The following is a 114,066-nucleotide window of genomic DNA, read 5'->3' on the forward strand; positions in this document are numbered from 1 at the left end:
CCTGCGACAGGCGCGTGGGGTTCTGGGTGAGCACGTGGTCGCGCACGACCACGTCGTACTCGGGCCGGACGTAGACGCGCCAGCCGCCGCCGACCTCGCGCAGCTCGAAGCCGCGGCGCACTCCCCCGGCGTTGCCGTCGAAGTCGTCGACGAGCCGCTGGATCGCGCGGCGCACCTCCTTCACGGGCGTCGAGGTCGCGGTCGCGAGCGTCGTCACGGTCTGCGGCTCGTCGGCGACCATGAGCAGCGCCTCGAGCGCGCGGTCGAGGTCGAGGGGCGCGTCGGGTGCGGGCGCGGCGGCGCCGTCCACGGGATCCGGATCAGCTGTCATAGCCGGCCCCCAGGCTCGCGAGGGCGTCGTCGGTCCAGCTCTCCGCGGTCCAGGTGAGCGTGAGCTCGCCGAGCGCCTCGGGCTGGTCGAACTCGATCGCGGCCACCCGGTACAGCTCGAGCACCGCGAGGAAGCGCGCGATCACGACGCCCGTGACCTGCGCGTCCGCCACGAGCTCGCGGAAGGTCGTCGGCTCGCCGCTCCGCAGCCGCGCGACCACGACCGCCGCCTGCTCGCGGATGCTGACGAGCGGCGCGTGCAGGTGGTCGAGCCCCACGGTCGGGATCTCGCGCGGCGCGAAGGCGAGGAGCGCGATGGCCGCGAGGTCCGCGGGCGAGGTGGTCCACACGAGCTCCGGCACCTGCGCGCGGAACCGCTCCTCGAGCGGCACGTCGCGGAAGGCGCGGCCGGACTCGGCGGCGAGCCGCTCCTGGAACCAGCTCGCCGCCTGCTTGAACGCGCGGTACTGCAGCAGCCGGGCGAACAGCAGGTCGCGGGCCTCGAGGAGCGCCACGTCCTCGGCGTCCACCAGCTCGCCCTGCGGCAGGAGCCCCACGAGCTTGAGGTCGAGCAGGGTCGCGGCGACGACGAGGAACGAGCTCGCCTCGTCGAGGTCCTCCGGCGAGTCGAGCCCGCGGATGTGCGCGATGAACTCGTTCGTCACGAGGCTGAGGCTCACCTCGGTGATGTCCATCTCGTGGCTGCCGATGAGCGAGAGCAGCAGGTCGAACGGTCCCTCGAAGTTGCCGATGCTGACGCGGAAGGCGCGCTCCGGGTCCGTGGGCGTCGCGGCGTCGGCGATCTCGGGATCCGCCAGGGGCGCAGCCCTACGCGACGGCGCCACGCGCGATGAGCTCCCGCGCCACCTTGCGGTACGCGAGCGCGGCCGGGTGCTCGGGCGCGAAGTGGATGATGGGCTTGCCCGCCACGGACGCGTCCGGGAACTTGACCGTGCGACCGATGACGGTCTCGAGCACGCTGTCGTCGAACGCCTCGACCACGCGCTGCAGAACCTCGCGCGAGTGCAGCGTGCGCGAGTCGTACATGGTCGCGAGGATCCCGTCGAGCGCGAGCCCCGGGTTCAGCCGGTCCTTGACCTTCTCGATGGTCTCCACCAGCAGCGCGACGCCGCGGAGCGCGAAGAACTCGCACTCGAGCGGGATCAGCACGCCGTGGCTGGCCGTGAGCGCGTTGACGGTGAGGAGGCCGAGCGACGGCTGGCAGTCGATGAGGATGACGTCGTAGTCGGCGCTCACCTTGCGCAGCACGCTCGCGAGGATCTGCTCGCGCGCGACCTCGTTGACGAGGTGCACCTCCGCGGCCGAGAGGTCGATGTTGGCGGGGATGACGTCGAGGCCCTCGAAGCCCGTGGTCTGGATCGCCTCGCGCGGGTCCTTCACGGTCCCGAGCAGGAGGTCGTAGACGGTGACGGCGTCGTGCGTCTGCACGCCGAGGCCCGCGGACAGCGCGCCCTGCGGGTCGAAGTCGACGGCGAGCACGCGGCGGCCGTAGCTGGCGAGCGATGCGCCGAGGTTGATGGCGGTGGTGGTCTTGCCGACGCCGCCCTTCTGGTTGCAGAGGGAGATGATCTTCGCGGGGCCGTGGCCGGCGAGCGGCTCGGGCTCGGCGAACTCGCGCAGCTCCCGACCGGTGGGTCCGAGCACGGGGACGTCCATTCCCGGGAGCTCGGTCACATCTGGCTTGCGCGTCACGTGGATCTCTTCCTGCCGCTCGTCCGACGCGGGGGTCCGCCGGATCCTGCGAGTCTACCGGGGAGGGTCGCTCACGCCCGGCGGGCACGCGGGTGCGCGGTCGTGTAGACGTCGCGCAGGGTGTCGACGGTCACGCGCGTGTAGATCTGCGTGGTCGCGACCGACGAGTGGCCGAGCAGCTCCTGCACCACGCGCACGTCGGCGCCGCCCGCGATGAGGTGCGTCGCGAACGAGTGCCGGAACGTGTGCGGCGAGATCTCCTCCGTGACGCCGGCGCGCTCGGCGGCCGCCTTGATGACGAGCCAGGCGTTCTGGCGCGAGAGCGCGTGGCCGCGGAGGCCGAGGAAGAGCGCCGGGGTGGCCGTGCCGCGCGCGGCGAGGATCGGCCGGACCCGCACGAGGTACGCGTCGACGGCCCGGCGCGCGAAGGACCCTACGGGCACGATCCGCTGCTTGCCGCCCTTCCCGAGCACGCGCACCAGCTCGGCGGCGGCGCCGTCGGGGCCGAGCACGTCGTCGACCGTGAGCGCGGTGATCTCGCTCACGCGCGCGCCCGTCGCGTACAGCAGCTCGAGCAGGGCCTTGTCGCGCACGCGGAGCGGGTCGTCGCCGTCGGTGGCGTCGAGGATCCGCCCCATCGTCTCGACGGAGACGGCCTTCGGCAGGCGGCTCGGCAGCTTGGGCGGCCTGGCGTCGGCGGACACGTCGACCTCGACGATCCCCTCCTCCACCAGGAAGCGGTGGAACGACCGCACGCTCGAGAGCATGCGCGCGAGCGACGACGCGGTGAGGCCGCCCTGCGCGGGGTCGCGGAGGCGTTGCGCGAAGCCCGTGACGTGGGCCGGGGTGGCTCCCGCGGGATCCACGACGCCCTCCTCCGCGAGGTGCGCCACGTAGCGCGCGAGGTCGCGGCGGTACGCCTGGATCGTGTTGCGGGAGAGGCCGCGCTCCACCTCCACGTGCCGGAGCCACCGGTCGACGGCGCGCCGCAGCGCGGCCGGGACCTCGGGGGCGGCGTCGGGCGCTGCTCCCCCGGGTCCGTCGGCCGCGTCGGTCACGAGCCGGACGCGCCCCCGCCGTCGCGGAGCTTCGGGTGCCGGGGCCACGGCGCGTCGGCGGGGCCGAGCGTCGTCCAGCCGCGCGAGCGCGCGACGTGCGCCTGCAGCACCGCGATCACGGTCGACGGGTTCTGGATCCGCCGCTCGAGCACCGCCGTGACGACCTCGTCGAGGTCCACCCAGCGCACCTCGATGTCGGCCTCCTCGTCGGTGCGCGCGAACGCCTCCGCCGTGGGGGTCAGCCCGCGCGCGAGGTAGACGCGGATCGCCTCGTCGCTGCCGCCGGGCGTCGTGCAGTACTCCGCCAGCACGCTCCACTCGGCGGCGACCAGGTCGGCCTCCTCCGCGAGCTCGCGCTGCACGGCGGTGAGCGGCGGCTCGCCCGTGATGTCGAGGAGCCCGGCCGGGATCTCCCACTCGCGCATCCGCACGGGGTGCCGGTACTGCTTGATGAGGAGCACGCGGTCCTCGTCGTCGATAGCGAGCACCGCGACGGCGCCCGTGTGGTCGACGTACTCCCGCGTGATCTCGGCGTCGCCGTACGCGAACGTCTCGCGCCGGACGTCCCAGATCCTCCCCTGGAACACCCGCTCGCTCGACGTGACCTCGTACGAGACGGCGTCGTCGTGGAGGCCGTCCGCCGGGGATCCCGCGACGGCGTCGGTCACGCGACCGCCTCGGCGTCGTCCTCGGCGAACAGGGTGCTGGCCGCCTGGCGGTCGAGGGCCGCGCGCACGAGGCCGGCGAACAGCGGGTGCGCGCGGTTCGGGCGCGACCGGAGCTCCGGGTGCGCCTGCGTGCCTATGTAGAACGGGTGCACCTCGCGCGGCAGCTCCACGTACTCGACGAGCGTCCCGTCGGGCGACGTGCCCGAGAAGACGAGGCCGGCGTCCTGGATCCGGTCGCGGTACTGGTTGTTGACCTCGTAGCGGTGGCGGTGGCGCTCGTGCGAGACGGGCGCGCCGTACAGCTCGGCCGCGAGCGATCCCTCGGCCAGCTTCGCCTCGTACAGGCCGAGGCGCATGGTGCCGCCAAGGTCGCCGCCCGCAATGATGTCGACCTGCTCGGCCATCGTCGCGACGACCGGGAACTCGCTCTCGGGGTCGAACTCGCTCGAGGAGGCGCCGACGAGGCCGGCCTCGTTGCGCGCGTACTCGATGACCATGCACTGGAGGCCGAGGCACAGGCCGAGCACGGGGATCATGTTGTCGCGCGCGAACTTGAGCGCGCCGAGCTTGCCCTCGATGCCGCGGATGCCGAAGCCGCCCGGCACGCACAGCGCGTCGAGGTCGCCGAGCTTCTTCGCGGCGCCCTCGGGCGTCTCGCACTCGTCGGACGCGACCCAGCGCAGCTTCACGCGCGCCGAGTGGGCGAAGCCGCCCGCGCGCAGCGCCTCGGTGACCGAGAGGTACGCGTCGGGCAGGTCGATGTACTTGCCGACCAGGCCGATCGTGACCTCGTGCTTCGGGTCGTGCACGGCGTCGAGGAGGTCGCTCCAGCCGGACCAGTCGACCGCGTCCGCGGCGGGGAGCCCGAGGTGGTCGATGATGTAGCTGTCGAGGCCCTGCCCGTGCAGCATCTCCGGGATGTCGTAGATGCTCGGCACGTCGACCGCGTTCACGACGGCCTGCTCGTCCACGTCGCACATGAGCGCGATCTTCCGCTTGTTCGAGTCCGAGACCGGCCGGTCGCTGCGGAGCACGAGCGCGTCCGGCTGGATCCCGATGGAGCGCAGCGCGGCGACCGAGTGCTGCGTGGGCTTGGTCTTCTGCTCGCCGGACGCGCCCATGTACGGGACGAGCGAGACGTGCACGAAGAAGACGTTGCCGCGGCCGAGCTCGTGGCGCACCTGGCGCGCGGCCTCGATGAAGGGCTGGCTCTCGATGTCGCCGACCGTGCCGCCGATCTCCGTGATGATCACGTCGGGCTGCGGCTCGTCGGAGGCCTGCAGGCGCATGCGGCGCTTGATCTCGTCGGTGATGTGCGGGATGACCTGCACGGTGTCGCCGAGGTACTCGCCGCGGCGCTCCTTGGCGATGACCTCGGAGTAGATCTGGCCGGTGGTCACGTTGGCCGCCTGGTCCAGCTCGATGTCGAGGAAGCGCTCGTAGTGCCCGATGTCGAGGTCGGTCTCCGCGCCGTCGTCGGTCACGAAGACCTCGCCGTGCTGGAAGGGGTTCATGGTGCCCGGATCCACGTTGAGGTAGGGATCGAGCTTCTGCATGACGACGCGCACGCCGCGCGCCGTGAGCAGGTTGCCGAGGCTGGCCGCCGTGAGGCCCTTGCCGAGCGAGGAGACGACGCCGCCGGTCACGAAGATGTGCCTGGTCGTCTTCGCCGCGCCTGTCGTGCTGGTGATGCTGTCCGTCGAGCTCGGGTCCGTGTCCGCTGAATTGATGTCCGCCACGGGCTTCCATCCTACGTGGGAATCCGCGCGCCGCGACACCCTCGGCGCGCCGCGGCTCGCCCCGTCAGCGGAGGGACGCGGCGGTCTCCACGAGCTCGCGCGCGTGCGCCAGCCCGCTCTCGCTGTCCGGCAGGCCGGAGAGCAGGCGCGCCATCTCCTGGATCCGCGCGTCGCCCTCGAGCTGCGTGACGCTGGATGCCGTGACCTGCCCGTCGCCGCCCTTGACGACCCGCAGGTGGTTGGTCGAGAACGCGGCGACCTGCGCGAGGTGCGTGACGACGATGACCTGGGCGCGCTCCGCGAGCCGGGCCAGCCGCCGGCCGATCTCGATGGCTGCGGCCCCTCCGACGCCCGCGTCGACCTCGTCGAACACGAAGGTGGGCACGGGATCGTCGCCGGCCACCACGACCTCGATGGCGAGCATCACGCGGGACAGCTCGCCGCCGGACGCCCCGCGCCCGAGCGGCCGCGCCTCCGCGCCCGCGTGCGGCCGCAGCAGGATCTCCACGCGGTCGGCGCCCGACAGCGCGGGCTCCTCCCGCGGGCTGACCCGCACCTCGAGCGACGCGTCGGCCATGGCGAGGGCGCCGAGCTCCGTCGTCACGGCCTCGGCGAGCCGGGCACCGGCCTCCTCGCGGACGGCGGTGACGCGAGCGCCCAGCTCGCCGACGAGCTGCTCGTCGCGCTCCACCTCGACGCGCAGCAGGTCGATCCGGTCGGTGTCGCCGTCGAGCTCCAGCAGGCGCGCGCTGCCCGTGTCGAGGAACGCGAGCGCGTCCTCCACCGTGGGCCCGTGCACGCGCGTGAGCGCCGCGAGCTCGGCGCGGCGGTCCTGCAGCGTCTCCAGCTCGCGCGCCCCGTCGGCGTCGAGGCCCGCGAGGTAGCCCGAGAGCTGCACCGCGATCTCCGACACGAGGATCCGCGCGCTGTCGAGCGACTCGATGATGTCCGCGAGGCCGGCGTCGTGCGCGGCCACCCGGTCAAGGCGGCGGTGCGCGGTGTCGAGCACGGAGGCGGCGTCGGCCATCTCCCCCGTCGCGTCCTCGGACGACATGAGCTCGTGGGCGGCGGAGGCCGCGGCACGCAGGTCCTCCAGGTTCGTGAGCCGGTCGATGCGCTCGCGCAGCTCCTCGTCCTCGCCGGGCTGGGGCGCGACCTGCTCGATCGCGTCGATGGCGGCGCGCAGCTCCTCGGCCTCGCGCGTGCGGGCGTCCTGCTCCGTGACGAGCCGGTCGAGCTCGGCGCGGGCGGCCTGCCAGCGGCGGAACACCTCCTGGTACTCGCCGAGCACGGGCGCGAGGGCGGATCCGGCGAACCGGTCGAGCGCCTGGCGCTGCGCCGTGGACGACCGCAGCCGCATCTGGTCGGACTGGCCGTGCACGACGACGAGCTGCTCGCCGATCTCCGTCAGCAGCGCCGCCGGCGCTCCCCGGCCGCCGACCGACGCGCGGCTGCGCCCCTCGGACGAGAGCTGGCGCGTGACGATGAGCTCGCCGCGCGTGCCGTCGCCGAACGGGTCGACGTCTCCCCCGGCGTCGCGCACGCGCTCCGGCACGGGTCCGTCGGCCGCGATGATCCAGCGGCCCTCGACGACCGCGCGCTCGCTCCCCTGCCGCACGGCTCCCGAGTCGGCGCGCGCGCCGAGCAGCAGCCCGAGGGCGGTGACGACCATGGTCTTGCCCGCGCCGGTCTCGCCGGTGACGGCCGTGAAGCCCGGGCCGAGCGGCAGCGTCGCCTGGCCGATCACCCCGAGGTCGCGGATGGTGATCTCCTCAATCACGGTCGACGGGCCCCCTCCAGCCGGTGACCGGCAGCTCGAACTTGTTCACGAGGCGGTCGGTGAACGGCGACTGCTTGAGGCGCGCGAGGCGCACGGGGATGGCCGAGCGCCGCGTCTCGACGCGCGCGCCGGGCGGCATGTCGCGCGTGCGGCGCCCGTCGCACCAGAGCACGCCGGATCCCGAGGTGCGGCTCAGCACCTCGACGGCGACCGTGGACTCCGGGCCCACGACGAGCGACCGGGCGAACAGGGTGTGCGGGCTGAGCGGCACGACGAGCATGGCCTCGAGGCTCGGCCACACGATGGGGCCGCCGGCCGAGAACGCGTACGCGGTGGATCCCGTGGGCGTCGACACGACCATGCCGTCGCAGCCGTACGACGCGAGCGGGCGGCCGTCGATCTCCACCACGACCTCGAGCATCCGCTCGCGGCTGGCCTTCTCCACGGTCGCCTCGTTGAGCGCCCACGTGCGGTAGACGATGTCGGCGCCGACCTTGAGCGTGACGTCGAGCGTCATGCGCTCCTCGACCGTGTAGTCGCGGTCGAGCACGCGGCGGACCGTGGCCGTGAGGTCCTCCCGCTCGCTCTCGGCGAGGAAGCCGACGTGCCCGAGGTTGACGCCCAGCAGCGGCACCGAGGTGCCGCGCACGAGCTCCGCCGAGCGGAGGATGGTGCCGTCGCCGCCGAGCACGATGACGATCTCGAGGTCCGCCGTCTGCACGTCCTCGCCGAGCACGGCGACGCCGGACATGTGCGGCGCGAAGGGCAGGATGTCGGCCTTCTCGTCGGCCGTGAGCACGAGCTGCACGTCCGCCTCCGCGAGCTGGGCGCACACGCTGAGCGCCGCGTCGATGGAGTCGCGGCGCCCCGTGTGGGACACGACCAGGATGTGCCTCGCGGGTCCAGCCACTTCGCTCACGCTCCTGTGATCTCGTTCGACGTCGATCTCCATTGTGTCGGATTGCCGCCCGCACGACCGCTGAACCAGGCGAGGTACTCGTGGTTCCCGGCGCCGCCGACGATCGGGGAGGAGACGAGGCCGGCCGTGCCGAGCCCGAGGTCCCACGCGGCCCAGAGCACGCGCATGACGGCGTCGTCGCGGAGCCCGGGGTCGTGCACGATGCCCTCGCGGATCCCCGTGCGCCCCACCTCGAACTGCGGCTTGATCAGCAGCACGACGTCCGCGCCCTCCGCAGCCGTCCGCGCGATCGCCGGCAGCACGAGGCCCAGGGAGATGAAGGAGAGGTCGCCCACGACGAGCGCGGGCGCCGCGCCCGCCAGGTCGTCGGGGGTCACCTCCGCCAGCGACTCCGGGGTCAGGTCGCGCACGTTGAACCCCTCCACCACGTCGACGCGCGCGTCGTCGCGGATCAGCGGATCCAGCTGCCCGTGGCCCACGTCGAGCGCGATCACCCGCCGCGCTCCCCGCTCGAGCAGCACCTGCGTGAAGCCGCCGGTGGACGCGCCGACGTCGAGCGCCAGCCGTCCCGCCACGACCACGTCGGGGAACGCGTCGAGCGCCCCGATCAGCTTGTGGGCGCCGCGGCTGACGTACGCGTCCGTCCCGGCGACCTCGACGACGGATCCGGGCGTCACCCGGAAGGACGCCTTGACGACCCCGCGCCCGTCGACCGTGACGAGCCCGTCGGCGATGAGCCGGGCGGCGTGCGTGCGCGAGCGAGCGAGTCCCAGCGCGGGCAGGGCCGCGTCGAGGCGCAGGTCCCCGCCGATCACCTCTCCCGGAGCGGACGCGGATCCGTCGGCGGGGTCAGCCACGCGGCTCGGCCCCGTCGCCGCCCTCGAGCCGCGCCCGCAGCTCGTCGTGCAGCAGCGCGAAGGACGCTGCGCGCTCCCCGAGCGACTGCCCCTCGATCAGCTCCAGCCGGGAGACCAGCTCCGCGGCGACGTCGTGGTCGTCGCGCGGCCCGGCGACCGCGGCCTCGTCGGTCGGCTCGTCCGTGGGGATGTCGTCCTCGGCGTCGCTCACGCCGTCACGCTACGCCCGGCCCGCGCCGGCGGCCGCGTACAGCGACTCCTGCACGTCCAGCCCGTAGATCGGCCGCCCCGAGTTCCAGATCACGGCGCACGCGGCGCGCAGGGTGTCGATCGTCGACCCGCCGTCCTTGACGACCTCGACGCGGTCCCCGGCGATCCGCACGGAGGACTTCCCCACGGTCGCCACCTGGCCCTGACCCGAGAAGCGCGTCTCCGGGTACGGCTCGTGCAGCTGGCCCAGGTGATCGAGGATGAAGGTCGGCCGCTGGCCCTCCTCCGCCGCGAGCAGCTGCTTGGCCCGGTCGATCCCCGTGAGCACGTGCACCGACGCCATGCCCGCGCGCGTGGCGCCGAGGATGTCGGTGTCGAGCCGGTCGCCGAGGAACACGGGACGCTGGGCGCCGAAGCGCTCGCGGGCCACGTCGAAGATCGGCGTCTCCGGCTTGCCGGCCACGACGGGCAGGCGCCCGACGGCCGTGTGCACGGCGGAGACGAGCGTGCCGTTGCCGGGCGCGATGCCGCGGGCGACCGGGATGGTCCAGTCCGTGTTGGTGGCGACCCACACCACGTCCGGGTCGGCCAGCGCGAACGAGGCCTCCGCGAGCTGGGCCCAGCCCACCTCGGGCGAGAAGCCCTGCACGACCGCCGCGGGCCGGTCCTCCGTGGAGCGCGTGACGACGTAACCGGCCTTCTCGAGCTCGTGCACGAGACCCTCGCCGCCCACGACCAGCACGGTGGATCCGGCGGGCACGCGGTCGGCGAGCAGACGCAGCGCGGCCTGCGGCGACGTGACCACGTCGTCCGGCGCGACCGTCAGCCCGAGGGAGCTGAGGTGCTCGGCCACGGACGCGTCCGTGCGCGAGGCGTTGTTCGTGATGTAGCCCAGCCGGATCCCGTCACCTTCGGCGCGGTTCAGCGCGTCCACGGCGTGCGGGATGCTGTCCGGCCCGGCATAGACGACCCCGTCGAGGTCGGCGAGGATCACGTCCACGCCCTCGAGGGGCGTGCTGCCCTTCGCCGCCCTAGCGAACATCGCGGTCCCCCTCGCTCGACGCGTCGAGCTCCTCGTCGACGTCGATCGCGATCTCCTCGCTGTCGCCGTCCTCGCTGGGCGGGGTCGGCGCCGCGTCCTCGTCCGCGTCCGCCTCGGCGTCGGAGGGCTCCGGGCTGCGATCGCGCATGTCCGGCTCGGTGCCCGCGTCATCGCGGTGCTCCTCCCCCTCCAGCTCCTCCTCGACGACCTCGACCATGTCATCCCATCCCTCGTCCGGATCCGCGAACGCCGCCTCGGCCGCATCCGCGCGTCGACGCCACGCGTCGGCCTCGTCGGAGCGTCCGAGCTCCTCGAGGACCTCCGCGTACGCGTGGAACAGGTCCGCGCTGTACGAGTAGGCGACGTCGCGGTTCAGCTGCGCGATCGACAGCTCATCGAGAGCCGCCTCGGTCTGACCGAGGTCGAGCCGTGCGCCGGACATCGCGATCGCCAGGGCCACCTGCTCCGCTGCCGGCAGGGTCTCCTTCGGCACGGAGCGACCGAGCTCGAGCGCCTTGTCGGGCCGGCCCTGGCCGCGCTCGCTGTCGACCATGAGCGCGAGCTGGTCGTTCTTGCCGGAGATGCGTCGGTAGGTGCGCAGCTCGCGCAGGGCGAGGGCGTAGTCGCCGACCGCGTACGCGGTGATCGCGAGCGACTCACGCACGACCGCGATGCGGCCCGCACGACGTGCCGCGGATGTCGCGTGCCGGTGCGCCAGCTCCGGATCCTCCTCGATCAGTCGCGCCGCCATCACCAGGTGCTGCGCGACGCCCTCGGCGTTGTCCTTGCTGAGCGTCTTCAGCTCGTTGCGGGCGATCCGGTCCAGATCCCCCGGCTTCACGTCCTCCGGGATCTCCGGGTCGTCGTGCCGCGGACGGACGGAGCGGAGCTCCCGGGCGCGCAGCTGCTCCTCGGTCAGCGCCTCCTCGTAGCGGGGGGCATCCCGGTCGTTGCGCGCCGGTCGCCCGTCGCGGGTCCAGAGCTTGTCCCCGTCCCGGGGCGGCCGGCCCGCACCGCGTCCGGCATCGCGGGGAGCGTCCTTGGACCACGGCCTCCGCTCACCATCGCGGGCAGGACGCGCGCCAGCCGCACCACCGTCCTTCGACCACGGCTTCCGCTCACCATCACGCGCGGGACGCGCGCCAGCCCCACCACCGTCCCTCGACCACGGCTTGCGATCCCCATCGCGCGCAGGACGCGCGCCAGCCCCACCACCGTCCCTCGACCACGGCTTCCGCTCACCATCACGCGCGGGACGCGCGCCAGCCCCACCACCGTCCTTCGACCACGGCTTGCGGTCCCCATCGCGCTGCGGACGCGCTGCCGCCCCGCCGTCCCTCGACCACGGCTTGCGCTCGCCATCGCGAGCGGGACGCGCACCACCGGGAGCACCGCCGCCGGTCCACGGCTTCCGCTCACCATCACGCTGGGGACGCTCTCCGCCCGAGCCCCGGGACCCGGACGCTCGACCGCCGTCACGCGGACCGCGGGGAGCACCCGAGGATCCGCGGTCGTACGGGGGCTTGCCGCCGTCTCGTCCACGCGGAGAGTGCGACGATCCGCGGTCCTGGCCCTCGGGCCGATTGTCTCGATCGGATGAGTCGCTCACTGTGCTCCTGTCGGCCGCGCGGGCCTGATGATGTCTGTGGTGTTGTGGGTCGTGCCGAAGTCCAGGTCCAGGCTAACGGCTGCCGCCGGCGGATGACCCGCCGGGGACCGTACGGCTCCATCCCCTGCCCGTCCACACGCACGACGTGCAATGGGTCGCCTCAGGACGCCCGCCTGATGCCGACGTGGACGTGGACCAATAGCGCCGTGGGCCTCTTTTCCGGGTCGAAGACTCGGATCGACCACGCACCCGGCACGAGAAGCGTCAGCACAGGGAAGCGCAGGACGAACCCGGGCGCCGGCCCTGGCGGCTCAGCAGCATGCCGTCTTCGCAGCTGGACCCGGGCATGGGCCTTAACGCAGAAAGGCCCGCCGCACGAAGTGCGACGGGCCTCCCCGATCAATCAAGTTAAGTCCGGCGGTGTCCTACTCTCCCACAGGGTCCCCCCTGCAGTACCATCGGCGCTGAGAGTCTTAGCTTCCGGGTTCGGAATGTAACCGGGCGTTTCCCTCTCGCTATGGCCGCCGAAACACCTCATACACACCCCACAGGGCATGAAATCTGTGATGAATCGACCAGTCAAGCTGGTTGTTCAATTAGTACCCGACCGTATATCGGGAACCACATAGTGGACGCAAGCAAAGTGTTTTCAAGATATCGGCTTATTAGTACAGGTCAGCTCCACGAGTCTTTAGTCCTCGCTTCCACATCCTGCCTATCAACCCGGTAGTCTAGCCGGGAGCCTTCACCCTGAAAGGGATGGAAATCTCATCTCGAAGCCGGCTTCCCGCTTAGATGCTTTCAGCGGTTATCCGTTCCGAACGTAGCTAATCAGCGGTGCTCCTGGCGGAACAACTGACACACCAGAGGTTCGTCCATCCCGGTCCTCTCGTACTAGGGATAGATCTTCTCAAATTTCCTACGCGCGCAGCGGATAGGGACCGAACTGTCTCACGACGTTCTAAACCCAGCTCGCGTACCGCTTTAATGGGCGAACAGCCCAACCCTTGGGACCTACTCCAGCCCCAGGATGCGACGAGCCGACATCGAGGTGCCAAACCATGCCGTCGATATGGACTCTTGGGCAAGATCAGCCTGTTATCCCCGAGGTACCTTTTATCCGTTGAGCGACAGCGCTTCCACAAGCCACTGCCGGATCACTAGTCCCGACTTTCGTCCCTGCTCGACTTGTCAGTCTCACAGTCAAGCTCCCTTGTGCACTTACACTCGACACCTGATTACCAACCAGGTTGAGGGAACCTTTGGGCGCCTCCGTTACTCTTTAGGAGGCAACCGCCCCAGTTAAACTACCCACCAGGCACTGTCCCTGAACCGGATTACGGTTCGAAGTTAGATATCCAGAGTGACCAGAGTGGTATTTCAACAATGACTCCACCCGAACTAGCGTCCGAGCTTCACAGTCTCCCACCTATCCTACACAAGCCACACCGAACACCAATACCAAGCTGTAGTAAAGGTCACGGGGTCTTTCCGTCCTGCTGCGCGTAACGAGCATCTTTACTCGTAGTGCAATTTCGCCGAGTTCGCGGTTGAGACAGCTGGGAAGTCGTTACGCCATTCGTGCAGGTCGGAACTTACCCGACAAGGAATTTCGCTACCTTAGGATGGTTATAGTTACCACCGCCGTTTACTGGGGCTTAAATTCTCAGCTTCGCACTTGCGTACTAACCGTTCCTCTTAACCTTCCAGCACCGGGCAGGCGTCAGTCCGTATACATCGTCTTGCGACTTAGCACGGACCTGTGTTTTTAGTAAACAGTCGCTTCCCACTGGTCTCTGCGGCCTTCAAACGCTTCAGGAGTAAATCCCTACACGCCTCAGGCCCCCCTTCTCCCGAAGTTACGGGGGCATTTTGCCGAGTTCCTTAACCACGATTCTCTCGATCTCCTTAGTATTCTCTACCTGACCACCTGAGTCGGTTTGGGGTACGGGCGATTGGAACCTCGCGTCGATGCTTTTCTTGGCAGCATAGGATCACTGATTTCGTCCGTGAGGACTACCCATCGGGTCTCAGGCTACATAGAAGACGGATTTGCCTATCTTCTGCCCTACATCCTTAGACCGGGACAACCATCGCCCGGCTCAGCTACCTTCCTGCGTCACACCTGTTAATACGCTAAACGCCCCAGCGTAGGGTCGTGTGCTAGGCCAAGACCGTCACCCCGAAGGGATCGAATCAAGGATTCAGACACTTAGCATTACTGGATTGTCTTGGGCGGTTCTTCATCGGTACGGGAATATCAACCCGTTGTCCATCGACTACGCCTGTCGGCCTCGCCTTAGGTCCCGACTTACCCAGGGCGGATTAGCCTGGCCCTGGAACCCTTGGTCTTTCGGAGGACGGGTTTCTCACCCGTCTTTCGCTACTCATGCCTGCATTCTCACTCGTGTGGCCTCCACGGCTGGTTCACACCGCCGCTTCGCTGGCCACACGACGCTCTCCTACCCATCCATACGGCTGGACCACGAAGGCCTGCCTATAATATAAATGCCACAACTTCGGTGGCGTGCTTGAGCCCCGTTACATTGTCGGCGCGGAATCACTTGACCAGTGAGCTATTACGCACTCTTTCAAGGGTGGCTGCTTCTAAGCCAACCTCCTGGTTGTCTATGCAACTCCACATCCTTTCCCACTTAGCACGCGCTTAGGGACCTTAGATGGTGGTCTGGGTTGTTTCCCTCTCGACGATGAAGCTTATCCCCCACCGTCTCACTGCTGCGCTCTCACTTACCGGCATTCGGAGTTTGGCTGAAGTCAGTAACCTTTTGGGGCCCATCGTCCATCCAGTAGCTCTACCTCCGGCAAGAAACACGCAACGCTGCACCTAAATGCATTTCGGAGAGAACCAGCTATCACGAAGTTTGATTGGCCTTTCACCCCTATCCACAGCTCATCCCCTCCATTTTCAACTGAAGTGGGTTCGGTCCTCCACGACGTCTTACCGTCGCTTCAACCTGGCCATGGATAGATCACTTCGCTTCGGGTCTAGAACATGCGACTCATACGCCCTATTAAGACTCGCTTTCGCTACGGCTGCCCCTCACGGGTTAACCTCGCCACATATCACTAACTCGCAGGCTCATTCTTCAAAAGGCACGCTGTCACACCAACAAGGGTGCTCCAACGGTTTGTAAGCAAACGGTTTCAGGTACTATTTCACTCCCCTCCCGGGGTACTTTTCACCTTTCCCTCACGGTACTTGTCCGCTATCGGTCATCTGGGAGTATTTAGGCTTATCAGGTGGTCCTGACAGATTCACACGGGATTTCTCGGGCCCCGTGCTACTTGGGATACTCTCCGGACAGGCGACGACATTTCGACTACGGGGTTCGCACCCTCTATGACTGGCCTTTCAAGACCATTCGTCTATATCGCGCTCATTGCCCTCACAGCTCGGTAGAACTGTACGGAAAGTCCCGCAACCCCGACCATGCAACTCCTACCGGATATCACACATGATCGGTTTGGCCTCTTCCGGTTTCGCTCGCCACTACTAACGGAATCGCTTTTGCTTTCTCTTCCTGTGGGTACTGAGATGTTTCACTTCCCCACGTTCCCTCTACCCGCCCTATATATTCAGGCGGGAGTCACCAGGTCACCCAAAGGGCCTGGCGGGGTTTCCCCATTCGGAAATCCTCGGATCAAAGCTCTATTATCAGCTCCCCGAGGCTTATCGCAGATTTATACGTCCTTCTTCGGCTCCAGATGCCAAGGCATCCACCGTTTGCTCTTAGAATCTTGAAATCACATGAGATTGAATCGTTTCGCCTCCCCTAGAGGAGACAGAAATGACCAATGATCTATAAATAGATCTTTGTGATCCACCGGAAAACCGGTGAATCTAAGATGCTCGCGTCCACTGTGTAGTTCTCAATATACGGGCGGTACCCCACCACCATCCACAACAGGACGACGGAAAGGGTCCGACAAGAAACCAGACACACCAAACGGTGCGGCCCGGTCCCTCAGGACCCAACAGCGTGCAACATGCCCTCGACACACACGCACCACGTTCCCACCCCACAAGGAGGCGTACTAGCAGCACGGCACATCAGCCGGCATCAATGTCAATGTTCCACCCATGAGCGCCACCATCAGGACGAACGCCTGACGCGTGACTTGGCACCATTGATCTCCCTGTATACAGAGGAGAGGTGCACATGCTCCTTAGAAAGGAGGTGATCCAGCCGCACCTTCCGGTACGGCTACCTTGTTACGACTTAGTCCTAATCACCGATCCCACCTTCGACAGCTCCTCCCTTGCGGTTAGGCCACTGGCTTCGGGTGTTACCGACTTTCATGACTTGACGGGCGGTGTGTACAAGGCCCGGGAACGTATTCACCGCAGCGTTGCTGATCTGCGATTACTAGCGACTCCGACTTCATGAGGTCGAGTTGCAGACCTCAATCCGAACTGAGACCGGCTTTTTGGGATTCGCTCCACCTTACGGTATCGCAGCCCTTTGTACCGGCCATTGTAGCATGCGTGAAGCCCAAGACATAAGGGGCATGATGATTTGACGTCATCCCCACCTTCCTCCGAGTTGACCCCGGCAGTCTCCTATGAGTTCCCACCATTACGTGCTGGCAACATAGAACGAGGGTTGCGCTCGTTGCGGGACTTAACCCAACATCTCACGACACGAGCTGACGACAACCATGCACCACCTGTATACCGACCTTGCGGGGCGCACATCTCTGCACGTTTCCGGTATATGTCAAGCCTTGGTAAGGTTCTTCGCGTTGCATCGAATTAATCCGCATGCTCCGCCGCTTGTGCGGGCCCCCGTCAATTCCTTTGAGTTTTAGCCTTGCGGCCGTACTCCCCAGGCGGGGAACTTAATGCGTTAGCTGCGACACGGAGACCGTGGAATGGTCCCCACATCTAGTTCCCAACGTTTACGGCATGGACTACCAGGGTATCTAATCCTGTTCGCTCCCCATGCTTTCGCTCCTCAGCGTCAGTTACGGCCCAGAGATCTGCCTTCGCCATCGGTGTTCCTCCTGATATCTGCGCATTCCACCGCTACACCAGGAATTCCAATCTCCCCTACCGCACTCTAGTCTGCCCGTACCCACTGCAGACCCGAGGTTGAGCCTCGGGATTTCACAGCAGACGCGACAAACCGCTTACGAGCTCTTTACGCCCAATAATTCCGGACAACGCTTGCACCCTACGTATTACCGCGGCTGCTGGCACGTAGTTAGCCGGTGCTTTTTCTGCAGGTACCGTCACTTTCGCTTCTTCCCTACTAAAAGAGGTTTACAACCCGAAGGCCGTCATCCCTCACGCGGCGTTGCTGCATCAGGCTTGCGCCCATTGTGCAATATTCCCCACTGCTGCCTCCCGTAGGAGTCTGGGCCGTGTCTCAGTCCCAGTGTGGCCGGTCACCCTCTCAGGCCGGCTACCCGTCGTAGGCTTGGTGAGCCATTACCTCACCAACAACCTGATAGGCCGCGAGTCCATCCCCAACCGAAATTCTTTCCACGACCAGACCATGCGGCCAGTCGTCATATCCGGTATTAGCTACCATTTCTAGCAGTTATCCCAGAGTCGGGGGCAGGTTACTCACGTGTTACTCACCCGTTCGCCACTGATCCGCCAGAGCAAGCTCTGACATCACCGTTCGACTTGCATGTGTTAAGCACGCCGCCAGCGTTCGTCCTGAGCCAGGATCAAACTCTCCATAAATGCTTAAACGCACGACCACCCGAAAGCAGTCGGCACATCTAAAGCCAGACGTGAACGGGAATCGAACACGAACCAGCAAGTTTGAAACCGACAGAACAAATCATTACTGACTTGCTTGTTTGTTTAAATGTTTTCCAAAGGAATCCGGACACCATCCCAGAAGGGACGATGCCACGGGTATTTGGCATTTGACATTGTGCACGCTGTTGAGTTCTCAAGGAACGGACGCTCCCGACACCGACCATCACAGCCAGCCATCGGAGCTCACACTCCACCGCTCCCCGTGGGAGTGATCCAGACCCAGAAGGCCCAGCACTCACGTCGGAAGCAGAATCAGACCCTAGCTCAGTTGGTGGTACACACGCAACCCGTAGGCCGCGGCAACTTCTGTTTCACCAGGATCATCACCCACCAGAACAGCTCCGGAAGCTTTTCCGCTTCCCGCCCGTTCCGGCGACAAGAGGAGACATTACGCGGACCACCCCACCCCCGCAAAACAACCCGCATCCCGGGCGTGTCGCGACAGCCTCCCGGAGAAGGACCAGATCGGCAGCCCATTCAGGCCACGGTGAGCCCGGCGAGGGTCTTCTTGCCCCGCCGGATCACCGCGAAACGGCCGTGCAGGAGGTCGTCCACGACCGCGCCCGCATCGCCCACGGCGGCGTTGTTCAGGTAGACGCCGCCCTGCGTGATCGCGCGACGAGCCTCCCCCGCGCTCGAGACGAGGCCGGCGTCGACGAGGGCCTGGACGACCGTCGTCCCCGGCGCGATCTCGGCGCTGGGCAGCTCCCCCATCGCCTGGCGGAGGGTCCTCTCGTCGAGGGTCGTCAGCTCCCCCTGGCCGAACAGCGCCTGCGACGCGGCGATGGCCGACTCGGTCGCGGCCCGCCCGTGGACCAGCGTCGTCACCTCCCACGCGAGGGTGCGCTGCGCCTCCCGTCGGAACGGCTCCGTCTCCACCGCGCGGGCGAGCTCCTCGATCCGCGCCCGGTCCAGGAACGTGAAGATGCGCAGGCGGTGGACGACGTCGGCGTCGTCCGTGTTGAGCCAGAACTGGTAGAAGGCGTACGGGCTCGTCATCTCCGGGTCGAGCCAGACCGCGTTGCCCTCGCTCTTGCCGAACTTCGTCCCGTCCGAGTTCGTGATGAGCGGCGTGCCGATGGCGTGCACGGTCGCCCGCTCGCTGCGCCGGACCAGGTCGGTGCCGCTGGTGAGGTTGCCCCACTGGTCGCTGCCGCCGGTCTGCAGCACGCACCCGTGGGCACGGTAGAGCTCGCGGTAGTCGAGCCCCTGCAGGATCTGGTAGCTGAACTCGGTGTAGCTGATGCCCTCGTCGGAGTTGAGGCGTGCGCTCACCGCGTCCTTCTTGAGCATCGTGCCCACCCGGAAGTGCTTGCCCACCTCCCGCAGGAAGTCGATGGCGCTGAGCGGCGCCGTCCAGTCGAGGTTGTTGACGATGCGCAGGGCGTTGTCCCCCTCGGCGCTGAGGATCGAGGACACCTGCCCCTGCAGGCGGGTCACCCAGTCCGCCACGACCTCGGGGGTGTTCAGCGTGCGCTCCGCGGTGGGCCGCGGATCGCCGATGAGGCCGGTGGATCCGCCGACGAGACCGAGCGGACGGTGCCCGGCCAGCTGGAGGCGGCGCATGAGGAGCAGCTGCACCAGGTTGCCGAGGTGCAGGCTCGGCGCCGTCGGGTCGAAGCCGCAGTAGTACGTGATCGGCGGGCCCGCGAGCAGGGACTTGAGCGCCTCCTGGTCCGTCGACACGTGCACGTAGCCCCGCCACACGATCTCCTCCCAGACGTCCGCGAAGGACGGGTCGTTGCGCTGGGCGGTGAGGGGGGCGGGATCGGCGTTCGTCACCCGATCACGGTATCAGCGGACCTCCCCGCGGGCCGCGGGGCGCGGCGGGACGGCAGCGCGGATCCAGCCACCGGCGCGCACGCCATCCGGGTGTCGGGGGTCCGGGCGACAGTGGGAGCACAGCACGGACAGGGGATCAAGGTCCTGGCATTGATGTCTCTGGATCAAGTGCGTAATGTTGATGCGTCGGCGAGCGCCGGCGACGCGAGGGGGATCGCATGTTCGTCATCACCGCCGACCAGAAGGCGAGCCGTCACGACGTCGATCGTGCCGGGACGGGGCGCGACGAGCTCGCCGCCCGCTACGACGGGCGCCTCGTGCTGCCCGTGGACCGCACGTCCGGCGACGAGGTCCAGGCCCTCGTCGACGATGCCGCCACCGCGCTCGACATGGTCCTCGTGCTCACCCGCGCCGGGCACTGGAGCGTCGGGCTCGGCATCGGCGCCGTGCGCACCCCGCTCCCCCGGGCCACCCGCGAGGCGACCGGTCCCGCGTTCATCGCCGCGCGCGACGCCGTCACCGCGGCGAAGCGCAGCGGGACCCGGTTCGCGCTCGCGACGGATCCGCCGACGGGGCCGCCCGAGCACGCGGGGTCCCCCGGGCTGCCGGGCGCCCCGGAGGTCGAGGCGCTCGTCACCCTCCTGCTGCTCGCGCGGGATCGCCGCACCCCGCAGGGCTGGGACGTCGTCGACCGCATGGCCGACGGTGCGACCCAGCGGGAGGTCGCGGCCCAGCTGGGCATCACGCCGCAGGCGGTGAGCACGCGCCTGCGCACGAGCGGATGGCGCGCCGAGCGCGCCGCGGTCCCCGGGCTCACGGCGCTGCTGGCGCACCTCGACGCCGAGGCGTCGGCGTCCGGCGACCCGACCCCGCACCCCTCACGGGCCGGAGGCCGGTCGTGATCCCCGTCGGCACGCCCGCCGAGGTCGCGGCGTCGGCGGTGCTGTGCGTCCTCGTCACCGCGTCGCTCGTGCTGGCGCTCCTCGCCGTGCGGTCTCCGCGCACCGGCCTCGTCGCCGCCTCGGCGGGCGCGCTGGCGGCCGCGCTCGTGCTGGGCCTGGCGCTCGCGGGGCCCGCCTCGCCGCTGGTCGTGGGCTACCTCGGGCTCGTGATGGTCGTGCTCGCCGTGCTCGGCGGCGGATCCGCGTCCACGGTCGTCCTCGCGCTCGCGACCCGCGGCTCCGTGCCGGCCGGCGCGTACGGCGGGATCCTCGTGCCGCCGCGCGGCCGGGAGGACGACCCGTCCGCGATCCGCCGGCCGACCCGCGAGGTCCTGCGTGGAGGCGCGACCATCGGCATGCTCGAGCGGCTCGCCGTCGTGGCGGTGATCCTCGCCGGCTACCCGGAGGCCCTCGCCGTCGTGATCGCCATCAAGGGCGTCGGCCGCTTCAGCGAGCTGGGCGAGGCGGCGGAGGCCCGTGAGCGGTTCATCATCGGCACCCTCGTGAGCTGGCTGTGGGCCGCGACGTGCGCGGCGGTCGTGCTCGTCGTCCGGTAGCGCCGGTCGACCCGCGTCGCTCAGCGGCGGACGCGGGGCACGTGGGCGCGGTACGGCGAGACCGTCGGGTCGCCCGGCACCCAGAAGCGCCAGGGGAACAGCTCCCCGGATCCGCCCGGGCCGGACACGCCCACGCGCGGGCCGGCGGCCGGCAGCGCGAGCGGCGCATCCGGGAGCACGAGCTCGTAGGGCGCCGCGGCGAGCGACGCCCCGTCGTCGGAGAGCGGGATGCCGAGCGCCACCGCGAGGCGAGCCGGGCCGCGGGCCAGGTCGCGGTCGCGCACGGCCGCGCCTCGGCGACCCCGCGCGAGCTCGGCCCCCTCCACGACCTCCCCCGCGCGCAGCAGGACGCCCGCGCTCGTGCCCTCGGGACCGCAGACGATGTTCGCGCACGTGTGCATGCCGTAGGTGAAGTACGCGTAGAGGTGCGCGGGGGGACCGAACATGGTCGCGTTGCGCGCGCGCCTCCCGCGGAAGGAGTGCGACCCGGGATCCTCGCCGACGCCGCGGTACGCCTCCACCTCGGTGAGGCGGATCGAGACGCGACCGTCCTCGGAGTCGCGTGACAGGACCGCGCCGAGGAGCGCCGGAGCCACCTCGACCGCATCGCGCGCGAAGAAGCCGGGCTCGATCACGCGGGGATCAGATCAGCTCGCCGTTGAGGCTCGCCACGACCACCACGAACACGAGCACCGCGACGGCCACGCCGACCACGAGCGGCAGGAGCCAGCGATGGCGGGGCTCCGGCCGCTCCGGGCGGCGGCCGCTGGAGAGGGTCATGCCGACGCGTCCGCGGACGCCGCTGCCCGGCGCTCGGCCGCGGCGTCGGCCCGGGAGCGGAGGTCGGCGATCCGGCGCACCAGCTCGGCGCGCTGCTCGTCGACCCGGACGCGCGCGGTGCCGCCGACGCCGTCCCGGCTCGCCACGGATCCGTCGATGCTCAGCACCTCGCGGACCTCGGGCACCAGGTGCTCCGAGACCCCCCGCAGGTCGTCGTCGGAGAGGCCGTCGAGGCCCACGCCGCGGGACTCGGCGAGCTTCACGAGCTCGCCCGTGATCTCGTGCGCGTCACGGAAGGCCACGCGGTGCTTCACGAGCCACTCGGCGACGTCGGTCGCCAGCGAGAAGCCCTGCGGCGCGAGCTCCGCCATGCGGTCGACGTCGAAGCGGAGCGTCGCGATCATCCCCGTGAACGCCGGGAGCAGGACCTCGAGGGTCTGCACCGAGTCGAAGACGGGCTCCTTGTCCTCCTGCAGGTCGCGGTTGTACGCGAGCGGCAGGCCCTTGAGCGTCGCGAGCAGACCGGCGAGGTTGCCGATGAGCCGGCCCGACTTGCCGCGCGCGAGCTCGGCGATGTCGGGGTTCTTCTTCTGCGGCATGATCGACGACCCGGTCGAGTACGAGTCGCTCAGCGTGACGAAGCCGAACTCGCGCGTGTTCCAGAGGATGATCTCCTCGCTCAGCCGTGACAGGTCGATGCCTACCTGGGCGAGCACGAACGCGAACTCCGCCACGACGTCGCGGGCGGCCGTGCCGTCGATCGAGTTCTCGGAGCTGCGCGCGAAGCCGAGGTCGCGCGCGACCGCGCCGGCGTCGAGTCCGAGGGTCGAGCCCGCGAGGGCGCCGGATCCGTAGGGCGACACGTCGGCGCGCGCGTCCCAGTCCGCGAGGCGCTCGAGATCGCGTACAAGCGGCCAGCAGTGCGCGAGCAGGTGGTGCGCGAGGAGCACGGGCTGCGCGTGCTGCAGGTGCGTGCGGCCCGGCATGATGGCGCCGCCCGCCGCCTCCGCCTGCGCGGCCAGCGCGTCGACGAGCTGCACGAGCATCGCGTGGATGGTCGCCGCGTGGTCGCGCAGGTACATGCGCACGAGCGTCGCGATCTGGTCGTTGCGGCTGCGCCCCGCGCGGAGCTTGCCGCCGAGCTCGGGCCCGGCGATCTCCATGAGGCCCCGCTCGAGGGCGCCGTGCACGTCCTCGTCCGCCTCGGACGCGACGAGCGCGCCCGAGCGGACGCGGTCCTCGAGCGTGTCGAGCGCCTGCAGCATGGCCTGGCGCTCGGCATCCGACAGGTAGCCGGCCGACGCGAGGGCACGGGCGTGCGCCCGGGATCCGGCGATGTCGTACGGCGCCAGCTGCCAGTCGAAGTGCGTCGAGCGGCTCAGCGCGACGAGCTCCGGCGACGGCCCGCCGGCGAAGCGGCCGCCCCAGAGGGCGCCCGCCTCGCTCGCCCGGGAGGACGGATCCGTGCTCTCGGTCATGCGGCTACTCCGCGGCGGGCGCGGCGTCGTCGGCGGCCAGGGCGGCCTGCTCGACCGCGAGGTCGCGGCGCGCCGAGATCTTGCTCGGCAGCGACCACAGCTCGATGAAGCCCTTGGACAGCGACTGGTCGAACGTGTCGCCCGTGTCGTAGGTCGCGAGGTCGAAGTCGTACAGGCTCGTCTCGCTGCGGCGGCCGGTGACGACCGCGCGTCCGCCGCGCAGGGTCATGCGGATGTCGCCGGAGACGTGCCGCTGCGAGTCCTCGATGAAGGCGTCGAGCGAGCGCTTGAGCCCGGAGAACCAGAGGCCGTCGTAGACGAGGTTCGCCCAGTCCTTCTCGACGCCGCGCTTGTAACGGCCGAGGTCGCGCTCGATGGTGAGCGCCTCGAGCTCCTCGTGCGCCTCGATGAGCGTCATCGCGGCGGGGGCCTCGTAGACCTCACGGCTCTTGATGCCGACGAGGCGGTCCTCGACGACGTCGATGCGGCCGATGCCGTGCGCGCCGGCGGCGGCGTTCAGCTCCTGCACGATGCGCAGCGGCGAGTAGCGCACGCCGTCGATCGCGACGGGGACGCCGGCCTCGAACGTGATGGTGACCTCGGTGGGGTCGCGGAGGACGTCGGGGTCCTGCGTGTACTCGTAGAGGTCCTCGATGGGGCCGTTCCACGGGTCCTCGAGGAAGCCGGTCTCGACCGCGCGGCCCCAGACGTTCTTGTCGATCGAGTACGGGCTCTTCTTGCTCTGCTCGATGGGGAGGTCGTGCTCGTTCGCGTAGACGATGGCCTTGTCGCGCGTGAGGGCCAGGTCGCGGACGGGCGCGATGGAGGTCAGGTCCGGCGCGAGCGCGGCGACGGCGGCCTCGAAGCGCACCTGGTCGTTGCCCTTGCCGGTGCAGCCGTGCGCGACGCTGTTCGCGCCGAGCTCGTGGGCGACGCGGGCGAGGTGCTTGGCGATCAGCGGGCGGCTGAGGCCCGAGACCAGCGGGTAGCGCTTCTGGTAGAGCGCGTTCGCCTTCAGCGCGGGGACGATGTAGTCGTCCGCGAACTCGTCCTTGGCGTCCACGACGACGGCCTCGACCGCGCCGCAGTCGAGCGCGCGCTGTCGGATGACCTCCATGTCCTCGCCGCCCTGGCCGACGTCGACGGCGAGGGCCACGACCTCCTTGCCGGTCGCGTCCTTGAGCCAGCCGATGCCCACCGAGGTGTCGAGTCCGCCGGAATATGCCAGTACCACGCGTTCGGCCATGCCGTTCTCCGTTTCCGTTGCTGAGATGTCTGAGGTTGCAGGTGCTACGCCTGGCGGAGCAGCCAGACGAGCAGGGCCTTCTGGGCGTGCAGGCGGTTCTCCGCCTCGTCCCAGACCACCGATCGCGGGCCGTCGATGACCTCGGAGGCCACCTCGTACTCGCGGTCGGCGGGGAGGCAGTGCAGGAAGATCGCGTCGTCGACCGCGTGCGCCATGAGCTCGGTCGTGACCTGGTAGGCGCCGAGCTCGGCGAGCCGCACGGCCTTCTCCTCCTCCCGGCCCATCGACACCCACGTGTCGGTGACCACGACGTCGGCGCCCGTGACGGCCTCGACGGGATCCGTGAGGACCCGGACCGAGCCGCCGGTGGAGGCGGCGATGCGCTCCGCGTCCGCGACGACGTCCGCGGAGGGCACGTAGCCGGCGGGCGCCGCGATGCGGACGTGCATGCCCGCGGTCGCGCCGGCGAGGAGGTACGACTGGGCCATGTTGCAGGCGCCGTCGCCGAGGAAGGTGAGGGTCTGGCCGGCGGGATCGCCGCGGTGCTCTCGGATGGTGAGGAGGTCGGCGAGCAGCTGGCACGGGTGGAAGTCGTCGGAGAGCGCGTTGACGACGGGGACCGTGGTGCCCGCGGCCATCTCCTCGAGGCCCGCCTGCCCGTAGGTGCGCCACACGATGGCGGCGACCTGGCGCTCGAGCACGCGCGCGGTGTCGCTCGCGGTCTCCTTGCCGCCGAGCTGGCTGCTGGCGGTGCTGATGATGAGCGGGACGCCGCCGAGGTCCGCGATGCCGACGGCGAAGGAGACGCGCGTGCGGGTGGACGACTTGTCGAAGATCACGGCGACCGTCTGGGGGCCCGCGAGGGGGCGCTCCGACCAGCGCTCGCGCTTGAGCTGCACCGCGAGGTCGAGCACCTCGGCCTGCTCGGCCGGGCTCAGGTCGTCGTCGCGCAGGAAGTGGCGGGTCATCGCATCGCTCGCTCTCGGGGGACTCGGGGTCAGACAAGCCTAGGGGACGTGCAGGGGCGGATCGGTCCGCCGGCACCCCCGCGCGGGGGTGCCGACGGACGGACGCGGCAAGCAGCCCCGAGCGTCCCGCGGATCAGCGCAGGCGCTCGAGCGCGCGGCCGAACCGCTCGCGGAAGTCGCGCACCTCGGCGTCGCCCACGATGAGCGGCGGCGCGATGCGGAGGCTGCGGGCGTTCGGCGCGTTGATGATGAGGCCCTCGCCGAGCGCGGCGGCCGCGATGCGCCCGCCGTCGTCCTCGTGCAGGCCCACGCCGATGAGCAGGCCCCGACCGCGCACCTCGGCGATGCGCGGGGAGTCGAGGCCCGTGATGGCGGCGCGGATCTCCTCGCCGCGGCGCGCGGCGTTCTCCACGAGCCCGGCGTCCTCGATCTCGGCGAGCACCGCGTTCCCCGCCGCGGTGGCGAGCGGGTTGCCGCCGAACGTGGATCCGTGCTGGCCCTTCTGCAGCAGGTCGGCCGCGGCGTCGAAGGCCACGAGCGCGCCGATGGGGACGCCGCCCGCGATGCCCTTGGCGATGGTGACCGCGTCGGGCCGCACGCCCTCGTGCTCGTACGCGAACCAGCGGCCCGTGCGGCCGACGCCGGTCTGGATCTCGTCGAGGATGAGCAGCGCGCCGTGCTCGCGCGTCAGCTCCCGGGCGCGGCGGAGGAACCCGGCGGGCAGGTCGACGACGCCGGCCTCGCCCTGGATCGGCTCGAGGATGACGGCCTGGACGGTGTCGTCGACGGCCGCCTCGAGCGCCTCGAGCGTCGGCGCGATGTGCTCGACGCCGCCGGGCAGCGGTAGGAACGGCGCCTGCAGCGCGGGCTGGCCGGTGAGCGCGAGCGCGCCCATGGTGCGTCCGTGGAACGAGCCCTGCAGCGTGATGACGCGCGTGCGATGCGCGGATCCGTTGCGGCGCGCGAGCTTGAACGCCGCCTCGTTCGCCTCGGCGCCCGAGTTGCCGAAGTAGACGCGGCCGGTGTCGCCCGCGCCCGTGATGCGACGGAGGCGCTCGGCGAGGGCGATCTGCGGCGGCGTGGCGAAGTAGTTGGAGACGTGCGCGAGCGTGGAGACCTGCTCCGTGACGGCGCGGATGAGCACCGGGTGCGCGTGCCCGAGCGAGTTGACGGCGATGCCCGCCAGGAAGTCGAGGTACTCGCGGCCGGTCGAGTCCCACACGCGGCAGCCCTCCCCGCGGACGAGCATGGCGAGCGGGGGCGGCGACGAGCGCATCATCGCGGCCTGGAAGCGGTCGGACCACTCGCTCTCGGTCTGCGTGGTCCGGCGCTCCGGCTGGGTCGTGGTCATGCGGGCACGACCTCCGTTCCGATTCCGTTCGTGGTGAAGATCTCGAGGAGCATCGAGTGCGGGATGCGGCCGTCGATGATCGCGGCCTTGGGCACTCCCCCGTCGACGGCCTCGAGGCACGCCGCCATCTTGGGGATCATGCCCGACTCGAGCGAGGGCAGCAGGGCGCGCAGCTCGTCGGCGCGGATGTCGGAGACGAGCGAGCCGCGGTCGGGCCAGTCCCGGTAGAGCCCGGCGACGTCCGTGAGGATCACGAGCTTCTCGGCCCCGAGCGCGACGGCGAGCGCGGCGGCCGCGGCGTCGGCGTTGACGTTGAGCGAGACGGACGGGTCGGACTCGTCAGGCGCGATGGAGGAGACCACCGGGATGCGGCCGGCGTCGAGCTGCGCGAGCACGGCCGTGGGATCCACCGCGACGACGTCGCCCACCAGGCCGAGGTCGACCTCGACGCCGTCGACGACCGCGCCGCGCCGGCGGCCCGTGAACAGGCCCGCGTCCTCGCCCGAGACGGCGGCCGCGAGGGGCCCGTGCGCGTTGATGCCGCGCACGACGTCGCGGCTGACCTGCCCGGTGAGCACCATGCGCACGACCTCGAGCACCTCCGGGGTGGTGACGCGGTATCCCCCGCGGAACTCGCTCTCGATGCCGAGGCGCGTGAGCATGGCGCTGATCTGCGGTCCGCCTCCGTGCACGACGACGGGCCGGAGCCCGGCGTAGCGGAGGTACACGACGTCCTCCGCGAAGGTGCGCGTGAGCTCCTCGTCGACCATGGCGTTGCCGCCGAACTTCACGACCACGATGCGGTCGTGGAAGCGCTGCAGCCACGACAGCGACTCGATGAGCGTCGCCGCCTTCGACTCGGCCTGCGCCTGGTCCTCCTCGGCGGCCTCCTGCGTGATGGCGGTCACGTCCGTCCCGTCTGCGTCGGCCATCAGCTGGCGTACGCGCTGTTCTCGTGCACGTAGTCGTGCGTGAGGTCGTTGGTGAGGATGGTCGCCGTCGCGTCTCCCGCGTGCAGGTCGATGAGGACGTGCACGGCGCGCGGGTGGAGGTCGACCAGGTCGCGGCTCTCGTGCGGCTCGCCCGCGCGGCACACCTCGACGCCGTTGATGGCGACGTCGATGCCGTACGGGTCGAAGGCGGCGCCGGTGGTGCCGACGGCGGCGAGCACGCGACCCCAGTTGGGGTCGTTGCCGAAGACGGCGGCCTTGAAGAGGTTGCTGCGGGCGACCGCGCGGCCCACCTCGACGGCGTCGTCGTCGGACGCCGCGTGCACGACCTCGATGGCGATGTCGTGCGCCGCGCCCTCGGCGTCGGCCTGGAGCTGCTCGGCGAGGTCGGCGCACACCGAGGTGAGCGCGGCCTGGAACGCGTCGGCGTCGGGCACGACGCCGGATGCGGCGCTCGCGAGGAGCGTCACCTGGTCGTTGGTCGACATGCAGCCGTCGGAGTCGAGGCGGTCGAACGTGACGCGGGTCGCCTCGCGGAGCGCGCGGTCGAGCGCGGACGCGTCGAGGTCGGCGTCGGTGGTGATCACCACGAGCATCGTGGCGAGCCCCGGCGCGAGCATGCCCGCGCCCTTCGCCATCCCGCCGACGGTCCAGCCGGCGTCGGACGCGCGGACCGACTGCTTGGGCTTCGTGTCGGTGGTCATGATGGCGCGGGCCGCGTCGTCGCCGCCGCCCTCGCCCAGCGCGACCGCCGCGCGGGCGACCCCGTCCTCGAGCTTCTCGAGCGGGAGCTGCTCGCCGATGAGGCCCGTGCTGCAGACGAGCACGTCGCCGCTCGAGACGTCGAGCGCGCGGCCGACCGCCTCGGCGGTGGCGTGCGTGACCTGGAAGCCGCGGGATCCCGTGTAGCAGTTGGCGCCGCCGGAGTTGAGCACGACGGCGCTCACCCGGCCGTCGCCGATGACCTGGCGCGACCACAGGATGGGGTTCGCCTGGCAGCGGTTGCTGGTGAACACCGCGGCCGCCGCCTGCGACGGGCCGGTGTTCCGGACGAGGGCGACGTCGAGCGCGCCCGTGGACTTGAGGCCGGCGGCGACCCCTCCGGCGACGAAGCCGCGTGCGGCGGTGACGCTCACGGGGCCACCCCGTCCACCGGGAGGCCCATGGCCTCGGGCAGCCCGAGCGCGATGTTGGCCGACTGGATGGCCGCCCCCGCCGTGCCCTTGACCAGGTTGTCGATGGCCGTGACCGTGACGACGCGGCCCGCCGCCTCGTCGACCGCGAGACCGACGAGCGCCGTGTTGGATCCCGTGACGTCCGACACGTTCGGGAACGAGCCCTCGGGCAGCAGGTGCACGAACGGCTCGTCGGCGTAGGCGAGCTCCCAGGCCGCGCGCACGTCGTGCGCGGAGAAGCCGGGGGCGAGGCGCGCGGTGGCCGTGGCCAGGATCCCCCGGGCCATGGCCACGAGCACGGGCGTGAACGACACGCTCACGTGCCCGCCCCCCGCGGTCTCGAGGTTCTGCCGGATCTCCGGCGTGTGCCGGTGCGTGCCGCCGACCGCGTAGGCGCTCGCGGAGCCGAGGATCTCGCTGGCCAGCAGGTTCGTGCGGAGCGAGCGCCCCGCGCCGGACGGGCCCACGGCGAGCACCGCGACGATGTCCTCGGGCTCGATGACGCCCGCGCGGATCCCCGGCTGGAGCCCGAGCGTGATGGCGGTGACGTTGCATCCGGGCACCGCGATGCGCTTCACGCCCGACAGGTGCGTGCGCTGGGTGCCGCCCTCCTCCGCGTGCAGGAGCTCGGGCAGGCCGTACGGCCAGGCGCCCGCGAAGTCTCCGCCGTAGAACGCATCCCACGCGGCCTCGTCGACCAGCCGGTGGTCGGCGCCGCAGTCGACCACGAGGGTCTGGTCGTCGAGCTCGGCCGTGATGGCGCCCGACTTGCCGTGCGGCAGCGCGAGGAACACGACGTCGTGGCCCGCGAGCTCGGCGGCGGTCGTCTCGACGAAGGTGCGGTCGGCGTACGAGGTGAGGTGCGGGTGCACCTGTCGCAGACGCTCGCCCGCGTTCTGGAAGGCAGTGAGCGTCTGGACCTCGAGGCGCGGGTGGTCGGCGAGCAGGCGGAGGAGCTCCCCGCCCGCGTAGCCGCTGGCTCCCGCGACGGCGACTGAGAATGACATGCATCAAATCTAGTGCCGGTGCGGGGAGCGCTCCGGCGGGCGGCGGGCCGCCGCATGCACGAGGGGCGGGTCCTCCCTGGGGAGGGCCCGCCCCCTCGGACGGCGCGGCGCGGCCCGGTCGGCCGTGTGGTCGGCCTACTCCCGGAGCGTCGCGCCGAAGCGCTCGCCGGCGAGCCGGACGGATCCGTCGCGCGCCGCGCTCGCCTCGGCCGCGGTGAGCGTGCGGTCGGGCGCGCGGAACCGGAGCGCGAAGGTGAGCGAGCGGGTGCCCGCCTCGACGCCGGGGCCGCGGTAGTCGTCCACGAGCCGTGCGGTCTCGAGCAGCTCGCCCGCGCCCTCGACGACCGTGCGGAGGAGCTCCCCCGCCGGGACCTCGAGCGGCACGACGAGGCTGAGGTCCTGCGTGGCGACGGGCATCGACGTGAGCGTGCGGACCTCGACAGGGCCGCCGGCGAGCGCCACGAGCCGGTCCAGGTCGACCTCGGCGAGCGCGACGCGCTCCGGCAGGTCGAGCTCGGCGGCGAGCGCGGGCAGGAGCTCGCCGGCGAAGCCCACGATGACCGGGCCGTCGGGGGTCACCGCCTCGACCGCGGCCGTGCGCCCCGGGTGCATCGCGCCGTGGGTGCCCTGCTCGAAGCGGATCTCGACGCCCACCGCGTGCGCGAGCTGCCGCACCGCGTCGAGCGCGTCGACGAGGCCGGCCCGCTGCGCGGGGGTGCCGGGCTGCTTCGACACGGCGTCGCCGAGGATCAGCACGCCGACGTGGCGCGGCTGCGGCGGGATGCCCGCGTCGAGCGCCCTCAGCGTGTCGGCGTCGGGACGCACGGCACCGGGCGGCATCTGCGGCGACCCGTAGGCGACGCCCGCCGACGGCAGGAACACCGTGCCGGTCTCGAAGAGCGCGAGGTCCGTGGATCCGCGCGACAGGTTGCGGCGCGCGATGTCGACGAGACCCGGCAGCAGCGAGCGGCGGAGGTACGGGAACGCGACGTCGAGCGGGTTCGCGAGCCGCACGGCGGGTGCGTCCTCGCGGTCGGCCGCCCCGAAGCGCGCGTTCTGCGCCTCGGACGCGAACGGCGAGCTCATCACCTCGGTCAGCCCGGACGCGGCGAGCGCGATCGAGGCCTGGCGTCGGAGGCGCTGCGCGGCGGTGAGGCCGCGGCCGGGCGGCGCGACGGGCAGCACGGCGGGGATGCGGTCGTAGCCGACGATGCGCGCCACCTCCTCGACCAGGTCGGCGCGGTGGCGGAGGTCGGGGCGCCAGGTGGGCGGCGTGACGACGAGGACGCCGTCGCGCTCCTCGATGGCGCAGCCCACGTCGACGAGCGCGTGCCGCACCTCGTCCTCCGCGTAGTCGACGCCGACGAGGGACGCCGGGTAGCCGAGCGGCAGGTCGATGGACTCGCGCGGAGCGGTCGTGTCGAGGATCGAGCCGAGCCCCTCCGCGTGCCCGCCCGCCAGTTCCTCGAGGAGCTGCACGACGCGCGCGGCGGCGGCGGGCGCGACCTTCGGATCCACCCCGCGCTCGAAGCGCTTGGACGCCTCGCTCGGCAGCTTGTGCCGGCGGGCGGTGCGGGCGATGGAGACGGGGTCGAAGCCGGCCGCCTCGATCAGCACGCGCGTGGTGCCCGCGCCGACCTCGGTGGCCTGGCCGCCCATGACGCCCGCGAGCCCGACGGGCCCGGAGTCGTCGGCGATGACGAGGTCCTCGACGTGGAGCGCGCGCTCGCGCCCGTCGAGGGTCACGAGCGTCTCGCCCTCAGCGGCGCGGCGGACGACGATGCCGCCCTGCAGCCGATCGAGGTCGTACGCGTGCAGCGGCTGGCCGAGCTCGAGCATAACGTAGTTGGTGACGTCGACGGCGAGCGAGATCGAGCGGACGCCCGCGAGCGTGAGCCGCGACACCATCCACGGCGGCGTGGGCCGGGACACGTCGAGGCCGGAGACCACGCGCGTCACGAACACGTCGGCGCCGACGCGGCCGCGGATCGGGGCGGCGTCGTCGACGCGCACCTCGACGCCCGCGACGGGCGCGTCGGCCGCGAGCAGCGCGAGCGCGTCGGCGGGGTCGGTGAACGCGGCGCCCGTGGCGTGCGCGTACTCCCGGGCGATGCCGCGGATCGAGAACGCGTAGCCGCGGTCGGGCGTGACGTTGACCTCCACCGCGCGGTCGTCGAGGTGCAGGAGGGCGAGCGCGTCCGTGCCGACCTCGGGGTCGAGGCCGAGCGACGAGAGGACGAGGATCCCGTCGTGCTCCTCCCCCAGGCCGAGCTCCCGGGACGACGCGATCATGCCGTCGGACACGTGCCCGTAGGTCTTCCGCGCGCTGATGGGGAACGGGCCGGGGAGCACCGCGCCCGGCAGGCTCACCACGACCTTGTCGCCGACGACGAAGTTGTGCGCGCCGCAGACGATGCCGCGGACGTCCTCGCCGCCGTCGGCCGCCGTCGCGCCCTCGGAGGCGACGCGGACGGAGCACCAGTTGATGGTCTTGCCGTTGGTCTGGGGCTCGGGCGTCGCCTCGAGCACCTGCCCGACGACGACGGGGCCGGAGATCGAGAACGCGTGGACGTCCTCCTCCTCGAGGCCCACCTTCACGAGCGACGCGTGGACGTCCTCGGGGGTGACCCCCGCGGGGAGCTCGACGTGCTCGCCGAGCCAGCTGATCGGGATCCTCACGACTACACCACCATCCCGAACTGCGCGCCGAATCGGATGTCGCCCTCGACGATGTCGCGCATGTCGGAGAGGTCGTTGCGGAACATGAGGGTGCGCTCGGTGCCCATGCCGAACGCGAAGCCCTGGTACTCGTCGGGGTCGATGCCCGCGGAGCGCAGCACGTTCGGGTTCACCATGCCGCAGCCGCCCCACTCGATCCAGCGGGGTCCCCCCGCGGCGGCCGGGTGCCAGACGTCCATCTCGGCGCTCGGCTCGGTGAAGGGGAAGTAGTTGGGGCGCAGGCGGATGCGGGCATCCTCGCCGAACATCGAGCGCGCGAAGTGCTCGAGCGTGCCGCGGAGGTGCGCCATGGTGAGGCCGCGGTCGATCGCGATCCCCTCGACCTGGCGGAACGCGGGCGTGTGCGTCGCGTCGAGCTCGTCGCTGCGGAAGGTGCGGCCCTGGGCGATCGTGTACACCGGGAGCGCGTCGGCGAGCAGCGTGCGGATCTGCACGGGCGAGGTGTGCGTGCGGAGCACCAGGTGCGCGTCGGTCGGGTCCACGTAGAAGGAGTCCTGCATCGCGCGCGCCGGGTGGTCGGGCGGGAAGTTGAGCGCGTCGAAGTTGAACCACTCGCTCTCGAGCTCGGGACCCTCGTTCACCTGCCAGCCCATCCCGACGAAGATGTCGGCGATGCGCTCCTCGAGCATGGTGAGCGGGTGGCGGGCGCCGGCGCGCCAGCGGCTCGGCAGCGCGGTGACGTCGACGGCCTCGGCGACGAGGCGCTCGGCGGCCTCCTGCTCCTGGATCTCCGCCTCGCGCGCCTGGAACGCCTGCGTGACGCGGGCGCGCGACTGGCCGACGAGCTTGCCGGCGTCCTTGCGCTGTTCGGGCGGCAGCGAGCGGAGCGATCCGTTGAGCCGGGCGAGCGGCGACGCCTCGCCGATGTGGGCGGAGCGGGCCTCGGCGAGCGACGCGGAGTCGGTGGTCGCGGCGAGCGCGGCCATCGCCTGCTCCACGGCGGCGCCGACGGTCTCCTCGGAGATCTGGGGTTCGGACATGAGGCCCGAGTCTACCGATCGGGGGTGGCGCTCCCGGCCCGCGACCGGCCCCGCGACGCGGCTACGCGCCCTGCGAGGTCCCGGCCGCGACGGTCTTCGCCGCACGCGGTCCGCGCTTCTTGGCGAGACGCCGCGCGATGGTCGACACCGTGAGGTTGAGCACGAGGTACATGCCGACCATCACCACGAAGATCGGCAGCGAGTTGGCGCGGCTCGTGGCCTCGAGGATCAGCTCCCCCTGCTTGGTGAGTCCGACGAGGCTGACGATCGTGCCGAGCGCGGTGTCCTTGATGAGCACCACGAGCTGGGCGACGATGATCGGCAGCATCGTGCGGAACGCCTGCGGGAACTCCACGAGCAGCCGGTTCTGCAGCGGGCGCAGGCCGATGGCGAGACCCGCCTCGCGCTGGCCGCGCGGCAGGCCGAGGATGCCGGAGCGCAGCGCCTCGCCGATGATCGCGCCGTTGTAGAGCGCGAGCGCCGTGACGACCGACCAGTACGGCCCGATCGGGAAGATCAGGTAGATGAACAGCATCATCAGCAGCACGGGCATGCCGCGGAAGAACTCGAGGACGACGGTGACCGCGTAGCGCACCACCCGGTGCTCGCTCATGCGCAGCAGCGCCAGCACCATGCCGAGCAGGATCGCGAGCACGGCGGCGACCGCGGCGGACTGCAGCACCACCCACAGGCCCTTGAGCAGGAGCCCCCACACGAGCGGGTCGTTCAGCACGAGCCAGCGCTCGGCGCTGAACTGGCCGGCGTCGGCGAGCTTCACGGCCGCGAACGCGAGAACCGCGACGACGATCACGCCGGTGACGACGGAGAGGACGCGGGAGCGACGGCGGGCCTTCGGGCCGGGGACGTCGTAGAGGACCTGGCTCATCGGGAGACCGCCACTCGCTTCTCGAGGTGGTCCGCCAGCTGGCCGAGCGGGACCGTGATGATGAGGTAGAAGAACGCGACGCCCACGAACACCCAGACGACCGCGTCGCCGTTCGCGTTCGCCACGTCGCGGCCCACGTTGAACAGCTCGTAGATGAAGTAGGCGCCCGCGATGGACGTGTTCTTGGTGAGCGCGATGATCACGTTGATCAGCGGCGGGATCACCGTGCGCAGGGCCTGCGGGAGGATCACGAAGCCGAGCGTCTGCGAGAACGTCAGCCCGATGCTGCGCGCCGCCTCGGCCTGGCCGACCGGCACGCTGTTGATGCCGGAGCGGATCGCCTCGGCGAAGAACGGCGCCGTGTAGAGCGTGAGCGCGAGCACCGCGGCCGTCATGAACGGCAGCGCGCCCGAGATCGACGTGATCACGACGCTGAAGAAGGTGAAGACGAGCAGCAGCGGGGTGTTCCGCAGCAGCTCGACGTAGACGGTGGAGGTGGCGCGGAGGCTCGCGACGGGCGAGATCCTCATCGCGGCGATCACGATCCCCAGCGGGAGGGCGAACAGCACGGTGAGGCCGAGGAGGCGCAGCGTGCCGCCGAACCCCCGCAGGAACACGTCGAGATTGTCGAGGATCACGTCCACGGCGCACCTCCTATCTGTCTGCACCGGCGCTGCCGGGCGATGGTCGGTTCCGGGCTCGGGTGCCCGGACGAGGGAGGGTCCCGCGTGCGCGACAGGCGCACGCGGGACCCGGTGGGACTAGTAGCGGTCGATCGCCGGGGGCTCCGGCGTGTCGATGACCGTGCCGGCCGTCGCCTCGAACAGGCGCGCCCAGGTGCCGTCGTCGTAGGCCGCCTGCAGCGTGTCGTTGATGAAGGTGCGGAACGCCTCGTCGCCCTTGGCGATGCCGATGCCGTAGGGCTCCTCCGTGAAGGTCTCGCCGTCGCCGACGAGCTTGAACTCGCCCTCGTTCTGGTCGATGAAGCCGGAGAGGATCACGTTGTCGGTCGTGACCGCGGACACCTGGCCGTTGCGCAGCGGGTCGAGGCACTTGCTGTAGACGTCGGTCGGCACGACGACCGCGCCGAACTCCGCCTCGATGTTCGCGGCGGGGGTGGATCCGGCCACGGAGCAGACCTGCTTGCCGCGGACGTCCTCGGGCGTGTTGATCGTGGTGTCGTCCGCGAGGACCATGAGCGCCTGGCCGGCCACGTAGTACGGGCCCGCGAAGTCCACGACCTCCTTGCGCTTGTCGTTGATCGTGTAGGTCGCGACGACCGCGTCGACCGAGCCGTTCTGGATGAAGGGCTCGCGGTTCGCCGAGACCGTCTCGGTGAACTCGATCGAGTCGAACGGGATGCCCAGCTTGCTGGCGATGAGCGCGGAGATCGCGACGTCGAAGCCGGCGGGCTTGCCGTCGAGGCCCGCCAGGCCGAAGAGCGGCTGGTCGAACTTCGTGCCGACCTTCATCGTGCCGGCCTCGGCGAGGCGCGCCATCGTGGTGCCCTCGTCGAAGGTGGGGTTCTCCGCGAGCTCGAGCTTGTAGGGCCCGTCGCCGTTCTCGGGGGCGTTCGTGCCGGCGTCGATGCCGCCGTTGGACGCGCTGCCCGCGGCGCCGCAGCCCGTGAGGGCGACGACGACGATCGCGGCGGCCGCGGCGAGGGTCAGTTTCCTGTTCTTCATGGTTCCCGTTCTTGGCTGGTGGGGTGGATGACGGAGGCGATGGGGATCGCCCGTGGTGCGGGACGTGCGGTGGTGCGGGTGGTGCGGCGCCCGGTGCGCCTGCCTCGACGCGTCCGGGTGCGGTGAGCGGGAGGGCTCGGGCCCTCCGCGCGGGTCAGTGGGCGAGGATCTTCGAGAGGAAGTCCTTCGCGCGGGGGCTCCGCGGGTGGTCGAAGAACTCCGCGGGGCTCGTGTCCTCCTCGATGGCGCCGTCGGCCATGAAGATCACGCGATCCGCGGCCTTGCGGGCGAAGCCCATCTCGTGGGTGACGACCATCATCGTCATGCCGTCCTTCGCGAGGCCGACCATGACGTCGAGGACCTCGGTGATCATCTCGGGGTCCAGCGCGCTGGTCGGCTCGTCGAGGAGGATCAGCTTCGGGTCCATCGCGAGGGCGCGCGCGATCGCGACGCGCTGCTGCTGGCCGCCGGAGAGCTGGGCCGGCATCTTCTGCGCCTGGTTGGCGACGCCGACGCGGTCGAGGAGCTCCATCGCCCGCTTCTCCGCCTCGGCCTTGCCCTTCTTGCGGACCTTGATCGGCCCGAGGGTCACGTTCTCGAGCACGGTCTTGTGCGCGAAGAGGTTGAAGGACTGGAACACCATGCCCACGTCGGCGCGGAGGCGCGCGAGCTCGGCGCCCTCGGACGGCAAGTCCTGGCCGTCGATGGTGATGGTGCCGTCGTCGATGGTCTCGAGCCGGTTGATCGCGCGGCACAGCGTGGACTTGCCCGAGCCGCTGGGTCCGATGACGACGACGACCTCGCCGCGGTTCACCGTGGTCGAGATGTCCTTGAGGACGTGGAGGTCCCCGAAGTGCTTGTTGACGTGGGATACGACGACCAGGGGCTCGCCGACCGCTGCTGCGGCGGGCGAGGCGGGGTCCGCCGTCGGGCTCTGCTCCATGCGAACACCATATCCGTGACGGTGTTTCGTCCGCGTTTCCGCGGGGCATCGTCACCCCATCGTGACGCGGGACCTGCGTTTGCGCCGGTCAGAGCGCCGTACGGGGGTGATCCCCGAAGCCGCGCCCCCGTGAGGCGTCCGCGACCGTGCGCTCAGGCGCGCTGCGCGAACGCCGACTCGTAGAGGCACACGGACGCGGCGGTGGCGAGGTTCATCGACTCGGCCTGGCCGTAGATCGGCACGACGACGGCGCGGTCGGCGAGGGCGAGGTGCTCGTCCTGCAGGCCGCGCGCCTCGTTGCCGAACAGCCACGCGGTCGGGGCGGCGAGGCGGCCCGACGTGCGCTCGGCGAGGAGGTCGTCGCCCTTGACGTCGGCGGCGAGGACCTGGAGCCCGGCGGCCTTCACGCGCTCGAGCACGCCGTCGAGCTCGGGCATGATCGCGACCGGCAGGTGGAAGAGCGAGCCCGTCGTGGCGCGAACGACCTTGGGGTTGTAGAGGTCGACGGAGCGCCCGGTGAGGATCACGGCGTCGGCTCCCGCGGCGTCGGCGGCGCGGATGATGGTGCCCGCGTTGCCCGGGTCGCGCACCTCCTCGAGGATCGCGACGAGGCGCGGCTCGTCGGCGAGGATCTGCTTGAGCGAGGTCGGGAACTGGCGGCACACGCCCACCACGCCCTGCGGGGTGACGGTGTCCGCCATGGAGGCGATGACGTCCTCGGTGACGAACTCGACCTCGATGTCGGACTCGCGGACGGCGCGGGCGAGGTCGGGGTAGCGGTCGAGGGCCGTCGGCGTCGCGAACAGCTCCAGCACGAGGTCGGGCCGGAAGGCGAGGGCCTCGGAGACGGCCTGCGGGCCCTCGAGGAGGAAGAGGCCCGTGTCGGCGCGCGCGTCCCGCTTCGCGAGCTTGGCGACGCCACGGACACGCGGGGAGCGGGGGTTGTCGAGCATGGCACCAACACTAACGGCGCGCCCCCTGTCGGGGACGCGCCGTCGGTGGTGGTGCGGAGCGCTACGCGTTCGCCGCGACCTTGGGGGCCGAGGTGTTCGCGGGCAGGGCGGCCTTGGCCGTCTGCACGAGCGACGCGAAGGTCGCGGGCTCGTGGACCGCGAGCTCCGCGAGGATGCGGCGGTCGACCTGGACGCCGGCGAGCGAGAGGCCCTGGATGAGGCGGTTGTACGTCAGGCCGTTCGCACGGGCGGCGGCGTTGATGCGCTGGATCCAGAGGCGGCGGAACTCGCCCTTCTTCGCGCGGCGGTCGCGGTACGCGTAGACGAGGGAGTGGGTGACCTGCTCCTTGGCCTTGCGGTACAGGCGCGAGCGCTGGCCGCGGTATCCGGCGGCGCGCTCGAGGATGACCCGACGCTTCTTGTGGGCGTTGACGGCCCTCTTGACTCTTGCCATTTCAGTGATTCCTATTCGAGTTCAGGTGTCGCGGACGACGAGGGGCCTAGCGGCCGAGGAGCTTCTTGGCGACCTTGACGTCGGCCTTGGCCAGGGACTGGTCCTGGTTGAGTCGCGCCTTGCGCTTGGAGGACTTCACCTCGAGGTTGTGGCGCATGCCGGCCTGCTGCTTCATGATCTTGCCGCTGCCGGTGACCTTGAAACGCTTCTTAGCACCCGAGTGGGTCTTCTGCTTAGGCATTGTTCTCTTCTCTCGCTTCTCGTGCGCTCGCCTTGGTGGCGTCGCGCTTCGCGTTGGCCTCGGCCTTGGCCTCGGACTTGTTCTTGTGCGGTCCGATGACCATGACCATGTTGCGGCCGTCGATCGTGGGGGTGGACTCGACGCTGCCGTACTCGGCGACGTCCTCCGCGAACATCTTGAGCAGGCGCACGCCCTGGTCGGGACGCGACTGCTCGCGCCCGCGGAACAGGATCATGGCCTTGACCTTGTCGCCGTCCTGCAGGAAGCCCTCGGCGCGCTTGCGCTTGGTCTCGTAGTCGTGCTTGTCGATCTTCAGGCGGAAGCGCACCTCCTTGAGGATGGTGTTCGCCTGGTTGCGACGCGCTTCCTTGGCCTTCTGCGCGGCCTCGTACTTGAACTTGCCGTAGTCCATGATCTTCGCCACGGGGGGCTTGGAATTGGGCGCGACCTCGACGAGGTCGAGGTCGGCTTCCTGCGCGAGCCGGAGTGCGACGTCGATGGATACGACGCCGACCTGCTCGCCTGCTGGGCCAACGAGGCGAACCTCGGGAACTCGGATTCGATCGTTGGTACGGGGATCGCTGATGGACTGCTCCTATTCGTGTCTTCGGGTGGCCCGGCGGCTCTCGGGGAGCCGCTCGGATTCGAGACGAGGAGGGTTCTTCACCAGGGTGCGACGCATTCGTCGCACTCGGCAACACGCCCATGCCCGCTGCTGCGGGGCTCCCGTCCTGCGCGCCCCCGCTGGGGAGCCGTTCGGACGGGGGAGCGAAATCGACCCGGTAACCTATGGAGGCGGTCAAGCGCGGGTGGGAGATCAATCCTCTTTCGAACCGGGACTGTGACAGCCCCGGAGCCGTCGATCAGCATAGCAGACGCCGGCCTCGCCCCGGAAGGGCGGGCACCGACCGGGTGCCGCACCCGTCCGCCGCCATCCGGCCGCCCCGAGCACGAGGACAGACATGACCGACCCGACCCCCGACGACGCCCCGACCGCGGCCGACGCGCACGTCCACCGCTTCGAGGAGCCCGACACCGCGACCGGTGCCGGTGCGACGGGCGCCGCCGACCAGGACACCGCCGACTTCGTCGCCGACCAGTACGCGCGCGACATCGCCGAGGTCTCCGCCGTCGAGGTCATCACGACCACGGCCGTCCACCTCATGAGCGCCGCCGCCGTGAAGTGCGGGCTCGCCGACGACCCCGCCACCCAGACGGACCTCGCCGAGGCGCGGAAGCTGATCATCTCGCTGGCGGGCCTGGTCACGGCCGCGTCGCCGGAGCTGGGCGACCAGCACGCGCGGAGCCTGCGCGACGGCCTGCGCTCCCTGCAGCTCGCCTTCCGCGAGGCGTCGCCGTACCCCGACGCCATCGGCAAGGGACCGGGCGAGAAGTACACCGGGCCCGTCTCCTAGGACGGGACGGGCGGGCCTCCCCGCGGCCGCGCCTCAGCGCGCGGAGGTGATGCGGAGGCCCATGCTGTCGACGCGGTCGGCGAGCACCGCGCTCCGCGACCACTCCCCCTGCAGCCGGGCGAGCAGCGCGTCGAGCGCCGTGCGGTCGAGGCCGTCGACGAGCTCCAGCGCGATCATGAGCTCCGGCCCCTCGAGGCGCGCCCGCGGATCGCCGGGCGCCGTGCGCAGCGCCACGACCGCGGGCTCCTCGACGACGCTCGCCTCGAGCGACGCGATCACCTCGGGGTCCTCCGGGCTCGGGATCCACGGCAGCGACCGCGCGACCGCCCAGACGGCTGGACGGCGCAGCACGAACTCGGTGTCGGACATCGGGTCGAGGACCACGAGGTCGGTCTCCTCGCTCGCGGCGGCCAGCGCCACGCGCACCGCGTCGGCGGGCACGGGCCGGGCGGCCGGGTTCCACCTGCCCATCGCGGCGACGGAGGTGAACACCGGCATGACGGTGCGCCCGTCGGGGCCGGCCACCGTGATGATCGACAGCTCGGCGCTCTTGTCGGCCTTCAGGCCGTGCGCGCCCTCACCCTCCTCGCCGAGGCGGGCGACCAGCGGGATGAGCAGCCGCGCCTCACGCAGCGCGTCGACGACGGCGCCCTGCCCGACCTCGCCGCGGCGGTGCTGGGCAAGCGCGTCGGCGAGGGCCGGCGGCGCGGATCCGTCGTCACCGGGGAACGCGGTCGGCTCGAAGGAGCGCCCCGCCCACGGGGTCCCGGCCGAGTCGGCGTGCGGCGTGGAGCCCGACATCACTCCCCGGCGACGTCGAGCGCCTGGCCGAGCGTGAACGCCCCCGCGTAGAGGGCCTTGCCCACGATGGCGCCCTCGAGGCCGAGCGGCACGAGCTCGCGGAGCGCGGCGATGTCGTCGAGGCTGGAGACGCCGCCGGACGCGACGACCGGGCGCTCGGTCCGCTCGAGCACGTCGCGGAGCAGCGCGATGTTGGGACCCTGCAGCGTGCCGTCCTTCGTGACGTCGGTCACGACGTAGCGCGCGCAGCCGGCCTCCTCGAGGCGCTCCAGCACCTCCCAGATGTCGCCGCCGTCCTTCGTCCAGCCGCGCGCGGAGAGCGTGCGCCCGCGGACGTCGAGCCCGACCGCGACGGCCTCGCCGTGCTGCGCGATGACGCTGGCGGCCCACTCGGGGTTCTCCAGCGCGGCGGTGCCGAGGTTGATGCGCGTGGCGCCGCTCTCGAGGGCCACGTCGAGCGAGCGGTCGTCGCGGATGCCGCCGGACAGCTCGATCTGCACGCCGTCGATGGCGCGGATCACGCGCGAGATGACGGAGAGGTTGTCACCGCGACCGAACGCGGCATCGAGGTCGACGAGGTGCAGCCACTCGGCGCCCTGCTCGGCCCAGTCGCGGGCCGCGTCGACGGGGTCGCCGTACCCGGTCTCGGTGCCGGCCGCGCCCTGGGTGAGGCGGACGGCCTGGCCGCCCGCCACGTCGACGGCGGGCAGGAGGGTGAGGCGGGGGGTGCTGGTGAACTCGCTCATGGGGCCTTCCATCGATCGGGCGTGCGGGCGTGCGGAGCCGTCGGCGACGGCGGGTGCGGGTGGGGCTGGGCGGGTCAGGTGGCGCGCAGGGTCCCGAGCCAGTTCGAGAGCAGCCGGATGCCGGCCTCCCCCGACTTCTCGGGGTGGAACTGCGTGGCGGAGAGCGGGCCGTTCTCGACGGCGGCGACGAACGGCTCGCCGTGGGTCGCCCAGGTGACGCGCGGGGCGGGCAGCGGAGGGAGCGGGTCGATCCCCCACGTGCGCGCCGCGTAGGAGTGCACGAAGTAGAACCGCTCCTCCTCGAGCCCGGCGAACAGCGCGGAGCCCTCGGGGACCTCGACCGTGTTCCAGCCCATGTGCGGGAGGACCTCGGACCGGATGCGGTCGACCGTGCCCGGCCACTCCCCCAGCCCGGCGACGTCGACGTCGCGCTCGACGCCGCGGTCGAACATGACCTGCATGCCGACGCAGATGCCGAGCACCGGGCGCCCGCCGGCGAGGCGCCGGTCGACCACGCGGTCGCCGCCCGCGGCCCGGAGCGCGGTCATCACCGCGGAGAACGCGCCGACGCCGGGGACGAGGAGGCCGTCGGCCTCGTGCGCGCGCTTCGGGTCGCCCGTCAGCTCGACGTCGGCACCGGCGAGCTCGAGGGCCTTGACGGCGGAGTGCACGTTGCCGCTGCCGTAGTCGAGGACGACGACCGAGGGCCGCGTCACAGCGCGCCCTTGGTGGACGGGATGCCGGACACGCGCGGGTCGAGCTCCTTGGCCTGCCGGAACGCGCGCGCGAACGACTTGAACTCGGCCTCGGCGATGTGATGCGGGTCGCGCCCGCCGAGGACCGTGACGTGCACGGTGAGCCCGGCGTGGAACGTGATGGCCTCGAAGACGTGGCGGACCATGGATCCGGTGAAGTGGCCGCCGATGAGGTGCATCTCGAAGCCGGCGGGCTCGCCCGAGTGGACGAGGAACGGACGCCCGGAGATGTCGACCACCGACTGCACGAGCGCCTCGTCGAGCGGGACGAGCGCGTCGCCGAAGCGGGCGATGCCCGACTTGTCGCCGAGCGCCTCGCGGATGGCCTGGCCGAGGACGATGCCGACGTCCTCCACCGTGTGGTGCACGTCGATGTGCGTGTCGCCGGTGGCGGTGACCTTGAGGTCGGTCAGCGAGTGCTTCGCGAACGCGGTCAGCATGTGGTCGTAGAACGGCACCGACGTGCTGATCTCGGAGGCACCGGTGCCGTCGAGGTCGAGCTGGAGATCGATGCGGGACTCGCTGGTCTGCCGCGTGACGTGCGCGGTGCGCGCGAGGGTGCTCATGACCTCCATGCTACCGATCGGTTCCGAGCGGATGGCCCCCGCTCCCGGCCGCTACCGGGAGTCGAGGCCGTACGGGATACGCCGCGTCGCACCCCGACGACGCGGGGTGCGGGACGGGGTCAGCGCGCGTACTGCGCGGGGACCGCGAGCTGCTGGCCCGCGGCCACGTCCGACGTGGGGAGGCGGTTGAGGTCGACGACCGACGCGATGACGTCACGCGGGTCGGCGCTCGGCGCGATCTCCTCGGCGAGGTCCCACAGGGACTGCCCGCTCGACACGGTGACGTACTGGAAGGTGGCTCCCGACGCGTCCTTCGACGCCACGGCCGCACCGCCGTTGAGGGCGACGAGCCCGGCGCCGAGCGCGAGCGGAGCGGCGACGAGCGCCGTGAGGACGATGCGGCCGCGACGCGTGATGCGCAGGCGCGTGCGGGGCGTGACGGCGGCCTCCGCGACGGGGGCGGCGGGGAGGGCGGTGGATGCTGCTGCGGTGTTCATGGTGACCTCTCGTGCGAGACGGTGGGGCGTCGATGCGACGCGCCCGGCGATGCAGTGCGGTACGGCATGCGATGCGGGTCGGGCAGCTCGCACCCGGCTCTCGGCCGGGAGAGCCGGGTGCGAAGCTGTGTTCCGAACATACATTCGAAACGAGCCCTCCGCAAGCCCTCATCGCCCCGATCCGGCGTCCGGGCCCGCGACACGCTCGAACAGGTGTTTGTACGAGGTGCGCCGGCTGGATACAGTTTCGAGTGCCTGGTGTCCATTCCACCGGGCACCACCGACATTGCCCCCGCGAGGGCGTCGGCCCGCCGGGTCGTCGCGCCGCCCGGGGCGTCGGCGACGAGAGGCGGGCCGTGGCATGACGGACGAGCGAGCGGCGGGAGGCGGCGCGACCAGGCGCCGCAAGAGCCTCAGCGACAAGCAGATCTCGATCCTGGAGTTCATCCAGCGCACCATCGCCGGCCAGGGCTACCCGCCGAGCATGCGGGAGATCGGCGATGCGGTCGGCCTCGCCTCGCTCTCCAGCGTCACCCACCAGCTCAACCAGCTCGAGCTCTCCGGCTACCTCCGCCGCGACCCCAACCGCCCGCGCGCGCTCGAGGTCCTCATCGACCTGCCGGGTTCGGGAGCCGCGGAGACCGGCGAGCCCGCCACACCCGTGGGCGACGCCGCCATGGTGCCCATGGTCGGCCGCATCGCGGCGGGCATCCCCATCACCGCGGAGCAGATGGTCGAGGAGGTCTTCCCCCTCCCCCGCCAGCTCGTGGGCAAGGGGGACCTCTTCATGCTCCGGGTCGTCGGCGACTCCATGATCGACGCGGCCATCTGCGACGGCGACTGGGTCGTCGTGCGCCAGCAGAAGACCGCGGAGAACGGCGACATCGTCGCGGCCATGCTCGACGACGAGGCCACCGTCAAGGTCTTCCGCCAGCGCGACGGCCACACCTGGCTCCTGCCGCGGAACAGCGCGTTCGAGCCCATCCTCGGCGACTTCGCCGAGGTCGTCGGCAAGGTCGTGGCGGTCATGCGCTCCGTCTGATCACGACGCCCCCCCACGCACGAGAGCGGCCGGTCCCCGAGGGGATCGGCCGCTCTCGTGCGTGCGGGGCGGGTGCGTGGATCAGACCGCGGGCACCACCGCGTAGGCCTGGACCTGCGCCTCCTGCTCGGCCGTGACGAGGGCGCGCACGCGCGTCCCCTCCTCCACGTACGAGGTCTCCAGCACCTTGGCGCCGTCGTGCAGCATCGCCACGATCTCCCCGTGCTCGAAGGGCACGAGCAGGTCGACCTCGATGGTGGGCTGCGGGAGCAGGTCCGCGATGCGGCGACGCAGCTCCTCCACGCCCTCGCCCGTGCGGGCCGACACGAACACGCCCTGCGGAGCGAGTCCGCGGAGGACGACGCGGTCGTCGTCCGAGGCGAGGTCGCTCTTGTTGAACACGACGATCTCGGGGATGGCGGAGGCGTCCACCTCGGCGATGACCTCGTGCACGGTCGCGAGCTGCGCCGCGGGATCCGGGTGCGACGCGTCCACGACGTGCACGAGCACGTCGGAGTCCGCGAGCTCCTCGAGCGTCGACCGGAACGCCTCGACCAGCTGGTGCGGGAGGTTCCGCACGAACCCGACGGTGTCGGCGAGCGTGTACAGCTGCCCCTGGTCGGTCTCGGTCTTGCGGACCGTGGCGTCGAGGGTCGCGAACAGGGCGTTCTCGACGAGCACGCCCGCCTTCGTCACGCGGTTGAGCAGCGACGACTTGCCGGCGTTCGTGTAGCCCACGATCGCCACGGACGGCACGGCGTTGCGGTCGCGGTTGGCGCGCTTCGTGTCGCGCGCGGGCTTCATCCCCGCGATCTGCTTGCGGAGCTTCGCCATGCGCGTGTTGATGCGGCGACGGTCGAGCTCGATCTTGGTCTCACCGGGCCCGCGGGATCCCATGCCGGCACCGGCGCCGCCGACCTGACCACCGGCCTGGCGCGACATCGAGTCGCCCCAGCCGCGCAGGCGCGGCAGGAGGTACTGGAGCTGCGCCAGCTCGACCTGCGCCTTGCCCTCGCGGCTCTTGGCGTGCTGGCTGAAGATGTCGAGGATGACGGCGGTGCGGTCGATGACCTTGACCTTGACCACGTCCTCGAGGGCGCGCCGCTGGCTCGGGGCGAGCTCGGTGTCCGCGATGACGGTGTCGGCGCCGACGGCGGCCACGAGCGCGCGCAGCTCCTCGGCCTTGCCGCTGCCGAAGTAGGTGCTGGGATCCGGGGTGGGACGCCGCTGCAGCAGGCCGTCGAGCACCACGGCTCCCGCGGTCTCGGCGAGGGCCGCGAGCTCGCGCATGCTGTTCTCGGCGTCGTCGACGGAGCCCTGCGAGTACACGCCGATGAGGACGACGTTCTCGAGGCGCAGCTGCCGGTACTCGACCTCGGTGACGTCCTCGAGCTCCGTGGAGAGCCCGGCGACCCGGCGGAGCGCCTGCCGGTCGGCGCGCTCGGTCTGGTCCCCGTCCGAGCCCTGCTCGGTGTCGGGGGTGGCGGAGAGCGCCTGCGCGCCGGATCCGCGGAAGAGGGCGTAGCCGGCGGACCGGTTCTCCGCCCGGGCGAGGACGCGCGCGACGACGTCGTCCCCGGCGGTGTTCTCGGTGGACGTCGTCGTCGTGTCCGCGGGCTCGTGGTCGTGCTCGTCGTGCGTTGTCATGTGCTCCCATCGTAGCGTCGGCGTCCGGTATCGTCCCGTGCATGGCCGACGCGCATTACTTCTCCTCGTCGCCGGCCGGTCCCCTGCGCACCCGCACGATCACGGCCGAGCTGGGCGGACGGACGGTCGACGTCGAGACCGCCGGCGGCGTCTTCAGCCCCGAGCACGTCGACCAGGGGACCCTGGTGCTGCTGCGCACCGTCCCGGAGCCCCCTCGGGAGGGGCACCTGCTGGACGTGGGCTGCGGCTGGGGTCCGGTGGCGCTCGATCTGGCGATGCGGTCGCCGTCGGCCACCGTGTGGGCGGTCGACGTGAACGAGCGGGCGCTCGAGCTGACGCGGGCGAACGCCCGGTCCCTCGATCTCGAGAACCTCAACGCCGTCCTGCCCGAGGATGTTCCCGCGGGCATCTCCTTCGCCACCGTGTGGTCGAACCCGCCCATCCGCGTCGGCAAGGAGGCGCTGCACGGCATCCTGCTGGACTGGATGCCCCGCCTCGAGCCCGACGCGGACGCGTGGCTCGTCGTGCAGCGGAACCTCGGATCCGACTCGCTGCAGCGCTGGCTCGTCGACGCCCTCCCCACCGGGCTCGCGACGACGCGCGCCGCGTCGGACAAGGGCTTCCGCGTGCTGCGCGTGCATCGCGCGGCCGAGGGCGCCGTCTCCTAGGCCCCGGGTCCCGACCCGACGTCCGCGACGGCACGCTCCCGCCGGGCGCCTCGGTCAGGCGAGCGCGACCACGCCGTCGAAGACCAGCTCCGCCGGGCCCGAGAGGCCGACGTGCTCGCCGTCCTCCGTCGGGAACATGCGCACGCCGAGCACCCCGCCCGGGAGCTGCACGCGCCACTGGTGCGGTGCCGCGGCGCCCGCCCAGTGCCGGGTCGCGAGGGCGGCGGCCGCCGCGCCCGTGCCGCAGCTGAGGGTCTCGCCGCTGCCCCGCTCGTGCACGCGCATCGTGATGTGGCCCACGCCGTCGACGACCAGCGGGTCGGCGGGGACGACGAGCTCGACGTTGGCGCCGTCGACGGGCTCGGGATCCAGCTGCGGGACGAACGCGAGGTCGGCCTCGGCGAGCTCGTCCTCGCTCGACAGCGCCACCACCACGTGCGGGTTGCCGACGTCGATGCCGAGCCCCGGCCGCGCGACCTGGAGGTCCTTGGCGCGCACGAGGGGCTCGCCGCCCGCGAGGGCCCAGCGTCCGAGGTCGACCTGGAAGCCGGATCCGCTGCGCTGCACGTCGCGCACGCCGGCGCGGGTGCCGATGGGGACGGTGCGTCCCGGCGGGAGCTCGATGAGCCCGTTCTCGATGAGGAAGAGCGTGAAGACGCGGATCCCGTTGCCGCACATCTCCGCGGGGCTGCCGTCGACGTTGCGGTAGTCCATGAACCACTCGGCGTCGGGGTCCTCGTCGAGGGCGGCACGGCCTTCGGGGATGCGGCTGGAGAGCACCGCGCGGATCGTGCCATCGGCGCCGATGCCGAAGTGGCGGTCGCACAGCGCCTGCACCTGGGTGTCGGTCAGGTCGATCTCGCCCGCGGGATCCGCGAACAGCACGAAGTCGTTGCCCGTGCCCTGGCCCTTGGTGAACTGCAGGTCTGCCATCCCGTCAGCCTACGGGCGCGTCGCGGGGAGGGCGTCGAGGGCGCGCTCGAGCAGGCGGTCGTCGCGTGCGTCGAGGCGGACGGCGTCCGCGTAGCGGCCGAACCAGGACACCTGCCGTCGCGCGTACCGCCTCGTGAGCGCGCGGGTCTCCTCCACGGCCTCCTGCTCGGTCAGCTCCCCTGCGAGCTGACGGGCGGCCTGCGCGTAGCCGATGGCGCGCGACGCGGTGACGCCGTCGGCGAGGCCGAGCGGCAGCAGACCCGCCACCTCCTCCACGAGGCCGTCCGCCCACATGCCGCTGGCACGCGCGTCCAGGCGCGGCACGAGCTCCTCGCGCGGCGAGGTGAGCGCCAGGATCCGGGCGGGGTGCCAGGCACGCGGCTCGGCGGACGCCCGCTCCGGCTGGGGCCCCGTGATCTCCACCACCTCGAGCGCGCGGACGAGCCGCCGACCGTTCTGCGCGCCGATGCGCTCCGCCGCGGCCGGGTCGAGCTCGCGGAGCCGCCGGTGCAGCATGCCCGGCCCGGTCTCCTCGAGCTCCCGTTCGAGCCGCTGCCGGATCTCCGGGTCGGTGCCCGGGAAGTCGTAGTCGAAGAGGACGGACGAGACGTACAGCCCGGACCCGCCGACGAGGATCGGGACGGCACCGCGGTCGAGGACGCCGGCGATCACGGCGCGCGCGTCCTCCTGGTAGGCGGCGACGGTCGCCTCCGCCGTGACGTCGAGCACGTCGAGCATGTGGTGCGGGATCCCCCGCCGCTCCGCCACGGGCAGCTTGGCGGTGCCGACGTCCATGCCGCGGTACAGCTGCATCGCGTCGGCGTTGACGATCTCCGCCGCCGTCCCCTCGGCGCGGAGCCGCTCCGCGATGTCGAGGGACAGCGCCGACTTCCCGGTGCCGGTCGCGCCCACGACCGCGATGATCGACGTCACGCGCGGTGGCGGGGGTGCGCGGAGGCGTCCTCGGAGGTCGGCACCCGCAGCGTCGGGAGGCCGAGCGACACCCGGGGCGCACCGCCGGACGCGTGCGCACCGGCGGAGGGTGCGGGTGCGGGGACGCCGCAGGAGTCGGCCTGCGCGCGCTCCCACGCGTCGCCGGCACGCGTGCGGCGGATCTGCAGAGGCGCCTGGTCCACCGAGTCCGCGATGAGGTGGAACGGAGCCGCACGCGTGATCTCCACCTCGACGGCGTCGCCCGGACGCGGCTCCCCGCTGCCGACCGGCACGTCGAGGTGGACGAGCCGGCCGTCCTGCGCGCGACCGGTGACGCGTCGGGTGTCGCCGTCCTTGCGTCCCTCGTGCGCGCTCACGAGCACCTCGACCGTGCGGCCCACGACGCGCTGGTTCTCCTCGTGGCTGATGCGCTCCTGCAGCGCGGTGAGGCGGGCGTAGCGCTCCTTCACGACATGGGCGGGGACCTGCTCGTCCATGGTCGCGGCGGGCGTGCCCGGACGGATCGAGTACTGGAACGTGAAGGCGGAGGAGAAGCGCGCGGCCTCCACGACGCGCAGCGTCTCCTGGAAGTCCTCCTCGGTCTCGCCGGGGAACCCGACGATGATGTCCGTCGTGATGGCCGCGTCCGGGATGCGCGTGCGCACCCGGTCGAGGATCCCGAGGAACCGCTCCGACCGGTACGACCGGCGCATGGCCTTGAGGATCCGGTCGGACCCGGACTGCAGAGGCATGTGGAGCTGCGGCATCACGGCCGGGGTCTCGGCCATGGCGTCGATCACGTCGTCGGTGAAGGCGGCGGGGTGCGGGCTCGTGAAGCGGATCCGCTCGAGCCCCTCGATGGCTCCGGCCGCGCGCAGCAGCTTGCCGAACGCCTGGCGGTCGCCGAACTCGACGCCGTAGGAGTTGACGTTCTGGCCGAGCAGGGTGACCTCGACCGCGCCGTCGTCGACGAGCGCCTGGATCTCCGCGAGGATGTCGCCCGGACGACGGTCCTTCTCCTTGCCGCGGAGCGCGGGCACGATGCAGAACGTGCAGGTGTTGTTGCACCCGACGGAGATGGACACCCAGCCGCTGGCGATCTCGTCGCGCTTGGTGGGGAGCGTGGACGGGAAGGTCTCCAGGCTCTCGAGGATCTCGAGCTGCGCCTCGCCGTTGTGCCGCGCGCGCTCGAGCAGGGTCGGCAGCGCGCCCATGTTGTGGGTGCCGAAGACGACGTCCACCCAGGGCGCCTTCTCGAGGACGGTGGCCCGGTCCTTCTGCGCGAGGCAGCCGCCGACGGCGATCTGCATGCCCTCGTGTCGGCGCTTCACGCCCGCGAGGTGCCCGAGGTTGCCGTAGAGCTTGTTGTCCGCGTTCTCGCGGACGGCGCACGTGTTGATCACGACGATGTCCGCCTCGGCGCCCTCGGCGGACACGTAGCCGGCCGCCTCGAGCGAGCCCGTGAGGCGCTCGGAGTCGTGGACGTTCATCTGGCAGCCGTACGTGCGGACCTCGTACGTCCGCGGCCGGTCGGCGGCGGGCGGGACGGCGACACGGACGTGCTCGGCGACGGTGCTCATGATGAGACGATCCTACGTGCGACGGAGCGGCGCGCCCCTCGCTGGACGGGTCAGCGGAACCGCACGCGGGAGGATCCCCGGCGGGTCGCGAGCGCGGCCTTCGCGGCGTCGCGCACGACTCCCCCGCCGTAGCCGCGCCGCATCAGGAACGACGTGAGACGACGCTCCGCCGTCTCGTCGTCGTAGGACGACAGCTGGCCGACGCGCTTCATCGCGACCTCCGTGGCCCGCGCGAGCTCGTCGTCGGGCTGCTCGGCCATGGCCTCCTCGATGACCAGCGGATCGAGCTTGCGGCGCCGCATCTCCATCTCGACGGACCGACGACCGAGGCCCTTGCGGTCGAGGTGCGTGTGCAGGATCTGCTCCGCGAGCGCGGCCTCGTCGATGTACTGCAGGGAGACGTACCGGGCCAGCGTCTCCTCGGCGATGTCCGGATCGATCTCGGCGCCGGCGAGCACCTCGCGCGCCTCCGCGAGCGAGAGCCCTCGGCCGCGCAGGCGGTTGGCGAGCACGTTGTCGGCGCGTCGGCGCTGGCGCTCCGGCGTGCGCTCCGCAGCCCGCTCCTCCTCGGCCTCGGCCTCGCGGCGCTCGTCCTCGACGCGGTCCTCCTCCAGGCGGAGCATGTCCTGCCGGTAGGCCTCGTCCTGCTCGGCCTTCGCGCGTGCGCGCTCGGCACGCTCCTGCTCCGCGCGCCATGCGGCGGGCTTCTCGTCCGCCTCCAGCTCGGGCTCGGCGACGGTCGGAGCCGACCAGGCGCCGGACGGGGCCTCCGCGGATCCACGCGCCGCCTGCGCCTCCGCCTCGGCGAGGACGCGTCGGGCCTCCGCGATGCGCTCCTGCGCGGCGAGCGCGCGGCCCGCCTCGGACGCGTCGACGGCGGCGCCGATGGTGACGATGCCGTCGACCTCGGTGACGGTCCGCCCGCGGGCCGGGTGCGTGGGCTCCACGCGGGGCGCGGGCGGCTCCTCGACGGGGGCTGCCGGGTGCTCCGACGAGCGTGACGCCGCACGGCGGGACCGCCGGTCGGCGAGGGACGCGACCGGCGCCACCTCGTCCGGGCCGGGACCCGTGCCCTGCTCGTCCTCGGAGGGGAATCTGACCATGGTGCTTCCGTCCTCAGGTGGCCGACGGCGGAGCCCACGGTGCGTGGATCACGGAGTCGGGCCGGTGTCGTGCGGAGGGCGGGGCGCGTCCGGGGACGCGCCCCGCCGGTGGAGCGCCGGGTGTCAGGCGCTCTTGCGTGCGGACGCCTTGGGCGCCGCGGCGGCGACGGGCGCCGGTGCGGCATCGGCCGTGACGGCCTCCGCGTTCGGGTCCTTCACGAGGCCGAGCTTGACCTTGATCTTTTGCTCGATCTCGGCCGCGATCTCCGGGTTGTTGAGGAGGTGCTTGCGCGAGTTCTCCTTGCCCTGGCCGAGCTGGTCGCCGTCGTAGGTGTACCAGGCGCCCGACTTGCGGACGATCTCGTGCTCGACGCCGAAGTCGATGAGGCTGCCCTCGCGGCTGATGCCCGTGCCGTAGAGGATGTCGAACTCGGCCTGCTTGAAGGGCGGAGCCATCTTGTTCTTCACGACCTTGACGCGGGTGCGGTTGCCGACCGCGTCGGTGCCGTCCTTCAGCGTCTCGATGCGGCGGATGTCGAGGCGGACCGACGCGTAGAACTTGAGCGCCTTGCCGCCCGCGGTGGTCTCCGGGCTGCCGAAGAACACGCCGATCTTCTCGCGCAGCTGGTTGATGAAGATCATGGTGGTCTGCGTCTGGTTCAGCCCGCCGGTGAGCTTGCGGAGCGCCTGCGACATGAGCCGCGCCTGGAGGCCGACGTGCGAGTCGCCCATCTCGCCCTCGATCTCGGCCCGGGGCACGAGCGCCGCGACGGAGTCGATGACGACGAGGTCGATGGATCCCGAGCGCACGAGCATGTCGGCGATCTCGAGGGCCTGCTCGCCCGTGTCGGGCTGCGAGACGAGCAGCGCGTCGATGTCGACGCCGAGCTTCTTCGCGTACTCGGGGTCGAGCGCGTGCTCCGCGTCGATGAACGCGGCGATGCCGCCGGCCCGCTGGGCGTTGGCGATGGCGTGCAGCGTGAGCGTGGTCTTTCCCGAGGACTCCGGGCCGTAGATCTCGACGATGCGGCCGCGCGGGAGGCCGCCGATGCCGAGCGCCACGTCCAACGCGACGGAGCCGGTGGGGATGACGGCGACGGGCGCGCGCTCGTCGCTGCCCAGGCGCATGACCGAGCCCTTGCCGAACTGCCGGTCGATCTGTGCGAGCGCGGTCTCGAGGGACTTCTCGCGGTCTGCCGATGATGCCATGGGGTGCTCCTCGTGTCGAAGGTGGGTTGCCTGCAGGCTGTCGCTCCGCTCCCGCTGGCCGCGGGTCCGGCGCCGACAAGGCGACGGGTGATCTCCGCGAGGTGCACGTTATGCGGCGCCGCCGACATCGCTGCCTGCGGGGCCGGACCTGTGCAGTCCGCGCTTCGAATCGCTCCTGTGGGGAGACTACGCGCGTTCGAAGGGATATTCGAACGGCGCGCCGCGTGTCGCGGACGGATCCACCCCGTGGACGAGGACGGGCGCGCCTAGATCCGCGGCTCGGGCACCCCGGCGCCGTTCCAGCGCGAGCGGGGCACGTCCTGCGCGCGGCAGAGCGCGAGCCACACCTCGCGGGCGGGCGTGCCGTCCTTCAGCGCCTGGGCGCACGTGCGGCCGCCGAGCTCGCCGAGCACGAGGTCCGCGACCAGCACCGGCCCGTAGCCGGCGCCGAACTCGTCGGAGACGGCCCGCTGGAACTCGCTCAGTCGCATGCCCTCACGCTACCCGCTGCGTCCGGCGCCGCCGCCCGGCCGGGCGCCCGGGAAAGCGGCGCCCGGGACGACGGCGCCCGGGACGACGACGCCCCGCCCGTCGCGAGGACGGGCGGGGCGGGAGGTCGTGGAGGTGGATCAGCGCGCGACGAGGTCGCTGTCGAATCCGGCGACGAGGTCGTCGGGGATGGTGTCGGGGATGGGGTTGAGGCCCTCGATGACGGCGAGCCGGTCGCCGACCTCGCGCATGATGACCGAGATGGGCGTGTCGAGCGCCTCGGCGACGGAGGCGAGGATCTCGCTCGACGCCTCCTTCTGCCCCCGCTCGACCTCGCTGAGGTAGCCGAGGGCGACGCTGGCCTTGCTGGCGACCTGCCGGAGCGTGCGCCCCTTCTGCAGGCGGAAGTCCCGAAGGACGTCGCCGATCTCCTGACGGACTAGAACCACGGGACCCTCCTCGTTGCGCCTGGTGCCTGATCGAACCGGAGGTCCGGGGCTGATGGGTGAGCATCTGGCCGAGGACCCAGGCTAAGCAGGGGCACTGGGCGTTGCTTGTGAACGTGCTTACGACAACGCGGGATGCGCATCAGATGTTCCCTGCCGTCTCGAGCGCGTCGACGAGCGTCGAGAGGGCCTCGCGGACGACTCCGGCGCGGACCGCCTGGCGGTCCCCGTCGAGGTGCAGGGCGACGGCGCGCGAGTCGCCGTCGATGGACAGGCCGACGAACGCCGTGCCCGGGCCCTGGCCGTCCTGGGGATCCGGACCCGCGGCGCCGGTGGTGGCGACGCCCACGTCGGCGGGGCGTCCGTCGACCGCGCAGGCCTGGCGCACGCCGCGCGCCATCTGCCGCGCGACGTCGGGGTGGACCGCGCCGTGGACCGCGAGGATCGAGGAGTCGACGTCGAGGAGCGTGCGCTTGAGGGCCGTGTCGTACGACACGATCCCGCCGGAGAGGGCGCGCGAGGCGCCGGGGACGCCCACGAGCGCCGCGGTGAGGAGGCCGCCGGTCAGCGACTCCGCGACCGCCAGGCGGCGGCCGCTCGCGACGAGCGCGGCGATGACGCGCTCGGCCAGCTGCTCGTCGGTCGCGTCGTCGTGGGTGCTCACGACGCGCGCTCCGCCTTGAGCGCCTGCCGCATGTAGTCGAGGCCCGAGAGCACCGTGAGCGCGAACGCGATCGACATGAGCACCGTGTTGACGACGTGCATGCCGTCGCCCACGAGGTCCCACAGCGGCAGGAGCGCGACGCTGATCGCGACCGCCTGCGCCACGGTCTTGAGCTTGCCGCCGCGGGACGCCGCGACCACGCGGTCACGGAGCACGGCGAAGCGGTAGGCGGTGATGCCGAGCTCGCGCACGAGGATCACGATGGTGACCCACCAGGGCAGCTCGCCGAGGACCGACAGCATCACGAGCGCGGCGCCGGTGAGAACCTTGTCGGCGATGGGGTCGAGGAGCTTGCCGAGGTCGGTGACGAGGTTGCGGCTGCGGGCGATGTGCCCGTCGACCCCGTCCGTCGCGATGGCGAGGATGAAGAGCGCCGCGGCCGCGTACCGGAGCGGGCCGTCCGCGCCGTCGTCGGCCACGAGCAGGACGACGAAGACGGGCGCGAGCAGGATGCGCACGATCGTGAGGACGTTGGCCACGTTCCAGGGGCTCGCCGGGGTATCGCCCGCACGCCAGACGCGCGGGGCCCCGGTGGCGGCGCCGGATGCGCTCGACTCGGCCACGGCTCAGTCCCTCCCCGTCAGGCCCCAGGCGTCGTCGTCGCCCTCGGCCTCCACCTGCTCGTACGCGTCCAGGTCCTTGTGCAGCGGATCCGACGGGTAGCGGTCCCCGTCGTCCGGCTCGCCGGCAGGCACGGCTGCGGCCGGAGCGGCCGCGGCAGCGGGGGCAGCGGCAGCGGGCGCCGGCGTCTCGCCCCGCAGCGTCGCGAGGACGCCGGGGAGCTGCTCCGCGGAGACGAGGACGTCGCGCGCCTTGGAGCCCTCGGACGGGCCGACGATCTCCCGCGCCTCGAGCAGGTCCATGAGCCGGCCGGCCTTGGCGAACCCGACGCGCAGCTTCCGCTGGAGCATCGAGGTGGATCCGAACTGCGTGCTGACGACGAGCTCCGCGGCCGCGAGCAGCACCTCGAGGTCGTCGCCGATGTCCGCGTCGATCTCCTTCTTCTCGGCGGCGACCGCGACGTCCTGCCGGTACTCGGGGCGGGCCTGGCGCGTCACGTGCTCGACGACCTTGGCGATCTCCGCCTCCTGCACCCACGCGCCCTGCACGCGGACGGCCTTGTTGGCGCCCATCGGGAGGAAGAGGCCGTCGCCCTGGCCGATGAGCTTGTCGGCGCCCGGCTGGTCGAGGATCACGCGGGAGTCGGTCATGCTCGACACCGCGAACGCGAGGCGCGACGGCACGTTGGCCTTGATGAGGCCCGTGACGACGTCGACCGAGGGCCGCTGCGTCGCGAGGACCAGGTGGATGCCGGCCGCGCGGGCGAGCTGCGTGATGCGGACGATCGAGTCCTCCACGTCGCGCGGGGCGACCATCATGAGGTCCGCGAGCTCGTCCACGACCACCAGGAGGTAGGGGTACGGGCGGAGCGTCCGCTCGCTGCCCTCGGGGAGCACGATGGAACCGCTCGTGACGGCCTTGTTGAAGTCGTCGATGTGGCGGAAGCCGAAGCTGGCGAGGTCGTCGTACCTCATGTCCATCTCCTTCACCACCCACTGCAGCGCCTCGGCCGCCTTCTTCGGGTTGGTGATGATGGGCGTGATGAGGTGCGGCACCCCCGCGTAGATGGTGAGCTCCACGCGCTTCGGGTCGATGAGCACCATCCGGACGTCGCTCGGCTTCGCGCGCATGAGGAGCGACGTGATCATGGAGTTCACGAAGCTCGACTTGCCGGAGCCCGTGGATCCCGCGACGAGCAGGTGGGGCATCTTCGCGAGGTTGGCGATGACGTAGCCGCCCTCGACGTCCTTGCCCACGCCGATGGTCATCGGGTGCGCGCTGGTGGTCGCGGCGGACGAGCGGAGCACGTCGCCGAGGGAGACGATCTCGCGGTCGGTGTTCGGGATCTCCACGCCGATGGCGCTGCGGCCCGGGATGGGCGAGAGGATGCGGACCTCGTTGGAGGCGACCGCGTAGCTGATGTTCTTCGCGAGCGCCGTGACGCGCTCGACCTTGACGCCGGGCGCGAGCTCCAGCTCGTAGCGCGTGACCGTCGGGCCGCGCGAGAAGCCCGTGACCGTCGCGTCGACCTGGAAGTTCGTGAGCACCTCCGTGAGCGCGCGCACCACCTCGTCGTTGACGGACGAGCGGGACTTGGCGGGCGTGCCGGGCGAGAGGGTGCTGGCGGCCGGGAGGCGGTAGGGCGCCTGCGGGGCGTCCGACTCCCCGGAGACGATGGCGGCGTCGGATCCGTCGTCCTCGAAGCCGGGGAGGACCGCGGGCTCGTCGTCGTCGCGGATGCCGGTGGGGTGCACCGGGACGGACGGCAGGATCGCGGTCGCCGTGGCATCGACGGGCGCGTCGAGGTCGATGCGGCGGGTCGCGGCGTCGTCGCCGGCGAAGGCGCCGGCCTCCGGGCGGGCCGCGTCGGGATCCACCGTGCGGTCGATGACGGTCGTCGGCGCCTCGGCGGCGGAGCGGGCCGGGACGTCCTCGCGGGCGTCGTCCGATCCGGCGTGCGGGGCGAGCACCGGGCTGTCGAAGGCGGGGGCGTCCTCGCGCTGGCTGCGGTTGCGGCGCCACCACGGGAGGCTGTCGGTGTCGACCGGGCCGTCGTCGTCCAGCCCCTCCAGCTCGACCTGCTCGGTCGCCTGCGCCTTGCGGGCCGCGCGGTCGGCCGCGCGCTGCTCCTCGTCCACCGGCGGGGCGCCGAAGAGGTAGGAGTACAGCTCGCGCAGCCGCATGCCGACGCGGTTCGGCGGCGTGCGGGTGATGATGAAGAGGGAGAGCACGAGCAGGATGCCCGCCACGATGCCCGCGCCGATCGGCGTGATGAGCAGGGACAGCGGGGCCGCGAGCACCCAGCCGAGGACGCCGCCCGCGCGGGCGAGCGCGAGCATGCCGTCGCGCGGATCCGGCGCCCCGTTGAAGAGGTGGCAGAGCGACGCGATGGAGACGAGGAACAGGCTGACGCCCACGCCGATGCGGCCGTTGTCGCTGACCGACGAGGGGTGGCGGAAGAGCCAGAGCGCGAGGAGCACCATCACGATGGGCAGGGCGAAGGCGACCCGGCCGAAGAGGCCGCCGAACGTGTAGGCGTCGAACGCCATGGCGACGTCGTTGAGCGGGTTGAACCACTCGACGACCACGCCCGCGATCGCGAGCACCACGAGCAGGAAGGGGATGCCGTCGCGGCGCTCCTCCTTCGCGAGCTTCTCCGGCCCGAGGGCGCGGAACAGGGCGCCGGTGGCGTGGGCGAGGCCCATCCACGCGACGACGAGCGGGCCGCGCCGCTCCGACTGCACGGGGTAGGCGACGGTCTGCTGCTTCGTCTCGGCGGCGCGCCCCTTGCGTGGGGGCGTGGCGCGCGGCGCGCCCGAGGAGGTCTTCCCGGCGCGGCTGGTCGACCTGGTGCTCGTAGCCATGCGACCCACGTTATCCCGCGCCGCCGTCGCGGGCCGTCCGCCGGGCCGGGCGGGACGCGCACCGCCCGGCTGCGGCATCAGTACCGGATCGCGTCGATGACGGAGACCCGGACGGCGACGAGGGCCGGGAGGAGGCCCGCGATCGCGCCGACGGCGAGCGCCGCGCCGAGCCCGAGCAGCGCCGCCGAGAGCGGGAAGGGCGGGAACTCGGTGACGCCCGAGGCGACGAACGAGAGGATCCACGGGTTCTTCACGATCGCGACCGCCGCCATGACCCCGACCACGCCCGCGGCGACCGTCGCGACGACGCTCTCCATCATCACGGCGAAGAACACCCGACCCGCGCTCGCGCCGAAGCTGCGGCGGACGCCGATCTCGCGGATCCGCTGCTTCACCGTCACGAGCGAGATGTTCACCAGGCCGAGCGCGCCGAGCAGCAGCACGAGGCCGGCGACTCCCCCGACGAGGATCTTCAGCGACAGCAGCGGGTCGTAGTCGTAGGTGCCGTAGTCGGCCCGGCCGACGCTCGCCTGGACGCCCTCGGGCGCGGAGGCGGCGACGTCGGACTGGATCGCGGCGGAGAGCCCGTCGGCCTCCGCCTCGGGCACCCACAGCTCCATCTGCGGCTGCATCGCGGTGAGCGCGTCCGCACCGAGGAGCCGCTCGGCGGTGGAGGACAGGACGTACATGGACGGCTCCTCGCCGGAGTACAGGTCCGGCACCGCGCCGACGATGACGCCCGTCCGGTCGCCCTGCTCCCCCTGCAGCGTGACCGTGGGGTGGGTCGCCACGTCGGGCGTGCCGAGCCGGTCGAGGAACGCCCGGTTCACGACGAGGGAGGGCGCGAGGAGGTCGGCGTCGCGGTCGTCGAACCAGCGGCCCTCGGTCACGTCGACGCGGCGCATCTGGCCGTAGTCGGGATCCACCACGGTCCCGTACACCTCCACGGTGCCGCCGGGCAGCTCCACGGGCAGCGGGGCGGAGCCGATCACGGTCGACCACGTGATGCCGTACCGGTCGGCGATCTCCGCGAGGAGCGCCCGCTGATCCGCGTACGGCATGCCGGCCCCGGTCTCGGAGTACATCGACACGGACAGCGACGCGGGACGACCGGACTGCCGCTCCATCTGCTCGGTCTGCGCCTGCTGCACGACGCCGCCGAGGCCGACGACGGAGGTGAGGGCGGTGACCGCGACGGCCACCCCGATGAGGGAGAGGAGCACGCGCGTGCGGTGGATCCGCAGCTCGGCCCACGCCTCGACGACCGCCCCCACGAGACCCGTGCCCGCGCGGACGAGCCAGCCGCTCACGCGACGGCCTCGCGGACGAGGGCCTCGGCGGGAGCGAGCACGCCCGCCTCGAGCCGGTGGTGCCGGTCGGCGCGCGCGGCGACGGTCGGATCGTGCGTGATGGTGACGAGCGCGGCGCCGGACGCGTGCGCGACCTCGGCGAGGAGCGTCATCACGGTCGCGCCGGTCTCGATGTCGAGGGCGCCCGTCGGCTCGTCCGCGAGGATCAGCCGCGGCGACCGCACCAGGGCCCGCGCGATCGCGACGCGCTGCTGCTCGCCGCCGGACAGGGTCTCGGGCATGGAGTCGATCCGGTGGCCGAGCCCGACGCGCTCGAGCATGTCCGCCGCGATCGACGCCCGCCGCCAGAACGTGCGGCCCGTGGAGTACAGCAGCGGCGTCATGACGTTCTCGCGGGCCGTGCGGCCCTGCAGCAGGTTGAACTGCTGGAAGATGAAGCCGATGTCGCCGCCCCGGGCCCGGTCGCGCCGGGATCCGGACACGCGCGCCATGGGCACGTCGTCGAGGAGGACCTCGCCGGTGGTGGGGGTGTCGAGCAGGCCGAGGATGTTGAGCAGGGTCGACTTGCCGGATCCGGATCGGCCCACGATCGAGACGTGGTCGCCCACCGAGACGTCGAGGTCGACGCCGTGCAGGATCGTCAGCGGCTCGTCGTCCGGGCGCAGCACCGTGCGGGTCACCTGCTCGAGGCGGATGAGGCTCATCCGCCGTACCCGCCCTGCATCGTGGTGGCGTCGTCCTCGGGGGCGCGCGCGCCGGGCACGAACTCGAGCACCATGTCGCCCTCAGCGAGGCCCGTGGTGATCTGCACGACCTTGCCGTCGCTGATCCCGAGGCCGACCGCGCGCTCCTCCGGCTCGCCCGTGTCGGACGCCAGCCAGACGTTGCCGGTGTCGGCGAGGCCCTCGACCGCGGTGGTCGGCAGGGTCAGCACGTCGGCGGCCTGGCCGGCGGGCACGGTAATCTCCGCGGCGAGCCCCGGGAACACGCGCGTCCCGGCCGGCACCGCGCACGAGACGGTGGCGCCCGTGGAGGCGGAGGCGCCGGCGGCGGATCCCTCCCCCGTGCTCCCGGAGGCGCCCGCACCCGCACCCGCGCCCTCGGCGGAGGACGCCGTGGGCTGGCCGATGCGCAGGTCCGTGCACTCGAACGGGGCGGGACCCGAGGTGATGGCGACCGTCGCGGCCGTCGGCTGCGTGACGAGCCGGTACTGCTCCTCCGCCGTGAGCGGCGCGGTCGCGCGGAAGGTGGGCGGCGCGATCCGACCGACCGCGTCGCCGACGGCGACCTCCTGGCCGACCAGCACGCCGAGGTCGACGAGCGAGCCGGCGGCCTTCGCGGTGACCGTCTCGGTGACGACCTTGGGCTTCGACTGCGTGACCGTGCCGTCCGCGGCGACCACCGGGTCCACCGGCGTCTCCTGGCGGATGACGAGGATCGGGTCGCCGGCCGCGAGCGTGGCGCCCTGCCCGGCGACGAGCTTCGAGACCGTGCCCTGCAGCGTCGCCCTCACGGGCACCTCGGGGTCGGGCTGGATGCTGCCCTTCACGGTCACGTCGTTGACGACGGTCGCGATGGACGCCGGCACCTGCGACTCGACGACGGAGCCCGTCGGCACCTCGGAGGCCTCCTCGGCCGTCGTCCCGAAGAACGCCATGCGCACGAGGGCCACGGCGATGGCGGCCAGCACGACGAGCCTCGTGATCGGGAGGATCCATCTCCGCCAGACGCCCACAGCCGCTCCTTCCCCGGCGTCCCCCAGCGGTCCGTCCGGTCGCCTCCGACGCTAGGGGCGGCACCCGGCGCGGCGGGTCGGCCGCGGGGATGACATGGCCACCCCCGAGCGGGGGCCGCGGGAGGAGGGCGACCGGGACGAGGGAGGGAGCCGGCAGGAGGAGACGACGGAGGGGGCGGGGTCTCCCCCGCCCCCTCCGGGACACGCTGCGCCGCGTCGCCGCGGCCTCGGCACTACGCCTCGATGACCACCGGGATGATCATCGGACGACGACGGTGCGAGGAGTTGACCCAGCGGCCGACCGTGCGGCGGACGACCTGCGCGTACGCGTGCGTGTCGCGCGTGCCGTTGGCCGCGGCCTCCGCGAGGGCCTTGATGACGAGCGGCTTGACGCTGTCGAACACCTTCGGGTCCTCGGCGAAGCCGCGGGCCTCGATCTCGGGCCCGACGACGACCTTGCCGGTCTGCGCCTCGACGACCGCGATGATCGTGACGAAGCCCTCCTCGGAGAGGATGCGGCGGTCCTTGAGGTCGGCCTCCGTGATCTCGCCCACGGTCGAGCCGTCGACGTACACGTAGCCGATGTCGAGCTGGCCGGTGACGCGCACCTTGCCGGCCGTCATGTCGAGGACGGTGCCGTCCTCCGCGAGGAACGTGTTGCGCTCCGGCACGCCGGTCTGGATCGCCAGCTGCTGGTTCGCGACCAGGTGGCGGTACTCGCCGTGCACCGGGAGGACGTTCCGCGGCTTCAGGATGTTGTAGCAGTAGAGAAGCTCTCCGGCGGCCGCGTGGCCCGAGACGTGGACCTTCGCGTTGGCCTTGTGCACCACGTTCGCGCCGAGCTTGGTGAGCCCGTTGATGATGCGGTAGACCGCGTTCTCGTTGCCGGGGATGAGGCTCGACGCGAGGATGACGGTGTCGTCCTGGCCGATCTCGATCTGGTGCTCCGAGTTGACCATGCGGCTGAGCACGGCCATCGGCTCGCCCTGCGACCCCGTGCTCATGTACACGATCTGGTTGTCGGGCAGGTTGACGGCCTTCTTGGAGTCGATGAGGACCCCGTCCGGCACCTTGAGGTAGCCGAGCTCGGCCGCGATGGTCATGTTGCGGATCATCGAGCGGCCGATGAAGGCGACGCGGCGCTTGTTCGCGGCGGCGGCGTCGAGCACCTGCTGCACGCGGTGCACGTGGCTGGAGAAGCTCGCGACGATGACGCGGCGCGGCGCCTTCGAGATCACGGCCTCGAGCACCGGGCCGATGGAGCGCTCGGTGGGCGTGAAGCCGGGGACGTCCGCGTTGGTGGAGTCCGACAGGAAGAGGTCGATGCCGGCCTCGCCGAGGCGCGCGAAGGCGCGCAGGTCGGTGATGCGGTCGTCGAGCGGCAGCTGGTCCATCTTGAAGTCGCCGGTGTGCAGCACGCTGCCCGCCTCGGTCTTGATGGCGACGGCCAGCGCGTCCGGGATGGAGTGGTTGACGGCCACGAACTCGAGCTCGAACGGCCCGAGGCGCTCGCGGTCGCCCTCCTTCACCTGGAACGTGTACGGCTTGATCCGGTGCTCCTTGAGCTTCGCCTCGATGAGGGCGAGCGTGAGGCCGGAGCCGATCAGCGGGATGTCCTGCTTCAGCTTGAGGAGGTACGGCACCGCGCCGATGTGGTCCTCGTGGCCGTGCGTGAGGACGATGCCCACGACGTCGTCGAGGCGGTCCGCGATGGACGAGAAGTCGGGGAGGATCAGGTCGACGCCCGGCTGGTGCTCCTCGGGGAAGAGCACGCCGCAGTCGACGACGAGGATCTTGCCGTCGATCTCGAACGTGGTCATGTTGCGCCCGATCTCGCCCAGGCCGCCGATGGGCGTGATGCGCAGGGTGCCGGGCTTGAGCGCCGGGGGATCGTAGATGGTCTGGGGCATGGGACTCCTATGTTGACGGTGCGGCCCGATGGGGCCGGCGATGGGAAGTGCGGGACGCGCGTCAGCGCGTGGTGCCGGCGACCTGCGGCAGGGCACCGCCGGCGGCGGCGTTGCGGTCGGGGCGGAAGTTGCGGAAGTCGACGCCGGGGACGTCGCGGACGAGGTCGATCTCGTCCTCGATCTGCGCGGCCTCCCACTCCTCCGGACCCACGAGGGGCAGGCGGACGCGGGGGCTCCCGATGCGGCCGAGGCCGTGGAGGATGTACTTCGCCGCGACCGTGCCGGGCACGTGCGTCATGACCGCGCGGACCAGCGGCTCGAGCTGCTGGTGCGCGTGCGTGGCGGCACCGAGGTCGCCCGCGTTCACGGCGTCGACCATGGTGCGGTACGGCGTCGCCGTGATGTTGGCGGTGACGCCGATGAGGCCGGTGCCGCCGATGGCGAGCGTCGGCAGCGCGTTCGCGTCGTCGCCCGCGAAGTACATGAGGCCGGTCTGGTTGAGCACCCGGCTGGCCTGCGCGAGGTCGCCCTTGGCGTCCTTGACCGCGAGGATGTTCGGGTGCTTGGCGGCCCGCAGGATCGTCTCGTACTGGATCGGGATGCCGGTCCGGCCGGGGATGTCGTAGAGGATGACCGGCAGGTCGGTCGCGTCCGCGATCATCCGGAAGTGCGTGAGCACGCCGGCCTGCGTGGGCTTGTTGTAGTACGGCGTGACGATCATGTTGCCGTCGGCGCCGGCCTTCTCGCTCTGACGCGCGAGCTGCATGGCGTGCGCGGTCTCGTTCGACCCGCCGCCCGTGATGATCTTGGCCCGGCCCGCGCTCACGGAGCGGCCCACCTCGACCAGCTTGACCTTCTCGGGGTCCGTCAGCGTGCTGGTCTCGCCCGTCGTGCCCGTGACGACGATGCCGTCCGCGCCCGCGACGATGACGTCGTCGATGTGCTTCTCGACGCCCGCCCAGTCCACCTCGCCGTCGGCCGTGAAGGGGGTGACGAGCGCCACCAGGACCTGGCCGAAGGGGTTCTCTGTGGACACGGCTCCCATCGTAACGGTCGTCGGCCCTTCGATCCGGGCGCGCTACGGCGCGACGCGTCCGTTCTTCTGGAAGGCCGCGTGCGTGAGGGGCATGAGCCGCTCGAACTCGGTCTCCATCCTCTCGGCGCACATCTCGATCTCGCGCTGCGGGAAGCTCGGGAACGTCGAGTCCTCGTGCTTGGTGCGCAGCGACAGGAAGTTCATGAGCGCACGCGCGTTGAGCGTCACGTACATCGACGAGTAGATGTTGAGCGGGAGGACGATGCGCGCGACCTCGCGGGCCACGCCCTGCTCGAGCATCCGCTGGTAGGAGGCGTAGGCCTCGGCGGACGTGCGGCGGGTCTCCTCCTGCACGAGGGCGGTCTGCTCGGGGGTGCCCGCGTGGAACTCGTAGGCGCCGGGCTTGCCGACCTGCACGAGGTTGCGCTCGGGCCCGGGCACGTAGAAGACGGCGTCGAGCTCCTTGTACCGGCCCGACTCCTCGTTGTACGAGGCCATGCGGTGCCGCATGAACTCGCGGAAGACGAAGATGGGCGCCTGCACGTAGAACGTCATCGAGTTGTGCTCGAACGGCGATCCGTGGCGGTCGCGCATGAGGTAGTTGATGAGGCCGCGGTCGCGCTTGACGCGCTTCTCCTCCGCCTCGGTGTCGACGTCGCCCTCGAGGGCGCGGTCCTGGCCGTCGGGCTCGTCGAGCGCGCGCTCCAGGGTCTTCTCGCCGGCGGTGGAGACGCGGGCGGCGAAGATCACGTCGGAGTCGTGGGCGCTCGAGCGGACGAGCTCCACGGTCATGTCGGATCGGAAGGAGATGTTCTCGTGGGGCACGACCGTCACTGTACGCGACGACCGCCCGCCGCCCGCCCGGGCTCCCCGAGGGACCGGGCCATAGGGTGGAGGGCACCGACGAAGGGCTCGACCATGTCCGACAGCACCGCATCCCCCGCCCCGCTCACCGTCCTGATCTCGGGCGCCGGCGGCACCATCGGCACCGAGCTGCAGGCCCAGCTCCGGGCCGCCGGGCACCGGGTGGAGACGCTGGTGCGGCACGCGCCCGCGTCGCCCGACGAGCACGAGTGGCAGCCCGCCGACGGGCGCCTGGATCCCGCGGTGCTCGACGGCGTCGACGCCGTCGTCAACCTGTCGGGCGCCTCGATCAGCCGCCTGCCGTGGACGAAGCCGTACCGGGAGGAGATCCGCTCCTCGCGCGTGCACGCGACGCGGACCATCGTCGGGGCGTTCGCGTCGTCCGCGAACCCGCCGCGCACGCTGCTGAACGGATCCGCCGTCGGCTTCTACGGCGACCGTCCCGCCGAGCGCCTGACCGAGGACTCGCCACGCGGGACGGGCTTCCTCGCGGAGGTCGTGGAGGCATGGGAGGCCGAGGCGTTCCAGGCGCCCGCCGACGTGCGCGTGGCGACCCTGCGCACCGGGCTCGTGCTCGCGCAGGCCGGTGCCCTCGCTCCCCTGCGCCTCCTCACGGCCCTGGGGCTCGCCGGGAAGCTCGGCACGGGCGGCCAGGTGTGGCCGTGGATCTCGCTCCGCGACGAGGCCGCCGCCATCGTCCACCTGCTGACCTCGTCGGTCGCGGGGCCCGTGAACCTCACCGGACCCGAGCCCGTCATGGCCGACCGGCTCATGCGGCACCTGGCGAAGCGCATGCACCGGCCCTACGTCGTGCCGGCGCCGGAGGTCCTCATCCGGCTCGCGCTGCAGGACGCCGGCCAGGAGCTGCTGCTGTCCAGCCAGCCGGCCCGGCCCGAGAAGCTCGTCGCGGACGGCTTCGCGTTCCGCGACCCCACCGTCGAGCTCGCGATCGACCGGCTGCTCGCGAGGAGCTGAGGAGCGGGCGCGGCCCGTCGTCAGGCGGCGGGCTCGCGTGTACCGTGCAGCGCGATCGCCCGGCGGATCGCCCCGCGTGCCCGTCGACGGTCGCCGCTCGCGTCGTAGGCGAGCCCGAGCCGGAACCACGCGCGCCAGCTCGCCGGATCCTGCTCGACCTCGGCCTGGTAGGCGGGGAAGGCGGCGTCGGCCGCGTCGCGCAGAGGGCGACCGCTGGCGCGGGTGGGCAGGTCGGCCTCGGGCAGCCCGCCCTCCTCGTCGAGGATCCGCGCGAGGCGGCCGCTGCGCACGCCGAACGACAGCTCGCGGACGAGCGCCCACACGCCGACGAGCGGCAGGATCACGAGACCGAGGCCGAAGACGACGCCCAGCGGCTCGCCCGAGACGACGAGCAGGACGGCGATCTGGCCGGTCAGTGCGAGGTACAGCACCATGAGCACGGCCATGAGGCCGACGCCGATGCGCGTGCCCATCAGGCGCTCGTGACGGTGGCGGCCTGACCGCTCGGCCCGCCGTCGTCGACCGGTCCGGTGGTCGCGGCGGCGGCGTCGGCGGCCTGCGCCGCGCGCTCGCGGGAGCCGTCCAGGTCGATGAGGCGGTCGAGGCCGACGACGACGCCGCGGGCGTCGCGCGTGGCGCGGAGGGCGAGCAGGATCCCCGCCTCGTACGCGCTGGGCGCCAGCGTGTCGTGGCTGATCGTGAGGACCTCGCCGTTGCCGCCGAACACCACGTCCTGCTTGGCGACGACGCCCTGCATCCGGAGGCTGTGCACGGGGATGCTCGCGACCTGCTGGCCCCGGGCGCGCTGGTCCGTGTGCGGCGCCTGCACCGGTCCGCGGGTGCCGCGCGCCTGGGACATGAGCTCCGCGGTGCGCACCGCCGTGCCGGACGGCGAGTCGATCTTGGTCGCGCCGTGCGCCTCGACGATCTCGATGGAGTCGTAGAACCGCGCGGCCATCTGCGCGAACGAGGTGGCGAGGACGCTGCCGACGGAGAAGTTCGGGATGATGACGACGCCCACGGCGAGGTTGCCCGTGATGCGCCGCTCGAGACCCTGGATCCGCTCGCCCGTCCAGCCGCTCGTGCCCACGAGCACGTTCATCCCGTGCGCCACGGCGTACTCGACGACGCCCTGGCTCACCGCCGGGAGCGTGACGTCGACCGCGATGTCGGCGTCGAGCATGTCGGACAGCTCGTCCTTGGAGTCGAGGCTGGCGACGAGCTCGAACTCGCTGCTCGCCTCGACGATCTGCGTGATCAGCTGGCCCATGCGTCCCGTTGCGCCGACGACGGCGACCGTGGTTGTCATCCGCCCAGCGTACCGGCGCGCATGGCCGTGACGCTGGGCGGCCGGACGCGGCAGCGGCTAGTAGGGCTGCTGCTCCGGGAGGCCGGTGCGCAGCTCGACGGGCAGGTGGCCGAGGTCGTTGTGCACCACGAGCACCGGCGGCTTCGCCGAGCGCACGCGGATGATGGTGAGGCCGCAGTTGGCCTGGTTGATGCCCATCCACCGCCACTCGGGCGCGTCGAACACGTGCCGCACGAACCACGCGATCACGAAGTTGTGGGTGATGAGCAGGTCGTGCCGGTCCTCGCGCGCGGGTGCCAGGAACTCGCTGACGGCATCGGCCATCTGGGCGCTCCCCGCGTCGATCTCCTCCTCGGTGATCCCGCCGAAGAACGACTCGAACGCGTGCGGCATGTCGGGCACCGGGCCCGACGGGATGCAGTCGAAGAGCAGGGACGAGGGCTCCGGCTCCATCGCCGGCATGCGCTCGGCCATGATCGCCGCCGTCTCCTCCGCGCGCGCGAGCGGCGAGTGGCGGACCGAGGTGAAGGGCACGCCGCTCAACCGGTCGGCGATGCAGTGGGCCTGGCGCTTGCCGCGGCCGGAGAGCGGGCCGTCGGGCAGGCCGTGCTCGGCGTCCTGCTGCTCGCCGTGGCGGACGAGGTAGATGTAGTGGGACACGGTTCCTCCTAGAGGAGCGAGGGGGTCGCGAGCAGCGGGGCGAACGCGTCGGCGCCGACGGTGCCCACAGCGGCGATCGACAGCGGACGGGAGACGAGGTCCGCCGCGAGGTCGCGGACGTCCTCGGCGGTGACGCGGGACAGGCGCGAGAGCGTCTCGTCGAGGTCGACGTACTCGCCCGTGGTGATCTCCGACCGGCCGAGCCGCGACATGCGCGTGTCCGAGTCCTCGAGCGCCAGGGCGGACTGGCCGGAGAGCTGGCCGAACGCGCGCGACAGCTCCTCCTCGGTGACGTGCTCCTCGGCGAGGCGCCGGAACTCGTCGACCATGAGGCGCGCGACCTGCGCGGTCTTCGCCGCCGTGCACCCGGCGTAGAGGCCGAAGACGCCCGCGTCCGAGTACGAGGCGCCGAAGGAGTAGACGGAGTAGGCGAGGCCGCGCTTCTCGCGCACCTCCTGGAACAGGCGCGACGACATCCCGCCGCCCAGCACCGAGTTGAGCATCGCGAGGGCGGGCCGGCGGTCGTCGGACGCGGCGAGGCCGGGGACGCCCAGCAGGATGTTCGTCTGCTCGATGGGACGGTCGACCACGACGAGCTCGCTGCCGCGGGTGATGACGGGGGCGGCGCCGGTGCGGCGGGCCACCGGGGCGGCCCGGACCGAGAGGTCCCAGCCGGCGCGCTCGAGGCCCGCCGTGACGCGGGCGACGAGGGCGTCGTGGTCCACCGCGCCGGCGGCCGTGATGACGAGGTCCTGCGGACGGTAGTTGCGGCGGTAGTGCGCGACGACGGCGTCCAGCTCGGCGGCTTCGATGTCCGCGGGGCTGCCCCCGATGGGGCGACCGAGCGGGTGATCCCCCAGCACGGCCTCGAAGAAGCGCTCGCTCGTGACGTCACCCGGGTCGTCGTCCGCCATGGCGAGCTCCTCGAGGATGACCCCGCGCTCCGTCTCGAACTCCTCGGCGTCGATGAGGCTCGAGGTGACCATGTCGGCGAGCACGTCGACGGCCATGCCGAGGTCGCGATCCCGGACCTTGGCGTAGTAGCAGGTGTACTCCTTGGCGGTGACGGCGTTGTGCTCGCCGCCGACGGCGTCGAAGGCCACGGCGATGTCGAGCGCCGAGCGCGACGGCGTGCCCTTGAACAGGAGGTGCTCGAGGAAGTGCGTGGAGCCGAGGTCGCCCGGCTGCTCGTCGCGGGATCCGACGGCGACCCACATCCCGATGGTCGCGCTGCTGCTGCCGGGAACGTCCTCGCTGAGGATGCGCACGCCGGACGGCAGGACCGAGCGACGGACGCGGGCACCACCCGCCGACTGCACGGTGAGCTCGGGGAGGTCGAGGGGGAGTTCTACGGCGCGGGACATCAGCGTCACCCTACCCCGCAGGACCGACGCCGCCCCGGGAGGGACGCTGCCCCGGGCCGGAGGGTGCCTCGGCTCCCGTCAGCATCCGGGGCCGGCGTGCCGTGTGCCGCACGCACCCCCGACGAGGACCGTGGACCCCTGCAGGACATGGATCGTGACCGGTCCGACCTGCACCGGCAACGTGCCCGGGATCTGCTGCCACCCGCCCCCGTCGAACCGGTAGCTCGGCGCATACGCGATCGTCAGCGTGACCTGCCGGTCCCCCATGGTCGGGTACACGTGGCTCGTGTCCGTCGTGGTGAAGTCCTGCTGGCCCAGCTGCTTCCACGATGCACCCGGCCCGTCGACTGTGGTGCTGGTGCCGTCGCCGTGATCCCACGTGAACGACACCGGCACGAACCGCACCTGCGCCGGCCGACCCAGCAACGTCCCGTCGACCACCTGCGCCGCCGCGTCCGTGAGGAGGTTCACCGGCGCCCCCACCAGCGCCCACCCGTTCGGCTGCGACCGGATCGACGCCGACCTCGGCACGAACCGCGCCACATCCGCGAGCGTCACCCCGGGCACGTCCGTCACCGCGGGCGCCGGATCCGCCGGCTTTCCCGGCCACGTCGCCGGTGGCAGGAACGCATGCTGCCCGTCACCGCACATGCCCCCACTCGACAGCCGCTCACCCGGCGAGCACGACACGTCCACATCCGCCGCCGACCGCCCCCGCGGCACCGGAGGAGGCGCTTGCGGTCGCGTCGGCCGCTCCGACGCGGTAGTGCGATCAGGTGCAGGATCCTCTCCGTGGGATGAGGAAGACGGTCCGGGTCGGGTGGTCCCCGCCTGCAGTGCCACGCCTGCGCCGTCGATGCCTCCGGTCGTGCAGACGCCGCCACTGCCGAACTTGAAGTTGCAGGGAGTCTCCGCTGTCTCCGCGTGCGCGATAGGAGCGGGCGCGATGGCGATGAAGAGGACCACCACAGGGGCGAGCAGCCTCAGCCGCATGCCCGCACTCCGTCATTGCGCACGATGTCGCTGATTCGCCAGAGCGCGTCCTCGGATCTGACGGCCTTGACCTGCAGAGACTGCCGCACAGCACGCTCGGGCGTGATGTCGGCACCGTTCGCGTCTATGAGCCTCGTGCCGCTGACATCCAGGCAGACCTGGGCTGTCATGTACTGCGCTCCCTGTGGATCGATGCCGCGGTCGGTGACCTCGAAGCCTGACACCAGCTCCTTGCCGTCGGTCCGTTGCCCCTTCTGACGCGCATCCCGAAGGCCCGACTCCTCACTCTTCAGCACGCTGCCCGTTAGCAGCTCCGCGAGGTCCTCATCCGTGAGGGTGTTCGCATCCAAGTCGACGTAGCGCGTCAGCACATCGTGGAACGACTGGTCGTCCTGCTGCTCCTGCGACGACGTCGGCGATGGTGCCGGCGCAGGAGCGGGTACCGAGGGCGCGGGCGCCGAGCATCCCCCGAGCAGCGAGGCGGAGGCGAGGATCAAGGCCCAGCCGGCCGCCGCTCCCCGTCCTCGTCGCAGCGGCAGGTCGCGCGGTCGCTCGTGCAAGGTCGTCTCCCCCAGGCCGTCCGGACCGCGCGCCGAAGGCGGCGCAGGAGCGCCGGGCGTCGCGGATCCCGGCACCGTAGCCGGGGCCGATCGCCGGGGACCGCGTCCCTCCACATCGCGGGTGGGACGCCGAGATCGTGGAGCTGTGAGGGACTACTCCGACGCCCGGTCGAGCCGGGTCACGTCGTGCCGCGAGAGCTGGATGTGCGCCGCCTGCACGAGGTCGTGCACCTGCTCGGGACGGCTCGCGCTCGCCACGGGGGCGACCACGCCGGGCTTCGCGAGGAGCCAGGCCAGGGCGATCGTCGCGATGCTCGTCGAGTGGTGCTCGGCGATCTCGTCGAGGGCGGTCAGCACGCGGAGGCCCCGGCGGTTGAGGTACTTCGCGGCGCGCTGGCCCCGTGCGCCCTCGCGCACCGAGTCGCGCGTGCGGTACTTGCCCGTGAGGAAGCCGTTCGCGAGCGCGAAGTACGGCATCACGGCGAGCTGCTGCCCGCGCACGACGTCGAGGTAGGCCGACTCGTACGGCGTCCGGTTGACCAGGTTGTAGTGGGTCTGCAGGGCGACGAACCGCGGTGCGCCGTAGAGGCCGCCCATGATCCGGGCGTGCAGCAGGCGCTCGGCGGCGTAGTTCGAGGCCGCCAGGTGCCGGACCTTGCCCGACTGGATGAGGCGACCCGCGGCGGCGAGGCTCTCCTCGAGCGGCACGTCGAGGTCGTCCCAGTGGAAGTAGAGGAGGTCGACGTGGTCGGTGCCGAGCCGGGAGAGGCTCGCGTCGACGGCGCGCTCGATGCGCGATCCGCCGAGGCCGGGGAAGTCCTCGCTCTTGCCGACCTTGGTGGCGACCACCATGGAGTCGCGGTTGCGGCGCTCGCGCATCCACGAGCCGATCATGTGCTCGCTGCGGCCGCTCGCGTAGGAGTCCGCGGTGTCGATGAAGTTGCCGCCCGCCTCCTGGTACCGGTCGAGGATCGCGGACGTGTCATCGGGGCCGGCCGTCCACCCGAAGACGTTGCCGCCGAGGGCGAGGGGGAAGACGTGGAGGTCGGTGTCGGCGATGCCGCGTCGGCGCGCGGGGTGCGGGATGCTCCCGCCCGTGCGCAGCCCGGGCTCGACGGCGGCCTCCAGCGCGATCGCGGCGGCCGCCTGCACGGTGGCGTCGACGATGGTGGTGGGCTCGGCGGCCGGCATGCCGGGACGCTGGCGGTGGGTGCCGGCGGATCCACCGCGACGGCGCCGCTGCGGCGGGCCGGGGGCGACGTCCGGGGCGGTGGGAGGGGAGGACGTCACGTGGTCCAGCGTACCTTGCAGCAGGCGAAAGGTTTGGGTACCAAGGAATCCTCGTCGCGGTCGTTCGTCGTCGGGACAGGCCGGCCCTGATGCTGCCCGCGGACGGTCCGTGGAGCCGGAAGGGGTGCCGCGGATCCCCCGACCCCGGCACCCCTCGGCGGCCTGCATCCCCCGATGCGTCCCCCGGAGGCGGGCGGTCGCGTGGACCGTCCCGCGGGGACAACGCTAGCGAGACGGCCGCATCGGCACCCAGCCCCTCTTCGGGGGTCCGGCGTCGCGTCCTGCCGCCGGACGACGGGAATGGCGGCGCACGTCGACCGCGCGCATCCGCCCGGGGATGACCGCCGGCCGCGTCCCGGGGCGCCGTGCGAGGCTGGGGACGTCCGCACCTTCGAGAGGAACCCCCATGACCAACGACCCGCTGCACCGCCTGCCCGACGCCGCTCCCTTCCACCTCACCAGCCCCGACTTCTCCGACGGGGCGCCGCTCCCCCTCGCCGCGCGCGGCGCCAGCCAGGGCGGGCAGGACCTGTCCCCCGCCCTCGCCTGGACGGGCGCGCCCGCGGCCACCCGCAGCTACGTGCTCACCGCCTACGACCCCGACGCCCCCACCGGCAGCGGCTACTGGCACTGGGCCGTGCGCGGGATCCCCGCATCCACCACGTCGCTCCCCGCCGGCGCGGGCGACCCCGACGCGGGCCTCCTCCCGGAGGGCGCCGTGACCATGCACAACGAGTCGCGCGAGAAGCGCTTCGCCGGGGCGACGCCGCCGGCGGGCCACGGCACGCACCGCTACTTCTTCACCGTGACCGCGCTGGACGTCGAGACGCTCGACGTCCCGGAGGGCGCGACCCCCGCCGTCCTCGGCTTCCTGATGCTGCCGCACGTCATCGGACGCGCGCAGCTCGTGGGCACCGCGATCACCGTCGCCGACTGACGGATCGAGGCGACGACATGGCGCAGGACCACGACCGCCGATCGGATGCGGGCGAGGGCGGCGACGCCCGGCGCAGGCGGCTCGCGCTGATCGTCGCCCTGGTCGCGGCCGCGCTCGTGGTGGCCGGCGGCGTCGCGGCGATCGCGCTGTCGCAGGGCGGCGAGGAGCCCGCGCCGCCCGCCTCCCCCGCCCCGACGACGGTCGAGCCCGGGACGACCCCGGGGACGACGCCGACGCCGAGCGACGACGGGGTCCCGGCCCCCACGCCCGCGCCGAGCCCGTCCGCGACGCCCGCTCCCGAGCCGTCCCTGTCCGCCCCGCCGGTGACCGAGGTGCCGTACCCGACGGATCCGAACCACGGCAAGTAGCCCGCGGACGACGGATGCCCGCCCCACCGAGGTGGGACGGGCATCCGGGTCGTGCGGGTGCGGGAGGGCCTAGCCCTCCGCGGGGCCCTCGGGGCCGTCGCTCGCGGCGGCGGAGCCCTCCTGATCGGCGGCCTCCTCCATCACGGGAGCGAGGGACAGCTTGCCGCGGTCGTCGATCTTGGTGATCTCGACCAGGATCTTCTGGCCGACGCCGAGCACGTCCTCGACGTTCTCGACGCGCTTGCCGCCGGCGAGCTTGCGGACCTCGCTGATGTGCAGCAGGCCGTCCTTGCCGGGGAGCAGCGAGACGAACGCGCCGAACGTCGCGATCTTGACGACGGTGCCGAGGAAGGACTCGCCGACCTCGGGGTTCGTCGGGTTCGCGATGGCGTTGACCTGCGCACGCGCGGCCTCCGCCGACGGGCCGTCGACGGCGCCGATGTAGACGGTGCCGTCCTCCTCGATGGAGATGTCGGCGCCGGTCTCGTCCTGGATGGCGTTGATCGTCTTGCCCTTGGGGCCGATGAGCTCGCCGATCTTGTCGACGGGGATGTTGACCGAGATCACGCGGGGCGCCGTCGGGGCCATCTCGTCGGGGGCGTCGATGGCCTGGTTCAGCACGCCGAGGATGGCCGTGCGGGCCTCCTTCGCCTGCTTGAGCGCGCCGTCGAGGACCGACGTGGGGATGCCGTCGAGCTTCGTGTCGAGCTGGATGGCCGTGACGAACTCCGACGTGCCGGCGACCTTGAAGTCCATGTCGCCGAGCGCGTCCTCCGCACCGAGGATGTCGGTGAGGGCCGCGTAGCGGACCTGGCCGTCGACGGTGTCGGACACGAGGCCCATGGCGATGCCGGCGACGGGCGCGCGCAGCGGCACACCCGCGTTCAGCAGCGACAGGGTCGAGGCGCAGACGGAGCCCATCGACGTGGAGCCGTTGGACCCGAGGGCCTCGGACACCTGGCGGATCGCGTAGGGGAAGTCCTCGCGGCTCGGCAGCACCGGCACGAGGGCGCGCTCGGCGAGGAAGCCGTGCCCGATCTCGCGACGCTTCGGCGACCCGACGCGACCGGTCTCACCGGTGGAGTAGGGCGGGAAGTTGTAGTGGTGCAGGTAGCGCTTCTTGGTGACGGGGCTCAGCGAGTCGATCTGCTGCTCCATCTTGAGCATGTTCAGCGTGGTGACGCCCAGGATCTGGGTCTCGCCGCGCTGGAAGATGGCCGACCCGTGGACGCGCGGGATGACCTGCACCTCGGCGTCGAGCGGGCGGATGTCGGCGAGGCCGCGGCCGTCCATGCGGACGCCGTCGCGGAGGATCCGGCCGCGGACGACCGTCTTCGTGACGGACTTGTACGCCGCGGAGAACTCGGTGAGCGCCGACTGCGGCAGCTCGCCGGCCTCGACCTTGGCGGCCACGGCCTCCTTGGTGCGGGTCTTGAGGGCGTCGTCGGCGTCCTGGCGCTCGATCTTGTCGGCGATCTGGTACACGCCGCCGAGGTCGGAGAGCGCGAGCTCGCTGACCGCGTCGTAGGTCTCCTGCGCGTACGGCAGGAAGACGGGGTAGTCGACGGTGGGCTTCGCGGCCTGCTGCGCGAGCGAGGCCTGCGCGGCGACGAGCTGCTGGATGAACGGCTTCGCGGCCTCGAGGCCCTGCGCGACGATGGCCTCGTCGGGCTTGGTGGCGCCGCCCTGGATGAGGTCCCAGGCACCCTCGGTGGCCTCGGCCTCGACCATCATGATCGCGACGTCCTCGTTGCCCTCGGAGTCGGTGACGACGCGGCCGGCGACGGTGATGTCGAAGACGGCCTCCTTGAGCTGCGAGTGCTTGGGGAAGACGACCCACTGGTCGCCGATGAGCGCGAGGCGCACACCCGCGATGGGGCCGGAGAACGGGATGCCCGAGAGCATGCTCGAGGCGCTCGCCGCGTTGATGGCGAGGCTGTCGTAGAACTCGTCCGGGGCGATGCTGAGGACGGTGATGACGACCTGGACCTCGTTGCGGAGGCCCGTGATGAACGACGGGCGCAGCGGCCGGTCGATGAGGCGGCAGACGAGGATCGCCTCGGTGGAGGGGCGGCCCTCGCGGCGGAAGAACGAGCCGGGGATCTTGCCCGCGGCGTAGCTGCGCTCCTCGACGTCGATGGTCAGGGGGAAGAAGTCGAAGTTGTCCTTCGGGTGCTTGCCCACCGAGGTGGCGGACAGCAGCATCGTGTCCTCGTCGAGGTACGCGGCGACCGCGCCCTGCGCCTGCTGCGCGAGGCGGCCGGCCTCGAACCGGACCGTGCGCGTTCCGTACTTGCCGTTGTCGAGGACTGCCTCGGCGAACTTGATCTCTGGACCTTCCATTGAGGTCTCTCTCCTTCGTGTTGCGCCTCTCGGCGACGCCCGTCGGGCGCTCGTCCTGCATCCCGTGTGGATGCGGACCTCCTGCGACAGAGGAGGAGCGGGCGAGGCGACACGTCGGTGCCCGCCTGATGCGGATCCCGGGTGCACGTGCGCGGCTGGTTCCGCTCGTCGACCGGTGGCCGACGGCGGCGGGCGCATGTCTGGCCATCAGTGGGAATGCTCCGAGCGACTCGGAAGACCACCACCAACGACCAGCTCCTGCCGGCCAGCTCCATCTGTCGTGATCGCATCGTGACGCTGGGCGCCCGCTGGATCACTGCGGCCATGGTAGCACCCGGCCCCTTCCGGGCCCCGGAGGAGGCGGGCCCCCGGGTGTCGGGCGGATGACGCGCGCCTTAACGACGGACGAGCCGCCACCCCGGAGGGTGACGGCTCGTCCGCTTCGCGATCGATGCGATCAGCGACGCGTGCTGCGTGTCAGCGGCGGATGCCCAGGCGCGCGATCAGGGCGCGGTAGCGCTCGATGTCGACGTTGGACAGGTAGCCGAGGAGACGACGACGCTGGCCGACCAGGAGGAGCAGGCCACGACGCGTGTGGTGGTCGTGCTTGTGCTCCTTGAGGTGCTCGGTGAGGCCCGTGATCCGCTTGGTGAGGAGCGCGATCTGCACCTCGGGGGATCCGGTGTCACCGGGGTGGGTCGCGTACTCGTCGATGATCGCCTTCTTGACGTCTGCTTCCAGAGCCATGTGATGATCCCCTCTCGTGTTCGTTGCGCGGCGCCCGTCACAGGATGTGCGAGCTCTCTTGATCCGCGGCCGTCCAGACGGCAACCGCACGAGCATACCAGGGGGCCGGGCTCCCGGGGACCGCCGAGGCCGCCGGGGCCGCGGGCGGAGGCGCCTCGCGCGGAAGCGGCGTCGGCGATCTCGGCTAGCGTTGAAATCCACCCGAGAGAGACGACGCAGCGACACGTGAGCACCCCGCCCGAGACCTCCCCCATCCCGATCCCCGACGAGCGCCAGGTCCGCGGCAGCCACTTCGTCGACCTGTCGCCGCTGAAGGAGAGCCCGGCGTTCGCCCGGCTCTGGGCGGGCAACGCGATCGCGGGCATCGGCAGCCAGATGACGATCGTGGCGATCGGGCTGCACGTGTACGAGCTCACGGGATCCACCGGCGCCGTCGCGCTCGTGGGCGTGCTGTCGCTCGTGCCGATGATCCTCGCGGGCCTCTACGGCGGCATGCTCGCGGACGCCTTCGACCGACGGAAGGTCGCGCTCATCGCGTCGTGCGCGGCCTGGGGCTCGACCATCGCGCTGGCGCTGCTCGCCTGGACGCACGCGGAGACGGTGTGGTCGCTCTACGCGCTGAGCATCCTCAACGCGGTGGCGGCGACGGTGATCGGGACCAGCCGGCAGGCGATCCTCCCCCGGATCCTCCCGCCGCACCTGCTGCCCGCGGCCAGCGCGCTCGGCGGGATCAGCCTCGGCGTCATGGTCACGGTCGGCCCGGCGCTCGCGGGCGTGCTCGTCGCGTCGGTCGGGTTCCAGTGGACCTACACCGTCGACGCCGTGCTGTTCCTCGCGGCGTTCACGGGCGTGCTCGCGCTGCCGCGGATCGCGCCCGAGGGCGAGGTGCAGCGGCCGGGGCTCGCCTCCATCAGGTACGGGCTGGGGTTCCTCCGGACCGCGCCCAACATCCGCATGTCGTTCATCGTCGACATCATCGCCATGACGTTCGGACAGCCCCGCGTGCTGTTCCCGGCGGTGGGCGCGGTGGTGCTGGGCGGCGGGCCGGTGACCGTCGGGATCCTCACGGCGGCCGGCGCCGTCGGCAGCCTCGTGAGCAGCGTGCTGAGCGGATCCGTCGGCCGGGTCACGCGGCACGGGCGGGCGATCCGGCTGGCCATCGTCGCGTACGGCCTCTCGACCGCCGGCTTCGGCCTGGTCCTGCTCCTCGCGTCGCAGCCGGGCGTGCTGCACGGGATCGGCTCGCGCATCGAGGACGCGAGCGTGCCCGGGATCGTCGCCGCCTCGGTGCTGCTGGCCTGCACGGGCGCGGCCGACAACATCTCCTCGATCTTCCGCAACACCATGCTGCAGACCGCGGTGCCCGACAACATGCGCGGGCGACTGCAGGGCGTCTTCATCGTCGTCGTGACGGGAGGGCCCCGTCTCGGCGACGCGTACATCGGCATCGTGACGGCCTTCGCCGCGCTGTGGGTGCCGTCGCTCGTGGGCGGGCTGCTCATCGCGGTGGTGGTGTGGATCCTCATCCGCTCGCTGCCCTCGTTCGAGCGCTACGACGCGCGGAACCCGACCCCGTGACGCGGCGGAGGCGGCGCCGGACGCCGGCGCTCGTGACGCTGGCCGCGCTCGTGGTCGTGGTGGTCGCGGGGCTCGTGCAGTGGCACGGGGATCCGGGGCCGGCACCCGCCGGCGGTGGCGGCCGGCCCGGGACCGGGCTCGGCGCGGAGCCGGGCGCTCCCGGATCCGCGCGACTCGCCCTCCAGGGGCTCGAGGTGCGGACGGAGGAGCGCGTGCCGGGCTACGACCGGGAGTCGTTCGCGTGGCGCACGGACGTGGACCGCAACGGCTGCGACACCCGCAACGACGTGCTGCGGCGCGACCTCGCCGACGTCGCGATCCGCGGCGGGACGCGCGGCTGCGCCGTGCAGTCCGGGGTGCTGACGGATCCGTACTCGGGCGAGCGGATCGAGTTCGACCGGTCACGGGACCCGGAGGCGGTGCAGATCGACCACGTCGTGTCGCTGTCGGACGCGTGGTCGTCCGGTGCGTGGCGCTGGGACGCCGACTACCGCGCCGCGTTCGCGAACGACCCGCTGGAGCTCATGGCCGCGTCCGCCGCGGAGAACTCGGACAAGTCGGACGCGACGGCGGACGAGTGGCTGCCCGAGGATCCGTCCGACAGGTGCGCGCTCGTGGTGCGGCAGGTGTCGATCAAGGTGCGCACGGAGCTCAGCGTGACGCGCGCGGAGCACGACGCGATGGCGCGCGTGCTCGACGACTGCGGCGACCTCCCGCTGCTGTCGTCCGACGACGTGCGCTGGCCCGCGCCCGCGCGCTGAGCCCGGCGCACGCCCGCGCCCAGGGGCCCGTCATCCGCACGGGCGAACCGATGGCGAACCCGCTCCGAAGAGACTGCAATGCGCCGGACCTCCAGAGACGCGATGCACCACGGGTCCGGATGTCATGGGGAGAGCGGTCGCACGGACGGCGCACGGAGAGGGGTCTCGGCGCCGGGACCACGACCGCAGGGCCGGCCCGTCATCGGGTCGGCCCATCTCCCTGCCCCCGGGCGATCCGACGCTCAGGCCAGCAGGCCGAGCACGCCCATCCACGCCGTGCCGACGACGCCCCAGATGACGATGAGCACCACGGCCATCACGAAGCCGACGCGGAACCACTCCCTCGTCGTGACGTAGCCGGATCCGAAGACCACGCCCGACGGCCCCGACGCGTAGTGCGAGATGCCGCCGAACAGGTTGCCGATGAAGCCGAGCACGAGGGCCGCGAACAGCGGCGGCGTGCCGGTGGCGACGGCGGCGCCGAGGAAGACCGCGTACATCGCGACGATGTGCGCCGTGTTCGACGCGAACAGGTAGTGCGAGAAGAAGTAGACGAGCGCGAGCACCGCGAAGGCCCACGGCCAGGGCAGGCCGCCGACGGATCCCGATACGGCGCCGCCCACGAGGTCGATGACGCCCAGCGCGTCGAGCTGGTCGGCCATGCCGACGAGCACCGCGAAGAAGATGAGCGTCGACCAGGCGGACGCGTTCGCCGCGAGGTGCGACCACTTGAGGACGCCCGTGACGAGCAGGACCGCGATGCCGCCGAAGGCCGCGGCCGTCGCGGGGATGCCGAGCAGGGATCCGCCGCACCACAGCACGAGCAGCAGGACGAAGGTGGCGGCCATGATGCGCTCGTGGCCCGACAGCGGTCCGAGCCCGCGCAGCTCCTGGCGCGCGTGGGCGGGCGCCTCGGGCGTGCGCGTGAGCGTCGGCGGGTAGACGCGCGACATCGCCCACGGCACGACCACGAGGCTGAGGAGCCCGGGCACGAGCGCCGCGAGCGCCCAGCCGCCCCACGTGACCTCGATGCCGAGGTCGGCGGCGGCCTTCTGCGCGACCGGGTTGCCGGCCATGGCCGTGACGAACATGGCCGAGGTGACCGTGTTGACCTGCACGCTCGTGAGCGCGAGGTAGGAGCCGAGGCGGCGGCGCGAGGCGTCCGAGTCGGGGGTGGATCCCTGCACGCGGCTGAGCGACGCGACGATCGGGTACACGACACCCCCGGCCCGCGCGGTGTTCGAGGGCGTCGCGGGCGCGAGCACCAGGTCGGTGAGCGCCATGCCGTAGGCGAGGCCGAGGCTGGATCCACCGAGGCGCGACACGAACGCCAACGCGATGCGGCGGCCGAGTCCCGTGACGAGGAAGCCGTCGGCGATGAAGAACGACGCGACGATGAGCCAGATGGTGGGGTTCGCGAAGCCCTCGAGCGCCTCGCCGTCGGTGCGCATCGTGCCGGTGAGCATGGCGACCGCGAGACCCACCAGCGCGACGGGCGCGGTGGGCAGCGGCTGGAGGATGAGCGCGAGGACCGTGCCGACGAAGATCCCGGCCATGTGCATGCCGCGCGGGTCGACGCCCGCGGGCGGCGGCACGAGGGCGATGCCGATCGCGACCGCCACGATCACGACGACCTGGATGAGGCGCGTGCGGCGGATCCGGCGGGCGGCGCGGGATGCGGCGGCCGTCGGGTCGGCCACGGAGGCGACGCCGTCCGGCGCGGGGTCGGCCTCGTCGCCGACCGGGCCGCCCGGGCCGCCCGGAGCGGGATCCGTCCCTGTTCCGGTGGCGGACGAGGGGCCGGAGGCTGCGGGAGGAGGGGTCATGACCGGCCCATCCTCCGCGCGTGCCGGGCCGGAAGCCACTTGTCTTCATAGTGTTCACGAGGCCGCCGCCGCGTGGCCCGCGACGCCGGCGGGGCGGCGCCGATCAGGCCGTGAAGCCCGTGGAGGTCACGATGTGCAGGCGCTGCGTGGGCCGCGTCATGGCGACGTAGAGGCCCGCCGCGCCCCGCGACGTGTGCGCGAGGATCTCGTCCGGCTCGGCGACGACCACGACGTCGAACTCGAGGCCCTTGGCCTCCTGCGAGCCGAGCACCGCGATGGGCCGGCCGAGCCCGCCCACGCCGATGCCGACCGCGGACCCGAACCGCTCGGCGAGCGCGCGGTGCAGCCCCTCGACGCGGTCGTCGCGGGCGATGACCGCGAGCGTGCCCGCCTCGTCGCCCTCGCGCTCCTCGTCGACCACGTCGATGACGGCCGAGACGACCTCGTCGGCCGACACCTCGACGGTGTCGATGGGGTGCTCGCCCTCGCGGACGGCCCGCGAGCGGATGACCGGGAGGCCGTGCGCGATGGCCATGCGCTCGGCGGCCTCGGCGATCCGGGCGGGCGTGCGGTAGTTGACCGTGAGCTCCTCGAGGCGCCACTCGCGGCCGAGCACCGGGCCGAGCGCGTCCTGCCAGCTCGTGACGCCGACGGCGGAGCTCGCCTGCGCGACGTCGCCCACGATCGTGAACGAGCGCAGCGGGCAGCGGCGGAGGAGCACGCGCCACTGCATGGGCGAGAGCTCCTGGGCCTCGTCGACCACGATGTGGCCGTAGGTCCAGGTGCGGTCGGATGCGGCGCGCTCGGCGGTCGTGCGACGCGCGGCCTGCTCGGCGAAGCCCTCGGCGAGGCGCTCGGCCGTGACCATGCCGCCCACGCCCATGTTCTCGATGGCCTGCTCGGCGTTCTCGATGTCGCGGAGGCGCTGCTGCTCGCGCTCGCGCGCGCTCGCGTCGGCCTGGGCGCTGAACTCGCCGAGGAGCTCGGCGGCCTCGTCGAGGAGCGGCACGTCGGCGATCGTGAAGGGCGCGTCGCGGTCGCGGCGGAGGAGCGCGCGCTTCTCGGGGCTCCAGCGCGGGGTGAGCGAGGCGAGCCAGTTCGGGCGCGCGTAGAGGTCCTGGATGAGCTTCTCGGGCGTGAGCGGGAGCCACGCGGTGTTGAGCGCGACCTTCACGTCGTAGGAGGTGCGCAGGTCCTCGCGGAGCATGGCGAGGTCGCTGTCGTCGAGGGCGCTGCCGTTGCGGCGCATCTGCGACGCGAGGACCTGCGCGAGGGATCCGAGGGCGGCCTTGTTGAAGACGACCCGCGCCTCGTTGTGCGGCTTCCGGCTGTCCTGCGCGCGGCGGAGGGCGCTCGCCACGAGCGACGGCTCGAGCACGATGCGCTCGCCGTTCACGTCGAGGGTGACCGGCTCGGTGGGGACGACCTGGCGCGAGCGGACGGCGCGCTGCAGGAGGCCCGCCATCTCGGATCCGCCCTTGACGGCCGCGACCTCGGGCGCGTCCTCCGCGGAGGCCTCGATGCCGGGGAACAGCTGGCCGACGCTCGCGAGCACGACGCCGGTCTCGCCGAGGGAGGGCAGCACGGCCTCGATGTACTGCAGGAACGAGCGGCTGGGGCCGACGACGAGCACGCCCGAGGAGGCGAGGCGGTCGCGGTGCGAGTAGAGGAGGTACGCGGCCCGGTGCAGCGCGACCGCGGTCTTGCCCGTGCCCGGCCCGCCCTGCACGACGAGCACGCCGCGGAGGTCGGAGCGGATGATGCGGTCCTGCTCGGCCTGGATGGTGGCGACGATGTCGTTCATCCGGCCGGTGCGGCCCGCGGCGAGCGCGGCGAGCAGCGCGCCCTCGCCCTGGAGGCTCGTGCGGCCCTCGTCCAGCAGCGTGGGGTCGAACACCTCGTCCTCGACGTGCACGACCTCGCGGCCGCGGGTGGTGAGGTGGCGGCGGGCGCGGGCGCCGAGCGGCGTGGCGGCGGTGGCCTGGTAGAAGGCGCTCGCCTGGGGCACGCGCCAGTCGAGGAGGAGCGGCTGGAGGTCGTCGTCGCGGAGGCCGATGCGGCCGATGTACCTGTACACGGGGTCCCCGTCGCCCGCCGTGCGCGCGGGCGCGCCGTCGCGCGGCTCGTCCTCCGGCAGGTGGCCGTCCTCGAACTCGAGGCGGCCGAAGACGAGGCGCTCGTCGACTTCGCGGAGGGCCTGGAGGCGGTCCTCGTAGATGCGGGCGAACGCGTCGCGCTCGGACCGGTTCTGGTGGGTGCCGCCCGTGGGGCTGTCGCGCACCGCGACCAGCTGCTCGCGGGTCTCCGCCCGCACCGCGTCGAGTCGTCCGTAGAGGCGGCCGACGTACGCCCGCTCCAGCTCCAGCTCCGTACCGGTCACCTGCACACACCCCTCGGGAATCCGGCGTCAATCCTACCGACCCGAGGGGGACGTCCCGGACCGCGGGCGGGGCGCCGGGCGTCGCCCGCGGAGGGATGCCTGGGCCTCAGCGGGACGTGCCGACCAGGCGCCGCGGGTCCTGCGCGGCGGGCTGCGGGCGCCGACGGAGCGCGCGACGGCGGGCGTTCTCGGAGCGGGCCGTGAGGATCAGGACGAGCACCACGCCCACGAGCGCGCCCAGCCCGTTGTGCACGAGGTCGCGGACGTCGGAGACACGGGTCGGGAGGAACGCCTGCGCGGTCTCGATGAGCGCCGAGAGGCCCACCCCGAGCGCGATCGCGAGCCACCAGCGCGACCGGCCGAGGAGCAGCACCAGGAACATGCCCACGGGTACGAACATCGCGACGTTGGCCGCGCCCTCGACGAACGAGTAGGTGAGCCACGCGGTGCCGTCGTGCCGGTGCAGGGCCCGGAGCGCGCGGAAGAGGAAGCCGTCGATGCGGCGGTCGTAGGGCTCCGGCGACAGCGTGATCCACGCGACCAGGCCGAGGTAGAGGGCCGTGGCGGTTCCGAGGACGGGGTGGCGGAGGAGCATCCGTCCATCATCCGGGCATTCCCCTGGGTGCCGGATCCGTCGGAGGTGCCGCTTCCGTGACGTCCTGTTGCGTCCTCCCCCTCCTCGCGGATGACGCCGTGGCACCCTGTGCGTGCAGCGCATCCGCGAAGCCTCGCGTCCCGCCCGCATCCGCGGCCAGGGACACCGCCTGCGATCAGTTCCCGCTCGCCGCGGGCGGTCGTGCGAGGCCGCCCGACGGCATGAGAGACCCGCGGAGGTCCACATGCTCGACAGCACCGATTCGATCCAGACGTCCCACGCCGGCAGCCTGCCGCGGACGGACGCGCTCATCGCGGCCAACGCGTCCCGCGCCCAGGCCCGCGCGGCCGTGCTCGCCGGCCCCGGCGGCGGCGCGGCCCCCGCTCCCGCCGACGACGGCCTCGACGCCGTGCTCGCCGACGCGGTCGACGGCCTCGTCGCCCGCCAGCGCGAGGTCGGGATCACGGTGCCCGGCGACGGCGAGTACGGCAAGGCCATGTCGAGCGCGATCGACTACGGCGCCTGGTGGTCGTACTCGTTCCAGCGCCTCAGCGGCCTCGAGCTGGTGCCCGGCGGCCCGTTCTCCTCGGAGCCCGTGCGCAGCTCGCCCGGGGACGTGCGCCTCACGACGTTCCCCGACCGCCGCGACTGGACGATCTTCGCCGACGCCTACCGGGATCCGTCGAGCGGCATCACGGTCGGCGACGCCCCCATCGAGTTCCCGAGCGCCACCGGCCCGGTCGCCTACACGGGGCACGACGCGATCCAGGCGGACATCGCGCACCTGAAGGCCGGCCTGGCGGCGAACGGGTACGAGGAGGGCTTCCTCACGTCCCTGTCCCCCGGCAGCGCGTCGCGCATCGGCAACCTGCACTACGCGACCGAGGAGGAGTTCATCTGGGCGTGCGCCGACGCGATGCGCGAGGAGTACGTCGCGATCATCGACGCGGGGCTCGTGCTGCAGATCGACGACCCGTCCGTCGCGGAGAACTGGGACCAGATCAACCCGGAGCCGAGCGTGGAGGACTACCTCGCCTTCACCCGCATCCGCGTGGAGGCGCTCAACCACGCGCTGCGCGGGCTGCCGCAGGAGCGGATCCGCTTCCACCTGTGTTGGGGCTCGTGGCACGGGCCGCACACGACCGACATCGAGTTCCGGCACATCGTGCGGACGATGCTCGACATCGACGCGGGCGAGTACTCGTTCGAGGGCGCCAACGCGCGGCACGAGCACGAGTGGCGCGTGTGGGAGGACGTGGAGCTGCCCGACGGGAAGCTCATCGTGCCGGGCGTGGTCGGGCACGCGACGAACGTGGTCGAGCACCCGGAGCTCGTGGCCGACCGGATCGAGCGCTACGCGAAGCTCGTGGGACGGGAGCGCGTGATCGCGTCGACGGACTGCGGGCTCGGCGGGCGGATCCACCCGCAGATCGCGTGGGCGAAGCTGGAGAGCCTGGCGCAGGGCGCGGAGATCGCGACGCGGCGGCTCTGGGGCTGACCCCGCCCCGCGTCGGACGACGGAGGGCCGGACGCGTGACGCGTCCGGCCCTCCTCGTCGCGGTGCGGACGCGTCAGAGCGCGATGATCGCGTGCACGTCGCGGCCGGCGAGCCGCTCCCGGCCGCCGAGGCCCTCGAGCTCGAGCACCACGCCGATGCCCGCGACCTCGTAGCCGGCGCGCTCCAACAGGCGGGCGGCCGCCTCGAGGGTGCCGCCGGTCGCGAGCACGTCATCGAGGAGCAGCACGCGGGATCCGGGCGCCAGCTGGCCGGGGTGCAGCTCGATGGCGGCTTCGCCGTACTCCAGGTCGTAGGACTCGCGCAGCACCTCGCCGGGGAGCTTGCCGGCCTTGCGCACCGCGAGGGTGCCGACGCCGGACGCGTAGGCGGCGGCCGCCGCGAGCAGGAAGCCGCGCGCCTCGACGCCCGCGACGGCGTCGACGGGACCGCCCGCGGCCACGAGGTCGTCGACGACGGCGCGGAGGGCGGGGCCGTCGGCGAGCACGGGCGTGAGGTCGCGGAACAGGATCCCGGGCTGCGGGAAGTCCGGGACGGTGAGCAGCAGGGAGCGGACGAGGTCGGAGGCGGGGGCGTCGGGCACCCGACAACGGTAGTCGGTGCCGGGACGGCGGTCCGTCAGGCGGATGTGGTGGGCTGGGCGCTCCCCCGCCCGCACCGCCTCCCGAGGAGCCCATGGACACCGTCGAGATCGTGCGCGACCTCGTCGCGCGCGCGACCGCCGTCGAGGCGCCGCTGGAGACGGGACCCGCGCTCGTCGCCGTGGCGCTCGCCGCTGCGCTCGTGCTCGTGCCCGCCGCCTGGCGGCTCACGCGGCACGCCGTGACGATCGTGCACGAGGCCGGCCACGGGCTCGCGGCGACGCTCAGCGGGCGACGGCTCGCGGGGATCCGGCTGCACTCCGACACCTCGGGCCTCACCGTGAGCGTCGGCCGGCCGCGCGGGCCGGGCATGGTCGTGACGCTGCTCGCGGGCTACCCCGCGCCGGCGCTCGCCGGGCTCGGCGCCGCCTGGCTCGCCGGGCAGGGGCGCTCGGCCGCGGTGCTGTGGCTCTGGCTCGTGCTGCTCGCGCTCGTCGTGATCCAGGTGCGCAACTGGTTCGGGCTGTGGTCGTGCCTCGTGGCGGGCGTCGTGGTCGGCGTCGTCGCCGGGGTCGCGCCGATCGTCGTGCAGGGCGTCGCCGCGCACGCGCTCGCGCTCTTCCTCCTGCTCGGCGCCCTGCGGGCCACGCTCGAGCTGCAGCGGTCGCGCTCGCGGCGGGGCGGCGGCGCGTCCGACGCGGACCAGCTCGGGCGGCTCACGCACCTGCCGGGGATCCTCTGGGTCGGCGTGCTCGTGCTCGTCGCGGCCGCCTGCCTCGTCGGCGGAGCGCTGCTGCTGGGGATCCCGACGCTCGTCGGCGCCTGAGCGGATCCGGGCGGCCCGCACCCGACGCGGCCGCCGCGCCCGGGAGGGACGCGACGGCCGCGGGTGGGCGGAGAGGCCTACATCTCCTCGTGCGTGTCCGGGTCGCCGTCCCAGAGGCGCGACTGCGGGCCGGAGCCGATCGCCCGCACCTCGTCCTCGGTGAGCTCGAAGCCGAACACGTCGGCGTTCTGGCGCTGGCGCTCGGGATCCGTGGACCGCGGGATCGGCAGCGCGCCCGACTGGATGTGCCAGCGGAGCACCGCCTGCGTCGGGGTGACGCCGTGCGCCTCGGCGGCGGCGACCACGTGCGGATCCTGCATCAGCTGCTCGCGGGTGCCGAGCGGCGACCAGCTCTCCGTGACGATGCCGCGCTCGGCGTGGAAGGCCCGCAGATCCGCCTGCGCGAAGGTCGGGTGCAGCTCGACCTGGTTGACGACGGGCAGCACGCCCGTCTCCTCCTGGATGCGCGTGAGGTGCGCGGGCGTGAAGTTCGAGACGCCGATGGAGCGGACCAGGCCGCGCTCCTTCAGCTCGATGAAGGCGCGCCAGCTGTCGACGTACCTGTCGACGCTCGGGTTCGGCCAGTGGATGAGGTAGAGGTCCACGTAGTCGACGCCGAGCGACGCGCGCGACTCCTCGAAGGACGCGAGCGTCTCGTCGTAGCCGTGGTGGCGGCCGGGCAGCTTGGTGGTGAGGAAGAGCTCCTCGCGCGGGACGCCGGAGCGGCGCATCCCGTCGCCCACCGCGGCCTCGTTGCCGTAGTTGAGGGCCGTGTCGAGCAGGCGGTAGCCGGCGCCGATCGCGCCGGACACGAGCTCGGCGCCCGCGTCGTCGTTCAACCCGTAGGTGCCGAGGCCGATGGCCGGGATGCGGTTCCCGTCGGACAGTTCCAGTGTGGGGATCGTGGTCATCCCCTCACGCTACGCCGGGGCGTCAGGCGCGGTCGGTCGGCGCGGATCCGGCGTCGGCGGGGGCCGCGACGGCCTCGTCCTCCGCGTCGGCGTCGGCGTCGCGCGCGTCGGCCGCGTGGTCGCGCCCGAAGACCGTGGTGATCGCCCACGCGATCATGCCGCAGACGGTGAGGATGTCGGCGACGTTGAAGACCGCGAACCACTCCACCGCGATGAAGTCGACGACGTGCCCGGACAGCGGCCCGTCCTCCGCGCGCGTGATGCGGTCGAACAGGTTCCCGAGCGCGCCCGCGAGCACGGCCGAGAGCAGCAGCACCTGCAGGAGCGAGGCGCGGTGGCGGATCTGCCAGCCCACCCAGACGGCGAGGCCGAGCGAGAGGGCGATGATCCCGATGGTCAGCACGGGACCCACCTCGGCGCCCATGCCGAAGGAGACGCCCGGGTTGTAGACGAGCGCGAAGCGCGCGGTCGGGAACAGCGGGATGGTCTCGCCGCCGCCGAGCGCGTCGACGGCCCAGCGCTTGCTGACCTGGTCGAGCACGAACCCGACCACCACCACGACGACCGCGAGCGCCACGACGACGGGGCGGGAGGTGCGGGGACGGCGTGCGGCGGGGGGTGCGGTGGTCACGCGACGAGCCTAGGCGGTGGTCGCGGCCGGATCCTCCGGTTCGTCGGCGACGGGCGGGGCGAGCGGCGCGGCGGCGGCGCGGTCGCGGATCCGCGTGGCCGCCTCCCGCGGGAAGGTGCTGCGGACGAGGTGCCGGGTCCCGTCGGCCGACTCGATCGCGACGGCCGGTCCGGCGTCCAGCAGGATCGCGGCGCCGCCGCCCGGGAGCGACCGGACGCCGATCCCGCCGACCGTCCGCGGCCGGAGGTGGTCGACGACCGTGCAGTCGGCGACGGCGGAGTACGGGATGCGGATGCGCCGCAGCGGCACGAGCGCCACCTCGACCTCGTCCGGGTCGAGCGTGATGCGGATCCGCAGAGAGCCGACGACCGCACCGGTGGCCATGAGCAGCACGGCGAGGACCACGCCGAGCGCGGAGCCCCCGGTGGCGACGAGCGCCACGAGGCCGACGACCGCGATCACCAGCCCGGCGATGCGGATGGCGCGCGGCGCCGGCGTGGTCTGGCGGAAGCGCGCGTCGGGTGAGGGCGTGGTCACGCCCTCACCCTAGGCGCGGGTTCCCCGGGGACGGGTCAGGCGTGCTGCTCGTCGTGCTCGCCCTCGGCGATCTCCTCGATCAGCTTCGCGTTGAACGCGGGCAGGTCGTCGGGGTTGCGGCTCGTCACGAAGCCGCTGTCGACCACGACCTCCTCGTCGACCCACTCGGCGCCCGCGTTGCGGAGGTCGGTGGCGAGGGTCGGGTAGGAGGTCATGCGGCGGCCGTCGACCACGCCGGCCTCGATGAGGATCCACGGCGCGTGGCAGATGGACGCGACGGGCTTGCCCGCCGTGAAGAAGGCCTTCGCGAAGGCGACCGAGTCGGCGTCGACGCGGAGGTCGTCCGCGTTCACGACGCCGCCCGGCAGCACGAGGCCGTCGTACTCGGACGCGTCGGCGTCCTTGACCTGCACGTCCACGTCGAACGTGTCCGCCTTGTCGATGTGGTCGAGGCCCTGCACGGTGTCCGCCTTCGGGGACACCAGCACGGGCGTGCCGCCGGCCTCCTGCACGGCCTTCCACGGCTCCGTCAGCTCGACCTGCTCGAAGCCGTCCGTCAGCAGGAAGGCCACCTTGCGGCCCTGGATGCTCTCTCCGGTCATGTGCGTTCCTCCTCGTGAGAGTGTCGCCGCCCGGTCGGACGGCCCCTTCGACGCTACGCGCGAACGCCTCCCGCGACCGCGGTGCGGAAGACGTTCACAGGCCGTCCGGAGACGGCGGTGTCGATGGCGAAGACGGCGCCCGAGAGCGGGTGCTCCTCGAGCTGCTCCTCGGTGAGGTTCTCCCGGGCGGTGCCGATGACGAGCGTCCGGAGGTCGGGCCCGGCGAACGCGACGGACGTGACGTTGGGGGCGGGGATCGCGATCTCCAGGTCCTTCGAGCCGTCGGGCGCCCAGCGGATGACCTTGCCGCCGCCGTAGACGCCGTTCCACGCGTACCCGTCGACGTCGAGGGTGAGGCCGTCGCTCATCTCGCCGTGGATCCAGTGCTCCGGCTCCCCCAGCTCGCCGTCGGCCGAGTAGGGAGCGCGGTAGACGGTCTGCTCGGAGGTGTCGGTGAGGATCATCGTGCGGCCGCCGTCGGTCCACTCGAAGCCGTTGGTGATGGCGAAGCCCCCGAGGAGCGTGCGCAGGTCGCCTGCGCCGTCGATCGAGTAGATCGCCGCGTCGGGCTCGCCGTCGGTCACGTCCATGGACCCGATGACGAAGCGGCCCGAGGGATCGACCTTGCCCTCGTTCAAGCGGACGCCGCCGTGCGCGTGCTGCACCTGCGCGAGCTCCCGGGTGATGCGGCCCGCGGTGTCGACCAGCACGATGCGGTCGCCGAGCCCCGCCACGTACCCGCCGTCGTCGGCCGGCTGGAAGGACGCGAGCGGCGGCGGGAGCTCGAGCACGGTGTCGTCGGATCCGTCGACCGCGCCCGTCCACGGGCTCCGGTGCAGGGTGCCCGCGGTGATGTCGTTCCACATCACGTCGCCCGCCGGGTCCCACCAGAGGCTCTCGACGAGGATCGCGCGGGCGTCGCGGAGGACGCGGAGGTCGGAGGTGATCACGGTCATGGATCCAGCCAAGCACCCCGGCGCCCGCCCGTCCGCGGAGCGAAGGGTCGGCGGCCCTTCCTGCACGTGGACTGTGAGCGCACTCACCGTTCGTGCGACGACGGAGAGGCGGGCGTAGCGTCGGTGACGAGCCGGACGACGCGCCACCCGCGCGCCCGGCCCGCGGGGCTCCCTCCCGAGGAGGCCGCCCCGCACGGACCGGGAACCCCCGGTCCCCCGCCAGACAACGAGGAGTCGCACATGACCACGACCGTCGATCGCCCCACCGCCACCTCCGAGAAGGCCACGCAGCCCGAGGGATCCAAGCCCACCAAGCGCCAGAACGCCGAGCGCGGCTTCAAGGCCAGCCAGCAGCTGCACGAGAACATGCAGAAGGTCCTCGTCGACCTCATCGAGCTCCACATCCAGGGCAAGCAGGCGCACTGGAACGTCGTCGGCAAGAACTTCCGCGACCTGCACCTGCAGCTCGACGAGATCATCGAGTCGGCCCGCGAGTTCAGCGACGACCTGGCCGAGCGCATGCGCGCCCTGCACGCCACGCCGGACGGCCGCAGCGACACCGTCGCCGAGAACACCACGCTCCCCGAGTACCCGCAGGGCGAGGTGGACACGGCCGAGACCGTGGACCTCGTCACCCAGCGCCTCGAGGCCGCCGTGCACACCATGCGCGAGGTGCACGACGACGTCGACGAGGAGGACCCGACCACCGCGGACCTGCTCCACGGCTTCATCACCGCGCTCGAGCAGTACGCGTGGATGGTCTCCGCGGAGAACCGCCGCGTCGGCCAGGCCGCCGAGTAGCGCGGGCAGCACGCACATCACGACCCGAGGGCCGCGCCGCCAGGTGCGGCCCTCGTCATGTCCGCACGCACCATGACGACGCCCCTCGCGAGGGGCAGTGAGGAGACCGAGATGGACCTCGGCATCACCGGCAAGACCGCGCTCATCACGGGCGCCGACTCGGGGATCGGGTGGGAGACCGCCCGCATCCTCCTCGCGGAGGGCGCGACCGTCGTCCTCAGCGACCAGGACCAGGGCTCGCTCGACGAGGCCGCCGCGAAGCTCGACGGCGGCGACCGCGTGCACGCGTTCGCGGCCGACGTGACGAGCGTCGAGTCGCTCGCCGCGCTGCACGACCAGGTGCAGGAGGCGGTCGGCCACATCGACATCCTCGTGCAGTCCGCCGGCATCACCGGCGCGCAGGGCCTCTTCCACGAGATCGACGACGAGGGCTGGACGAACACGATCGAGGTCGACCTCCTCGGTCCCGTCCGCCTCGTGAAGCAGTTCCTCCCGTCGCTGCGGAAGGGCGGCTGGGGCCGGATCGTGTTCCTCGCCTCCGAGGACGCCGTGCAGCCGTACGACGACGAGCTCCCTTACTGCGCCGCCAAGGCCGGGATCCTCGCGCTGTCGAAGGGCCTCTCGCGCAGCTACGCGAAGGAGGGGCTGCTCGTGAACGCGGTGTCGCCCGCCTTCATCCACACGCCCATGACCGACGCGATGATGGACAAGCGCGCCGACCAGCTGGGCACGTCGAAGGACGAGGCCATCGAGTCGTTCCTCGACGAGGAGCGCCCCTACATGGAGCTCAAGCGCCGCGGCGAGCCCGCCGAGGTCGCGAACGTGGTCGCGTTCCTCTGCTCCGACCTCGCGTCGTTCGTGAACGGATCCAACTACCGCGTCGACTCCGGATCGGTGGCGACGATCTGATGGCGTCGCTCAAGAAGGGCGACCACGTCACCTGGAACACGCCGCAGGGCGAGACCCACGGGAAGGTCGTCGAGGAGAAGACGAAGGACTTCCAGCACGACGGGCAGCACTTCACCGCGTCGAGCGACGAGCCCGCGTACATCGTGGAGAGCGACAAGTCCGGCAAGACCGCGGCCCACAAGGGATCCGCGCTGACGAAGAAGAAGTAGGGACCTCCCCCGCGGGTACCGGCGACCGGTACCCGCGGGGGGGCGACCCGGCCGCGGGGCCGCGCCTAGGCTGTGGCCGATGGACACCGGGACCGCCGCCGCGACGCGCTCGACGTCGACGCCGTCACCCCGTCGCCGCACCGGTGCCGAGGTCGCGATCGACGCGGTCGCCGGACTCCTCATCGCCGGCCTCGCCGTGGTCCCGCCCGTGGACGTGCAGGAGGCGAGCCTCCTCGTCGCCGCGCTGGCGTTCGCCGCCATCATCGTGCGCTCGGTCCTCCCGGGCACCGCGCTCGTCCTGGCCTGGGCGATGGCGCTGGCGCAGTGGCAGCTGGGCGAGCGGCCCGGCTTCGCCGACGTGGCGCTCCTCCTCGTGCTCTACTCGACGGCGCGACGCGGATCCCGCATCACCGCCGTCCTCGGCGCCGCATCCGCGCTCGTCGGCGGCTCGATCGCCACCGTCTACCTCCTGCAGACGGGCGCGCGCTTCTCCGTCCTCACGCAGCCCGGCGGCCCGGGCGGCGTGATCTTCGCGGCGGCGCCCGTCCTCGCGCTCCTCCTCGCGTGGCTCACCGGCCTCGTCGTGCGCGCGATCCGCGCCCGCAGCTCCGAGTCGCGCCTGCGCGTGCAGGCGGAGGACACCGCCGTCAAGGCCGTCGACCTGGCGCAGGCCGAGACGCTGCGCGCGAGCATGGCGCGCGACGTGCACGACATCGTCGGGCACTCGCTCGCGGTGATCATCGCGCAGGCCGACTCCGTGCAGTTCCTCGACGACGAGGAGCGGATCCGCGGCGTCTCCGCCACCATCGCCGATACCACGCGCCGCTCCCTCGCCGAGGTGCGCGAGGTGCTGAGCGGCACCAGCCCGGCCGGCGCCGACGAGGGGCCCGAGGACCTCGACGCGGTCGTCGCGCAGGTGCGGGCGGCGGGCGTGGACCTCGCGCACGAGCTGCGCGGCACCCGGCGGCCGGTGGATCCCGCGCGCCAGGTGGTCATCCGCCGCGTCGCGCAGGAGATGACGACCAACGCGATGCGGCACGGCGCGGCCGGCGGGCGCATCCTGATCCGCGAGACGTGGCGCGCCGCCGACGTCGTGCTCGAGGTGGAGAACCCCGTCACCCCGCCGGGCGCCGTTCCCGACCGCACCGGCCCGCTCGGCCTCGAGTCCCTGCGCCTCGGCACCGGCGTCGACGGGATGCGCGCCCGGCTCGCGGCCGTCGGCGGCGACCTCGAGGCCGAGGCCGTCGGCGACCTCTTCACCGCCCGCGCGCGCATCCCGCTGCCGGGCGCCCACCCCGTCGCCGTGCCAGGAGGCCGCCCGTGATCCGCATCGTGCTCGTCGACGACCAGGAGCTGTTCCGCGGCGGCGTGCGCGTCGCCCTCGACGCCCAGCCCGACCTCGAGGTGGTCGGCGAGGCCGGCGACGGGCGCGAGGGCCTCGCCGTGATCGACGAGGCGCACCCCGACGTCGTGCTGCTCGACATGCGCATGCCCGTGATGGACGGCCTCGAGACCGTGCGGGCGCTCTTCGACGGGAGCCGCGCGGATCCGCCGCGCGTCATCGTGCTGACCACGTTCGCGCTCGACCGGGCCTCGGCCACGGCGATCCGCGGCGGCGCGAGCGGCTTCCTCCTCAAGGACGCGACGCCCGCGTTCCTCGCCGCCGCGATCCGCGCGGTGCACGCCGGCAGCGCCGTGCTCGCGCCCGACGAGCTGACGCAGCTGTTCACCTCCGACGCGACCGCCGCCCCCGCGCCCGTGGCGCCGCCCGCGTTCCGCTCGCTGAGCGCGCGGGAGAAGGACGTCTTCGGGCACGTCGCGCGCGGCCTCTCGAACGCGGAGGTCGCCGCCCTCGAGTTCGTGAGCGAGTCGACCGTGAAGACGCACGTCAGCAGCATCCTCGCGAAGCTCGCGCTCCGCGACCGCGTGCAGCTCGTCGTGTACGCGCACGACCACCGGCTCGTGGAGCGCTCGGGGGCGTAGGCGCCGCGCGCCTCCCCGGGCGGTGCCGCGGGTCAGCCGCCGAGCGCGCCGCCGCAGCGGTGCAGCTCGGCCGCGAGGGCGTCGATCCCGGCGCGTGCCGACCCCGCGGGGACGGACGGGTCCACGTCCTCCGCCCAGATCGTGAACGCGACCTCGGTGCCGTCCTCCGCGTCGGCGATGCCGGTGAGGCCGTGCATCCGCTCGAGCGTGCCGGTCTTGCCGCGGATCCGGCCGGCGGCCCCGGCCGCCTCCCCCGTGAACCGGCCCTCCTCCGCGAGGGTGCCCGTGCGCCCGGCGACCGCGAGGCCGGCGTCGACGACGGCGAGGTCGCCGCGGTGCTCCGCGACCCGCACCATGAGCGCGGTGAGCAGCGCGGCCGGCACCCGGTTCGCGTCCGACAGGCCGGATCCGTCGACCAGCACGATGCCGCCGGTCGGCAGGTCGAGGTCGGCGAGGGCGAGAGGCGTGCCGCGCTGGATGTCCGCGGCCGCGCTGCCCGCGCCCGTCTCGATCGCGACGAGGCGCGCGAGGGTCTCCGCGAGCGTGTCGTCGGAGTGGGTGAGCATATGGCCGACCAGGTCGCGGACGGGAGCCGACTCGACGGTGCCGAGCACGGCGGATCCCGCGGGCGCGGTCACGAGCTCGCCGTCGGCGGCCACGTCGTCGCCGAGCAGCGGCGCGAAGGCCTCGGCCGCGCGCGCGACCGCCGCCTCGCCACGACGGGAGTAGGGCTCGGCCGGGTCGTCGCGGTCGCCGTCGACCATGAGCGCGGTGATGTTGGACATGGATCCCCCGCGCCTCGCCTCGAGCGGCCACTCCGGCAGCCACGCGGGGCCGGTGAAGAGGCTGCTGTCGACCTGGAGGCGGCGGACGGGGACGCCCGCGAGGTCGGGGTCCCGGCTGCGGGAGTCGAGCACCTGCCGGGCGAGGTCGTCGAGGTGCGGGGCGTCCGGGTAGACGCCGTCGGTGCCGGACGGGAGCCGGCTGAGGGTGGGGTCGCCGCCGCCGACGAGGACGACCGTGTCGGCGCGCGCGCCCTGCACGACGCGCGTGGCGATGCGGCGGTCGGGGCCGAGCGCCTCGACGGCGGCCGCGGCGGTGAGGACCTTCATGGTGCTGGCGGTCGGGGCGGGCACGTCGCCGCGCACGTCGACCAGCGGCGCGCCCGCCTGCCCGTCGACCTCCGCCGCGGAGAGGTGCAGCGTGCCGGTGGACCAGCCGCCGGTGAGCGCGTCGACCGTGCAGGACGCGGGATCCGCCGCGGCGCCGCCGACGGGAGACGGGAGGACCCCCGTGGCGAGGCCGGTCGCCACGACCGCGGTCGCGACGACGGCCGCGAGCACGGCGGACCGGCGGCGGGCGACGCGGGACGAGGGCCCGACGCGGCGCGGGCGGGCGGGGATCCGGTCATGTCCTCAGGGTAGGAAACGCTGACGCCCGACGCCTCCGCCGCGGGTGCCGGCGGCTCCCCCGCGCGGAGGACGTGCCCCGGCGCGGCCAGCGACCGGTCGCGGCCCCCGGGTCAGCGCAGCAGCCCGCCCTGCTTCCCGGACTCCGCCCAGGCGAGGGCGCGCGTGACGACGCGCTCGCTCACGTCGAGCACGCGGGCGATCTCCGCCGTGTCGCGGCCCTTGGACCGCTCCTCCACGGCGATCATGAGCTTCCGGCGGGTGATGCCCTTGGGCAGCGAGGGCGGCGCAGGCGCGACGGGCGCGGCGGCGGCCTCGGGAGCAGCCGTCTCGCCGGAGCGGCGGCGTCGTCGCTCGGACTCCGTCGTCGCCTCGACGGTGGCGAGCGCGAGCGTGACGGCGAAGAGCCCGCGGCCGGCCTCGGTGCCCGCCTCCAGCCCGTCGCGGATGGCGCGGAAGGCGATGCCGCGCGCCTCGAGCCCGTTGAGGATCCGCACCACGTCGGCGGTGCCGGGCCCCAGCCGGTCGAGGCTCACGACGAGGAGCTCGTCGTTCTCGCGGAGGTAGTCGAGCGCGTCCTGGAGGCCGGGCCGCGGCGCCTTGGGGCCGCCCGCGACGTCGACGAAGATGCGCTCGCAGCCCGCGGCGTCGAGGGCGTCGACCTGGTCCTGGTACGACTCCTCGGAGCGCGCGACGCGCACGTACCCGACGAGCGTGGTCATCGGTCCCCCTCCTGCGTGCGCGGCTCGCACGCGACGACGGGCGGGCACCGTCCCGCGGTGCCCGCCCGTGCGATCATGCCCGGCTCAGCTCAGCTCGCGTCGTCCGACTGCGGCGACGCGGTCTCCTTCTTCTCCTGCAGGCGCTCGATCTGCTCGCTCGCCTCGGCCTTGTTGAGGTCGGCGGGGATCTCCTCGCCGGCCTGGCTGGCGAGCGAGTCGAGGTAGCTGCGCTGCGCGCCGGTCATCGGCTCGTCGCCCGTGACCCACGTGCTCGGGTCCTTCTCGGCGCTCTGGGGCGGCGTGGGCGTGGAGGAGCCGAGCATCTCCTTGTCGCCGGTGGTGTCCTGGTTCGCATCGCTCATGGTCGTGCCTCCTCGTGGTGGTGCCTCCGACGCTACTCGCGACCGACGACACCGGGCGGGGCGACGGGGGCGCGGGCGACGCTCGGCGGCTAGCGTCGGCCGCCGCGCAGCAGGGCGTCGCGGTGCTCGGTGACGGCCAGGAGCAGGCGCCGCTCGTCGTCGAGGTGGCCGGCCTCGGATCGGCCGGACGCTGCGGGCCGCTCGGACAGCATCCGCTGCCGGGCGAAGGCGAGGCGCGTGGCGTCGCGGGTGAACAGGCTCATCGCCCGGCCGGCCTCGCCGCCGCGCGTGCGCGCCCACAGCCGCGCGCGGCGGCGCCCCTGCCACGTGCTCAGCATCTCCACCTCGGCGGGCGTGAACCAGCCGACGGCGGCGTACTCGCGGAGGCGGCGGCGCGTGAGGTGGATCTCGTACCGGCGCAGCAGGATCACGACCACCACGAGGAACGCGAAGATCGGCACCTGCAGCAGCACGTAGAAGGAGAGGAAGTCGCCCGTGATGGTGACGCCCGTGTTCCAGAGCGCGTGCAGCACGATGGCGCCCACCAGCCCGACCGCGCCGAGGCCGAGCGCCGCTCCCGGCCCGCGGCGTGCGCCGTAGCCGATGGCGATGCCGGTGATCATCGTGAAGGTCACGTGCGCGAACGGCGAGAACAGGCCCCTGAGCACGAACGTGCCGACGAGCGTGCCGGCCGTGCCGGAGACGAGCGGGCCGCCGAAGTAGACGATGTTCTCCGTGAAGGCGAACCCGGCCGCGATGGTGGCGCCGTAGACGATGCCGTCCACCGGCCCGTCGAAGTGGCGGCGCGCGACCCAGAAGATGAGGAGCAGGCCGATCGCCTTGGCCGACTCCTCCACCACGGGCGCCTGGACGGCGAGCTGCAGGAACTCGGTGTAGCGGGTGGGCACGCCGACGGCCAGGCGCGCGTACTGCACGACGAGGTCGAACAGGAGCGCGATCGCCACCGACGCGGCGGCGCCCCACAGCAGCGCGAAGAGGAGGGCGAGGCGCGGCTCGGGCTCCCACCTGTCGACCCAGCGGATGGCGAGGAGCACGCCGGCGAGCGGGATGAGGGCGAGGAGCGCGCAGATCGCGACGGCCTGGATCCCGAGGCTGAGCACGAGGTACGCCGCCACGACGAGGCCGACGAGCAGCAGGACGGCGACGCCCACGACGCCGAGCACGGCCGAGGCGGTGATGCGGGACGACCCGTGCGGCGTCGGCAGCTCCATGGCGGGAGGCGGCGAGGCCGGCGAGGGACGGTGGACGGTCACGGGGACGGACGGGTCGGTCACGACGGCCCTCTCTTCGGCGGATCGGCGTCGCCAGCCTACTGGCGGGATCCGCCGCCGACCGGGGCCGGGTCGCGCCGGGACACGCGGCGGGACGCCCCGCGGATCAGGCCGCCTTGCCGGGGTTGAGGATCCCCTGCGGGTCGAACACGCGGCGGATCCCGGCGGCCAGCCGCATGACGTCGTCGCCCAGCTCGTCGGCGAGCCAGCGCCGCTTGAGCAGGCCCACGCCGTGCTCGCCCGTGAGCGTGCCGCCGAGGTCCACGGCCGCGCGGAAGAGGAGGTCGGCCGCGCGCCAGACATCGTCGGGGATGCCGGTGGCGTCGCCGTCGGGCGTGGTCGGGTCCTCGGGGAGGAGGAAGTTCGGGTGGAGGTTGCCGTCGCCCGCGTGCGCGACGGTCGGGATCGCGAGGCCCGTCTCGCGCTCGATCTCCCGGATCCGCGTCAGCATGTCCGCGAGGCGCGAGCGCGGCACCGCCACGTCCTCGATGAGCACGCGGCCGCGGGCGGCGAGCGCCGGGTGGAACGCGCGGCGGATCGCGAGGAGGCGCTCGCCCTCGTCGGCGTCGTCGGTCACATCGGCCGTGCCGCCGCCGGCGACGACGACCTCGACCACGCGCGCCGCCTCGGCCGCGGCGTCCTGTCCGTCGCAGCGCACGAGCAGGTGAGCGGATCCGCGGGAGGAGTGGTCGGTGCCGAGGAACGCGTCGATGGCCGCGAGCGCGCCCGGGTCGATCAGCTCCATGGCGGCCGGCCGGATCCGCGCGGCCGTGATCGCGGACGACGCGGCCGCCGCCGCGGTCGCGTCGGGGAAGAAGGCGGCGACGGTCGACGGCGTCGCGGTCGGCAGCGGGCGGAGCCGCACGGTCGCGCGCACGATGACGCCGAGCGTGCCCTCCGAGCCGATCATGAGCGCCGTGAGGTCGTAGCCCGTGACGCCCTTCACCGTGCGGTGCCCGGTGTCGACGACGCGGCCGTCGGCGAGCACGACCGTGAGCGCCAGCACGGCCTCGCGGGTCACGCCGTACTTCGCGCACAGCAGGCCGCCCGCGTTGGTGGCGATGTTGCCGCCGATGGTGGAGATGGCCTTGCTCGCGGGATCCGGCGAGTACCAGAGGCCGAGGGGCGCGAGCCGGGCGTTGAGGTCGTCGTTGAGGACGCCGGGCTCGACGACCGCGAGCTCGTCGGCCTCGCTCACCTCGAGGAGCCGGTCCATGCCGCGCACCGACAGCACGATCTCGCCCGCGGTCGCCGTGGCGCCGCCGGCGAGGCCCGTGCCGGCGCCGCGCGTGACCACGGGCGTGCCGGTGGCGCTCGCGATGCGGAGGGTGGTGACCACGTGGTCCACCTCGGTGGCCCGCACGACGGCGATCGGATCGGCGGGGCTGCGGTAGCCGGAGCGGTCGCTGCGCGCGTCCTCGAGGGAGGCCGGGTCGGTGGCGACGACGTCGCCGAGGGCCCGGACGAGCTCCGCCCGGACGGCGTCGGCGTGCGTCGGAGGGGTGCGGACCTCGTCGTCGATCATGCGATCCACTGTAGGTCGCGCGCCCGTCGTGGTCGGGGGCGTCGGGCAGGCTGGGCGCATGGACTCCCCCGGCGCCGCCGCCCACGTCGACCGCACGGTGCTCGAGGTCCCCGGTCCCTTCGACGGCGGCGGCGTGATCCGCTTCCTCTCCTGGCACGCGGTGACGGGCGCCGAGGAGGGGGACTCGACGTCGTTCACGCAGTCGGCGCGGCTCGCGCACGGCGCGGGGACGGTGACCGTGCGGCTTGTCGACGCGGACGCGCCTGGCCGCGCGCCCGACGCGTCCACGCGCGTCGAGGTGACGACGCGCGTCGAGCACGCGGACGACGCCGTCGAGCTCCTCGCCGGCACGCGCCGCCTCCTCGGCCTCGACGTGGACTCCGCGCGCATCGACGCCGACCTCGCCCGCGACCCCGCGCTCGCCGCCGCCGTCCGCGCGACGCCGGGCCTGCGGATCCCCGGCACGCTGGATCCGCGGAGCACCCTCTTCCGCACCATCGTCGGCCAGCAGATCTCCGTCGCCAGCGCCCGCGCCACCCACGGCCGCATGACGGCGGACCTCGGGGAGGACCTGCCCGCGTCTGTCGCGCACGGATCCGTCATGCGCCTCATGCCCTCGGCCGCCCGCATCGCGCGCGACGGCGCCGAGCTCCTGCGCGGGCCGGCACGACGCACGGCCACGCTGATCCGCCTCGCCGAGGCCCTCGAGACCGGCGAGCTCGTGATCGAGCCCGGCATGCCGCGCGCCGAGCTCCGGGCCGCGCTCGTCGCGTTCCACGGCGTGGGCCCCTGGACCGCCGACTACGTCGCGATGCGCGCGCTCGGAGAGCCGGACATCCTGCTCTCCGGCGACCTCATCGTCCGCCGCGGCGCCGCCGCCCTCGGCCTCCCCGACGAGGCGCGCTCACTCGACTCCCGCTCCGCCGCGTGGTCGCCGTGGCGCTCCTACGCGACCCTGCACCTCTGGCGCGTCATGACGGACGGCATGCCCGCGGCGGGCTGACGCCTCACGCGCTCTTCCTCTCGGACGTCGCCTTCTTCGCGGCCGGCTTCTTCTTCGCTGCGGTCGAGTTCGCGGACGTCGACTTCGCCTTCGACGCCGTCCTCGGCTTCGCGGCCGCCTTCTTCGCGGTGCCCGTCTTCGCGGGAGCGTCGTCGTCGGCGTCGGACGCCGCCGCCTTCCCCTTCCGCGCGGGCGCCTTCTTCGCGGGCGCCTTCCTCCCGCCGGATGCCCCGCCCCGGCTCCGCTCGATGCTCCGCTTCAGCGCGTCCATGAGGTCGAGCACCTCGCCGCCGGAGTCCTCCTCGTCGGAGTCGCCCTCGCCGAACGTCGCGTCGGTGTCGAGCGAGTCGCCCTGCGCGAGCTTCGCGTCGATGAGCGTCTTGAGCTGCTCCTGGTACTCGTCGCTGAACTTCGACGGGTCGAAGTCCTCGGCGAACCCCTCCACGAGCTGCGCCGACATCTTCAGCTCCCGCGGCGAGACCTTGGGCGCCGCATCCAGCGACGGGAAGTCGGCCTCGCGCACCTCGTCGTCCCAGAGCAGCGTCTGCAGCATGAGCACGTCGCCGCGCACGCGGAGGGCCGCCAGGCGGGTGCGCTGGCGGAGGGTCACGTGCACGATCGCGGTGCGGTCGGTCTCCTGCAGCGTGCGGCGGAGGAGCGCGTACGACTTGGGGCTCGAGGAGTCGGGCTCGAGGAAGTAGCTGCGGTCGAGCATCACCGGGTCGATCTGATCGCTCGGCACGAACTCGACGACGTCGATCTCGCGGCTCCTCTCCTCGGGGAGGGACGAGAGGTCCTCCTCGGTGATCACCACCGTGCGGTCGCCGTCGTCGAACGCCTTGTCGATGTGCGCGTAGTCGACGACCTTGCCGCACACCTCGCAGCGGCGCTGATACCGGATCCGCCCGCCGTCGGCGTCGTGCACCTGGTGCAGCGGGACGTCGTGGTCCTGCGTCGCGCTGTACACCTTCACGGGCACGTTGACGAGGCCGAAGGTGACGGCGCCCTTCCAGATGGCTCTCATGGATCCAGTGAACACCGGCCCGGTCCATGCTGGAGCGATGGCGGGCGCGAAGCAGCAGGTGGAGGTCGAGGGGCGGCGGATCACGCTGACGAACCTCGACAAGGTGCTGTACCCGGCCACCGGCACGACCAAGGGCGACGTGATCGCGTACTACGCGGCCATCGCGCCGCACATGCTGCCGCACCTCCGCGACCGGCCGGTGACCCGCAAGCGCTGGGTCGACGGCGTCGGGACCGATGACGAGCCGGGGAAGATGTTCTTCCAGAAGGACCTCGACGCCCACACGCCGGAGTGGGTCCAGCGGCGGGCGATCCAGCACCGCGACCACGCGAACGACTACCCCCTCGTCGCCGACGTCGCGACGCTCACCTGGCTCGGGCAGATCGCGGCGCTCGAGCTGCACGTGCCGCAGTGGCGCTTCGGCCGCACGGGCGACGTGCGTCGCCCCGACCGCCTCGTGCTCGACTTCGACCCGGGACCCGGCGCCGGACTTCCCGAGTGCGTCGAGGTCGCGGGGGCGGCCCGCGCGATCCTCCGCGACATGGGCCTCGAGCCCTACCCGGTGACGAGCGGATCCAAGGGGATCCACCTCTACGCGGCCCTCGACGGCAGCCACGACGCGGACGCCATCTCCGAGGTGGCGCACGAGCTCGCCCGCGCGCTCGAGGCCGACCACCCCGACCTCGTCGTGAGCGACATGAGGAAGGCGTTGCGGCACGGCAAGGTGCTCGTCGACTGGAGCCAGAACAACCCGGCCAAGACGACGGTGGCGCCGTACTCGCTGCGCGGCCGCTCCCGGCCGACCGTCGCGGTGCCGCGCACGTGGCGCGAGCTCGCGTCGCCGACCCTCCGGCACCTGGAGATGGACGAGGTCGTCGCGCGGATGCGGAGGCGCCAGGATCCGCTCGCCCCCGTCGAGGAGGGACACCGCGAGAGCCTGGAGCCGACGCCCGAGCGGCTCGCGGGCTTCGCACGGAAGGAGCCGGCCGACGACCGCCTCGCCACCTACCGCTCGAAGCGCGACGCGGCCAAGACGAGCGAGCCCGTGCCCGCGGAGTCCCCGGCGCCGTCGGAGGGCCGCTCCTTCGTGATCCAGGAGCACCACGCCCGCGCGCTGCACTGGGACTTCCGGCTGGAGCACGACGGCGTGCTCGTGAGCTGGGCCCTCCCCAAGGGCGTGCCCACCGAGCACGGCACGGACCACCTCGCGGTGCAGACCGAGGACCACCCGGTCGAGTACGGCGCGTTCGAGGGCACGATCCCCGCGGGCGAGTACGGCGGCGGCGAGGTGACGATCTGGGACGCGGGCACCTACGAGCTGGAGAAGTGGCGCGACGGCAAGGAGGTCATCGCGACGCTGCACGGTCGAGGCTCCGGCACCGGCATCGACGGGCCCCGGCGGTACGCGCTCATCCACACGGGCGGGCACGGCAAGGCCGACGCGAACTGGCTGATCCACCTGATGGAGCCCGCCGACGCCCCCGCGAAGGCGCACGCGAGGCCCGCACGCCCCGCCGCCCTGGAGAGGGCGGGAGGGCGCACGCGCGTCGGCGCGCGACGGAGGGGCGGCGCCGCATCCGCCCCCGCGCCCATGCTCGCGACGGCCGCGACCGGCGCCGGCCTCGACCCCGACGAGGAGTGGGCCGTCGAGATGAAGTGGGACGGCTACCGCGCGATCGCCGTCGTCGCCGACGGCCGCGCGACCATCACGAGCCGCAACGGCGTCGACCTCACGCCCGCCTTCCCCGAGCTCGCCGAGCTGCCCGACTCCCTCGACGTCGACGCGGCCGTGCTCGACGGCGAGATCGTCGTGCTCGGCGACGGCGGCCGCCCGGACTTCGGCCTCCTGCAGACGCGCCTCGGGCTCACCGGCGAGAAGGACGTCGCGCGCGCCCGGAAGGCCGCGCCCGTGCACCTCATGCTCTTCGACGCCCTCGCGATCGGCGACCGCGTGCTCGTGGAGGAGCCGTACCGGGAGCGCCGGGCCGCGCTCCTCGACGCCGTCCGCTCGCCGGGCCGCGGCCGGATCCAGGTCCCGCCCGCCTTCGACGGCGACCTCGACGGGGCGCTCGCCACCAGCCGCGAGCTCGGCCTCGAGGGCGTCGTCGCCAAGCGCGTCGACGCGCCCTACGAGTCGGGCCGCCGATCCAGCGCGTGGCTGAAGGTCAAGCACCACCGGGCGCAGGAGGTCGTGGTCGGCGGCTGGCGACCCGGATCCGGCAGCCGCGCATCCGGCGTCGGCTCGCTGCTCGTCGGCGTCCCCGGCCCCGACGGCCTGGATTACGCGGGCCGCGTCGGCACGGGCTTCACCGAGCGCGACCTCGCCGACGCCCTCCGCCGCTTCCGCCCGCTCGCGCGGAAGACGAGCCCCTTCGCCGACGTGCCGGCCGCCGACGCCCGCGACGCGCACTGGATCACGCCCCGCCTCGTCGGCGAGGTCGAGTTCGCCGAGTGGACCTCCACGGGGCGCCTCCGCCAGGCGTCCTGGCGCGGCTGGCGGCACGACAAGTCGCCCGACGAGGTCGTGCGCGAGGACTGACCCGCGCGACCGCCCGTGAGGCGGACCTTCCCATGCACGTTATGACCGCAACCGCGCCCGGCCACGCCCGCCCGATACGCTCGGGGCATGAAGTTCGCCCACCTGCTCGCCGACGACGGCGTGACCCCCCGACTGGCCGCGATCGTCTCGGAGGGCCAGGCGCTCTTCCTCGACGAGGTGCTCGACGACTCGCCGCGCGACCTCCAGGACCTCATCGAGCGCGGCGACGACGAGATGGCCCGCGTGCGCGCCACCGTCGAGCGCGCCGTCGCGACCCGCACCAGCACCACGCCCGTGGACGGCCTCACGCACGCCTCCGCGGTGCTCCGCCCGCCGGCCGTCTACGCCGTGGGCCTCAACTACTCCGCGCACGCCGAGGAGCTCAACATCACGAGCGCCTCCGCGCCCACCGTCTTCGCGCTCTGGCCCAACTCGCTCTCGGGCCACGAGGGCATCACCAGCTGGCCGCGCTCGCTCAGCGAGGAGGTCGACTACGAGGTCGAGCTCGGCGTCATCATCGGCAAGGCCGCCCGCGACGTCGCCGAGGAGGACGCGCTCGACCACGTCTTCGGCTACACGGTCGTCAACGACATCACGGCCCGCAACCTCCAGTTCTCGGAGCAGCAGTGGAGCCGCTGCAAGAGCTTCGACGGCTTCTCCCCCACCGGGCCCGTCGTCGTCACGCGCGACGAGGTGCCGGATCCGCAGGACCTCCGCATCACGACGGTGCTCGACGGCGAGACGGTGCAGGACGGCCGCACGAGCGGCATGGTCCGCACGGTCGCGCGCCTCGTCTCCTACCTCTCCACCTCGTCCACGCTGCAGCCGGGCACGCTCATCTCCACGGGCACGACGAGCGGCGCCGGCTACTCGCGCGACCCGCAGATCTTCCTGAAGGACGGCAGCACGGTCACCGTCTCGGTCGAGGGCATCGGCTCGCTCACGACGCACACGCGGATCCTCTGACGGCTCGGCCCGCGCGTAGGCTCGACGGCATGACCGACCAGCCGCAGGACCCGATCCACGACCACTCCATCCCGGAGGACGCCGACCTGTCGGCCCCCGACGCGGTGGATCCCGAGACGGACGAGCTGCACGACGCCACGGGCCGCGAGGGCGGCGAGGGCGCCTAGCCCCTCCCGGTCGACGCACGCCCGCCGCGTCTAGGCTGAGTGGATGATCAACCGTCTCCTCTTCCTGCTCGGCATCGGCACCGGCTACGTCCTCGGCGCGCGCGCCGGGCGCAAGCGCTACGAGGGGATCGTGCGCACGTCGCGCACCGTCTGGTCGAGCGAGCCCGTGCAGCGCGGCGTCCGCGAGGCGCAGACCGTCCTCGACGAGAAGGGCCCCGTCGTCGTCGAGCGCACGGTCGAGACCGCGCGCGAGGTCGCGGGCTTCGTCGGCCACGCCGTCCAGGGCGCGGCGGTCGCCGTCGGACGCACCGCGCACACCGTGGGCGAGCGCATCGGCACCACCACGAGCGACGTCGCCGGTCGCGTCGGCAGCACCACCCAGGACATCGCGGGCCGCGTCGGCGACACCGCCAAGGACCTCGGCACCCGCACCGCGGACCAGACCAAGCACGTCGTCGACCGCGTCGGCCAGCAGGCCACCGAGGTCGGCCACCGCGTCGCCGAGACGGCCGAGGACGTGCGCGACCGCGTCGTCGAGACGGCCGAGGAGGCGCGCACGCGCGTCCAGGCCACGGCCGGGGACCTGCGCGAGCGCGGCGAGGAGGCCGGCCGCCGCGCCGTCTTCACCGCGGCCGAGGCCCGCGACGAGGCGCTCGCGTCGTTCGACGACGAGGACGAGACGGGCCCGGTCGTGATCCCGGACACCGGCGCCGCCCTCGCGGGCGAGCAGGACGCCTCCGCCGACGGCGCCGAGGACGACGCCGACGAGGACCTCGACACGCTCGGTCCCGACGACCTCGGCGAGCCGGCCGACGCCGACGAGGACGCCGAAGCCGACAGCGCCGCGGCACCCGCACCCGCACCGACCGCGCCGAGGGCCGGCGCGAAGAAGGCCGCGCCCAAGCCGAAGGCCGCCCCGAAGCCCGCCGAGGCCGGGCACGTCCCCACCCCGGCCGACATCGCCGGGTCCGTGCACCGCGAGGAGCCCGCGCACCCCGTCCCCGCGGACGACGCGACCGGCACCACCCCGGCCCGCACGGCCGAGGACGAGGACGCCTGACCCGCACCTCCCCGCACGCGACAGCGCGCCGCAGCCCTCGGGCCGCGGCGCGCTGTCGTCGTCGGGGCGGGTCAGTCGACCGCGCCGCCCTCCTCGGCCGCGTGGGCGGCGAGCATCTCCGGCGTGATCACCGACATGGCCGCCGTCACGGGCTCCAGACCCGAGAGGCGGTCGGGCGCGAGGATCTTCTCCACCTGCGTCCGCGTCATGAGGCCCGCCTCGACGACGAGGTCGGGGATCGACGCGCTCGTCATGAGCGCGGTCTTCGCGAGGCTGGACGACGCGGCGTAGCCGATGTACGGCGTGAGCGCCGTGACGACGCCGACGGACGACTCCACCTGCGCCGCGAGCCGCTCGGTGTTGGCCGTGATCCCGTCGATGCAGTTCACCCGCAGCGTCTTCGCCGCGTTCCGCAGCCAGCTCAGCGACTGCAGCAGCGAGTGCGCGATGACCGGCTCGAACGCGTTGAGCTGCAGCTGGCCGCCCTCGGCCGCCATGGTCACCGTCACGTCGGCGCCCGCGATGGAGAACGCGACCTGGTTGACGACCTCGGGGATCACCGGGTTCACCTTGCCGGGCATGATGCTGGATCCCGCCTGCCGCGGCGGCAGGTTGATCTCGCCGAGCCCCGCCTGCGGCCCCGACGACAGCAGCCGCAGGTCGTTGCAGATCTTCGACAGCTTGATGGCGCCGCGCTTGAGCGTGGAGGACAGCGTCATGAAGACGCCCGCGTCGCTCGTGGCCTCGATGAGGTCGCTCGCCGTCACGAGCGTGTAGCCCGTGATGGCGCTGAGGTGCCCGCGCACGGCCGCCGCGTAGTTCGGATCCGCCGTGATGCCCGTGCCGATCGCCGTCGCCCCGAGGTTGATCTCCGACAGCAGCGGCACGAGCTCGCCGAGCCGCGCGTGGTCCTCCTCGAGCGTGGTCGCGAAGCCGTGGAACTCCTGGCCGAGCGTCATGGGCACGGCGTCCTGCAGCTGCGTGCGGCCGACCTTGAGCACCTGCGAGAACTGCGCGCCCTTCGCGAGGAACGACCGGCGCAGGAGGTCGAGCTCGTCGAGCGTCTGCAGCAGCGAGTGGATGAGGGCGACCTTGAGCGCGGTCGGGTACGTGTCGTTCGTCGACTGGCTGCGGTTCACGTCGTCGAGCGGGTGCATGTGCTGGTAGTCGCCGAGCGCGTGCCCGGCCTTCTCGAGGGCGCGGTTCGCGATCACCTCGTTGGTGTTCATGTTGGTGCTCGTGCCCGCGCCGCCCTGGATGACGCCGACCACGAACTGGTCGTGCAGGTGACCGGCGATGATCTCGGAGCAGACCTCGTCGATCTGCTTCGCCTTGCGGGCGTCGAGCACGCCGATCTGCACGTTGGCGCGGGCGGCGGCCTGCTTCACCTGCGCGAGCGCCACGACGAACTCCGGGTACACGCTGAGCGGCCGCAGGCTGATGGGGAAGTTCTCGAGGGCGCGCGCCGTGTGGATCCCCCAGTAGGCGTCGGCGGGGACGTCGAGGCTCCCCAGGCTGTCGGTCTCGGTGCGGACGGGGTGGCCGTCCGGGTGCGGGATGCGGTCGTCGTTCGGGCTCACTGGTGTCATGGGAGGCTCCATCGTCTCGTCGCTCGTGGCAGGAGGATCCCTCGACCCTACTAGCGGCCCTCGGCCCGCCGGGGCCCGCCCGGGCCCGCGGATAGGCTCGTCGGATGCGCCGCTTCCTCGGGATCGACCTCGCCTGGGCGGAGGGCACGGCGGACCGTCCGGCGCGCGAGACGGGGCTCGCCTGCATCGACGCGTCGGGGCGCGTGCACGACCTCACGACCGCCCGCGGCATCGACGCCGTCGTCGCGTGGGTGGACGCCTGGGGCGGCCCGGGCGCGGTCGCCGCGGTCGACGGCCCGCTCGTCGTCGCGAACGCCACGGGCAGCCGGCTCGCGGAGAAGGAGGTCGCGTCCCGCTACGGCCGGCTCGGCATCTCGGCGTACCCGTCGAACCAGGGCCTGCCCGCCCAGGGCGCGGTCGCGCTCCGGCGCCGGCTGGAGGACGCGGGCTGGGTCTACGACGACGGATCCGGCGCCGCCCGCGCCGCCGACGCGCGCACCATGGTCGAGTGCTACCCGTACACGACGCTCGTGGGCGCCCCCGAGCTCGGCTTCGACGGGATGAAGCCCCGGTACAAGCGCCTCGCGCCGCTCCTCCCCACCGCCGAGCGGCGCCCCGCGCGGGCCGCGGAGTTCCGCGTCGTGCTCGACCGGGTCGCGGGCCTCGCCCGGGCGGATCCGCCGCTCGACGTGACGACGCACCCCCGCGCGGCCGCCCTCGTCGCCGACGGCCCCGCGATCGTCGAGCGGCAGCACAAGCACCTCGAGGACCTGCTCGACGGCCTCATCTGCGCGTGGACCGCCTCCTACTGGGCGCGCCACGGCACGGCGCGCTCGCAGGTGCTCGGCGCGACCGACCCGGTGGTCGACGAGCTCGGGCGGCGCGGCACGATCATCGCGCCGGCCCGGCCGCACCACCGCGCGCCGGAGGATCCGCTGCACGCCCCCTCCGCCTGAGCGGCGACGGTGCGCCCGGCGGGCTCAGCCCCGGCGCAGCCCGAAGCGCAGCTGGAGGACGAGGAGCAGGTTCTTCACGAGGGTGTCGCTCGGGATCTTCGACTCCCCCTCGGTGCGGTCCATGAACACGATGGCGACCTCGGTGGGGCGCGTCGCGTGGCGGAGCGCCCGCTGCTTCATCTCGATCTGGAAGCCGTAGCCGGTCGTCGTGATCGTCGACGGCGTGATGCGGCGCAGCAGCCCGGTCTCGTACAGGTTGAAGCCGCCCGTGTAGTCGGTGATCCGGGAGCCCAGGAACAGGCGCGTGTAGAGGTTGCCGCCCACGCTGAGGAAGCGGCGCTTGAGGTCCCAGTCCGGCGTCGCGCCGCCGCGGATGTAGCGGGAGGCCACGACCAGGTCGGCGCCGGCGCGCACGCGACGCAGCATCTCGGTGATGTAGGCGGGATCGTGCGACAGGTCCGCGTCCATCTGCAGGATGTGCGTGGGCGGCTCGGCCTCGCCGAGGAGCTTCTCGAAGGCCCAGATGTACGCGGCGCCGAGGCCGGCCTTCTCCGCGCGGGTCTCGACGCGCACGCGGAAGCCGTCCGTCTCCACGCCGAGCGCGAGCGACCGGGCGAGGTCGGCGGTGCCGTCGGGCGACGAGTCGTCGACGATCATCGCGGTGATGCGGAAGTCGGGGTTCTCCGCCGCCATGGCGGCGAGACGGGGCAGCAGCTCCCCGACGTTGCGCGCCTCCTCGTAGGTGGGGATGACGATCGTGAGACTGCTCAAGCTGGTGGTTCCGTCTCCGCATCGGGGGATGACCCGGATCCGGGCCCTGACGAGTCTAGCCAGCGGGCGTCGATCCGGCCGCGAGGCGGGACCCGTGCCCGTTATCCGCTTGTTACACTTCGGGAGGCCCGGCGCCCTGACGCCGTGCGCATCCGCCGGACCGACCGGCGACCGCGCCGCGTGCCGGGAGGATCAGCGTGACCAAGCTCCTCGCCGACCGCCGCGTCCGGTTCCTCGTCGCGGGGCTCCTCAACACGGCCCTCGACTTCCTGCTGCTCAACCTGCTGATCCTCGGGGCGCACCTGCCCGTGCTCGCGGCGAACCTCGTGTCGGTGACGGTCGGCATCACCATCTCGTACTTCCTCAACCACTTCTTCGTCTTCCGCCACGGCGAGCCCGTCACGGTCGGGCGCTTCCTCCGCTTCTTCGCGGTCACGGGCTTCAGCTCGCTGCTCCTGCAGAGCGGCGTGATCTGGCTCTTCGAGCGCGGCTTCGACACGACGTTCGGCCGCTCGCTCCTCATGTTCGGCACGAGCGCCGAGCAGGAGTTCCTCGAGATCAACATCGCGAAGGCCACCGCGGTCCTCATCGGCCTCGTCTGGAACTTCACGCTGTACCGGCTCGTGGTGTTCCGCGCCCCGGCGGCCGGCGCGGACAGCGCGACCCCCGTGCGCGCGGCCGCCTCCGCCGACTGAGCGCGGCTACAGCAGCTTCCCGACCTCCGTCACGAGCTGCTGCACGCCGAGCACGACGAACAGGAGCGCCGAGATCCCCATCACGGTGTTCGAGAGCGGCCGGTTGCGCCAGGCGCGCGGCGTGCGGTCGGTGTTGAGGAGCACGAGCAGCGTGATCGCGAGGAACGGCATGAACAGCGCGCCCAGCACGCCGTACGCGATGATCAGGCCGATCGGCTGGTCGAGGAACAGCAGGCCGATGGGCGGGATCGTGAGCCACAGGATGAACGCCCGGTAGTAGCTGCCGCCGAGGCGCCGGCGCGGGTCGTCGACGTCCAGGCCGCGGATCGTGCCGAGGAAGTCGGCGAACATGAGCGAGACGCCGTTCCACACGCCGAGGATCGACGAGAACGACGTGGCGAAGAAGCCGAGCAGGAAGAACCACGTCATGAAGGCGCCGTACCGCTCCCCCAGCACGTCGGCGAGCTGGACGAGGCCGCCCTCGCCGTCGGCCAGCGCGATGTCGGCCGAGTACAGCAGCTCCGCGCCGACCACGAGCATCGAGAGCACGAAGACGCCGCTCATCACGTAGGCGACGGAGTTGTCGATGCGCATGACCTTCATCCAGCCGGGCGCCACCCATCCCTTCTCGCGCAGCCAGTAGCCGTAGGCGGCGAGGGTGATGGTGCCGCCGACGCCGCCCGCGATGCTGAGCGCGACGACGAGGCCGCCCTCGGGGATCGTGGGCACGAGGCCGGTGAGGAGCGCGGGGACGTTCGGGAGGGTCACGACGGCGGCGCCCACGACCGTCACGAACATGAGGCCGACGAACACCGCGATGATCCGCTCGAACGCCGAGTAGCGCCCGAACCAGACCACGACCGCGCCCACCAGGCCGCAGCCGATCGCGAAGACCTTGAGGTCGACGCCGGGGAACAGCGCCGCGAGCGGGAGCGCCGACGAGCTCATGGCGGCGGCGCCGTAGACGAGGCCCCAGATGAGGATGTACGGCCCGAAGTACCACGTGGTCCATCGGCCGACGCTGCGCCAGCCCTCGAAGATCGTGCGGCCCGTCGCGAGCGAGTACCGGCCCGCGCCCTCCACCAGGAAGATCTTGATGATGACGCCGAGGATCGCGGCCCAGAGCAGCGCGTAGCCGAAGCGGGATCCGGCGACCAGCGTCGCGACGAGGTCGCCCGCGCCGATGCCGGTGGCGGCCACCACGAGGCCCGGGCCGATGATGCGCCAGCGCTTCGCCGACTCCTGGGGTTCGCGGACGTCGCCGCGGGTGTCGAGGTCGGTCATGTGCGGGCTCCCGTGCGTCGTCGGAGGGGGGTCCCCTCCCACCTTACGCAGACCTGGGCGTCGCGCGGCCGCGGACGGCGGCGCGAGGCCCGCGGGTCAGACGCCGAGCAGCTGCTCGATGGGGCCGCGCGCGAAGAACACGAGGAACCCGGCCGAGACGACCCAGAGCAGCGGCGACACCTCGCGCGCGCGGCCCGAGAGGGAGCGCACGAGCACCCACGACAGGAAGCCGACGCCGATGCCGTTCGCGATCGAGTACGTGAGCGGCATGACCACCACGGTGAGGAAGACGGGCAGCGCGACGGAGAAGTCGGTCCACACGATGTCCCGGATCTGCGACGCCATGAGCGTGCCGACGATCACCAGCGCGGCGGCCGCGACCTCGAGCGGCACGACCTGCGTGAGCGGCGTGAAGAACATCGCGAGGAGGAACAGGACGCCCGTGACCATCGAGGCGAGGCCCGTGCGCGCGCCCTCGCCGATGCCGGACGCCGACTCGATGAAGACCGTGTTCGACGAGCTCGAGGTGGCACCGCCCGCGACCGCGCCGAAGCCCTCGACGACCAGCGCGCCCTTGAGGCGGGGGAAGTCGCCGCGCTCGTCCGACAGGTCGGCCGCCTTCGCGAGGCCCGTCATGGTGCCCATCGCGTCGAAGAAGTTCGTGAAGACCAGCGTGAAGACGAGCATGAGGCTCGAGATGATCCCGATGCGGCCGAAGGCGCCGAAGTCGAACGCGCCGACGAGGCCGAGGTCCGGCAGCGCGACCGGGACGCCGGGCACGACGGGCGCGTTGAGGTTCCAGCCGGTGGCGCCCGAGGTGTTCGACGGGCCGATGTGGAAGACCTGCTCCACGACGATGGCGATGAGCGTGGTCGCGACGATGCCGATGAGGAGCGCGCCCGGCACGCGACGGGCCATGAGCACGCCCATGATCACGAGGCCGACGATGAAGACGACCGTCGGCAGCGACGCGATGGAGCCGTCGATCCCGAGCGCGAGCGGCGACGCCGGCACGCCCGTGCCGCGCACGAAGCCGGAGTCGACGAAGCCGATGAACGCGATGAAGAGGCCGATGCCGACCGTGATGGCGGTCTTGAGCTCCCGCGGGACGGCTCGGAAGATCAGCGTGCGGAGGCCCGTGGTGGCGAGCAGCACGATCACGAGGCCGTTGATGACCACGAGGCCCATCGCCTCGGGCCAGGTCACCTCGCCGACCACGCTGACCGCGAGGAACGAGTTGATGCCGAGGCCCGCGGCGAACGCGAACGGGAGGCGCGCGACCAGGCCGAACAGGATGGTCATGACGCCCGCGGTGAGGGCCGTCGCGGCCCCGACCTGCGACGCGCGCAGCCAGTCGCCGTCGATGTCGAGCGTGGCCGCGTCCGCGCTGAAGCCGCCGAGGATCAGCGGGTTGAGCACGACGATGTACGCCATCGTCACGAAGGTGAGGACTCCGCCGCGGATCTCGCGCGCGTACGTCGAGCCGCGCTTCGTGATCTCGAAGAACCGGTCGAGCGCGCCGCGCGCTCCGGAGGTGTCGGGGGCGGGGGACGACGTGCGCGCTTCGGTCATGGCTTCTTCCGCGAGGGGTCGGGACGGACGACGGGGAGGGAGAGGAGCCGACGACCTTGTCGGACGGGGTCGAGCCTAGGGGCGGGTGCGCGGCCGGACCAGCCGGGATGAGCGCCCGCGGTCAGGAGTGCAGGGCCGGGACGATGAGGTAGACGCCGTAGAGCACGGCGAGGCCGCTCAGGGCGAAGCAGGCGTAGCCGCCCACGGTCGCGGCCTGCGGGCGGATGCCCGTGACCGAGACCTTGTCGCCCTCGTCGTCGTACTCGGTGCCGACGGCGAGGAGCCGGACCCCGAGCGAGAAGAGGCAGACCACCGCGACGGCGCCCACGAGGGCGGCCACGGCGACGATGAGGAACGCGCTCCAGTCGATCATGCGGCCTCCCTGGCCTTCCGGGCGGCCTTGGTGGCCTTGCGTCCGCGCACCGCGAAGCCCGCGGCGTCGACCTCGACGATGGCGTTGCGGGCGTGCACGGCGTTCCGGCGCGAGCGCCAGAAGATCCAGACGATGACGGCGACGCCGACGACCGCGTCGATCACGAAGCCGACCGTGCCCGTGCTGGCGACGAACGCCGCGAGCGCGCCGACGATGGCGGCGGACGGCAGCGTGAGCAGCCAGCCGAGCGCGATCTTGCCCACGGTGTTCCAGCGCACGGAGGCGCCGCGGCGGCCGAGGCCCGAGCCGATGACGGATCCGGAGGCGACCTGCGTGGTCGAGAGCGCGAAGCCGAGGTGGCTGGACGCGAGGATCGTGGCCGCGGTCGACGCCTCGGCGCTGAAGCCCTGTGCGGGCTTGACCTCGGTGAGGCCGGACCCCATCGTGCGGATGATGCGCCAGCCGCCCATGTAGGTGCCGAGCGCGATGGCGACGGCGCACACCGCGATGACCCAGAACTCGGGGCCGGAGCCCGCCGCCTGGAAGCCTCCCGCGATGAGCGTGAGGGTGATGATGCCCATGGTCTTCTGCGCGTCGTTGGTGCCGTGCGCGAGCGCGACGAGCGAGGACGTGAAGATCTGGCCGTAGCGGAAGCCGCCGCGCTCGTTCGGGCCGCTCGAGCGGCGCGTGATCGAGTACGCGAGCTTGGTGGTCGTGTAGGCGATGAGGCCGGCGATCGCGGGGGCGAGCAGCGCCGGGAGGATGACCTTCGACATCACGACGCCGAAGTCCACCGAGCCGACGCCCGCGCCCACGACGGCCGCGCCGATGAGGCCGCCGAACAGCGCGTGGCTCGAGCTCGACGGGAGGCCCCGGAGCCAGGTCACGAGGTTCCACACGATGGCGCCCATCAGCCCCGCGAAGATCATGGCGGGGGTGA

Annotated in this window: 108 protein-coding genes and 3 rRNA genes (2 of these 111 only partly in view); 24 read left to right on the top strand and 87 right to left on the bottom strand. The window is 72.3% G+C overall.

What is annotated here, in order from left to right; all coding sequences use genetic code 11:
• From scpB to tyrS, 16 genes are all read right to left on the bottom strand, one after another.
• On the bottom strand, positions 1–331 hold the 5' portion of the coding sequence (gene scpB / locus AES38_RS09600; protein WP_053774777.1) for an SMC-Scp complex subunit ScpB. Its footprint begins 278 nt before the window's first position; 331 of the gene's 609 nt are visible here — the first part of the coding sequence; it begins with the start codon at positions 329–331; its stop codon lies off the left edge, out of view.
• A complete protein-coding gene (locus AES38_RS09605) occupies positions 321–1,175 on the bottom strand; it encodes a segregation and condensation protein A (protein ID WP_371259378.1) in 855 nt (284 codons plus the stop codon). The genes scpB and AES38_RS09605 overlap by 11 nt, the downstream gene beginning before the upstream one ends.
• Entirely contained in the window at positions 1,159–2,007 is an 849-nt protein-coding gene (locus AES38_RS09610) for a ParA family protein (RefSeq protein WP_371259395.1), read from the bottom strand. Before AES38_RS09610 ends, AES38_RS09605 begins: the two co-directional genes overlap by 17 nt.
• A 107-nt stretch (positions 2,008–2,114) precedes the next feature.
• The gene (gene xerD, locus AES38_RS09615; RefSeq protein ID WP_081001880.1) at positions 2,115–3,101 is read right to left on the bottom strand and encodes a site-specific tyrosine recombinase XerD; all 987 of its coding nucleotides are present in this window, start codon (positions 3,099–3,101) and stop codon (positions 2,115–2,117) included.
• A complete protein-coding gene (locus tag AES38_RS09620) occupies positions 3,098–3,769 on the bottom strand; it encodes an NUDIX domain-containing protein (RefSeq protein ID WP_053774779.1) in 672 nt (223 codons plus the stop codon). The genes xerD and AES38_RS09620 overlap by 4 nt, the downstream gene beginning before the upstream one ends.
• Positions 3,766–5,460, bottom strand: coding sequence for a CTP synthase (gene pyrG / locus AES38_RS09625; RefSeq protein ID WP_174775913.1), 1,695 nt, complete (start codon positions 5,458–5,460; stop codon positions 3,766–3,768). The genes AES38_RS09620 and pyrG overlap by 4 nt, the downstream gene beginning before the upstream one ends.
• 112 nt (positions 5,461–5,572) lie before the next feature.
• Positions 5,573–7,288: a DNA repair protein RecN gene (gene recN / locus AES38_RS09630; RefSeq protein ID WP_053774781.1), complete on the bottom strand. Its 1,716-nt coding sequence runs from the start codon at positions 7,286–7,288 to the stop codon at positions 5,573–5,575.
• The gene (locus AES38_RS09635) at positions 7,281–8,198 is read right to left on the bottom strand and encodes an NAD kinase (RefSeq protein WP_371259379.1); all 918 of its coding nucleotides are present in this window, start codon (positions 8,196–8,198) and stop codon (positions 7,281–7,283) included. The genes recN and AES38_RS09635 overlap by 8 nt, the downstream gene beginning before the upstream one ends.
• Positions 8,199–8,203: 5 nt before the next feature.
• Positions 8,204–9,064: a TlyA family RNA methyltransferase gene (locus tag AES38_RS09640; protein WP_174775896.1), complete on the bottom strand. Its 861-nt coding sequence runs from the start codon at positions 9,062–9,064 to the stop codon at positions 8,204–8,206.
• Positions 9,057–9,275: a hypothetical protein gene (locus tag AES38_RS09645; protein WP_157883522.1), complete on the bottom strand. Its 219-nt coding sequence runs from the start codon at positions 9,273–9,275 to the stop codon at positions 9,057–9,059. Before AES38_RS09645 ends, AES38_RS09640 begins: the two co-directional genes overlap by 8 nt.
• A gap of 9 nt (positions 9,276–9,284) precedes the next feature.
• Positions 9,285–10,316 (bottom strand): HAD-IIA family hydrolase, encoded by a 1,032-nt coding sequence (locus AES38_RS09650; protein WP_053774783.1) that lies wholly within the window; start codon positions 10,314–10,316, stop codon positions 9,285–9,287.
• Positions 10,306–11,157: a tetratricopeptide repeat protein gene (locus AES38_RS09655; protein WP_244629151.1), complete on the bottom strand. Its 852-nt coding sequence runs from the start codon at positions 11,155–11,157 to the stop codon at positions 10,306–10,308. Before AES38_RS09655 ends, AES38_RS09650 begins: the two co-directional genes overlap by 11 nt.
• A gap of 1,180 nt (positions 11,158–12,337) precedes the next feature.
• Positions 12,338–12,454: ribosomal RNA gene (gene rrf / locus AES38_RS09660) — 5S ribosomal RNA — on the bottom strand.
• A gap of 116 nt (positions 12,455–12,570) precedes the next feature.
• A 23S ribosomal RNA gene (locus tag AES38_RS09665) occupies positions 12,571–15,690 on the bottom strand.
• Between the two features lie 427 nt (positions 15,691–16,117).
• Positions 16,118–17,638, bottom strand: a 16S ribosomal RNA gene (locus tag AES38_RS09670).
• The 16S, 23S and 5S rRNA genes sit together here, the layout of an rRNA operon.
• A gap of 558 nt (positions 17,639–18,196) precedes the next feature.
• On the bottom strand, positions 18,197–19,501 hold the full coding sequence (tyrS, locus tag AES38_RS09675; RefSeq protein WP_053774784.1) for a tyrosine--tRNA ligase: 1,305 nt from the start codon (positions 19,499–19,501) through the stop codon (positions 18,197–18,199).
• 218 nt (positions 19,502–19,719) lie between these two features.
• Between tyrS and AES38_RS09680 the strand changes: the two genes are divergently transcribed.
• Both AES38_RS09680 and AES38_RS09685 read left to right on the top strand, forming a co-directional pair.
• Entirely contained in the window at positions 19,720–20,403 is a 684-nt protein-coding gene (locus tag AES38_RS09680; RefSeq protein WP_053774785.1) for a helix-turn-helix domain-containing protein, read from the top strand.
• Complete coding sequence (locus tag AES38_RS09685; protein ID WP_053774786.1) at positions 20,400–20,999, top strand: hypothetical protein; 600 nt, start codon at positions 20,400–20,402, stop codon at positions 20,997–20,999. The genes AES38_RS09680 and AES38_RS09685 overlap by 4 nt, the downstream gene beginning before the upstream one ends.
• 20 nt (positions 21,000–21,019) lie before the next feature.
• Here AES38_RS09685 and AES38_RS09690 read toward each other — a convergent pair whose 3' ends face one another.
• From AES38_RS09690 to infC, 19 genes are all read right to left on the bottom strand, one after another.
• Positions 21,020–21,634, bottom strand: a complete 615-nt coding sequence (locus AES38_RS09690; protein WP_053774787.1) for a DNA-3-methyladenine glycosylase — start codon at positions 21,632–21,634, stop codon at positions 21,020–21,022.
• Between the two features lie 7 nt (positions 21,635–21,641).
• Positions 21,642–21,779: a hypothetical protein gene (locus AES38_RS16030; RefSeq protein ID WP_167436752.1), complete on the bottom strand. Its 138-nt coding sequence runs from the start codon at positions 21,777–21,779 to the stop codon at positions 21,642–21,644.
• Positions 21,776–23,257 (bottom strand): argininosuccinate lyase, encoded by a 1,482-nt coding sequence (argH, locus tag AES38_RS09695; RefSeq protein ID WP_053774788.1) that lies wholly within the window; start codon positions 23,255–23,257, stop codon positions 21,776–21,778. The genes AES38_RS16030 and argH overlap by 4 nt, the downstream gene beginning before the upstream one ends.
• A gap of 4 nt (positions 23,258–23,261) precedes the next feature.
• Complete coding sequence (locus AES38_RS09700; RefSeq protein WP_053774789.1) at positions 23,262–24,503, bottom strand: argininosuccinate synthase; 1,242 nt, start codon at positions 24,501–24,503, stop codon at positions 23,262–23,264.
• 44 nt (positions 24,504–24,547) lie between these two features.
• Entirely contained in the window at positions 24,548–25,471 is a 924-nt protein-coding gene (gene argF / locus AES38_RS09705) for an ornithine carbamoyltransferase (protein ID WP_053774790.1), read from the bottom strand.
• Between the two features lie 133 nt (positions 25,472–25,604).
• On the bottom strand, positions 25,605–26,822 hold the full coding sequence (locus tag AES38_RS09710) for an acetylornithine transaminase (RefSeq protein ID WP_053774791.1): 1,218 nt from the start codon (positions 26,820–26,822) through the stop codon (positions 25,605–25,607).
• Positions 26,819–27,730, bottom strand: coding sequence for an acetylglutamate kinase (gene argB, locus AES38_RS09715; RefSeq protein ID WP_172404125.1), 912 nt, complete (start codon positions 27,728–27,730; stop codon positions 26,819–26,821). The genes AES38_RS09710 and argB overlap by 4 nt, the downstream gene beginning before the upstream one ends.
• 23 nt (positions 27,731–27,753) lie before the next feature.
• Positions 27,754–28,908: a bifunctional glutamate N-acetyltransferase/amino-acid acetyltransferase ArgJ gene (argJ, locus tag AES38_RS09720; protein WP_053774793.1), complete on the bottom strand. Its 1,155-nt coding sequence runs from the start codon at positions 28,906–28,908 to the stop codon at positions 27,754–27,756.
• Complete coding sequence (argC, locus tag AES38_RS09725) at positions 28,905–29,954, bottom strand: N-acetyl-gamma-glutamyl-phosphate reductase (protein WP_053774794.1); 1,050 nt, start codon at positions 29,952–29,954, stop codon at positions 28,905–28,907. The genes argJ and argC overlap by 4 nt, the downstream gene beginning before the upstream one ends.
• Positions 29,955–30,089: 135 nt before the next feature.
• Positions 30,090–32,633: a phenylalanine--tRNA ligase subunit beta gene (gene pheT / locus AES38_RS09730; protein WP_053774795.1), complete on the bottom strand. Its 2,544-nt coding sequence runs from the start codon at positions 32,631–32,633 to the stop codon at positions 30,090–30,092.
• Between the two features lie 2 nt (positions 32,634–32,635).
• Entirely contained in the window at positions 32,636–33,673 is a 1,038-nt protein-coding gene (pheS, locus tag AES38_RS09735; protein ID WP_053774796.1) for a phenylalanine--tRNA ligase subunit alpha, read from the bottom strand.
• Between the two features lie 61 nt (positions 33,674–33,734).
• Entirely contained in the window at positions 33,735–34,559 is an 825-nt protein-coding gene (locus AES38_RS09740; RefSeq protein WP_053774797.1) for an amino acid ABC transporter permease, read from the bottom strand.
• Complete coding sequence (locus AES38_RS09745) at positions 34,556–35,203, bottom strand: amino acid ABC transporter permease (protein WP_053774798.1); 648 nt, start codon at positions 35,201–35,203, stop codon at positions 34,556–34,558. The genes AES38_RS09740 and AES38_RS09745 overlap by 4 nt, the downstream gene beginning before the upstream one ends.
• A gap of 117 nt (positions 35,204–35,320) precedes the next feature.
• Entirely contained in the window at positions 35,321–36,244 is a 924-nt protein-coding gene (locus tag AES38_RS09750) for a glutamate ABC transporter substrate-binding protein (protein WP_053774799.1), read from the bottom strand.
• Between the two features lie 154 nt (positions 36,245–36,398).
• Positions 36,399–37,187 carry an amino acid ABC transporter ATP-binding protein gene (locus tag AES38_RS09755; protein WP_053774800.1) on the bottom strand — a complete coding sequence of 263 codons (789 nt, stop codon included), beginning with the start codon at positions 37,185–37,187 and terminating at the stop codon, positions 36,399–36,401.
• A gap of 152 nt (positions 37,188–37,339) precedes the next feature.
• Entirely contained in the window at positions 37,340–38,140 is an 801-nt protein-coding gene (locus tag AES38_RS09760) for a TrmH family RNA methyltransferase (protein WP_053774801.1), read from the bottom strand.
• 61 nt (positions 38,141–38,201) lie between these two features.
• Complete coding sequence (gene rplT / locus AES38_RS09765; protein ID WP_012038696.1) at positions 38,202–38,594, bottom strand: 50S ribosomal protein L20; 393 nt, start codon at positions 38,592–38,594, stop codon at positions 38,202–38,204.
• A gap of 46 nt (positions 38,595–38,640) precedes the next feature.
• Positions 38,641–38,835 (bottom strand): 50S ribosomal protein L35, encoded by a 195-nt coding sequence (gene rpmI, locus AES38_RS09770; protein ID WP_053774802.1) that lies wholly within the window; start codon positions 38,833–38,835, stop codon positions 38,641–38,643.
• On the bottom strand, positions 38,828–39,421 hold the full coding sequence (gene infC / locus AES38_RS09775; RefSeq protein ID WP_072174632.1) for a translation initiation factor IF-3: 594 nt from the start codon (positions 39,419–39,421) through the stop codon (positions 38,828–38,830). The genes rpmI and infC overlap by 8 nt, the downstream gene beginning before the upstream one ends.
• Positions 39,422–39,797: 376 nt before the next feature.
• On the opposite strand from infC, the gene AES38_RS09780 reads away from it, so the two are divergent.
• Positions 39,798–40,250, top strand: coding sequence for a DUF1844 domain-containing protein (locus AES38_RS09780; RefSeq protein ID WP_053774804.1), 453 nt, complete (start codon positions 39,798–39,800; stop codon positions 40,248–40,250).
• Positions 40,251–40,283: 33 nt separating this feature from the next.
• Here the strand turns inward: AES38_RS09780 and AES38_RS09785 are convergent, their stop codons facing one another.
• The 5 genes from AES38_RS09785 to AES38_RS09805 form a co-directional block, all read right to left on the bottom strand.
• Positions 40,284–41,051: an SseB family protein gene (locus tag AES38_RS09785; protein ID WP_053774805.1), complete on the bottom strand. Its 768-nt coding sequence runs from the start codon at positions 41,049–41,051 to the stop codon at positions 40,284–40,286.
• Positions 41,051–41,797 carry a bifunctional 1-(5-phosphoribosyl)-5-((5-phosphoribosylamino)methylideneamino)imidazole-4-carboxamide isomerase/phosphoribosylanthranilate isomerase PriA gene (gene priA, locus AES38_RS09790; protein WP_053774806.1) on the bottom strand — a complete coding sequence of 249 codons (747 nt, stop codon included), beginning with the start codon at positions 41,795–41,797 and terminating at the stop codon, positions 41,051–41,053. Before priA ends, AES38_RS09785 begins: the two co-directional genes overlap by 1 nt.
• A gap of 74 nt (positions 41,798–41,871) precedes the next feature.
• On the bottom strand, positions 41,872–42,513 hold the full coding sequence (gene hisH / locus AES38_RS09795; protein WP_053774807.1) for an imidazole glycerol phosphate synthase subunit HisH: 642 nt from the start codon (positions 42,511–42,513) through the stop codon (positions 41,872–41,874).
• Positions 42,510–43,118 (bottom strand): imidazoleglycerol-phosphate dehydratase HisB, encoded by a 609-nt coding sequence (hisB, locus tag AES38_RS09800; RefSeq protein WP_053775761.1) that lies wholly within the window; start codon positions 43,116–43,118, stop codon positions 42,510–42,512. Before hisB ends, hisH begins: the two co-directional genes overlap by 4 nt.
• 119 nt (positions 43,119–43,237) lie before the next feature.
• A complete protein-coding gene (locus tag AES38_RS09805) occupies positions 43,238–43,615 on the bottom strand; it encodes a hypothetical protein (RefSeq protein WP_053774808.1) in 378 nt (125 codons plus the stop codon).
• 361 nt (positions 43,616–43,976) lie between these two features.
• On the opposite strand from AES38_RS09805, the gene lexA reads away from it, so the two are divergent.
• Positions 43,977–44,657 (top strand): transcriptional repressor LexA, encoded by a 681-nt coding sequence (lexA, locus tag AES38_RS09810; protein ID WP_043671385.1) that lies wholly within the window; start codon positions 43,977–43,979, stop codon positions 44,655–44,657.
• A gap of 81 nt (positions 44,658–44,738) precedes the next feature.
• Here the strand turns inward: lexA and hflX are convergent, their stop codons facing one another.
• Positions 44,739–46,304 carry a GTPase HflX gene (hflX, locus tag AES38_RS09815; protein ID WP_053774809.1) on the bottom strand — a complete coding sequence of 522 codons (1,566 nt, stop codon included), beginning with the start codon at positions 46,302–46,304 and terminating at the stop codon, positions 44,739–44,741.
• Between the two features lie 41 nt (positions 46,305–46,345).
• On the opposite strand from hflX, the gene AES38_RS09820 reads away from it, so the two are divergent.
• A complete protein-coding gene (locus tag AES38_RS09820) occupies positions 46,346–46,972 on the top strand; it encodes a class I SAM-dependent methyltransferase (RefSeq protein ID WP_053774810.1) in 627 nt (208 codons plus the stop codon).
• Positions 46,973–47,026: 54 nt separating this feature from the next.
• Here the strand turns inward: AES38_RS09820 and dapF are convergent, their stop codons facing one another.
• From dapF to thyX, 16 genes are all read right to left on the bottom strand, one after another.
• Positions 47,027–47,905, bottom strand: coding sequence for a diaminopimelate epimerase (dapF, locus tag AES38_RS09825; protein ID WP_053774811.1), 879 nt, complete (start codon positions 47,903–47,905; stop codon positions 47,027–47,029).
• 9 nt (positions 47,906–47,914) lie between these two features.
• On the bottom strand, positions 47,915–48,838 hold the full coding sequence (gene miaA, locus AES38_RS09830) for a tRNA (adenosine(37)-N6)-dimethylallyltransferase MiaA (protein ID WP_053774812.1): 924 nt from the start codon (positions 48,836–48,838) through the stop codon (positions 47,915–47,917).
• Entirely contained in the window at positions 48,835–50,418 is a 1,584-nt protein-coding gene (gene miaB, locus AES38_RS09835) for a tRNA (N6-isopentenyl adenosine(37)-C2)-methylthiotransferase MiaB (protein WP_053774813.1), read from the bottom strand. Before miaB ends, miaA begins: the two co-directional genes overlap by 4 nt.
• A 50-nt stretch (positions 50,419–50,468) precedes the next feature.
• Positions 50,469–51,521, bottom strand: a complete 1,053-nt coding sequence (locus AES38_RS16325) for a regulatory protein RecX (RefSeq protein ID WP_244629152.1) — start codon at positions 51,519–51,521, stop codon at positions 50,469–50,471.
• Positions 51,522–51,644: 123 nt separating this feature from the next.
• A complete protein-coding gene (gene recA / locus AES38_RS09845) occupies positions 51,645–52,730 on the bottom strand; it encodes a recombinase RecA (protein WP_043671367.1) in 1,086 nt (361 codons plus the stop codon).
• A 266-nt stretch (positions 52,731–52,996) separates the two neighbouring features.
• Positions 52,997–53,221, bottom strand: coding sequence for a DUF3046 domain-containing protein (locus AES38_RS09850; protein ID WP_043671365.1), 225 nt, complete (start codon positions 53,219–53,221; stop codon positions 52,997–52,999).
• A 138-nt stretch (positions 53,222–53,359) separates the two neighbouring features.
• Positions 53,360–53,668 (bottom strand): helix-turn-helix domain-containing protein, encoded by a 309-nt coding sequence (locus tag AES38_RS09855; RefSeq protein WP_043671362.1) that lies wholly within the window; start codon positions 53,666–53,668, stop codon positions 53,360–53,362.
• Between the two features lie 139 nt (positions 53,669–53,807).
• Positions 53,808–54,329 (bottom strand): CinA family protein, encoded by a 522-nt coding sequence (locus tag AES38_RS09860; RefSeq protein WP_053774814.1) that lies wholly within the window; start codon positions 54,327–54,329, stop codon positions 53,808–53,810.
• A complete protein-coding gene (gene pgsA, locus AES38_RS09865) occupies positions 54,326–54,952 on the bottom strand; it encodes a CDP-diacylglycerol--glycerol-3-phosphate 3-phosphatidyltransferase (RefSeq protein WP_081001881.1) in 627 nt (208 codons plus the stop codon). Before pgsA ends, AES38_RS09860 begins: the two co-directional genes overlap by 4 nt.
• Before the next feature lie 3 nt (positions 54,953–54,955).
• The gene (locus AES38_RS09870) at positions 54,956–57,814 is read right to left on the bottom strand and encodes an FtsK/SpoIIIE family DNA translocase (protein ID WP_053774815.1); all 2,859 of its coding nucleotides are present in this window, start codon (positions 57,812–57,814) and stop codon (positions 54,956–54,958) included.
• A gap of 77 nt (positions 57,815–57,891) precedes the next feature.
• Positions 57,892–59,124, bottom strand: a complete 1,233-nt coding sequence (locus tag AES38_RS09875; RefSeq protein WP_053774816.1) for an ABC transporter permease — start codon at positions 59,122–59,124, stop codon at positions 57,892–57,894.
• Complete coding sequence (locus AES38_RS09880) at positions 59,121–59,828, bottom strand: ABC transporter ATP-binding protein (RefSeq protein WP_053774817.1); 708 nt, start codon at positions 59,826–59,828, stop codon at positions 59,121–59,123. The genes AES38_RS09875 and AES38_RS09880 overlap by 4 nt, the downstream gene beginning before the upstream one ends.
• Positions 59,825–60,814 (bottom strand): permuted SH3 domain-containing protein, encoded by a 990-nt coding sequence (locus AES38_RS09885; protein WP_256998803.1) that lies wholly within the window; start codon positions 60,812–60,814, stop codon positions 59,825–59,827. The genes AES38_RS09880 and AES38_RS09885 overlap by 4 nt, the downstream gene beginning before the upstream one ends.
• Positions 60,815–61,092: 278 nt before the next feature.
• On the bottom strand, positions 61,093–62,769 hold the full coding sequence (locus tag AES38_RS09890; RefSeq protein WP_053774819.1) for a ribonuclease J: 1,677 nt from the start codon (positions 62,767–62,769) through the stop codon (positions 61,093–61,095).
• 61 nt (positions 62,770–62,830) lie between these two features.
• Positions 62,831–63,814, bottom strand: a complete 984-nt coding sequence (dapA, locus tag AES38_RS09895; RefSeq protein ID WP_043671335.1) for a 4-hydroxy-tetrahydrodipicolinate synthase — start codon at positions 63,812–63,814, stop codon at positions 62,831–62,833.
• 33 nt (positions 63,815–63,847) lie between these two features.
• On the bottom strand, positions 63,848–64,639 hold the full coding sequence (gene thyX / locus AES38_RS09900; protein ID WP_053774820.1) for an FAD-dependent thymidylate synthase: 792 nt from the start codon (positions 64,637–64,639) through the stop codon (positions 63,848–63,850).
• Between the two features lie 84 nt (positions 64,640–64,723).
• Between thyX and AES38_RS09905 the strand changes: the two genes are divergently transcribed.
• Positions 64,724–65,644, top strand: a complete 921-nt coding sequence (locus AES38_RS09905; RefSeq protein WP_053774821.1) for a TIGR01777 family oxidoreductase — start codon at positions 64,724–64,726, stop codon at positions 65,642–65,644.
• Between the two features lie 20 nt (positions 65,645–65,664).
• On the opposite strand, the gene AES38_RS09910 is transcribed toward AES38_RS09905, so the two are convergent.
• The 7 genes from AES38_RS09910 to AES38_RS09940 form a co-directional block, all read right to left on the bottom strand.
• Entirely contained in the window at positions 65,665–66,117 is a 453-nt protein-coding gene (locus AES38_RS09910) for a hypothetical protein (RefSeq protein ID WP_053774822.1), read from the bottom strand.
• Positions 66,117–66,953 carry a 4-hydroxy-tetrahydrodipicolinate reductase gene (gene dapB / locus AES38_RS09915; RefSeq protein ID WP_053774823.1) on the bottom strand — a complete coding sequence of 279 codons (837 nt, stop codon included), beginning with the start codon at positions 66,951–66,953 and terminating at the stop codon, positions 66,117–66,119. Before dapB ends, AES38_RS09910 begins: the two co-directional genes overlap by 1 nt.
• Before the next feature lie 57 nt (positions 66,954–67,010).
• Complete coding sequence (locus AES38_RS09920; protein WP_053774824.1) at positions 67,011–67,613, bottom strand: histidine phosphatase family protein; 603 nt, start codon at positions 67,611–67,613, stop codon at positions 67,011–67,013.
• Positions 67,614–67,621: 8 nt separating this feature from the next.
• Positions 67,622–68,977, bottom strand: a complete 1,356-nt coding sequence (locus AES38_RS09925; protein ID WP_053774825.1) for a M16 family metallopeptidase — start codon at positions 68,975–68,977, stop codon at positions 67,622–67,624.
• Positions 68,978–69,055: 78 nt separating this feature from the next.
• Positions 69,056–69,970: a hypothetical protein gene (locus tag AES38_RS09930; protein ID WP_053774826.1), complete on the bottom strand. Its 915-nt coding sequence runs from the start codon at positions 69,968–69,970 to the stop codon at positions 69,056–69,058.
• Positions 69,961–70,530, bottom strand: a complete 570-nt coding sequence (locus AES38_RS09935) for a hypothetical protein (RefSeq protein WP_072174633.1) — start codon at positions 70,528–70,530, stop codon at positions 69,961–69,963. Before AES38_RS09935 ends, AES38_RS09930 begins: the two co-directional genes overlap by 10 nt.
• Before the next feature lie 153 nt (positions 70,531–70,683).
• Positions 70,684–71,820, bottom strand: coding sequence for an aldo/keto reductase (locus AES38_RS09940; protein ID WP_081001882.1), 1,137 nt, complete (start codon positions 71,818–71,820; stop codon positions 70,684–70,686).
• Positions 71,821–72,226: 406 nt separating this feature from the next.
• On the opposite strand from AES38_RS09940, the gene AES38_RS09945 reads away from it, so the two are divergent.
• Together AES38_RS09945 and AES38_RS09950 are read left to right on the top strand one after the other, a co-directional pair.
• Positions 72,227–72,757, top strand: a complete 531-nt coding sequence (locus tag AES38_RS09945; protein WP_053774827.1) for a YbhB/YbcL family Raf kinase inhibitor-like protein — start codon at positions 72,227–72,229, stop codon at positions 72,755–72,757.
• Positions 72,758–72,774: 17 nt separating this feature from the next.
• On the top strand, positions 72,775–73,125 hold the full coding sequence (locus AES38_RS09950; RefSeq protein WP_053774828.1) for a hypothetical protein: 351 nt from the start codon (positions 72,775–72,777) through the stop codon (positions 73,123–73,125).
• Between the two features lie 69 nt (positions 73,126–73,194).
• On the opposite strand, the gene AES38_RS09955 is transcribed toward AES38_RS09950, so the two are convergent.
• Both AES38_RS09955 and rpsO read right to left on the bottom strand, forming a co-directional pair.
• Positions 73,195–75,468, bottom strand: a complete 2,274-nt coding sequence (locus AES38_RS09955) for a polyribonucleotide nucleotidyltransferase (protein ID WP_053774829.1) — start codon at positions 75,466–75,468, stop codon at positions 73,195–73,197.
• A gap of 477 nt (positions 75,469–75,945) precedes the next feature.
• Entirely contained in the window at positions 75,946–76,215 is a 270-nt protein-coding gene (gene rpsO, locus AES38_RS09960; protein WP_012038735.1) for a 30S ribosomal protein S15, read from the bottom strand.
• 225 nt (positions 76,216–76,440) lie between these two features.
• On the opposite strand from rpsO, the gene AES38_RS09965 reads away from it, so the two are divergent.
• Together AES38_RS09965 and AES38_RS09970 are read left to right on the top strand one after the other, a co-directional pair.
• Complete coding sequence (locus tag AES38_RS09965) at positions 76,441–77,793, top strand: MFS transporter (RefSeq protein WP_174775897.1); 1,353 nt, start codon at positions 76,441–76,443, stop codon at positions 77,791–77,793.
• The gene (locus AES38_RS09970; RefSeq protein WP_053774830.1) at positions 77,790–78,554 is read left to right on the top strand and encodes an HNH endonuclease family protein; all 765 of its coding nucleotides are present in this window, start codon (positions 77,790–77,792) and stop codon (positions 78,552–78,554) included. Before AES38_RS09965 ends, AES38_RS09970 begins: the two co-directional genes overlap by 4 nt.
• Before the next feature lie 242 nt (positions 78,555–78,796).
• Here AES38_RS09970 and AES38_RS09975 read toward each other — a convergent pair whose 3' ends face one another.
• The 3 genes from AES38_RS09975 to AES38_RS09985 form a co-directional block, all read right to left on the bottom strand.
• On the bottom strand, positions 78,797–80,380 hold the full coding sequence (locus tag AES38_RS09975; RefSeq protein ID WP_157883523.1) for a DASS family sodium-coupled anion symporter: 1,584 nt from the start codon (positions 80,378–80,380) through the stop codon (positions 78,797–78,799).
• A gap of 103 nt (positions 80,381–80,483) precedes the next feature.
• Positions 80,484–82,760, bottom strand: coding sequence for a HelD family protein (locus AES38_RS09980; RefSeq protein ID WP_174775898.1), 2,277 nt, complete (start codon positions 82,758–82,760; stop codon positions 80,484–80,486).
• Between the two features lie 106 nt (positions 82,761–82,866).
• Positions 82,867–83,355, bottom strand: a complete 489-nt coding sequence (locus tag AES38_RS09985) for a VanZ family protein (RefSeq protein ID WP_053774832.1) — start codon at positions 83,353–83,355, stop codon at positions 82,867–82,869.
• Positions 83,356–83,599: 244 nt separating this feature from the next.
• Between AES38_RS09985 and AES38_RS09990 the strand changes: the two genes are divergently transcribed.
• Positions 83,600–84,853, top strand: coding sequence for a cobalamin-independent methionine synthase II family protein (locus AES38_RS09990; protein WP_053774833.1), 1,254 nt, complete (start codon positions 83,600–83,602; stop codon positions 84,851–84,853).
• A 73-nt stretch (positions 84,854–84,926) separates the two neighbouring features.
• Here AES38_RS09990 and AES38_RS09995 read toward each other — a convergent pair whose 3' ends face one another.
• Complete coding sequence (locus AES38_RS09995; protein WP_053774834.1) at positions 84,927–85,454, bottom strand: adenine phosphoribosyltransferase; 528 nt, start codon at positions 85,452–85,454, stop codon at positions 84,927–84,929.
• A gap of 92 nt (positions 85,455–85,546) precedes the next feature.
• On the opposite strand from AES38_RS09995, the gene AES38_RS10000 reads away from it, so the two are divergent.
• On the top strand, positions 85,547–86,278 hold the full coding sequence (locus AES38_RS10000; RefSeq protein WP_053774835.1) for a M50 family metallopeptidase: 732 nt from the start codon (positions 85,547–85,549) through the stop codon (positions 86,276–86,278).
• A 77-nt stretch (positions 86,279–86,355) separates the two neighbouring features.
• On the opposite strand, the gene AES38_RS10005 is transcribed toward AES38_RS10000, so the two are convergent.
• Genes AES38_RS10005 through AES38_RS10025 form a run of 5 tightly spaced genes read right to left on the bottom strand, consistent with a single transcriptional unit; the run spans position 86,356 to position 89,915 of the window.
• On the bottom strand, positions 86,356–87,189 hold the full coding sequence (locus tag AES38_RS10005; RefSeq protein WP_053774836.1) for an aldo/keto reductase: 834 nt from the start codon (positions 87,187–87,189) through the stop codon (positions 86,356–86,358).
• A 22-nt stretch (positions 87,190–87,211) separates the two neighbouring features.
• Entirely contained in the window at positions 87,212–87,820 is a 609-nt protein-coding gene (locus tag AES38_RS10010; RefSeq protein WP_053774837.1) for a signal peptidase II, read from the bottom strand.
• A gap of 9 nt (positions 87,821–87,829) precedes the next feature.
• Positions 87,830–88,357 (bottom strand): hypothetical protein, encoded by a 528-nt coding sequence (locus tag AES38_RS10015; RefSeq protein ID WP_053774838.1) that lies wholly within the window; start codon positions 88,355–88,357, stop codon positions 87,830–87,832.
• Between the two features lie 35 nt (positions 88,358–88,392).
• Positions 88,393–88,959 carry a type 1 glutamine amidotransferase domain-containing protein gene (locus tag AES38_RS10020; protein WP_053774839.1) on the bottom strand — a complete coding sequence of 189 codons (567 nt, stop codon included), beginning with the start codon at positions 88,957–88,959 and terminating at the stop codon, positions 88,393–88,395.
• Positions 88,960–89,012: 53 nt separating this feature from the next.
• Positions 89,013–89,915 (bottom strand): SMP-30/gluconolactonase/LRE family protein, encoded by a 903-nt coding sequence (locus AES38_RS10025; protein WP_053774840.1) that lies wholly within the window; start codon positions 89,913–89,915, stop codon positions 89,013–89,015.
• A 240-nt stretch (positions 89,916–90,155) separates the two neighbouring features.
• On the opposite strand from AES38_RS10025, the gene AES38_RS10030 reads away from it, so the two are divergent.
• From AES38_RS10030 to AES38_RS10050, 5 genes are all read left to right on the top strand, one after another.
• Complete coding sequence (locus AES38_RS10030) at positions 90,156–90,716, top strand: Dps family protein (protein ID WP_053774841.1); 561 nt, start codon at positions 90,156–90,158, stop codon at positions 90,714–90,716.
• A 111-nt stretch (positions 90,717–90,827) separates the two neighbouring features.
• Entirely contained in the window at positions 90,828–91,625 is a 798-nt protein-coding gene (locus AES38_RS10035) for an SDR family NAD(P)-dependent oxidoreductase (RefSeq protein ID WP_053774842.1), read from the top strand.
• The gene (locus tag AES38_RS10040) at positions 91,625–91,834 is read left to right on the top strand and encodes a hypervirulence associated TUDOR domain-containing protein (RefSeq protein ID WP_053774843.1); all 210 of its coding nucleotides are present in this window, start codon (positions 91,625–91,627) and stop codon (positions 91,832–91,834) included. Before AES38_RS10035 ends, AES38_RS10040 begins: the two co-directional genes overlap by 1 nt.
• 79 nt (positions 91,835–91,913) lie before the next feature.
• Positions 91,914–93,158, top strand: a complete 1,245-nt coding sequence (locus AES38_RS10045) for a sensor histidine kinase (RefSeq protein ID WP_053774844.1) — start codon at positions 91,914–91,916, stop codon at positions 93,156–93,158.
• Positions 93,155–93,817, top strand: a complete 663-nt coding sequence (locus AES38_RS10050; protein ID WP_053774845.1) for a response regulator — start codon at positions 93,155–93,157, stop codon at positions 93,815–93,817. The genes AES38_RS10045 and AES38_RS10050 overlap by 4 nt, the downstream gene beginning before the upstream one ends.
• A 32-nt stretch (positions 93,818–93,849) precedes the next feature.
• Here AES38_RS10050 and AES38_RS10055 read toward each other — a convergent pair whose 3' ends face one another.
• The 5 genes from AES38_RS10055 to AES38_RS10075 form a co-directional block, all read right to left on the bottom strand.
• Positions 93,850–95,160, bottom strand: coding sequence for a D-alanyl-D-alanine carboxypeptidase/D-alanyl-D-alanine-endopeptidase (locus AES38_RS10055; RefSeq protein WP_081001883.1), 1,311 nt, complete (start codon positions 95,158–95,160; stop codon positions 93,850–93,852).
• 179 nt (positions 95,161–95,339) lie between these two features.
• A complete protein-coding gene (locus tag AES38_RS10060) occupies positions 95,340–95,948 on the bottom strand; it encodes a recombinase family protein (RefSeq protein ID WP_053774847.1) in 609 nt (202 codons plus the stop codon).
• Positions 95,949–96,037: 89 nt separating this feature from the next.
• A complete protein-coding gene (locus AES38_RS10065; protein ID WP_053774848.1) occupies positions 96,038–96,310 on the bottom strand; it encodes a DUF3072 domain-containing protein in 273 nt (90 codons plus the stop codon).
• 89 nt (positions 96,311–96,399) lie between these two features.
• Positions 96,400–97,605 carry a PrsW family intramembrane metalloprotease gene (locus tag AES38_RS10070; protein ID WP_053774849.1) on the bottom strand — a complete coding sequence of 402 codons (1,206 nt, stop codon included), beginning with the start codon at positions 97,603–97,605 and terminating at the stop codon, positions 96,400–96,402.
• 103 nt (positions 97,606–97,708) lie between these two features.
• A complete protein-coding gene (locus AES38_RS10075) occupies positions 97,709–99,127 on the bottom strand; it encodes an FAD-binding oxidoreductase (protein ID WP_053774850.1) in 1,419 nt (472 codons plus the stop codon).
• Positions 99,128–99,185: 58 nt separating this feature from the next.
• Between AES38_RS10075 and AES38_RS10080 the strand changes: the two genes are divergently transcribed.
• Positions 99,186–100,130 (top strand): DNA-3-methyladenine glycosylase family protein, encoded by a 945-nt coding sequence (locus AES38_RS10080; protein WP_053774851.1) that lies wholly within the window; start codon positions 99,186–99,188, stop codon positions 100,128–100,130.
• Between the two features lie 4 nt (positions 100,131–100,134).
• On the opposite strand, the gene ku is transcribed toward AES38_RS10080, so the two are convergent.
• Positions 100,135–101,154 carry a non-homologous end joining protein Ku gene (gene ku / locus AES38_RS10085; RefSeq protein ID WP_053774852.1) on the bottom strand — a complete coding sequence of 340 codons (1,020 nt, stop codon included), beginning with the start codon at positions 101,152–101,154 and terminating at the stop codon, positions 100,135–100,137.
• Between ku and AES38_RS10090 the strand changes: the two genes are divergently transcribed.
• The 4 genes from AES38_RS10090 to AES38_RS10100 all read left to right on the top strand — a co-directional run bounded on the left by AES38_RS10090 (position 101,153) and on the right by AES38_RS10100 (position 105,886).
• Positions 101,153–103,693, top strand: a complete 2,541-nt coding sequence (locus AES38_RS10090) for an ATP-dependent DNA ligase (RefSeq protein ID WP_371259380.1) — start codon at positions 101,153–101,155, stop codon at positions 103,691–103,693. The genes ku and AES38_RS10090 overlap by 2 nt on opposite strands.
• 87 nt (positions 103,694–103,780) lie before the next feature.
• On the top strand, positions 103,781–104,659 hold the full coding sequence (locus AES38_RS10095; protein ID WP_053774854.1) for a fumarylacetoacetate hydrolase family protein: 879 nt from the start codon (positions 103,781–103,783) through the stop codon (positions 104,657–104,659).
• A gap of 29 nt (positions 104,660–104,688) precedes the next feature.
• Entirely contained in the window at positions 104,689–104,826 is a 138-nt protein-coding gene (locus AES38_RS15850; RefSeq protein WP_157883524.1) for a hypothetical protein, read from the top strand.
• A gap of 43 nt (positions 104,827–104,869) precedes the next feature.
• The gene (locus tag AES38_RS10100) at positions 104,870–105,886 is read left to right on the top strand and encodes a hypothetical protein (RefSeq protein ID WP_053774855.1); all 1,017 of its coding nucleotides are present in this window, start codon (positions 104,870–104,872) and stop codon (positions 105,884–105,886) included.
• Positions 105,887–105,957: 71 nt separating this feature from the next.
• Here AES38_RS10100 and AES38_RS10105 read toward each other — a convergent pair whose 3' ends face one another.
• Entirely contained in the window at positions 105,958–107,475 is a 1,518-nt protein-coding gene (locus AES38_RS10105; protein ID WP_053774856.1) for an aspartate ammonia-lyase, read from the bottom strand.
• A 104-nt stretch (positions 107,476–107,579) separates the two neighbouring features.
• On the opposite strand from AES38_RS10105, the gene AES38_RS10110 reads away from it, so the two are divergent.
• Entirely contained in the window at positions 107,580–108,431 is an 852-nt protein-coding gene (locus AES38_RS10110) for a DUF429 domain-containing protein (protein ID WP_053774857.1), read from the top strand.
• Positions 108,432–108,455: 24 nt separating this feature from the next.
• Here the strand turns inward: AES38_RS10110 and AES38_RS10115 are convergent, their stop codons facing one another.
• A complete protein-coding gene (locus AES38_RS10115; protein ID WP_053774858.1) occupies positions 108,456–109,202 on the bottom strand; it encodes a polyprenol monophosphomannose synthase in 747 nt (248 codons plus the stop codon).
• A 197-nt stretch (positions 109,203–109,399) separates the two neighbouring features.
• Between AES38_RS10115 and AES38_RS10120 the strand changes: the two genes are divergently transcribed.
• Complete coding sequence (locus tag AES38_RS10120; protein WP_053774859.1) at positions 109,400–109,897, top strand: GtrA family protein; 498 nt, start codon at positions 109,400–109,402, stop codon at positions 109,895–109,897.
• A 6-nt stretch (positions 109,898–109,903) separates the two neighbouring features.
• Here the strand turns inward: AES38_RS10120 and AES38_RS10125 are convergent, their stop codons facing one another.
• The 4 genes from AES38_RS10125 to AES38_RS10140 form a co-directional block, all read right to left on the bottom strand.
• Entirely contained in the window at positions 109,904–111,181 is a 1,278-nt protein-coding gene (locus AES38_RS10125) for an Nramp family divalent metal transporter (protein WP_053774860.1), read from the bottom strand.
• A gap of 96 nt (positions 111,182–111,277) precedes the next feature.
• Positions 111,278–112,753, bottom strand: a complete 1,476-nt coding sequence (locus AES38_RS10130) for an NCS2 family permease (protein ID WP_053774861.1) — start codon at positions 112,751–112,753, stop codon at positions 111,278–111,280.
• Between the two features lie 121 nt (positions 112,754–112,874).
• Positions 112,875–113,126: a hypothetical protein gene (locus AES38_RS10135; RefSeq protein WP_053774862.1), complete on the bottom strand. Its 252-nt coding sequence runs from the start codon at positions 113,124–113,126 to the stop codon at positions 112,875–112,877.
• A protein-coding gene (locus AES38_RS10140; RefSeq protein WP_053774863.1) for an inorganic phosphate transporter crosses the window boundary here: on the bottom strand, positions 113,123–114,066 show its 3' portion. The gene runs 238 nt beyond the window's last position; the window shows 944 of its 1,182 coding nt (coding positions 239–1,182); its start codon lies off the right edge, out of view; its stop codon occupies positions 113,123–113,125. Before AES38_RS10140 ends, AES38_RS10135 begins: the two co-directional genes overlap by 4 nt.

The sequence above is a fragment of the Clavibacter capsici genome (assembly GCF_001280205.1).
GTDB lineage: Bacteria > Actinomycetota > Actinomycetes > Actinomycetales > Microbacteriaceae > Clavibacter > Clavibacter capsici.

What these genes read in the sequence shown, in the direction of transcription:
- AES38_RS09610 (WP_371259395.1), bottom strand. Translation starts at nt 2,007, where the DNA reads ATGGACGTCCCCGTGCTCGGACCCACCGGTCGGGAGCTGCGCGAGTTC.
- AES38_RS09650 (WP_053774783.1), bottom strand. Translation starts at nt 10,316, where the DNA reads ATGTTCGCTAGGGCGGCGAAGGGCAGCACGCCCCTCGAGGGCGTGGAC.
- AES38_RS09680 (WP_053774785.1), top strand. Translation starts at nt 19,720, where the DNA reads ATGTTCGTCATCACCGCCGACCAGAAGGCGAGCCGTCACGACGTCGAT.
- AES38_RS16030 (WP_167436752.1), bottom strand. Translation starts at nt 21,779, where the DNA reads ATGACCCTCTCCAGCGGCCGCCGCCCGGAGCGGCCGGAGCCCCGCCAT.
- argH (WP_053774788.1), bottom strand. Translation starts at nt 23,257, where the DNA reads ATGACCGAGAGCACGGATCCGTCCTCCCGGGCGAGCGAGGCGGGCGCC.
- AES38_RS09700 (WP_053774789.1), bottom strand. Translation starts at nt 24,503, where the DNA reads ATGGCCGAACGCGTGGTACTGGCATATTCCGGCGGACTCGACACCTCG.
- argF (WP_053774790.1), bottom strand. Translation starts at nt 25,471, where the DNA reads ATGACCCGCCACTTCCTGCGCGACGACGACCTGAGCCCGGCCGAGCAG.
- AES38_RS09710 (WP_053774791.1), bottom strand. Translation starts at nt 26,822, where the DNA reads ATGACCACGACCCAGCCGGAGCGCCGGACCACGCAGACCGAGAGCGAG.
- argC (WP_053774794.1), bottom strand. Translation starts at nt 29,954, where the DNA reads ATGTCATTCTCAGTCGCCGTCGCGGGAGCCAGCGGCTACGCGGGCGGG.
- pheS (WP_053774796.1), bottom strand. Translation starts at nt 33,673, where the DNA reads ATGTCCGAACCCCAGATCTCCGAGGAGACCGTCGGCGCCGCCGTGGAG.
- AES38_RS09740 (WP_053774797.1), bottom strand. Translation starts at nt 34,559, where the DNA reads ATGAGCCAGGTCCTCTACGACGTCCCCGGCCCGAAGGCCCGCCGTCGC.
- AES38_RS09750 (WP_053774799.1), bottom strand. Translation starts at nt 36,244, where the DNA reads ATGAAGAACAGGAAACTGACCCTCGCCGCGGCCGCCGCGATCGTCGTC.
- AES38_RS09755 (WP_053774800.1), bottom strand. Translation starts at nt 37,187, where the DNA reads ATGGAGCAGAGCCCGACGGCGGACCCCGCCTCGCCCGCCGCAGCAGCG.
- AES38_RS09760 (WP_053774801.1), bottom strand. Translation starts at nt 38,140, where the DNA reads ATGCTCGACAACCCCCGCTCCCCGCGTGTCCGTGGCGTCGCCAAGCTC.
- rplT (WP_012038696.1), bottom strand. Translation starts at nt 38,594, where the DNA reads ATGGCAAGAGTCAAGAGGGCCGTCAACGCCCACAAGAAGCGTCGGGTC.
- rpmI (WP_053774802.1), bottom strand. Translation starts at nt 38,835, where the DNA reads ATGCCTAAGCAGAAGACCCACTCGGGTGCTAAGAAGCGTTTCAAGGTC.
- AES38_RS09780 (WP_053774804.1), top strand. Translation starts at nt 39,798, where the DNA reads ATGACCGACCCGACCCCCGACGACGCCCCGACCGCGGCCGACGCGCAC.
- AES38_RS09785 (WP_053774805.1), bottom strand. Translation starts at nt 41,051, where the DNA reads ATGTCGGGCTCCACGCCGCACGCCGACTCGGCCGGGACCCCGTGGGCG.
- priA (WP_053774806.1), bottom strand. Translation starts at nt 41,797, where the DNA reads ATGAGCGAGTTCACCAGCACCCCCCGCCTCACCCTCCTGCCCGCCGTC.
- hisB (WP_053775761.1), bottom strand. Translation starts at nt 43,118, where the DNA reads ATGAGCACCCTCGCGCGCACCGCGCACGTCACGCGGCAGACCAGCGAG.
- AES38_RS09805 (WP_053774808.1), bottom strand. Translation starts at nt 43,615, where the DNA reads ATGAACACCGCAGCAGCATCCACCGCCCTCCCCGCCGCCCCCGTCGCG.
- lexA (WP_043671385.1), top strand. Translation starts at nt 43,977, where the DNA reads ATGACGGACGAGCGAGCGGCGGGAGGCGGCGCGACCAGGCGCCGCAAG.
- hflX (WP_053774809.1), bottom strand. Translation starts at nt 46,304, where the DNA reads ATGACAACGCACGACGAGCACGACCACGAGCCCGCGGACACGACGACG.
- AES38_RS09820 (WP_053774810.1), top strand. Translation starts at nt 46,346, where the DNA reads ATGGCCGACGCGCATTACTTCTCCTCGTCGCCGGCCGGTCCCCTGCGC.
- dapF (WP_053774811.1), bottom strand. Translation starts at nt 47,905, where the DNA reads ATGGCAGACCTGCAGTTCACCAAGGGCCAGGGCACGGGCAACGACTTC.
- miaB (WP_053774813.1), bottom strand. Translation starts at nt 50,418, where the DNA reads ATGAGCACCGTCGCCGAGCACGTCCGTGTCGCCGTCCCGCCCGCCGCC.
- AES38_RS16325 (WP_244629152.1), bottom strand. Translation starts at nt 51,521, where the DNA reads ATGGTCAGATTCCCCTCCGAGGACGAGCAGGGCACGGGTCCCGGCCCG.
- recA (WP_043671367.1), bottom strand. Translation starts at nt 52,730, where the DNA reads ATGGCATCATCGGCAGACCGCGAGAAGTCCCTCGAGACCGCGCTCGCA.
- AES38_RS09850 (WP_043671365.1), bottom strand. Translation starts at nt 53,221, where the DNA reads ATGCGACTGAGCGAGTTCCAGCGGGCCGTCTCCGACGAGTTCGGCGCC.
- AES38_RS09870 (WP_053774815.1), bottom strand. Translation starts at nt 57,814, where the DNA reads ATGGCTACGAGCACCAGGTCGACCAGCCGCGCCGGGAAGACCTCCTCG.
- AES38_RS09880 (WP_053774817.1), bottom strand. Translation starts at nt 59,828, where the DNA reads ATGAGCCTCATCCGCCTCGAGCAGGTGACCCGCACGGTGCTGCGCCCG.
- AES38_RS09890 (WP_053774819.1), bottom strand. Translation starts at nt 62,769, where the DNA reads ATGCCCCAGACCATCTACGATCCCCCGGCGCTCAAGCCCGGCACCCTG.
- dapA (WP_043671335.1), bottom strand. Translation starts at nt 63,814, where the DNA reads ATGGGAGCCGTGTCCACAGAGAACCCCTTCGGCCAGGTCCTGGTGGCG.
- AES38_RS09905 (WP_053774821.1), top strand. Translation starts at nt 64,724, where the DNA reads ATGTCCGACAGCACCGCATCCCCCGCCCCGCTCACCGTCCTGATCTCG.
- AES38_RS09910 (WP_053774822.1), bottom strand. Translation starts at nt 66,117, where the DNA reads ATGGGCACGCGCATCGGCGTCGGCCTCATGGCCGTGCTCATGGTGCTG.
- dapB (WP_053774823.1), bottom strand. Translation starts at nt 66,953, where the DNA reads ATGACAACCACGGTCGCCGTCGTCGGCGCAACGGGACGCATGGGCCAG.
- AES38_RS09925 (WP_053774825.1), bottom strand. Translation starts at nt 68,977, where the DNA reads ATGTCCCGCGCCGTAGAACTCCCCCTCGACCTCCCCGAGCTCACCGTG.
- AES38_RS09930 (WP_053774826.1), bottom strand. Translation starts at nt 69,970, where the DNA reads ATGCGGCTGAGGCTGCTCGCCCCTGTGGTGGTCCTCTTCATCGCCATC.
- AES38_RS09945 (WP_053774827.1), top strand. Translation starts at nt 72,227, where the DNA reads ATGACCAACGACCCGCTGCACCGCCTGCCCGACGCCGCTCCCTTCCAC.
- AES38_RS09950 (WP_053774828.1), top strand. Translation starts at nt 72,775, where the DNA reads ATGGCGCAGGACCACGACCGCCGATCGGATGCGGGCGAGGGCGGCGAC.
- AES38_RS09955 (WP_053774829.1), bottom strand. Translation starts at nt 75,468, where the DNA reads ATGGAAGGTCCAGAGATCAAGTTCGCCGAGGCAGTCCTCGACAACGGC.
- rpsO (WP_012038735.1), bottom strand. Translation starts at nt 76,215, where the DNA reads ATGGCTCTGGAAGCAGACGTCAAGAAGGCGATCATCGACGAGTACGCG.
- AES38_RS09975 (WP_157883523.1), bottom strand. Translation starts at nt 80,380, where the DNA reads ATGACCCCTCCTCCCGCAGCCTCCGGCCCCTCGTCCGCCACCGGAACA.
- AES38_RS09985 (WP_053774832.1), bottom strand. Translation starts at nt 83,355, where the DNA reads ATGCTCCTCCGCCACCCCGTCCTCGGAACCGCCACGGCCCTCTACCTC.
- AES38_RS09990 (WP_053774833.1), top strand. Translation starts at nt 83,600, where the DNA reads ATGCTCGACAGCACCGATTCGATCCAGACGTCCCACGCCGGCAGCCTG.
- AES38_RS10000 (WP_053774835.1), top strand. Translation starts at nt 85,547, where the DNA reads ATGGACACCGTCGAGATCGTGCGCGACCTCGTCGCGCGCGCGACCGCC.
- AES38_RS10005 (WP_053774836.1), bottom strand. Translation starts at nt 87,189, where the DNA reads ATGACCACGATCCCCACACTGGAACTGTCCGACGGGAACCGCATCCCG.
- AES38_RS10020 (WP_053774839.1), bottom strand. Translation starts at nt 88,959, where the DNA reads ATGACCGGAGAGAGCATCCAGGGCCGCAAGGTGGCCTTCCTGCTGACG.
- AES38_RS10025 (WP_053774840.1), bottom strand. Translation starts at nt 89,915, where the DNA reads ATGACCGTGATCACCTCCGACCTCCGCGTCCTCCGCGACGCCCGCGCG.
- AES38_RS10030 (WP_053774841.1), top strand. Translation starts at nt 90,156, where the DNA reads ATGACCACGACCGTCGATCGCCCCACCGCCACCTCCGAGAAGGCCACG.
- AES38_RS10035 (WP_053774842.1), top strand. Translation starts at nt 90,828, where the DNA reads ATGGACCTCGGCATCACCGGCAAGACCGCGCTCATCACGGGCGCCGAC.
- AES38_RS10040 (WP_053774843.1), top strand. Translation starts at nt 91,625, where the DNA reads ATGGCGTCGCTCAAGAAGGGCGACCACGTCACCTGGAACACGCCGCAG.
- AES38_RS10045 (WP_053774844.1), top strand. Translation starts at nt 91,914, where the DNA reads ATGGACACCGGGACCGCCGCCGCGACGCGCTCGACGTCGACGCCGTCA.
- AES38_RS10060 (WP_053774847.1), bottom strand. Translation starts at nt 95,948, where the DNA reads ATGACCACGCTCGTCGGGTACGTGCGCGTCGCGCGCTCCGAGGAGTCG.
- AES38_RS10065 (WP_053774848.1), bottom strand. Translation starts at nt 96,310, where the DNA reads ATGAGCGATGCGAACCAGGACACCACCGGCGACAAGGAGATGCTCGGC.
- AES38_RS10075 (WP_053774850.1), bottom strand. Translation starts at nt 99,127, where the DNA reads ATGATCGACGACGAGGTCCGCACCCCTCCGACGCACGCCGACGCCGTC.
- AES38_RS10080 (WP_053774851.1), top strand. Translation starts at nt 99,186, where the DNA reads ATGGACTCCCCCGGCGCCGCCGCCCACGTCGACCGCACGGTGCTCGAG.
- AES38_RS10090 (WP_371259380.1), top strand. Translation starts at nt 101,153, where the DNA reads ATGGATCCAGTGAACACCGGCCCGGTCCATGCTGGAGCGATGGCGGGC.
- ku (WP_053774852.1), bottom strand. Translation starts at nt 101,154, where the DNA reads ATGAGAGCCATCTGGAAGGGCGCCGTCACCTTCGGCCTCGTCAACGTG.
- AES38_RS10095 (WP_053774854.1), top strand. Translation starts at nt 103,781, where the DNA reads ATGAAGTTCGCCCACCTGCTCGCCGACGACGGCGTGACCCCCCGACTG.
- AES38_RS15850 (WP_157883524.1), top strand. Translation starts at nt 104,689, where the DNA reads ATGACCGACCAGCCGCAGGACCCGATCCACGACCACTCCATCCCGGAG.
- AES38_RS10100 (WP_053774855.1), top strand. Translation starts at nt 104,870, where the DNA reads ATGATCAACCGTCTCCTCTTCCTGCTCGGCATCGGCACCGGCTACGTC.
- AES38_RS10105 (WP_053774856.1), bottom strand. Translation starts at nt 107,475, where the DNA reads ATGACACCAGTGAGCCCGAACGACGACCGCATCCCGCACCCGGACGGC.
- AES38_RS10110 (WP_053774857.1), top strand. Translation starts at nt 107,580, where the DNA reads ATGCGCCGCTTCCTCGGGATCGACCTCGCCTGGGCGGAGGGCACGGCG.
- AES38_RS10125 (WP_053774860.1), bottom strand. Translation starts at nt 111,181, where the DNA reads ATGACCGACCTCGACACCCGCGGCGACGTCCGCGAACCCCAGGAGTCG.
- AES38_RS10130 (WP_053774861.1), bottom strand. Translation starts at nt 112,753, where the DNA reads ATGACCGAAGCGCGCACGTCGTCCCCCGCCCCCGACACCTCCGGAGCG.
- AES38_RS10135 (WP_053774862.1), bottom strand. Translation starts at nt 113,126, where the DNA reads ATGATCGACTGGAGCGCGTTCCTCATCGTCGCCGTGGCCGCCCTCGTG.